The organism is Paraburkholderia sp. 35.1 (assembly GCF_050436525.1).
Lineage (GTDB): Bacteria > Pseudomonadota > Gammaproteobacteria > Burkholderiales > Burkholderiaceae > Paraburkholderia > Paraburkholderia tuberum.
Genome location: NZ_JBNDMJ010000002.1, coordinates 286,780 through 402,122 on the forward strand (window position 1 = coordinate 286,780; position 115,343 = coordinate 402,122).

The following is a 115,343-nucleotide window of genomic DNA, read 5'->3' on the forward strand; positions in this document are numbered from 1 at the left end:
GGCACCCTTGAAGCGAAGCGTGAGTGTAGGGGGACACCCTGGTACCGACGCAGGCAATTCCCGCAACAGGATCTTTCGAAATTCGCAACAATGTTAGAGCCGATGGGGATAACTTCTTGTTTTTCCACCGTTTATTGCAAGATCGAGGGGCCGGATCGACAGCTCCAGCCAAAACGAATTTGCAACGCCTCAATATCCTGAGTTGCGCGTTTGCAACAGTGCTTTAATACGCGTGACGTAATCGGGTCGGAGCAAATTGACGAAAAGACCGGCCGATATTTTTGTAATCAAATGGTTGAAGTGACGGTTTTCCGCGTCGTTTGAGATTTATTTTTGGAGCGCCGGAACTTAATAGAGTTAATTGCAGTCATCCTCGCGCACCCGCCAATTAATGGTTTCCGGCGGGGCGATTAACTCGTCGAATCACCAAGACGGCTCATTCACCTAATCTTTATTGACCGAGGCAGGCAATCGCTGCCGCCCCCGAGCAGCGCAACGGTTCGAGCCCACCGCGTCGAATCAGCATTCGCTATTGAGACATCGCCATTGCGGCGGTCTTCTGATTTTTCGCTTTAGCGAGCACCCTCTGTCACGTCTCTATAAGATGCGCGTGCGATTCGAAAAAACCTTCAGCATGGGCGTTGCCCGGAGGTGAATTGCGACGCCGGCCACCGCGTGACAAGACCCGCGCTGAAAGCGGACGGCATGCATCAACAAGCCTTTCGCATTCAATTAAGGGCGGGGTTGCGCCCGCTTTTACACGGGGTTTCCCTGATTACGCGTGATCACCGCTTATGGCTGGCGCGGAGCGCGCTTAAGCGCCTCCTCGTCCGCGGGCGAGGAGCCTGGCGCGAGCGGGTCGGTGTCGGGCGGTGTGTGGGGCAACGGACGCCGCTCGCCGGGGTTGAGGCTGGCACTGGGTCGCCCAGCTGAGGCAGCCGAAGGCCGCCCAGAAACAAAAAAGGGTTCCGGAATTCGGAACCCTTTTTTCGATACTTTGGTGGGCCGGGTGGGATTCGAACCCACGATGTCCTTTCGGAGGTGGATTATGAGTCCACTGCCTGCAACCAACACGGCGTCCAGCCCAAGAAAAAAGACCCGGTCGTGAAGGCCGGGCCCGTTTTGTCGATTGGCCGACATACTACACGAAAAAGGAGCCTCCGCAACCGCTTCGCTTCGCTTCGGCGAAACGACCGGGAGGCCCCCCTTTGATCGCATCATTTGCGGCCAACCGCGGCCGTCGCCGTCAATTCCCTTCGAGGAATGACTTCAGCTTGTCCGAACGGCTCGGATGACGCAGCTTGCGCAGCGCCTTCGCCTCGATCTGACGAATTCGCTCACGCGTCACGTCGAACTGCTTACCGACTTCTTCGAGCGTGTGATCCGTGCTCATCTCGATACCGAAACGCATGCGCAACACCTTCGCTTCGCGCGGCGTCAGCGAATCGAGCACGTCCTTCACGACGTCGCGCATACTCGCGTGCAACGCCGCATCCGCCGGGGCGACCGTGTTCGTATCTTCGATGAAGTCGCCCAGATGAGAATCGTCGTCGTCACCGATCGGCGTTTCCATCGAGATCGGCTCCTTCGCGATCTTCATGATCTTGCGGATCTTGTCTTCCGGCATTTCCATCTTCTCGGCCAGCGTCGCCGGATCCGGCTCGAGACCGGTTTCCTGCAGGATCTGACGCGAGATGCGGTTCATCTTGTTGATCGTTTCGATCATGTGAACCGGAATCCGGATCGTGCGCGCCTGGTCGGCGATCGAACGCGTAATGGCCTGGCGGATCCACCACGTCGCATACGTGGAGAACTTGTAGCCACGACGGTATTCGAACTTGTCCACCGCCTTCATCAGGCCGATGTTGCCTTCCTGAATCAGGTCGAGGAACTGCAGACCGCGGTTCGTGTACTTCTTCGCGATCGAGATCACGAGACGCAGGTTGGCCTCGGTCATTTCGCGCTTCGCCTGGCGCGCCTTAAGCTCGCCGGCCGCCATCTGACGGTTGGTTTCCTTCAGGTCCTTCAGCGGCAGCACCACGCGCGCCTGCAGATCGAGCAGACGTTGCTGCTGTTCGCGGATCGCCGGAATGTTGCGCGTGAGGATCGCGCTATACCCGTGACCTTCGGCGACGATCTTGTCGGCCCATTCGAGGTCCGTCTCGCTGCCCGGGAAACGCGCGATGAATTCCGCACGCGGCATGCCGCACTTGTCGACGACCGTATGCAGGATCTGACGCTCGACCTGACGCACTTCATCCACCTGCGCGCGCAGCGTGTCGCACAGACGCTCGACGGTACGCGCGGTGAAGCGGATCGTCATCAGCTCGTTCTGGATGGTTTCCTGCGCCTTCAGATACGACTTGGACTTGTAGCCTTCCTTCTCGAACGCGCGGCGCATCTTGTCGAACCATTCGCTGATCGACGCGAATTTTTCGAGCGACGCGCGCCGCAGCGCTTCGAGCTGCGCGGCGTTGGCGGTGGCTTGCGCCGCGCCATCGTCTTCTTCCTCGTCCTCTTCGTCCTCTTCCTCGGCTTCCTCGTCTTCATTCTCGATCGCTTCCGCCTCCTGCGCGGAGAAGCCGTCGGCGTCTGCCGCGTCGACGTCGATCAGACCGTCGACGAGTTCGTCGATGCGCGCTTCGTCGTTGGCGACGCGCTCGGCCATCGCGAGAATGTCGGCGATCGTGGTCGGGCACGCGGAGATGGCCATCACCATGTGCTTCAAGCCGTCTTCGATGCGCTTCGCGATTTCGATTTCGCCTTCACGCGTAAGCAGCTCGACCGTGCCCATTTCGCGCATGTACATACGCACGGGATCGGTGGTGCGGCCAAATTCGGAGTCGACGGTGGACAGCGCGACTTCAGCTTCCTCTTCGACTTCGTCGTCTGACGAAGCCGCGGGCGCGTTGTCGTTGAGCAGCAGCGTTTCAGCGTCCGGGGCCTGTTCGTAGACCGCGACGCCCATGTCGTTGAACGTGCTGATGATGCCTTCGATCGCCTCGGTCTCGGTGAAGTTGTCCGGCAGGTGATCGTTGATTTCAGCGTACGTGAGGAAGCCGCGCTCCTTGCCGAGCTTGATCAGGGCGCGCAGCTTGGAGCGACGCTCCTCGAGTTCCTCCACCGTGCCAGGCTGCGACGACGCGAACGCATCCTTCAGCAGCGCTTTTTCCTTTGCACGACGGTCGCGAGCCTTGACCTTCTCCGGCTTGCCCGGTGCGGCAGCAGCGGTTTCTTCGGTCTGGGTTGCATCGTCATCGACGGGTACTTCATTCAGCTTTTTCGTCATGGAGTTCGCCGTACCGGCTGTAGTCTCGACCCCCGGCTGTTGGACAACAGCCGGTTGAACCGTGGATACTGAAGTCACGCGCGCTACCGCATCGTCCTGAACGGCAGCCGCTTCCCTTGCGCTTCTGACACCCGCCCGCTTGGCAGCCGGCGGTGCTACAGCTTTCGCCGCCCGAACCGGTGCGGCCTGCGCGGCCGCAGTGGTCGACGACTTCTTCCCGGCAGCCGGTGCAACGCTGACAACAGACGTTCTTCTGGCGGATGCAGTCAGCCTGGCTTCGGTAACTTTTCCGGTGCGCTCTTTAGCGCGTGAGCCCGTTGCATGATTTCCGCCTGTCGTCTTTGCCATCGCATCGCCTTTCGCCTTTGCTAGGAAAACCCTTGAAAAAACAAACCGCTAGAAACTTTTGATTATACCACCCGAGGTTTCGGCCTCTCCGCTACAGCCCGAGTTGACGCTTCATGTCGGCCCGCTTCCGGTTGAGCTCCGAAAACTCGGCAAACTCTTCCGGCGTATGCCGCGACTGTCGCGAAAGCTGTTCGAGACGATCGCAATAAGCGTCGTATCGCATCTTCAAAATCGCGGCTTTCAGCTCCTCGCCGACAATTCGTTCCTGCTCGCGCCGTTCCTCGATGACGGCCGCGTCCTGCGGGTCTTTCAGCAGCAAATCCCGGACGTTTTCATCATAGTCTAGAATTTTGCGAAAGATTTCCTCGAAAGTTGGGGCGTTCGCGCCATTTCGCAAGAGATCGGACAACAACTGGAACGCTGCCGAATCGCCTAGGGCTCGCGCGTGCGTCGTCACTTCCGCGAACAGTTCGCCGTGCCGGGTCACGGTGAGCAGCGCCTCTTCGGCCGCTTCGTCGAGCATCGCGACCGTGCGCGGATACATCACCAGATTGCGCAGCGTCTTTTCCTCGATGCCGGTCACGCTGCGCCGGTCCTTGCGGGCCGGCGCCCTGCGCGACGCGGCCGCGATCCGCGCGTCGACTTCGCAAAGCGCCGCGACTTCGCTGAATGGCACATCGAGCCGGTCTGCGAACATATGCATGATCTGCGCGCGCAGCGCATTGGCCGGCAACGCCTGCAGCAGCGGTTTCGCGTCGAACAGCGCGCGGGCCTTGCCTTCGGGCTGATCGAGCTCCTTGCCGGTCAACACCTCGTTGAGCATGAACTGCGACAACGGCATCGCCCGTTCGACCTGCTCGGCGAAAGCCTCGGTGCCGAACTCGCGCACGTAGCTGTCGGGATCATGCTCGCTGGGCAGGAACAGGAAACGGATCGTCCGGTTGTCGGCGGCGTGCGGCAGGCACGCATCGAGCGCGCGACGCGCGGCGCGCCGGCCGGCCGCGTCGCCGTCGAAACTGAAGATGACCGTATCGGTCTGGCGCATCAGTTTCTGCACATGAATCGGCGTGCAAGCGGTGCCGAGGGTCGCGACGGCGTTCTGGAAGCCCAATTGGGCCAGCGCGACCACGTCCATATAACCTTCGACGACCAGCACGTAATGTTGCTCTCGAATCGCAAGGCGCGCCTCGAACAGCCCATACAGCTCGCTGCCCTTGTTAAATAGCGGCGTTTCTGGTGAATTCAAATACTTTGGCTCGCCGCCGTCGAGCACGCGGCCGCCGAAGCCGATCACCTGCCCTTTGACATTGCGGATCGGGAACATGATCCGCTCGCGAAAGCGGTCGTAGCGGCGGTTCTGACCCTGCGCGTCCGACTTTTCGCTGACGATCACGAGACCCGCTTCGACCAGGGCGTCGTCGCGATAGTTCGGGAACGCCGCCTCGAGGTTTTGCCACCCGTCCGGCGCATAGCCGAGACCGAAGCGCGCGGCGACTTCGCCGGTCAGGCCGCGCTTCTTCAAATATTGGATCGCGCCCGGCGCACCGCGCAGTTGCTTACGGTAGTAGTCGCAGGCGGTCTGCATGAGATCGGACAGCGCGGTTGTCACGGCCTTCGATGGCGCCGGCGCGTAGCCGCCGCCAGCTCCGCCACCGCCGCCGCCGCCATATCCGGGAGAAGCCTCGTGCGGTACGGTGAGACCCACCGATTGCGCGAGCTCGTTGACCGCTTCGGGAAACGACGCGCCCACGTGTTCCATCAGGAAACCGATGGCCGTACCATGCGCACCGCAGCCGAAGCAGTGATAAAACTGTTTAGTCGGACTAACCGTAAACGAGGGGCTCTTCTCGTTGTGAAACGGGCACAGCCCCATGAAGTTCGCGCCGCCCTTTTTCAGCTGCACATACCGGCCGACCACGTCGACGATATCGACGCGGTTGAGCAGGTCCTGCAGGAATGACGGTGGGATCACAGTAAATGACGCTGCCTGGAAAGCTTCAAAATCCAAGCCCGGAGCCCGGGCTCGACACCGCGCCCGGGTCCCGCGCCTCGCCTTCAGGAGGCGCGCGACCCGGACAAATCGACAGAGTTACTTAGCGAGCGCGGCCTTGACCTGTGCGGAGACGGCGGTCATGTCGGCGCGGCCGGCCAGCTTCGGCTTCAGCACGCCCATCACCTTGCCCATGTCCTGCGGGCCGGCAGCGCCGGTTTGCGCGACCGCCGCCTGCACCTCGGCAACGATTTCCGCTTCGGACATCTGCTCAGGCATGTACGCGGAAAGAATGGCCAACTCGGCCTTTTCCTTGTCCGCAAGATCCGTACGTCCTGCGGCCTCGAACTGGCTGATCGAATCCTTGCGCTGCTTGATCATCTTGTCGACGACGGAGGTTATGGCGGCATCGTCGAGCGTGACCCGCTCATCGACTTCACGCTGCTTGATCGCGGCGAGCAGCAGGCGGATCGTCCCGAGACGTTCGGTCTCGCGCGCCCGCATGGCAGCTTTCATATCGTCGTTGATCCGGTCCTTGAGACTCATCACTCACCTGAATTGCGTTGAAAAGTTGAAAAACCGGCCGGTCGACGGCGGCGATACCGCCGCATCAGCACAAAAACCCGCTTGGGACGTCTTCCTCAAGCGGGTTGGCGCAATTTTGCGTAGTGGATGCGACCCTGCCGGTTGGCCCGACGGGCCGGGTTTGCCATGATGACACCTGTCGTGCCGCCATCGGCTTGGATGCTGCCGCGCCGCGTACAGCGGGGCAACGCCAGAATCAGTAGAGCTTCCTTGGCAGCATCTGGCCACGCAGACGCTTGAAATGACGCTTCACCGCCGCCGCTTTCTTGCGCTTGCGTTCGGCTGTGGGTTTCTCGTAAAACTCGCGAGCGCGAAGTTCCGTCAGTAAGCCGTTTTTCTCCATGGTGCGCTTGAAACGGCGCATGGCGACTTCGAACGGCTCATTGTCTTTTACGCGGACGGTCGTCATTTTTCAATAACGGAACTTTGTAAAGGTTCAGGAGTATAGCAGAGCTTTCTCACAAAGCCATTGCGCCGTCAAGCCCCCGGGCATATTCGGCCGCCGCCTCGCCCGCCGCGACACCCGACGCCCACGCCCACTGGAAGTTGTAGCCGCCGAGCCAACCGGTCACGTCGACCGCCTCGCCGATGAAGTAGAGGCCCGGCACCCGCGCGCTCATCATCGTGGTCGATGACAAACCGCGCGTATCGACCCCGCCGCGCGTCACTTCGGCCTTGCGATAACCCTCGGTGCCGTTCGGCGTGAGGGTCCAGCGCGACAGCGCCTCACCGATGCCGCGCAGCGCCTTGTCCGGCAGATCGGCGACGCGGGCCTCGGCGGCCATCTGGTGAGTGTCGAGCCACACATGCGCGAGCCGCTGCGGCACCCATTCCGATAGCAGATTGGCGATCTGCCGCTTCGTGCCGCTTTTCGCGTCGATGAGCGCAGTCGCGGCGTCGCGCTCCGGCAGCAGATTGATGTGAATCGGCTCGCCGGGCTGCCAGTAGCTCGAGATCTGCAGCACGCCTGGGCCCGACAGGCCGCGGTGCGTGAGCAGCAGATCTTCGGTGAATTCGGCGCCGGTCTTCGTGTTGCCAGTCGACAGCTGTACTTCAAGCGACACGCCCGATAGCGCCGCGAACGGCTCCCAGTCGGCCGGAGCGAAGGTCAGCGGAACCAGCGCGGGACGCGTGTCGATCAACTTGTGGCCGAACTGCCTGGCGATCCGGTATGCGAAATCGGTCGCGCCGATCTTCGGGATCGACAGACCGCCCGTCGCGATCACGAGCGCACAGGCGGCGATCGTGCCCGCCGTCGTGCCGAGCAGGAACTGTCCTTCGGCGTCCTGGCGCACCTCTTCGACCGACAGCGGCGTGCGCCATGCAACCCCACCGGCGTCGCACTCGTTCTTCAGCACGTCGATGACCGCGTCGCTCGACTGATCGCAGAACAGCTGGCCCTTGTGCTTCTCGTGCCATGTCACGCGATGCTGCTTCAGCAGCGCCATGAAATCGCGCGGCGTATAGCGCGCGAGCGCCGAGCGGCAAAAATGCGGATTCGCCGACAGATAATTGGCCGGCCCCGCATACAGATTCGTGAAGTTGCACCGGCCACCGCCGGAAATGCGGATTTTTTCCGCGAGACGCTGCGAGTGGTCGATCAGCGCCACACGCCGGCCGAGTTGACCGGCCACGGCCGCGCACATCATGCCGGCCGCGCCCGCGCCGATCACCGCGATATCGAAGGATTCCATGGGGCCGCATTGTACCTGCCGGGCCCTCGCATCCATGCCCGTGCTCAGGCGGCCGCCTGCGGCCGCCTGTCCGCGCTGGTATACTTTCGGGCTTACCTTTCACTTCCGGACGCGCGTCGCGCGCGCCCGTCTCAAGCGATTCATCATGCTCGTTCTCGGCATCGAAAGCTCCTGCGACGAAACCGGTCTCGCGCTCTACGACACGGAGCGCGGCCTGCTCGCGCACGCGCTGCATTCGCAGATTGCGATGCATCGGGAGTACGGCGGCGTCGTGCCGGAGCTTGCATCGCGCGACCATATCCGCCGCGCGCTGCCGCTGCTCGAAGAGGTGATGGAGCGCGCCGGCGTCGCGCGCGGCGACATCGACGCGATCGCTTACACGCAAGGGCCCGGGCTCGCGGGCGCGCTGCTGGTCGGCGCGAGCGTCGCGAATTCGCTGGCGATGGCGTGGAACAAGCCGACCGTGGGCATTCACCATCTCGAAGGGCATCTGCTGTCGCCGCTGCTCGTCGACGAGCCGCCGCCGTTCCCGTTCGTCGCGCTGCTGGTCTCGGGCGGCCACACGCAGTTGATGCGCGTGACGGACGTCGGCTTCTACGAGACGCTCGGCGAGACGCTCGACGACGCCGCCGGCGAAGCCTTCGACAAAACCGCCAAGCTGCTGGGCCTCGGCTATCCGGGCGGCCCCGAAGTCTCGCGCATGGCCGAGTTCGGTACACCCGGCGCAGTCGTGCTGCCGCGCCCGATGCTGCATTCCGGCGACCTCGATTTCAGCTTCAGCGGCCTGAAGACCGCCGTGCTCACGCACGCGAACCGGCTGGGCGGCGCGAACATCTGCGAGCAGGCCAAGGCCGACCTCGCGCGCGGTTTCGTCGATGCCGCCGTCGACGTGCTGGCCGCGAAATCTCTAGCGTCGCTCAAGCGCACGAAGCTGAACCGGCTGGTGGTGGCGGGCGGCGTCGGCGCGAACCGGCAATTGCGCGAAGCGCTGTCGGCCGCCGCGCAGAAGCGCAATTTCTACGTCCACTACCCGGACCTGTCGCTGTGCACGGACAACGGGGCGATGATCGCGCTGGCCGGCGCGCTGCGTTTGCAACGCTGGCCCGAACAGGCCGGCCACGACTACGCGTTCACCGTGAAGCCGCGTTGGGATCTGACGTCGCTCGCGCACTGAACCGCCGCCCCAAGAGGACAAAAAGCCGCTTTACAAGCGGCTTTTTTGCTTCAATGCTTTCGCAACGACACGGCGTGGAGCGATCAGGAACGTATCAGGCGAGGCGCTTGTCCCGCTCGATCACCGCATACGCGCTGTGATTGTGAATCGACTCGAAGTTCTCCGCTTCGAGCACATACGCGACGATGCGCTCGTCGGCATTCAGACGCTGGGCAACGTCGCGCACGAGATCTTCGACGAACTTCGGATTTTCATACGCGCGCTCGGTGACGAACTTCTCGTCCGGGCGCTTGAGCAGGCCCCACAGTTCAGACGACGCTTCTTCCTCGGCGATACGGATCAACTCTTCGACAGCGACGTCGCCGTTCAGCTCGGCATCGATCGTCACGTGCGAACGCTGATTGTGCGCGCCGTACTGCGAGATCTTCTTCGAGCACGGGCACAGGCTCGTGACCGGCACCAGCACCTTCAGGAACACCCGCGTCGCGCCATGGCGGGTCTCGCCGGTCAGCGTGACTTCATAATCGAGCAAGCTCTGCACGCCCGACACCGGCGCGGTCTTGTTCACGAAGTACGGGAACGACACTTCGATGCGGCCCGCCTCCGCCTCGAGTTTTTCGAGCATAGCCGCGAGCATCGTGCGGAACGTGGCCGGTTCGAGCGGCGCCTTGTTCTCTTCGAGCAACGCGACGAAGCGCGACATGTGGGTGCCCTTCTGCTCGGCCGGCAGATGCACGTCGAGATTCCACGTGCCGACCGACGGCTGCACTTCGCCACCTTGCGTGCGAATTGTCAACGGATGACGCACGCCCCTCACGCCGACCCGCTGGATCGGAATCTGGCGCATGTCGGGGGTGCTTTGCACGTCGGGCATCACGAAAGCGGGATTCATCTGATTCATTCTTTTGTCCTTTCTGGAAAGCGCCGGGCTGCGCCAAGGTTTCGCTGCATCGGCGACTATCGCGCAGCGAGTGCGAGGCACCCAACGGCCACGCGGATCAGTGCGCGCAACGGCGAACGCCGGCTCGCGCCGGCGTTGGGTGACGGCCCACAACACCCGTCGGTTCAAACTGGAGATTGCCGAAGCCGCCGTCGCATGACGGCGGCATGAGTCGAACCTACGACGGCACGACAGCCGACAGCGCTTTACGCGACGCGCTTCACGGACGACTGACCGCCGACCGCGCCGCTCGCAAGGAAGCGTTCGCGGATCGACCGGGCGATACCCGCGGCGTCGAGACCGCACGCGGCGAGCAGCTTGGCCGGGTCCCCGTGATCGATGAACCGATCGGGGAGGCCCAATTGTAGTACGGGGCGCATAACCCCACTCGCGAGCAGGGCTTCGACGCACGCCGAACCCGCGCCACCCATGATGGAGCCTTCCTCGACGGTGACGATCGCGTCGTGCGTCTCGGCCAGCTTGCGCACGAGTTCGGTGTCGAGCGGCTTCACGAAGCGCATGTTCGCGACGGTGGCGTCGAGTTGCTCAGCAGCCGCGAGCGACGGCGCGACCATCGTGCCGAACGCGAGAATCGCGATGCGCTTGCCGGCCTGCGCCGACGTCTCGCGACGCACTTCGCCCTTGCCGAGCGGCAACGCGGCCATCTGCTTGACCGTTGCGACCCCGGTACCCGCGCCGCGCGGGTAGCGCACAGCGGTCGGATGCGACTGCTGCAACGCGGTGTACAGCATCTGGCGGCACTCGTTTTCGTCAGACGGCGCCATCACGGTCATGTTCGGAATACAACGCATGAACGCGAGGTCGTACGCGCCCGCATGCGTCGCGCCGTCCGCACCAACGAGACCCGCACGATCGATTGCGAACACCACCGGCAGATTTTGCAGCGCGACGTCGTGAATCAGCTGGTCATATGCGCGTTGCAGAAAGGTCGAATAGATCGCGACGACAGGCTTCATGCCGTCCGCGGCAAGGCCGCCCGCGAACGTCACCGCGTGCTGCTCGGCGATGCCGACGTCGAAGTAACGATCCGGGAAGCGCTTTTCGAACTCGACCATGCCCGAGCCTTCACGCATTGCCGGCGTAATGCCGATCACGCGCGAGTCGAGCTCGGCCGCGTCGCACAGCCACTCGCCGAACACCTGCGTGTAGGTCTTTTTCGACGGCGTCGCGGCCGGTTTGATACCCTCGGCCGGATTGAACTTGCCGGGGCCGTGGTACAGCACCGGATCAGCCTCGGCCAGCTTGTAGCCCTGGCCTTTCTTCGTGACCACGTGCAGGAATTGCGGCCCGCGCAGTTCCTTGATGTTTTGCAGCGTCGGAATCAGCGAATCGAGATCGTGACCGTCGATCGGTCCGATGTAGTTGAAGCCGAACTCTTCGAACAGCGTCGCCGGCACGATCATGCCCTTCGCGTGCTCCTCGAGCTTGCGCGCGAGATCGAGCACCGGCGGCGCGACGCGCAGCACGCGCTCGACGCCCGCGCGCGCGGCCGCATAGAAGCGCCCAGACATCAGACGCGCGAGATGGCGATTCAGCGCGCCGACCGGCGGCGAGATCGACATGTCGTTGTCGTTGAGGATCACGAGCAGCGGCACGTCGTCTTCGACGCCCGCGTTGTTCATTGCCTCGAAGGCCATGCCGGCCGTCATCGCGCCGTCGCCGATCACGGCGATGCCCATGCGGTTGTCGCCTTGCAGCTTGCTCGCGATCGCCATGCCGAGCGCGGCCGAAATCGACGTGCTCGAGTGCGCGGTGCCGAAGGTGTCGTATTCCGATTCGTCGCGCTTCGGGAAGCCCGAGATGCCGCCCAACTGACGCAGCGTGTGCATCTGGTCGCGACGACCGGTCAGGATCTTGTGCGGATAGGTCTGATGGCCGACGTCCCAGACGATCCGGTCGTGCGGCGTATCGAAGACGTAGTGCAGCGCGATGGTCAACTCGACCGTGCCGAGGTTGGACGAGAGATGGCCGCCCGTCTGCGATACGCTGTCGAGCACGAAGGCACGCAACTCGTCGGCAAGCGGTTGCAATTGGCGGCGATCGAGGCGGCGCAGGGCTGCCGGGTCGTCGATGGTTTTCAGCAAGTCGTACATCGTCGTTCCATTGTAGGAAAACTTACGCGCCCGCACTTCATACATGCACCCCGGGGATGGAGGGTGCGCGGCGGCGGGCTTTCGCGTTCAGCTGACCCGGTTCACCACCAGGTCGGCCAGTTCGGCAAGACGCTGCGCGCGCGCGCCGAACGGCGCGAGCGCGGCGTGCGCGTCGCTGCGCAGTTGCGCCGCGAGCGCGCGCGACGCGTCGAGCCCAATAATCGACACGTAGGTCGGCTTGCCGTCCTTCGCGTCCTTGCCGGCGGTCTTGCCGAGCGTTGCGGAGTCGGTCGTGACGTCGAGAATGTCGTCGACGACCTGAAACGCGAGACCGACCGCGGCGGCGTAGGCGTCGAGCGACGCCAGACCCTGCGCGTGCGGCGTCTCGCCGGCCAATGCGCCCATGCGCACGGCCGCGCGCAGCAGCGCGCCGGTCTTCATGCGATGCATGGTCTCGAGCTGCGGGCGGCTCAGCGTGTGGCCGACGCTCGCCAGATCGATGGCCTGGCCGCCGCACATGCCGATCGAGCCGCTTGCGAGCGCGAGTTCGCGTACGAGCGAGGCCTGCTGCGGCCGGCCGAGTACGTCGGACGTGAGCACGATGAATGCTTGCGACTGCAGCGCGTCGCCGACCAGCAGCGCGGTCGCTTCGTCATACTTGACGTGGACCGTCGGCTTGCCGCGGCGCAGTTCGTCGTCGTCCATGCAGGGCATATCGTCGTGCACAAGCGAGTACACGTGAATCATTTCCAGCGCCGCCGCCGCCGCATCGAGGCATTCGGCACGCGCGCCGGTCAGCTCGCCGGCCGCGTGGCACAGGAGCGGCCGCACCCGCTTGCCGCCGCCGAGCACCGCATAGCGCATCGCCTCGTGCAGCCTGGCGGGTTCGGTCGTCTCGGCCGGCAGATAGTGTTCCAGAGCCGTTTCGACGCGTTCGAGCACCGAGCGCGTCCATTGTTCGAATGTCATAGGTCGTCCCCGCTCTCAGTCGCGGCTGTTCCTGCGGTATTCATGGGCAGCGGCTTGAGGGTCTCGCCATCGAGGACCCGCACCTGCTGCTCGACCTTTTCGAGCTGCTGTTGACAGAATGCGACAAGTGCCGCCCCGCGACGGTAAGCGGCCAGCGATTCCTCGAGGCTCAGACTGCCGCCTTCCATGCGCGCGACGAGCTCTTCCAGTTCGGTCTGCGCGGCCTCGTAGTTCTCCGGCAGCGGCGCGCTATCGCCGCTTTCGGCTGGTGCGGCGGCGGAATCGTTCGATGCGGTCTTCGCCATGAATAGTCGCAAAATTAAAACAAGTCGGACATTCTACGGCAAAAGCGACATTTTCGATCCGCCCGCCGGCCTGCGCCCCGCCGTGCCGTCTCGCTTCGAGCCTGTCCGATGCACACCCTTGCCCCGCTTCGACCCTGAAGTCTCGCAGAAAAAAAGCTCGAGGTCTGCGGCGAAAATGCCGAACTTTCTTGACATTTTTAACCCAAATCAGGGACTTAAGTGCCCCTGTCACAGGGAAACGGGTATAATTGCGGGCTCCCTAAATCGAATCTTCGATGGTTGGGTTGTTCACTGCTTTCACGTCTTCATCGGGAGTGGGAATGTCCAATCTGAGCAATGCATTGCAGTTGCGGTCTGTTCATAGCCAGCTGCCAGTCACGGCTTACTTTGACGAAGCGCTTCTTACGCGCGAAATCGACACCCTTTTCAAGAAAGGTCCTCGCTACATCGGCCACGATCTCATGGTGCCCGAAGCGGGGGATTATTTTGCCTTGCCCAGCGAACGCGAGGGGCGGGTACTCGTCCGTAACCAGCAGTCGCAAGTCGAGTTGCTGTCGAACGTGTGCCGCCACCGGCAAGCCATCATGCTCAACGGCCGCGGCCAGACGCAGAACATCGTCTGTCCGCTGCATCGCTGGACGTACGACCTGAAGGGCGAGCTGCTCGGCGCGCCACATTTCGCCGACAACCCGTGCCTGAATCTCGGCGCCACGCCACTGCAGAACTGGCAGGGTCTGCTGTTCGAGGCCCAAGGTCGGGACGTCGCGAAAGATCTCGCACGCCTCGGCACCAAGCGCCATTTCGATTTCTCGGGCTTCATGTTCGATCACGTCGAAGTCCATGAGTGCAACTACAACTGGAAGACCTTCATCGAGGTCTATCTGGAGGACTATCACGTCGCACCGTTCCATCCGGGCCTCGGCAGCTTCGTCAATTGCGACGATCTGACGTGGGAGTTCGGCGACTGGTACAGCGTGCAGACGGTCGGCGTGCACAAGGCGCTCGAGCAACCGGGCAGCCCGACGTATCGCAAGTGGCACGACGAAGTGCTGCGCTTTCGCGACGGCAATCCGCCCGAGTTCGGCGCGATCTGGATGGTGTACTACCCGGGCATCATGATCGAGTGGTATCCGCACGTGCTGGTCGTGTCGTGGCTGATTCCGCGCGGTCCGCAGAAGACCACCAACGTGGTGGAGTTCTATTACCCCGAGGAAATCGCGCTGTTCGAGCGCGACTTCGTCGAAGCCGAGCGCGCCGCCTATATGGAGACAGCGCGCGAAGACGACGAGATCGCCGAGCGCATGGACGCCGGCCGCCTCGCGTTGATGGAGCGCGGCGAATCACAGGTCGGACCGTATCAGAGCCCGATGGAAGACGGTATGCAGCACTTCCACGAGTTTCTGCGGCGCGAACTCGGCACGATCTGATCCGCGCCGCGTGGCGCATCGATCGACTCAAGGAAAGACGGGCTTCGACCCGTCTTTTTTTGTTTAGACTACCGATATAGACCGGCCATGCGCCAGCCGCGTGAACGACGCGGCCCGCAGCCGCCATCGCCCGTATCGAGGAGACGCTCATGCCCCACACTCATTACACCACCCTGATCTCCGCGACCAATCTTGCCGAGCGGCTCACGGCCGCGCCGGGCAGCGTGTTCGTGATCGACTGCCGGTTCGACCTCGCCGATACCGACGCGGGCGAGAAAGCCTGGCTGGCCGGCCATCTGCCGGGCGCGCACTATCTGCATCTCGATCGCGATCTGTCCGGGCCGAAGAACGGCTCGAACGGCCGGCATCCGCTGCCCGATCGCGCGCGGCTCGTCGAAACGCTGGAGTCGCGGGGACTGAAGCAAGGTCAACAGGTCGTCGCATATGACGCACAAGGCGGCATGTACGCGGCGCGCGTCTGGTGGCTGTTGCGCTGGCTCGGTCACGACGCGGTCGCGCTGCTCGACGGCGGGCTGCAGGCATGGGAAGCGGCTGGCCAACCGCTGACGCAGGACGTGCCCGCGCAGAACACCGGCGACTTCAAGGCGGCCGCGCCGCTCGCCGTGACCATCGATACCCAGGCGGTCGAGCGCAACCTCGGTTCGAAGGAGCGAATCGTCGTCGATGCGCGCGCGGCCGATCGCTATCGCGGCGAAAACGAGACGCTCGACCGCGTCGGCGGCCATATCCCGGGCGCGCTGAACCGCTTCTTCAAGGACAACCTGACCCCCGACGGCCGCTTCAAGCCGGCGCACACACTGCGTGAGGAATTCCACGCGCTGCTCGGCGACACGCCGCCCGAACACGTGGTGCTGCAATGCGGCTCGGGCGTGACCGCCTGCATCAATTCGCTTGCGATGGAGGTTGCCGGCCTGCATGGTTCAGCGTTGTACGCGGGCTCCTGGAGCGAATGGAGTTCCGACCCGAAACGGCCGGTGGCGACGGGGGCGAAACCTTGAGCGCGAGCCGCCGCAAGTCGTAACCAGACGCGAGGAATTCGAGCAGCGCTTCAAGCCACGCCGTGCTGCTTGAACCACACGAGCGCGCGACGCCAGCCATCCTCGGCATCGGCCTTCTTGTAGCTCGGACGGTAATCGGCGAAAAACGCGTGACCTGCGTCGTCATATACGACGAACTGCGAGCCGCGTCCCGCTTGCGGCCCTTGCGCGATCGCCTGCTTCATCTGCTCGAGCGTGTCCTGCGGAATGCTTCGATCCTGGCGTCCATACAAGCCGAGCACAGGCGCATGCAGGTCGGCGACGAGATCGAGCGGATTGGCCGGCGTCATCGCGTTCTTCGCGCCGGTCACGCGACCATACCAGGCGACGCCTGCCTTCACTCGCGGATTATGCTCGGCATACAGCCACGAGATGCGCCCGCCCCAGCAGAAGCCGTTCACGCCGAGCCTGTTGAGGTCGCCGCCATTCTCGCCGGCCCACGCGGCGGCCGCGTCGAGGTCGGCCAGCACCTGCTCGTCTGGCACCTTGCTGACCAGTTGCTCGTTGAGTTGCTGCATGCTCGTGTAGACAGTCGGATCGCCCTCGCGCTCGTATAGGTTCGGCGCGATCGCCAGATAGCCCTGCTTCGCGAAGCGCCGGCAGACGTCGGCGATATGCTCGTGCACGCCGAAGATTTCATGCACGACGAGGATCACCGGCAGATGCGTCTTGCCCTTCGGCTGCGCGCGATAAGCCGGTATCAGCGTACCGCCCGAATGGAACGCCACTTCCCCTGCTTCGAGACCGTCGCTATCGGTATGGATGGTTTGCGCCGAGACTGGCAGCACCGCCGCCGCGAAGCCGGAGCCCAGCGTCGCCTTGATGAAGGTGCGCCGATCGAAAGGAACGTGCGGGATCAGACAGTCGACTTCAGGCTTCAGCACGGGGCGCTCCTCGAAGTACTGTTAGAGGCAACAGGATACGCCTTGCGCGCATCCCGTTGCACATTCAACTGAGGAGATCGTCCGCGCGCGTCAGTGCAACTTGACGCGCGGCAGCGTCGTACGGTGCAACCAGTGCGCGAAGGTGTCGAGCACCATGCGCGGATAGCCGTGCAGCGCCGCGATATGCAGCCGGTACAGCGACATGTACATGAAGCGCGCGAACAGCCCTTCGATCAGCATATTGCCGCCAATCACCCCGCCCATCAGATTGCCGACCGCGCTGAAATGGCCGAGCGAGACCAGCGAGCCGAAGTCGCGATAAGTGAATTCTGGTTGTGGCCTGTTATCGAGGCGCGCCGCCAGTCCTTTCATCAGAAAGCTCGCCTGCTGATGCGCGGCCTGCGCGCGCGGCGGCACGTTGCGCTCGTTGCCCGGCCACTCGCAGGCCGCGCAGTCGCCGAGCGCGAAGATGTTGTCGTCGATCCCGGTTTGCAGCGTACGGCGCACGACCAGCTGGCCGAGCCGGTTGACCGGCAAGCCGTCGAGCTGACCGAGCACCGCCGGCGCCTTGATGCCCGCCGCCCACACGGTCAGATCGGCCCGCACGGTGTGACCGCTCGCGGTGCGGATGTAGCCCGGCGCGACCTCGGCCACCGTCTCGCCGATCATCAGCTTCACGCCGAGCCTGGTCAGCAATTCGGCGGTGGCCGTGGAAACGCGCTCCTGCAACGCGGGCAGAATGCGCGGCCCCGCCTCGATCAGCACGATGCCGACGTCATGCCGCGGATCGAGCTTGTGCAAGCCATACGCGGACAACACCTGCGCGGTATTGCGCAACTCCGCCGACAACTCGACCCCCGTCGCGCCGCCGCCGACGATCGCCACCTGAATGCGCGGCTCGCTGGACGTCCACGTGCCGGGTCCCGGTCTCGACTCGACGGGTTCGTGCGCCTGATGCTCGGCGCGCATGCACGCCGCGATCAGGCGCTTGCGGAAACGCTCTGCCTCGCCAACCGTATCCAGTGCGATGGAGAATTCGGCCGCTCCCTTGACGCCGAAGAAGGCCGTGGTACTGCCGATCGCGATGATCAGCGTGTCGTACTCGAGCTCGCGTTCGGGCAGCAGTTCAGCGCCGTCGTCGTCCAGCACGGTGCCGAGCGTAATGCGTCGGTTCGTGCGGTCGAGTGCGGTCAGGTCGCCTTGCTGGAATGCGAAGCCATGCCAGCGCGCCTGCGCCGCGTACGGTAGCTCCTGCGTGAACGGGTCCATGCTGCCCGCCGCCACCTCGTGCAGCAGCGGCTTCCAGACATGCGTCGGATAGCGGTCGACCAGCGTGACCTGGGCCTGCGCGCTGCGCCCCTTCTTGTCGGCCCCATAGCGATCGCCAAGACGCGTCGCCAGTTCCAATCCTCCCGCACCTCCGCCAACGACGATAAATCGATGCATTGCACTTCTCCGTGTAGCCGATGAATTATCTGTCGCGACGCTGCGCATGAATGCGCCGTCCTGAACCGATTGTCCTCGACCCGCCTAAGAAGTCACAAGTCGCCAAAACCCATGTGTCACATGCGCACGACGTTATCGTGCGCATGTCACGGGCATGTCAATGCGCTTCCTCCCAGTTCAGGCCCGCACCGACCTCGGCGACGAGCGGCACCTTCAGCGCGGCGACGCCGCACATCAGTTCTGGCAGGCGCTTGCGGACTTCGGACAACTCAGCGTCGGGCACTTCGAGAATCAGTTCGTCATGCACCTGCATGATCATCCGCGTGCCGATCTTCGAGTCTTCGATCCAGTTCTGCACGGCGATCATCGACATCTTGATCAGGTCGGCCGCGGTACCCTGCATCGGCGCGTTGATCGCGGCACGCTCCGCGGCCTGGCGGCGCGGACCGTTGCCGCCGTTGATCTCGGGCAGCCACAGACGACGGCCGAACACCGTTTCGACGTAGCCCTTCGCCTTCGCGCTCAAACGCGTCTCGTCCATATAGCGCGCGACGCCGGGATAGCGCGCGAAGTAGCGGTCGATATAAATCTTCGCCGCATCGCGCGTGATGCCGAGGTTCGATGCGAGTCCGAACGCGCTCATGCCGTAGATGAGCCCAAAGTTGATGACCTTCGCGACGCGCCGCTGATCGCTCGACACTTCGAGCGGCGTCACGCTGAAGATTTCCGACGCGGTGGCGCGGTGAATGTCCTCGCCCTGCGAAAACGCGCGCAACAACGATTGGTCGCCCGAGATGTGGGCCATGATGCGCAATTCGATCTGCGAATAATCGGCGGAGACGAGCTTGTGCCCGAGCGGCGCGATGAACGCCTCGCGGATGCGCCGACCTTCGCCGGTACGCACCGGAATGTTCTGCAGGTTCGGATCGTTCGACGCGAGCCGCCCCGTCACCGCGACGGCCTGCGCGTAGTTCGTATGCACGCGGCCGGTGTGCGGATTGACCATGCGCGGCAGCTTGTCGGTATAGGTCGACTTCAGTTTCGACAGGCCGCGATGTTCGAGCAGAATCTTCGGCAGCGGATAGTCTTCGGCGAGCTTCTGCAACACCTCTTCGTCGGTGGAAGGCGCACCGCTCGGCGTCTTCTTGATGACCGGCAGTTCGAGCTTCTCGAAGAAAATCTGACCAATCTGCTTTGGCGAGCCGAGGTTGAATTCGCCGCCGGCCAGTTCGTACGCCTTGCCTTCGAGTTCGATCAGACGCGTGGCGATCTCACTGCTCTGCTGACGCAGCTTCTCCGCGTCGATCAGCACGCCGGTCCGCTCCATCTTGCGCAGTACGCGCGAAGTCGGCACTTCGATCTCGCGATACACATGGTCGAGCGACTTCTCCGCGGCGATCTGCGGATACAAGGCCTGATGCAAACGCAGCGTGATGTCTGCGTCTTCGGCCGCATATTCGGCGGCTTTGTCGAGCGCGACTTCGTCGAAGCCGATCTGCTGCGCGCCCTTGCCCGCGACCTCTTCGTACTTGATCGTCTTCACGCCGAGATGACGCAGCGCGAGGCTGTCCATGTCGTGCGTGCGATGCGATTCGAGCACGTACGACTCGAGCAGCGTGTCATGCTCGACGCCGCGCATTTCGATGCCGTAATTCGCGAGCACCTGTTCGTCGTACTTCAGATGCTGGCCGACCTTCTTGTGCTCGGCGCTTTCGAGCCACGGCTTGAGCTTCGCGAGCACTTCGTCGCGCGGCAGCTGCACCGGCGCGTCGGGGCCGCGATGCGCGAGCGGCACATACGCGGCGCGGCCCGCTTCGACCGACAGCGACAAGCCGACGATCTGCGCGATCATCGGATCGAGCGACGTGGTCTCGGTATCGAACGAGGTCAGCTCGGCCGCATTGATCCTGTCGAGCCACGCATCGAGCTGCTCCCATGTTTGCACGGTCTCGTAGTGGCGCTCGTGATCGACGGACAACGCGGGGGGCACGTCGGTTTCCGGACCTTCGACCGCATCGGCGATTTCGACTTCGCGCAGCCACGTCTTGAAGCCGTGGCGCGTGAACACCTCGCGCAACTCTTCGCGCGATTCGGGAAGGCTCGGCAAACTCTCCTCGATCGACACGATGTGCCCGGTCAGATCGCAATGACGCTCGACTGTGACGAGCTTGCGCGCCATCGGCAAAAAGTCCAGCGCGCGGCGCAGATTCTCGCCGACCGCGCCCTTGATCTCGCTCGCATGCCCGACGATGCCATCTAGCGACTCATATTGCGTCAGCCATTTGACCGCGGTTTTCGGACCGCACTTCTCGACGCCCGGCACGTTGTCGACGGTATCGCCGATCAGCGACAGATAATCGATGATGCGCTCCGGCGGCACACCGAACTTCGCGACCACGCCGTCGCGGTCGAGCGTTTCGTTGGTCATCGTATTGACGAGCGTCACGCGGTTCGACACGAGCTGCGCGAGGTCCTTGTCGCCGGTCGACACGACCACGTTCATGCCGAGCTTTTCCGCTTCGGTGCACAGCGTGCCGATCACGTCATCCGCTTCGACGCGATCGATCATCAGCAGCGGCCAGCCGAGCGCACGCACCGCGACGTGAATCGGCTCGATCTGACGGGCAAGATCTTCCGGCATCGACGGACGGTTCGCCTTGTATTCCGGATACCAGTCGTCGCGAAACGTTTTGCCCTTGGCGTCGAACACGCACGCGCTATACTCTGCTGTGACTTCCTTGCGCATGCGCCGCAGCATGTTGATCATCCCGTAGAGCGCACCCGTCGGGCCACCCTCGGGACCGCGCAGATCAGGCATCGCATGGTAGGCCCGGTACAGATAACTCGAACCGTCGACCAACAGCAGGGTCTTACCTTCAAGGCTTCGTTCTTCAGGCATTATGACTAAGAGAAAAGTGATTCCGAGTCTGCGATCGCTCGCAGATCAAGAGCGCGCAACGGCCAAGAAAGCCCGCGCATCGTGGCAGATGTTCACGATTATGGCAGAGTTTATCGAGGCGACCGAGTACCTGTCGGAGATTCGCCCGGCGGTCAGCATCTACGGTTCGGCGCGCCTGAAACCGAACTCGCCGTACTACAAACTCGCCACGCAGATCGCGCGCAAATTGTCGGATGCTGGCTTCGCGGTGATCTCCGGCGGCGGCCCCGGCATCATGGAAGCGGCCAACAAGGGCGCGCATGCGGGCAAGGCGCCTTCGGTCGGTCTGAACATCGAGTTGCCGCACGAGCAGTCGGGCAACCAGTGGCAGGACATCTCGCTGCGCTTCCGCCATTTCTTCACGCGCAAGGTCACGTTCGTGAAGAACTCGGACGCGGTGATCGTGATGCCCGGCGGCTTCGGCACGCTCGACGAACTGGCCGAAGTGCTCACGCTGATCCAGACCAAGAAGTCGCGCCATGTGCCGATCATTCTGGTCGGCGCCGAGTTCTGGGAAGGTCTGCTCGCGTGGTTCAAGAGCGCTCTGATTCCGATGGGTTTGATCAATCCGACCGACATCGATCTGATGCAGGTGATCGACAATCCGGACCAGGTGCTCGAAGCGGTGCTCAAGTTCTACGAAGACCGCGAGGAAGGTGAAGTTCATCCGGTCAAGTCGGAAGAAGACCGGATGTTCTACCTGTGATGGCAAGAGGCTGCGCGCCTCGCATTGCGCGTAGCACGATGCCTATCGTCGCGCACATGGCGGGCAGCCTTCGGGCTGCCCGCTTTCGTTTAGCAGGCCAGTTTGCGCGCGCTGACTGTCAACCGGATTGGCGAACAAATCGTTTGCACGCTTGCCGTCCGGCGCTAACGTGCTCAGCTGGTACTCGAAGCTCGCAATCTGAACGAACTCACCTCACCCGAAGCCGCGCTCGCGCCCATGCCGACGTTGCGTGAGATCTTCAGCGGCTTTCTCGACCTCGGTCTCATTTCATTCGGCGGCGCGTTGCCGCTCGCGAGCCATCTTCAAAGCGGCACATCCAGCGTAAGCGGGCTGTTTATCAGTGCCTCGGCCTGAGTTACTGAAACGCGACTTCCGCGAAACTGCGCAGCTTGCGGCTATGCAATCGATGCAGCCCATTCATCCGCAGCAGTTCCATCGCCTTCACGCCGATCTGCAGATGCTGATCGACCTGCGCGCGATAGAACTGATCGGCCATGCCCGGCAGCTTCAGCTCGCCGTGCAGCGGCTTGTCCGACACGCACAGCAACGTGCCGTAAGGCACGCGGAAGCGAAAGCCGTTCGCGGCGATCGTCGCGCTTTCCATATCGAGCGCGATTGCACGGCTTTGCGACAGCCGCTGCACCGGCTCGCGATGATCGCGCAGCTCCCAGTTGCGATTGTCGACGCTCGCCACCGTGCCCGTGCGCATCACGCGCTTCAGCTCGACGCCGTCGAGCTGCGTGACCTGCGCGACCGCGCGCTCGAGCGCGACCTGCACTTCGGCGAGCGCCGGAATCGGCACCCACAGCGGCAGATCGGCATCGAGCACATGATCTTCGCGCACATAGCCGTGCGCGAGCACGTAGTCGCCGAGACGCTGCGTGTTGCGCAGTCCCGCGCAGTGGCCGAGCATGATCCACGCATGCGGACGCAGCACCGCGATGTGATCGGTGATGGTCTTCGCATTCGACGGCCCGACCCCAATGTTGATCATCGTGATGCCGCTGCCGTCCGCGCGTTTCAGGTGATAGGCCGGCATCTGCGGCAGACGTGGCGGCAGCGTGCCCTCCTGCGCCTGCTCGCCGAGATTCTCGTTGTAGGTGATGACGTCGCCGGGCTCGACGAACGACGTGTATTCGCTGCGATAGGCGCGCAATTCCTCGTCGTCGGTACGGGCCATCATGCCCCGGCCGAGCTTGACGAATTCGTCGATATAGAACTGGTAGTTGGTGTACAGCACGTAGTTCTGCACATGCGTCGGCGAGGTCGCCGTGTAGTGCTTCAGCCGATGCAGTGAAAAATCGACGCGCGCCGCCGTGAACAACGCGAGCGGATGCGGCTCGCCCGGCAGCGGCTCGTACGTGCCGTTGACGATGCGGTCGTCGAGCAGCGCGAGGTCCGGTATATCGAAGATGTCGCGCATCAGGAACAGGCGCTCGCGGTCCAGATCGCCTTCGAGGTGGATGCCCTCGGCGAACGCGAAATGAATCGGAATCGGCTGGTCCGACACACCGACCTCGATCTGCACGTGATGATTCTTCGCCAGCAGCCGCAGTTGCTCGCGATAGTAGTTGCCGAACAGGTCTGGCCGCGTGACGGTCGTCTCGAACACGCCCGGCCCCGCGACGAAACCGTACGAGCGACGTGAATCGACGTGCGTGTTGACCTCGGTACGCACGCGCACGAACGGATAGCAGGCGCGCACGCGATGGTCGAACTGCTCGTTGCGGCGATAGCGCGCGAACGCATCGCGCAGGAACGACGTGTTCGCCTCGTAGATCGCGGCGAGGCGGGTGACGGCCTCGGCCGCGTCGTCGAAGCCTTCGGTTGGGAAGCTGTTGGCGGGAGTCTGCACCGTGCGCTGATTGATATCGTTGTTGATCATCATCGTTCACCCTTTTTGATGAGACGACATTACCACGGAACCCGCTGTTGCCAAATGTCGGCGGCGACGCTTGCAACAGCGCCCGCGAGAACGCGCGCAGGTTGCGCGAAAGCGGCGCAAAATAAGGCTTGGCGCCCGTGCGTCAGGCCGGATTTGCTAGAATCTGGCACCCAATCGGAGAATCACCATGAAGCTGCTCCTTCCCATCGCTGTTGCGCTGGCTCTGGCCTTCGGCAACGCCGCGATGGCTGCCCAGCCCGTCGACGAACCGCCGGCCGCCGGCGTGCCCCAGTCCGGCAATGAACGGGCCGGTCTGCCGGACCTGGACAAGATCAATCGTCCGGCCGCAGAGGTCAGCTCGAAGGTCGACATCAACGTTCCGCGCACGCCGAGCTTTCACGAAGTCAGCCCGAACGGCACCGAAATCACCGAATTCCGCGACAAGGGCAAGCCGGTCGAAATCGACGTGCATTCGAATTTCGGCACCCGCTACCAGATGAGCGCGTCGCCCGACACGTCGCCCACCGTCCACGACAGCGGCAAGCCCAGTACGCGCTTGCCATCGGTGAATCTCCACTATTGATCGTTACGAAAGCGGCACGCCGGCAACGGCGGCCGCGGCGCGACCGCGCCCCCGCTCAACCCGATCGCGGCCGCTGCGCGATGAACCCGCGCTGAATGCGGCGACGCTTGCACTTCGCCGTTCCGCATTCGTCGCCCGCTCCGCCTCATTCGTTTGTCTCACCTCGCACTGGCCGCACCGCGCCAGCCCGAACAACCTGATCCGACGTTTCCGCATGGCCGTCTTCACCGCTGTCAACGAATCCCAACTCGCAGAATGGATGAGTCACTACGATCTCGGCGATGTCGTCGAGTTTCGCGGCATTTCGTCCGGCATTGAAAACAGCAACTTCTTTCTGACGACGACGCGCGGCGAATACGTGCTGACGATTTTCGAAAAGCTGACAGCTGAACAACTGCCGTTCTATCTGAACCTGATGCGGCATCTTGCCGCGCATCGCGTGCCGGTACCGGATCCGATGCCGCGTCTCGACGGCGCGCTATTCGGCATGCTGCTCGGCAAACCCGCGACCATCGTGACAAAGCTCGAAGGCGCACCCGAACTCTCGCCGGGCGTCGAGCATTGCGTCGAGGTCGGCCAGATGCTCGCGCGCCTGCACCTCGCGGGCCGCGACTATCCGCGCTATCAGCCGAACCTGCGCAGCCTGCCGTGGTGGCGCGAAACCGTGCCGACGATCCTGCCGTATCTGGAAGGCGAGCAGCGCGATCTGCTGGCCTCCGAGCTTGCGCATCAGGAAGCGTTCTTCGCCTCCGCCGATTACGCGGCAATGCCCGCAGGCCCGTGCCACGCCGACCTGTTCCGCGACAACGCGATGTTCGCTCACGCGGCGCCCGACACCGGCCACGAAGTGCGGCTCGGTGGTTTCTTCGATTTCTATTTCGCCGGCTGCGACAAGTGGCTGTTCGACGTCGCGGTGACGGTCAACGACTGGTGCGTCGACCTCGCGACCGGCAAGCTCGACGCCGAGCGCACCGAGGCGCTGTTGCGCGCGTATCAGACGGTGCGGCCGTTCACCGTCGAGGAAAACCATCACTGGGGCGACATGCTGCGTGCGGGCGCATACCGTTTCTGGGTCTCGCGCCTGTATGATTTTCATTTGCCGCGCGCGGCCGAACTGCTGAAGCCGCACGACCCCGGTCATTTCGAACGCATTCTGCGCGAGCGCCTGCACGGCGTCGCGAATCCAGGCATCCATACCTCATGCAACTGATCGAAGTCCCCGCGAAAACCGGCTATGTGTGGTTCCGCCAGGGTATCTGGCTGTTCCGCAAGAATCCGCTCGCCTTTCTGACGCTGTTCTTCACCTATTTGCTGGTGATGACGCTCGTGTCGCAGATTCCGGTGGTCGGCGGCGTGTTGCCGCTATTGTTCATTCCCGGTGTCGCGGTCGGCTTCATGGCCGCATGCCGCAACACGATCGCGGGCAAACCGGTGTTTCCGACCATCCTTGTCGACGGCTTTCATTCGTATGGCCCGGTGGTCGCGCGGCGGCTGCTCGTGCTCGGCGTGCTGTATGTCATCGCCATGGCGCTCGTGCTGGCCGGCTCGGCGCTCGCCGACGGCGGCATGCTGCTGAAGGTGATGCTCGGCAACGCGTCGATGGACGAGAACACGATCGCCAACAGCAATATCCCGCTCGCGGTGATCACCGCGCTCGCGTTCTACATACCGGTCGCGATGCTGTTCTGGTTCTCGCCCATCCTCGCCGCCTGGCACGACGTGCCGCCCGTCAAGGCCATGTTCTTCAGCGTCGTCAGTTGCTGGCGCAATCGCGGCGCTTTCGTCGTATTCGCGGCGCTGTGGTTCGCAGTCGCAACGGTCGTGTCGATCGGGCTGTCCCTGCTGATGCAGGCGCTCGGCGCGGCCGACTTCGCGTTCGCGATCCTGATGCCCGCGACGATGATCGTCACGACCATGCTGTACTGCTCGTTCTACGCGACCTATCGCGGCTGTTTCGGCGTGCAGACGCCGCAAACGCCGGATCTGCCGACCACGCCGGCGGCCTGATCCGTCGTTCCCGCGCGGGAGCCGTTCTGGCGCCCGCGCGCACCTTCCCGACGTCTCTGTCGACACACCTGTTCCCGACCCTCGGCATCCTGAATCGACTTGCGACACAATGGTTTGCGTGCAATCCATTTGCACGCTCTTTTTGCCGAGATGAATCATGACCCAGCGCCCCGCTCTCCCCTTCACGCTCGACGAGCAACTGTGCTTCGCGCTCTACTCGACCTCGCTCGCGATGACGAAAGCGTACAAGCCGCTGCTCGAAAAGCTCGGACTCACGTATCCACAGTATCTGGCGATGCTCGTGCTGTGGGAAACCGACGACGTCACCGTCAAGGACATGGCCGCGCGCCTGAATCTCGATCCGGCGACGGTCACGCCGCTGCTCAAGCGCCTCGAAGCGCAGGGACTCGTCGAGCGCGCGCGCGGCACCGACGATGAGCGCCTCGTCTACATTCGCCTGACGGGCGCGGGCAAGGCGCTCAAGCGTCAGGCGCGCGACGTGCCCGGCGAGATCTTCTGCGCGACGCAGCAGACGGCGGACTTCCTGCTGCGTCTGCGCGACGACCTCACACGCCTGCGCACGACGCTCAACGACTTTATGGACCAGTAGCGCGATAGTTGAAAAGGACTAGTTCCGGTTCCATCGAAAAATTAATTTGTACACAAATTATTTGTGTACTATCTTGGTCATCTGTCGCTTCGCTAGCGCTTCGCCAGACCGGCGAACCGGCAGCCAGCGGCAAACAAGCCAACCCTGACACCCCAGACTAGGAACCGCACCATGAACATCCTCTACAAAGCAAGCGCAAGGAGCACCGGCGGCCGCGACGGCCGCGCCGTATCGTCGGACGATGCATTGGACGTGAAGCTGGCGGCACCGCGTGAACTCGGCGGAAATGGCGCAGCAGGCACGAATCCCGAGCAGCTGTTTGCAGCCGGCTACTCGGCCTGTTTCCTGAGCGCCATGAAGTTTGTCGCCGGCCAGCGCAAACAGGCCCTGCCGGCCGACACGCAGGTTTCCGCCGACGTCGGCATCGGTCCGAACGACAAGGGCGGCTTCGCGCTCGACATCGACCTGCGTATCACTCTGCCGGGTCTGGCTGCGGACGCTGCCAGGGAACTGGTGGATGCAGCGCACCAGGTCTGCCCGTACTCGAACGCTACGCGTAACAACGTCGCGGTTCGTCTGCACGTCGCTTGAGGTCAGGTCGGCCGTTGCGCCGATCAGCAATGCTCAAGAAGAACCGCTCACGGCGCATTACCCGGTGCCGTCGCGAGCAGCGCCCGCACCCTGCACAATAGGGCCGGGCGCTGATTGTTTTCGCGCGCGCGGCACGCATCCTGCGTTGCCGGTCCTCGACCACCTTCAGCCCGACTGCCTGTCCCGATGACACGCGCCCGCCGCCTGCACGACAGCTTCGACTCCGGCCTCGTCTGGTTCCGCCGCGATCTGCGCAGCACCGATCATGCCGCGCTGTACTACGCGCCCAAGCATTGCGAGCGTATCTGGTGCGTGTTCGTGTTCGACACGACCATCCTGCAGCCGATTGTCGATGCCCGGCAGACGCGCCATCCAGGCGAGCCGGTGCAGGATCGCCACACTCGACCAGTTCGGCTTCGCGCCTGGCAACCTGACGGACTTTCAACTGCCCGCCGGCATGAGCGGCGCCCAACAGCTGCTCGACGATTTCCTCACGCGCATCGACAGCTACGCGGAACGGCGCGATTTCCCCGCTGCGAAAAGCCGAGCTATCTGCCGGTGCATCTGCGCTTCGGCACGGTGTCGATCCGCACATTGGCGCGGCTCGCGTACGAGATGTCGCTGCAACCCGACGGCAAAGGCGCCGCGACGTGGCTGTCGGGACCGATCTGGTGGGATTTTTACTTCATGGTCCTCGCGCACCACCCGCGCCTCGCGAAAGGCGCGCCGTTCAAGCCGGAATACGAGCAGTTGCACACTGGGAAAAAGGCCGCTCGGCCGACGCAGCGTTCGCCGCCTGGTGCGACGGCCGCACCGGCTATCCGCTCGTCGATGCCGCGATGCTGCAGTTGAACCAGACCGGCTATATGCACAACCGTCTGCGGATGGTCACGGCAAGCTTCCTCGCGAAGGATCTCGGCATCGACTGGCGGCTCGGCGAGCGATACTTCGCCGATTTGCTGAACGACTTCGATTTCTCGGCGAACAACGACGGCTGGCAGCGGGCCGCCTCGACCGGCTACGGCGCGCAACCTTACTCCCGTATTTTCAATCCGGTCACGCGATCCGAAAAATTCGACCCCGACGGCGCTTTATCAAACGATATCTACCGCAGCTCGCGAACTTGCCGGCAAAATGGATTCACGCGCGGTGGCTGGCCGGCGCGGAGCGGCTCGCGGAATTCGGTGCATGGTACTGGGCGGGAATTTCCCGAACGGATCGTCGACCAGGCACAGGCCCGCGAGCGCACACTGGCCTGATACGGAAAGTGAGTGCCTGCTCACATTATTGAATAAGAAAGTCTGAAGGGGGCGAAGATGCGCCGTCTGCCGTCGCTGCTCGTGTTTTTGATCCTGACGCTGGCGGCCGGCTGGGCCGCGAGTCTGTCTCTGCCGGACGCGTGGTACACGGGCCTGCAAAAGCCTGTGTTCAATCCGCCGAACTGGGTTTTCCCACCGGTCTGGACCGTACTTTACGTGCTGATGGCGTTTTCCGCGTGGCGCGTGTGGAAGCGCGACGGCCTGACCGCGGCGATCGTACTGTGGGTCGTGCAGCTGGTGTTCAACGCCGCGTGGATGTGGCTGTTTTTCGGCCTGCATCGGCCGGAGACGGCGCTGATCGACATCCTGATTCTGCTGCTACTGATCGTGATGCTGACGTATGTGTTCTGGCGGCGCGATCGCCTCGCGGGCATTCTGCTCGTGCCGTATGTCGTGTGGGTCGCGTACGCCGCGCTTTTGAACTACGCGTTGTGGCAGCTGAATCCGGCTGCTTGAGTGGAGTCTGCCGAGCGGTCGCGAAGGCCGCGCGATGAGAAAAGGGGAGTGCGCGACACGGGCACTAGCCTGATCGCCAACCCCAAACACCAGCGCCTCACCACGCGCCGATGTTCCGATTGCTGACGGCCTGATGCCGATTACAGGCAGTCGGCTTAGCCGTAGTGCTGGCTCATCCACGACGGACGCGCGTTCGTCTCTTGATCGAGCTTGCGCATGCGGAATTCGAGATCGTAGAGATCGGTCGCTTCAGCGAGATAGGCATCAGCGCGCTCCTTCGCGAGCTGGTCCGGCGACTTGGTCAGAAACAGGAACAGGCGGCTGATCAGATACATGGTTCACCTCGGCAATGATAGCTAGGCGGTTACGCCTAAGGGATAACCCGTATTATAGGGAAAACCCTGATTTCATGCCACTGCTCATTTTCGAGGTGTTGCTCGGACGTCACCGCCCGACCGACGATGCCGCCAATCCTTCCGCGATGCGGCCCGCATCCGCACGACGCTGATGCCGGAAAAACTCCCACAGCATGGCGCTCGCGTCCGGGCCCTTGGACGAATGGAAGGGCAGCGCATCGTCGCCGCCAGCCCACGCGTGACCCAGCCCCTGCACACGACAAACCCGTACCACGCGCCGCCCGCCGCGCAGATAATCGCGCATCACGACGCCATTTTTGCGGTCCTCGCGCGTCTCGCCGGCTTTGCGCGCGCCGTTTGCGTCAATGAGGCGGTTCAGACGCAGAAACTGTGTCGCCAACTGGTCCGCGTTGACCGGCGCCACCACATGGTCGGCATCGCCGTGGACGATCAATGCCGGCATGCCCGGGTATTGCGCGACGTTCGTGGTTTCGTCGACGAGTTCCGCCGGCTCGCGACGCGCGCCGCGCCGCATCACGTCCATCGCGGTAATGCCGGAGCGCGCCTCGCCGAAAGCGGGGCCGGAATGCAGCGCGACCGCGGCGAAATGCCCGGGGTACTTGACGGCCAATAGCGCGGTCAGCCCCGCGCCCGCCGAAATCCCCGCCACGTAGACACGCGCGCGGTCAAAGCCGTGCTGCTCGACCAGCGAATCCACCAGCGACACGACCGCGCGCGCTTCCGCGCCGCCCGCGTTATCGCCGGCATCGTACCAATGCCAGCAGCGGTGCGAGTGCGCGTGCTTCGATTGCTCCGGATACACGACCGCGAAGCCGTGGCGGTCGGCGAGCAGGTTCATGCGCGTACCCTCGGCGAATTCGTCGATCGACTGCGTGCAGCCATGCAGCATCACGACCAGCGGCATCGCCTCATGCGCGTGCCCGGACGGGATATAGAGCCCGTACTGCAGGTGATTGACCAGCCGGCCCGGCGCGGCCGGCGCGGAATGGAACGAGCGCGTCCACGCGCCGCTCGCCCACGCTGCCGCGCGTGGACGCACGCGCGACTCGCGCGGCGCTTCGCGTTTCATCGGCGTGCGTAGCGCGGCAGCCGGCTTCAGTGGATGAGCCTTGCTCGACGGTTTCGTGGTGGCGGCGCGAACCGGTCGCGCCTGCGCTCGCTTGGCGGTTTTTTGCGCGTGTTCGGTTTGGATCGCGAGCAGGCGCTTGAAACCACGCAGCCAGATTTTCGACAGGCTTTTTGCCATCGGCGATAACCTCGCAAAAGAGACAAATGCGGACCCCAAAACTGCGGATCAGATGAAGTTGTGCAATGCACAATAACATCATTTTTCCTGCGGTGCTGAACACAGCGCCGCTCTTCATGCCCCATTTCGATCGTCGCGAACCTTGCCGGGGCCCTGTCGTCAAACCACCTCGATAGCCGTTCGGCAGCCCACATTCGGCGTGCAAAAGCGCTGTGCGCCGCAAGACCGTCGCGCGACACCCGACTATACTGGCGGTTGATCTCCCGACCTGTCGATCCGGGCCGCATCGGCGTTTCGTGCCGGCCGCGCGCCGATTTCCACCAACCCGATTTCACGCGACCCGCGTCGCGCTCCCGCCATGCCCGATTTACCGATCCACCTGTGGTATTCGATCACCAGCCTCGGCGGCGCCGGCTTGACGCTGCCGCTCGCGCTCGCCATCGCGCTGTGGTTGGCGGTCGGCTACTCGTGGCGGCTCGCGGCCTGCTGGCTCGCGCTGCTCGGTACCGCGATCGGCGTCGTGACCGTGACCAAGCTCGCCTTCCTCGGCTGGGGCGTCGGCGTGCGCGAGCTCGATTTCACCGGCGTCAGCGGTCACTCCATGCTGTCCACGGCCGTCTATCCGGTCGCGCTGTTTTTGATGCTATTGCCCGCGCGCCGCGCCGTCCGGCTGCTGGGCGTGCTCGGGGGGCTTGCCGCCGGCCTGGCGGTGGGCTTGTCGCGCGTCGTGCTGAGCGCGCATTCGCCGTCCGAAGCCGTGACTGGCTGCCTCGTCGGCGCGCTCACCGCGCTCGTGTTCGTGCGCATCGCGTGGAATGCGGAGCCGGGCCGGCTGTCGGCGCTCCCGGTCACCGTCAGCCTGATGGTGCTGGCAATCCTGATGCACGGCGTGCACGTGCCCACGCAGCGCTGGGTCACGCATATCGCATTGAAGGTGTCCGGCCACGACCGGCCGTTCATTCGCGCGACATGGCGGGCCCCACGCTACATTCGACCGTCGGCCGCGCCGCTGTCGCAAACGCGCAATACGCTTGAGCCGATGCGCGCCTCGGACATCTGAGCACGCTGCGCCGGCCCTTCCGCCGCGTTTTCAAGCTTCCTTTTACAGTTTCGTAGCACTTCCCTCGCTTCACGCCATACGTGAAGCGCTGCGCCGAATCGACCGTTTCGCCCACCGCTATAACCGCGCATATATTACGATAGCGTTTTTAAGCCACTGCTTCCCGTTCACGTCAGACTCCAGGTCCTTCATGACACGCTCTTGCCATCTGAAGCAGTACGCGCTGTGCGTCGCAGCCGCCGCCCTCGTGGTCAGCGTGAATGCCCACGCCGATGAACTGGTGGTCTCGGCCGCCGCCAGCCTGACCAATGCGTTCAAGGCGGTCGGCGACGCGTTCGAGCAACAGCATCCGGGCACCAAGGTTCTGTTGAACTTCGGCGCGTCCGACGTGCTGATGCAACAGATCGTCAAAGGCGCGCCCGCCGACGTATTCGCGTCCGCGGATCAGAAGGCAATGGACAAGGCCGCCGCCGAAAAGGTGATCGTGCCGTCGACGCGGCGCGACTTCGCCGCCAACTCGCTGGTGCTGATCGTGCCAGCCGACAGTCATTTCGCGCCCGCCAACCTCAACGCGCTGACGACCGCGCACGTCAAGCGCGTCGCGTTCGGCGATCCGGCCTCGGTGCCGGTTGGCCGCTACACGCAGGGCGCGCTTCAGGCCGCCGGCGTGTGGGACGCGGTCAGCGCGAAGGCGGTGCTCGCGTCGAACGTGCGTCAGAGCCTTGATTACGTCGCGCGCGGCGAAGTCGACGCCGGCTTCGTGTTCGGCACCGATGCCGCGATCATGCCCGACAAGGTCAAGATCGCGCTGAACCTGCCGACGCAAACGCCGATCAGCTATCCGATCGCGCAGGTCGAAGGCAGCCATCACGCGGCCGACGCGCAAGCCTTCATCGACTTCGTGCTGTCGCCGGCCGGCCAGGCGGTGCTCGCGAAGTACGGCTTCAAGCCGGCGCATTGATTCACGGGGAGAGCACACGCTCATGCAACAGGCCTGGGTTCCGCTGCTGCTATCGCTGAAGGTCGCAGGCTGGGCCACCGCGCTCACTCTCGTGCTCGGCGTCGCGGCCGCGTTCGGCCTGTCGCGCTGGCGCTCCAGCGCGCGCGACGTGATCGATTCGCTGCTGATGCTGCCGCTCGTGCTGCCGCCCACCGTGCTCGGCTATTACCTGCTCGTGCTGCTCGGCCGACGCGGCGTGATCGGCGCGTGGCTCGACCGCTTCGACATCCAGCTCGTCTTCACGTGGCAGGGCGCGGTGATCGCGTCGACGGTGGTCGCGTTTCCGCTCGTGCTGAAGTCCGCGCGCGCCGCCTTTGAGGGCGTCGATCCGCAGTTGGAGCGCGCGGCGCGCACGCTCGGCGTCAGCGAAGCCGCGGTGTTTTTCCGCGTGACGCTGCCGCTCGCCGCGCGCGGCATCCTCGCAGGCGGCCTGCTCGCGTTCGCGCGCGCGCTCGGCGAATTCGGCGCGACGCTGATGATCGCGGGCAATCTGCCAGGCCGCACGCAGACACTGTCGGTCGCGGTCTATTCGGCGGTGCAGGCCGGCGACGACAGCACCGCCAACTTCCTCGTGCTCGTGACATCGGTCGCGTGCGTGACGATCCTGCTGCTCGCGGGGCGTGTCGTGCCGCAGCACACGCTTCTGAGAGCCCGCTGACATGCCGCTCAACGTCGCCATCCGCAAGACCTTCGAGACCGCCGAGCGGCGCTTCACGCTCGACGTCGCGTTCAGCGCGAGCACGCAGCGGCTCGTGCTGTTCGGGCCGTCGGGCGCGGGCAAGAGCCTGACCTTGCAGGCGATCGCCGGCTTGCTGCGTCCCGATGAAGGGACCATCACGCTGCACGGCACCACCTTGTTCGATAGCGCGGTCGGCATCGATCAGAAGCCGCAGGCGCGCAAGATCGCGTATCTGTTTCAGGACTACGCGCTGTTTCCGCATCTGAACGTGCGGCAGAACATCGGCTTCGGGCTGCGCCGGGGCTGGCTCAATCCGCGTGCGCGCGGCGCGCATGCGCAGGTCGATTACTGGCTCGATGCGCTCGAATTGAGGGGCTTGGCGGGCAATCACCCGGCGCAGCTGTCGGGCGGGCAGAAGCAGCGTGTGGCGCTCGCGCGCGCGCTGGTTTCGCAGCCGCGCCTGCTGCTGCTCGACGAGCCGTTTTCCGCACTGGATAGTGAGTTGCGCCAGCGCATGCGACGCGAGCTATCGGACCTGCAAACGCGGCTCGATATTCCGATGGTGCTGATCACGCACGATCCGGACGACGTCGCCGCATTCGGCGATCAGGTCGTGCAGGTCAGCGACGGACGCGTGCGCGAGGATCATCCGTTCGCAGGATATGCGCGCAGCGAGGCGTCGCCTCGTTGAGCGGGTGGCATTGCGCCTTCGTTACGCCCCGGCAACCTCAATCCTTCACGCCAAGTATCACGCTCGACGCCTTGAACACCGCGACCGCGCTCGCGCCTTCCTGCAAACCGAGCATGTCGACGCTGCCATTGGTGACGACCGCCGTGACCACCGCGCCGCCTTCGAGCCCCAGCGACACTTCCGCGTTCACCGCGCCGCGCTTCACGCTGTGCACGGTGCCACGCAACTGATTGCGCGCCGACAGGTTCAACGGCGCATCGCGATCGCCATCACCCGGTACGAGCAAAACGACCCACGACGCCTTGATCAGCGCAAACGCCGCCACGCCGACCGCGAGCCCGAGGGCTTCGGTGCTCTCGTGCGTGAGCACGGCGACGATCGTGTGGCCGCCGGGCAGCGCGAGCGACACTTCGTCGTTGACGGTGCCGCGCTCGATCGCCGACACCGTGCCGTAGAACTGGTTGCGCGCGCTCGTCTTCACGCCGATGCGGCCGATCAGGTCCCAGTCCGTCGCGAAGCCCTCGCCAATCGCCGCGCCCGCGCGTTCGAGAAAGCGCCGATGCTCGCGCTCGACCGCGCGAAACGTCTCGATCAGCTTCACCGCGCGCGGCGTCAGCGTCGTGCCGCCGCCGCCCTTGCCGCCGGTCAGACGCACGACGAGCGGCTCGCCGGCGAGGTTGTTCATCGTGTCGATGGCATCCCACGCGCCTTTGTAGCTGATGCCGACCGCCTTCGCCGCGCTCGTGATCGAGCCGGTCTCGCCAATCGCCGCAAGCAGCGCGATGCGGGCCGCGCCGCCGAGCGTCTGCGTGCCCGCCTGAAACCAGACGGAGCCGCCGAGTTCGAGGGCATCGCGGCGAGGATCGGGGCGCTCGATGGTCATGGCAGAGAGTGATTGAGGGTACGTGGCAGGGCGGCGAATCATTATAGCGACGCGCTCTTCCGCCGCTGGCCCCTACGCTTGCCGTTCACCACGGCACGACTCTGCCGAGGTAATCGAGGTAATGCAAACCGGCACGGCCCTCGTAAGCGTCGATCGTGCTGACCAGGTTCGGGATGCTTTCGTCGATGCTCAGACGCGCGTCCGGCCCGCCCATGTCGGTTCGCACCCAGCCGGGCGCCATCAGCAGCAGGGTTCTGGTATCGCTTCGATGACGCGCGGCAAAGCTGCGCATGAACATGTTGAGCGCGGCCTTGCTGCCGCGATAGACCTCGTAGTTGCCATTCTCGTTGTTGGCGACGCTGCCCTGCCCCGACGACATCACGCCGATCGTGCCAGTCGGCCGAACGAGATCCTGCAGCGCCTCGACGACCCGCATCGGACTCAACGCGTTCGTCACCATCACGCGCACGAATTCGTCGGTCGATACATCTGCGATCGTTTCACTATCGTCGTTCTTGACGCCGGCGTTGACGAACAGCAGGTCGATCGGACGTCCTTCGAGGCGGCCCCGCAACGCGGCGACCTGTTCGGGCATCGTGATGTCGACCGTTTCGACTTCGAGTGCGTCATGTGACGCCGTCGCAAGCTGAAGGAGCCTGGTCGTGGAATTTTGCCTGCCGGTCGCGATGACTCGCCAGCCGCGCTTCAGATACTCCTCGACCATCGCGAAGCCGAGGCCGCGCGAGGCGCCGATCAGAAGCACGGTTTTTTGCTGGTTTGCGGGTTGCATGGAACGTTTCCTGTCGATGGACTCGGGTTAAAGCCGGTCCAGGAAATATAGTCCCGCGTGATACAGCGCGGAAGATGCAATGCTTGCACTTACCGACCGTGAATCGTCGACAATGAGCAAGCGCCCGAACCAAGAGACCGCGCGATGTCACCCTCTCGTGAATACTGGTTCCCAGCCAAACGCTATGGCTGGGGTTGGGGCCTTCCCGTGCGCTGGCAAGGATGGCTGACGCTGCTCGCGTATGTCGTGTTGCTCGGGGTGGTCGTTTTCCGGTTTCTGGAGTTGACCCGCTTTCGTGGACACCTATCCTTTGGAACAGGAGGTGTCCATCATGGGAAAGCACCGCAACCCTTACCCTCCCGAATTTCGGGCGCAGATTGTCGAGCTGGTCAAGGCCGGGCGCACACCTGCATCACAGCCAGCGTGCGCCCTTGGGTCGGCCGTATTCCCGCGCTTTCGAGCGGCAGCCAGTCGATCTGATTCTTGAATACGGCCGTGAGATTGCCGTGGCGTTCCGGGCTGCACCAAACCTGCCCCTCCGACCACTCGGACAGCTTGCGCAGTTCGACGACCTTCGGATGATCTGCCGGGACGCTATCGGCGAGCGGCAGGCCGTGCGGGTCGAATACCCGCGTTTGCGCTCCGAAATGACGGAGGATGCGCTCGGCTTCGAGCGTCAGCAGCCGGCTATACGACGTTGCTCGCAGCGACCCGTAAAGCAGCAGGATGCGTGGCGGATGCGTTGAAGTGGTCACGGGTGCCAGCTTGTCCACGTCCGGTATATCGAGGTGAATAGGGCTGACGTTCGGCAGATCACTCATCACGATCCGTTTCTCCCCAAGTTGGGCGCGGCGTTCCGCTGCCCTGATTCGTACCATGCTTGCGAACGGTTCACGACCCCCACGACGAGCAGCATCACGGGGACCTCGATCAGAACCCCAACCACCGTCGCCAGTGCGGCACCCGAATGAAAACCGAACAGGCTGATGGCCGTGGCCACGGCGAGTTCGAAGAAGTTGCTTGCGCCAATCAGACTCGACGGGCCAGCGACGCAATGTGCGACGCCCAGCTGGCGGTTGAGCAGGTAGGCCAGTCCCGAGTTCAGAAACACCTGAATGAGGATTGGCACGGCGAGCATCGCGATCACCAGCGGCTGCTCAACGATCTGCTGACCCTGAAACGCAAACAGCAGGACCAGCGTCACGAGCAAGGCGCAGATGGACCAGGGACCGAGACGGGCAACGACGCTACGGAAATGCTCTTCGCCCTTTCGAAGAAAGCGTTGGCGCAGCAGTTGCGCGAGGATGACCGGGATCACTATGTAAAGGCCAACCGAAGCGATCAGTGTGTCCCAAGGCACTGTAATCGCGGACAGCCCGAGCAGCAACGCGACGAGTGGCGCGAACGCCACGACCATGATCGAGTCGTTCAGCGCGACCTGCGACAGAGTGAAATACGGGTCGCCCTTGCACAGCTGCGACCACACGAAGACCATTGCCGTGCACGGCGCGGCGGCGAGCAGGATGAGACCTGCGAGGTAGCTGTCGAGTTGCTCGACGGGCAGCCACGGCCTGAACACGTGACGAATGAACACCCAGCCCAACACGGCCATCGAGAACGGTTTGACGAGCCAGTTGACCGCGAGCGTCACGCCGATGCCGCGCCATTGGCTGCCGACCTGCTTCATCGCCGAGAAGTCGATCTTGATGAGCATCGGGATGATCATCACCCAGATCAGCACGCCGACGGGCAGGTTGACGTGCGCGACTTCCATGCGCCCGAGCGCCTGAAATGCGCCCGGCAACAACTGGCCGAGTATCACGCCTGCCACGATGCACAGCGCGACCCACACCGTCAGATAGCGCTCGAAGAAGCCGATAGCCGGGTGCGCAGCTGCACGAGCCTCAGCGCGACTCATTGGTTTCCTCTGCCGGACGCTCGCCAATGGCACGCAATTCGCGCTGGATTGCGTCGTGGTTGAGCGCGTGCAGCGGCAGGTTCACGAATTGGCTCACGCGATTCATGATCTGTCGATAGACGTTGTCGAAAACTTCGCGCTTCTCGTCGTCGGTTCCCTGGCAGGCTGCGGGATCTTCAAAGCCCCAGTGTGCGCTGATCGGCTTGCCGGGCCAGATCGGGCAGACCTCGCCCGCGGCCTGATCGCATACGGTAATGACGAAGTCCATCTGCGGCGCGTCGGGCGTTGCGAACTCGTCCCAGCTCTTACTGCGCATCCTGGCGGTGTCGTAGCCCAGTGCCGCGCATTTCTCGATCGCGAACGGATTGACTGCGCCGGATGGATGGCTGCCCGCGCTGTACGCGCGAAACTGTCCTTTGCCGAGCACGTTGAACAGCGCCTCGGCCATGATGCTGCGTGAGCTGTTGCCGGTGCAGAGAACCAGTACGGAATACGGTTTGCCGCTCACGTGCGGCTCCGAAATGAAATGCTTGTCTGGGACGGAGCGCAGCAGGCTGCCGCGGATTCGTTTGCTGCCAATGCCTGGGTATGAGATTGCCCATAGATGGGAGCCGATTCGAGGGTCAGAAAGGTTTCCCAGGCCACGCCTTGCGGATCGACGGTCCACGCCTTGTCCGACTTCGCGTAACAGCATGTCGTGCCGCTCTGGTGCTGCACGGGAACTTCAGCGGCGGCGAAGCGCGCGTTCATCTCTGCCAGTTCTTCATCGGTTTCGACCTGGATGCCAATGTGATCGACGCCAGGTTTCGCCCCGCGTTGCGAGATCGCGAAGTTCACGACGGGGTCGCTCAACTCCCACTTGCAGTAATCGCTCTTGATGACCGTCGGCTCGACGTTGCCAAACATCGCGCTGTAGAAGCGGATGCTGTCGGCAAGATTGTCCACAGCCACGTGAATGTGCATGCGTTTCATGTTTCGTCTCGACAGCAGTTGGAAAGGTCGCTCGCGGCGCACGATGCACCGGAGCAGCAGTTCTCTGTGAGGAAGCCGATCAGCGACGTCATCGCGTCGAAGTTTGCGGTGTAGATGACGAAGCGCCCTTCCTGTCGCGGACTCACCAGTCCGGCGTGTGTCAGGTCTTTCAGGTGGAATGAAAGGCCGGAAGGCGAAATGCCTAACTGCTGCGCTATTTCGCCAGCCGCCATGCCTTCGGGGCCGGCAACGACGAGCTGGCGAAAGATCGCGAGACGGGATTCGTGAGCGAGCGCGCCGAGCGCGCGTACGGCATTGATCGTGTCCATAACGACACTATATCCGCCTCACCGTTATATTTTAATATTTGTTGAAATGTCGCAATTTGGTCGGTGGTTCGCTCTTTGTTGACGCATGGCGCTAGTCGGGACGGCTTGCGTACTGCGCAATCCCATTGCCGAAGGATATGCAATATAACATTCGGTGAAAACCGCTCAAAGGCAAGCCAAGCAACGATTTGGCAGGATCCTTGAGGCGCGCGACAGGCGGCGGCGCACCGTCGAAAGGCGTGCGTCTGGACACCGGCCACATGCGGACACCTGCACACGCTTTCAGCTGGCCGTTCGAACGTCCAATCCGCACAGAAAAACGGATCTTGGCGCACGCCTCACAGCACTCGCGCCATCGACGTTTGCGGGCAGCCGTCAACTGTTTGAGGTAGTGAGCGATGCCAACTCATCGCAGCATCGCTTCGACAGAAGATAGGGGTCAACTAGGCGTCGTTACTTGACTGTCTCATCTTGCTCCGGGCGCAATCCGCAACTTGGAGTCGTGCCAGATTTGGCTAGCGTGCCCGCAATCTCGACCCGAGACGCCGTCACGCCAGACGGCTCCGCCGCCAAATTTCGTGACCTCTCCGGGCTCTGCAAAACGTCGTATAAGACGTAAGAACAGGCGTGGTGTCGTTTTCAATTTTCGGAGTTTGCCGAGTTTTCGACCCATTTACCTGACGATGCAAAACTAGTTAGGCGCTGTCGCGTCGTGTTCAGGTATTGGTCGCCATCCATCTGACGCAAACGTGCGGTGAGTTCCTTGGCATATTCGGCTGCCTTCATGCGAGCTTCGCCATCACCGTGGAATCGATGCACCACCCTCACTTCGCCCTCGGCCAATGTACAAATAGGAAATAGATCATCGCTATCGATTGAACTATCTAATCGCAGCAAGATAGCCCGCGCACTGCCTAGATACTCAAATGCAATGATCTCGTCATCCAATTTTGGCGCAATTATAAGTAGCTGTTGCGCGAAGGCATGTTCTGTGTGCGGCATTCGATACGCCTCGCACGCGACCCGCAGCTTTTCAAGGGCTTCATCGTCCTCCCCAAAATCACGGTAGCAAAGGCCGTATTGGAGCCAAAACATTCCGTCTCGCTCAAATTTCTTTTCAAGAGATTGATAAAGACCCAAGATAACCTTCTTTTTCCCGTGGAGCACGTTTCGAAGGAAATTATGATTAATAATGCCTTTGTAAATCCGAGCCTCTTTTTTGCTGATGTGCTGAATCACAGGCGCGGGGTAGATCGAGAACGCCCCCAGCAAAGCTCTTACCGCGCGCTCAGTAAGTATTGGATCTACAATCTTGTCCATCAAATAGCGAGCATAAATCGGATGCCGAACCGAGTACTTTCCGCCTTCGGCGCGCACAATTCCGGCAAGATTTTCTAAGAGCGAAGGTGCCTGTCGTAGCAGCCCCAGTTGTATGAGCGTGCGATTAAGTAATTCAGTTGGCACGAAAGCCCTGTTAACCGTCGCGAGTCCGATTATTAACATAAATATTCGATCATTATCGGTGTGCAAGGATCTGTAGTCTTTCTGGATTATTTTTTCATATCCTATTCCAGCAGTCGCTTCCCACAAAGCGATGAGTAGCTGTTTCCGCGAACGAATCATAAGTTCGTCAATTCGAGCCTCCGGCGTCAGTTTGCCAAGTCTTGTCCAAGATCCATACTCTTGAATTTTTTCTAGCAGCTTGATTGCATCTCCATGAGAAAATTCGCTGATGACAACTTCCTTGGCCGCAAACCGACGAAGCTTGCTTTTGGTCTTTCTTGCCCAAACATTCTCTCGCTCTGCGCCAATAACGTAGATGCGCGAGACTTGTCGGTGTGAAAGCGCAACGACTAAATCATCGGAGAATGCATCGAGGTTGTCGATCGCGACATAAATTCTCTTGATGTTATCAGTGCACGCTTCTTCAATCGCCTTTAGTGTTCCGAGAAGGTCATCTACAGGTTCAGCTATATGATAGACGGCTTGATCGAGCCTAACGGATAAGCGGAGGGCGACTTGCATCAACGCGGTAGACTTTCCTGACCCAGCCGGCCCTACTATCGGAAGGATGCAGGCACTTGGAGTCAGATTATCAAGTGCAGACAGGATAGCTTGCAGGACGTCCAATTCCGCTGGAACCTGATTCAAAATGTCATCCCACGTGGGATAAAATCCTTTGTAAAAGTCGCGAATTTGCCCGTCTGAAACGTTAGTCGTTTCGCGCGGCAAGAAATCAGGTCTAACCAACGTGACATTTTCAAACAAGGCGGCATATCCGGGCGCCTTCGCTGCATCGCTCTTGAGCACAGCGAGCTGTGGGATGCTCTCCGTAGCAAGATCCCAGGCTAAGATGGGTTTTTTGAAGTTTGAGTTTAGCCAATTTGTAAAATCCAGTAGGGTTCCACTAATATGAAAAATATTATAAGAGGCTAAATCTATTCTTTGAATCTCCGACACACTCGGCGTCAGGGCAAAACTTACTCCGTTTTTCTTTCCATTGATTTCTTTATACCTCTCGATATGGAACTTGAGTAACGGTTCGTCAAGTTTCGTTCCCACGAATAGAAAAGGATTTTCCACAAAATCTGACGCGGTCTGCTCATACCACGGCAGTGCCTTGCCGGTAGCTTTAGCGTATTCCGCCGAGGAAAATATTATTCCATCGCTCAGTCTGTCAATCGATCCATTTAGCTTAATATAGTCCAAGCGTTCAAAAACTTGATCCTGATTCTTGATGCTATCGCTTGCAATGAACGTCTCAACGTTCTGCTTTGAGCGCTGCGCCAATGCTTTGTCCAAAGCATCGTCAATGTTCAGCGTGTAGATGCGTCGCCAAGCGAACTCGGCAAGAGCCAGATACTCTGGGGAAGGACGGGCGTGCCGAAATTTGCTTTCCAAAAAAGTATCTAGCCTAGACTGCAATTTTGATCTAGCTGCAGAATAAACGACTGACAAACTTTCTTGTTCGTACGGCAAGGCAGCCTCTGCGGCCAGAGCCTCCGCGAGTTGTACGCCGTCTAAGAGGGGGGCGCCAGTCCGGGATTTGCAACTCTTCGAAGCACCTGCCCCAAGGAACAGTGTGAGTCGGCCTGTTGTCAGCGCAGCCTTTATGTCTTCGTTCATTTTGCTGTTCTCTGCCAGGGCGTTCGCGCATTCTGGGAGCTAGAACGGCCCTAGCGTAATGATCGGTGTGTTCTATGATTTTGTTGCAACGTGAGAACGATGCTTTTGAGATCGTAGCATGGGAATTCCAGAGCTATGCCAAGAGCGAAGTTCTGACGCTGTGGATGCCACCAATTCTCCTGCACGGTCGCGTATGGCAATTTTTAAGTTGGGAGATCCGTGCATGCCGGGAGAAGGCGACGCGCAAGATGGTCCGTACACGTCTGCGTGATGGTTTGTAGCCCGAGCAAGCACCAACGCCTGCGATTGCTCAAATGTCCGTTAGGCATCGGCGGACGAAACCGCTCGCGCGGTAAGGGGCTCCGGCCAACGTTAGTGGTCCCGGAGAGGAAACCGACTCTGTTTTCATGTTGAAGGGCGAGGCAATCCGCCTCGTCGTTCAACGGGAGCAGAGCCATGACTCACACCAGCCAGGATATCAGTCCGCTGCGCCAGCGCATGATCGACGACATGCGCATGCGCAAGCTCGCACCGAAGACGCAAGCCGGTTATGTCCGCGTGGTCCTTCAGTTCGCCGCGTTCCTCGGGCGCCCGCCCGGCACCGCCACCGTCGAGGACCTGCGGCGCTACCAACTGCATCTGGTCGACCACGGCATCTCGCCCGTGTCGCTGAATGCCGCCATCACCGGACTGAAGTTCTTCTTCGACATCACGCTCAACCAGCCCCAACTGATGGCGAGGATGCAGCCGGTGCGCGTGCCCCGCACGCTACCGGTCGTGCTCAGCCCTGACGAAGTGGCCCGGCTGATCGCCGCCGCCGGCAACCTGAAGCATCAGACGGCGCTGTCAGTCGCCTACGGTGCCGGGCTGCGTGCCAGCGAAGTGGTGGCACTGAAGGTCGGAGACGTTGACAGCCAGCGCATGACGCTGCGTATCGAGCAGGGCAAGGGCCGCCGGGACCGCTACGCGATGCTCTCGCCGGTCCTGCTCGAACGCCTGCGTGTCTGGTGGCGCGTGGCCCACGCGCAGGGTCGCATGCTCAAGGGCGGATGGCTGTTCCCGGGGATGGATCCCGTCGACCCGCTGACCCCGAGGCAACTGAACCGCGCCATCCATGCCGCCGCCGAGGCCGCGAACATCGACAAGCGCGTGTCCATGCACACGCTGCGTCACAGCTTTGCGACTCACCTGCTGGAACAGAAGGAGGATATCCGCGTGATCCAGGTCCTGCTCGGGCACCGGCAGCTCGAGACCACCTCACTCTATACCCAGGTGGCCACCGACCTGCTGCGCAAGGTGATCAGCCCGCTGGACCGCCTGCCTGCCGGGTAGGCCAGCACCGCGCGGAGCGTCCCGTGCTCGAGGTCGCGGACATCTTCCGCGTCCACGGGCCAGCGTGGCGACAGACTGTACGGCTGAGCCTGGGACAGCTGAAGGTCATGTCGGCCATCGAACAGTGCCGCACCGCGGCGCTGGGTGGACATGTGTTGCGCTGTTCCGGCTGCGCAAAGCTGGAGATCTCCTATGACTCGTGTCGCAACCGGCATTGCCCAAAGTGCCAGGCGAGCGCCGCACACCGGTGGCTCGAGGCACGTCAGGCCGACCTGCTGCCCATCGGGTATTACCACGTGGTCTTCACGCTGCCCGCCACGATCAGCGCGATCGCCTGGTACAACAAGGCGGTACTCTACGGCCTGCTGTTCGATGTTGCCGCCGAGACCCTGCGTACCATCGCCGCCGATCCGAAGCATCTGGGCGCGCAGATTGGCGCGACCCTGGTGCTCCATACGTGGGGCTCGTCACTCACACACCATCCCCACATCCACGGCATCGTCCCCGGTGGAGGCCTGTCACCCGACGGTGAGCGATGGGTCGCCTGCCGGCCCGGTTTCTTCCTGCCGGTGCGTGTGCTCTCGCGACTGTTCCGGCGCCGTTTCCTGGAAGAACTCGCAGCAGTGCATCGTCGTGGCCAGTTGCGGTTCTTCGGCGAGTACGCCGCGCTCGCCGATCCTGCGGTCTTCGCCCAGTGGCTCGCGCCGCTACGCGCCTGTGAATGGGTCGTGTATGCGAAGCGGCCGTTCGCGGGACCCGAGGCGGTGCTCGCCTACCTGTCCCGCTACACGCATCGCGTGGCCATCTCCAACCAGCGGCTCGTTGCGCTCGACGAGCGCGGGGTCACCTTCCGCTGGAAGGACTATCGCGCGAAGGGGCGCACCCGCTACAAGACCATGACCCTGGGCCCTCACGAGTTCATGCGTCGCTTTATATGAACGCGTCCCGTTTGCAACAGTTTTCGTGTGTTCAGACAGACAGGATGGGCTGCAGCTTTATATCCGGCCTTGTTGCAGCCGGTATTGCTGCTGCGGGCCTCTATGAAATACGCTGACTCGCACCTCATTTCCTGCGCGAGCTCGAAGCTCGACGGCGCATTCAGGTTTAGCGAGTCCCGGTCCTACCTGGTTTGTCATCACACTCGATTGCTGCGCAACCTTTCGACGTTCACCCTGTGTTAACCGTTGATCTTCTGCTTCGCGTGAACCATTCAGACGGGCTTCACGCTCACGTAGGCCTTCTGGTACGGCTGGTCATGGGCCAGCACAGCCCAGATCGTCCGCGCCATCTTGTTCGCCAATGCAACGACCACCACATTCTTTGGTCGCCGCTTCATCATCTGCTCGACCCACTCGCCGGGCTCCTTTGCGTGCTCTATTACGCTACGCGCGCCGTGGATCAGCAGTGTCCGTAAATAGGTGTCGCCTCTCTTGCTGATCCCGTGCAGGTTCACTTTTCCGCCCGAGCCGGTCTGCTTCGGCACGATGCCAACCCATGCGGCAAACTCCCGCCCCGAACTGAATGCTTTCGGATCACCCATCATTGAGACGGCTGCCGTTGCCGTCAGCAGCCCGACGCCGCAAATTTCGCTAACCGCTTTCACCGCCTTGTCGTCCTTCTTCCACTCGCGCATCCGGCGCTCGATCTCGGCAACCTGTTCGTCCAGCTTCGCCAGTCCATTCCACTGCTCGCGAAACGTATCGATCAGCACGGCAGGCAGGCGCTCCGCGATCCGTTCGAGCACGACCGGTATCTCTTTGTTCAGCTTGTTCCGGCCCTTGCTCATGATCTCTCCATATTCCATCAGCAGTCCACGCAGGTTGTTGATCTGCATCGTGCGAAATTTGATCAGCTGCTGCCGCATACGGTGTAGCGCCAGCATCGCCTGCTGTATCTCGGTCTTCACCGCGACGGCCTTGCCGGGTTGCTGCACAGCCATCCAGATTGCACGGGCGTCTGCCGCATCGTTCTTGTTGCGGATGTTGAACGCCTTCACAAACTTCGCCGGCATCAGCTTTACCACGTGACCCATGTTCGTAAGTTGCCGGGCCCAGTGGTGCGATCCGCCGCACGCCTCCATGCCGATCAGGCACGGAGCCCGGTTCGCGAAGTACTCGAGAAACTTTGCCCGCTTGATCGGCTTGTTCACGATTTCTCCGGTTTCCTGATCGACGTAGTGGACCTGAAACACCGACTTCGCAATGTCAATCCCAACTGGCGTAAGCTTCACGACGGATCCTCCGGTTTGCCTGGAAACTTCGTATTTTCCACGTAGGCACATCGGCCTGTGAGGATCCAGCTTCCTTTGCGCTCATATACTCGGGTGGGACGCGTTCATTTCATTTCCTGCTACGTGTACTGCCCAGCGGCTTCCACCGCATCCGCCACTATGGCCTGCTCGCCAATCCCGTGCGGCGGCACAATCTCGCGAAGATACGCGGGCTGCTGCATGTCACGGCCACCGGCGCGCAGGCCGCCGCTGCCAATGCACCACCTGGCAATCTCCCGCCGCGCTTCATCTGCCGGCACTGCGGCGCGCCGATGGTCATCATCGACATCCTGCAGCGCAGCGCACCGATCCGCGCACCGCCCGCACAGCGAGCCGCAGCATGAGTGTGAGTGTTTCGAGACGTCCAGACCGACCGTCGGCTCTCCGGCAACGGGACCCGATAGCGGACGGTTGCGCCCCTCGCCCGGATCGCGCGGTTTCGCGCTCCGCGCACCGCCAGAAACACCAGCCGGCCCCCTTCGCCAACGTGCATCCTCTCGACATCAACCCGGTTCACCTGACCTCACCGTCATTCCGACGTCACGTGCGACCGCTCCAATCCCCATAGCGATACAGGTTCCGGCCGCACCGGGACACTCCGCGGTTTCCTCCATCGGGGTTTGTACGACGCCTGCCCGCATGCTCCTGTGGCGCGCGCCCATGTGCACGGTCAAGGGCAGGCATACTACAAACCTAAACAAACGCTGCCGTTCATCTCGTGAGTCTCCAACGGCAGAAGTGGGTTGCCGTTGCCGCCGCCCGCGTGGCTACAACTGAGAGCAGTACTGGCAAAGACCATTCCCAAACGACCAGTTCTCCTTCTCGACCTCGACGAGATTGATGAACACATCCTCGGGCCGCACGCCCGGCGACTTCCCGAGTTCATCGACGATGCGCCGGTACAGCGCCTTCTTCTCCTCGACCGAGCGCGTGTTGCTAACGGTCAGCTGGATCACGACGAGATCGTCGCCGCGCTCGATATTCTGGTACTGCCGGTCATAGATCATGTTGTCGGGCGTGTGCTCGGTGATCAGCATGAACATGTCGTCCTTCGGCACGTTGAACGTGTCCACCAGCGAGCGCTGGATGCCGGCGCTCAGCGCCTGGCGGTAATCGGCCGGCTTGCCGGCGCGCAGTGAGATCCGGGTGAGCGGCATGATGGGCTCCTTGTTTGCGGTGTTGGGTTGAACACAGCTTAGGCGCGCTCGGTCATAATAAACAGATATCTCTGTCTATTTCATCCATTTCCATCCGAAATGAAAGTCCTCGATCTCGATGCGGTGCGCGCCTTCGTGCTGGTCGCCGATCTGCGCAGCTTCACGCGCGCCGCGGACGCGCTCGACACCACGCAATCGGCCGTCAGCCTGAAGCTGAAGCGACTGGAGGCGCACCTAGGCAAGCAGTTGCTGGAGCGCACGCCGCGCATCGTGCGTCTGTCCCCCGACGGCCACGCGTTTCTCGGCGCCGCGCGCGAGTTGCTGAACGCGCACGAGCGCGCGCTCGGCGCGCTATCGGTGGAGCGGCGACGGCTCGTGCTCGGGCTCAGCGAGCACGTTGCGGGCTCCGATCTGCCGCACCTGCTCGGCCGGCTCAACGCACACGATCCGGGCCTCGTGGTCGAGTTGCATATGGGCACATCGGCGGCGTTGCTCGCGCAGTTCGACGAACGCCGGCTCGATGCGGCGATCGTCCGCTACGGCGCCGACGAACCGCCGCGCGATGACGCGCAGACGCTGTTCAGCGAACCGCTCGGTTGGCTCGCGACGCCGACATGGCTGCCGCGAGTCGGTGAGCCGCTAGCGCTCGCGCTATTGAGCCCGCCGTGCAACGTGCGTGAGGTCGCGTTGCACACGCTGACGGCGGCGGGGATCGCCTGGCAGGAGGTGTTTGTGGGTGGTGGCGTCGCGGCAGTGGGCGCGGCTGTGGCCGCTGGGCTCGCCGTGTCGCCGCTCGCGCGTCGGGTTGCGCCGCGCGGTCTGATCGACGTCGGCGCGCGGCTCAGCCTGCCGGCGCTGCCGGAATCGCGTGTGACGCTGCATTCGCGCGTGCGCGAGGCCCGCTCGGCGGAAACGCTGCGGCTGCTTGCAAACGGCCTCGCCACGGCGTGACGCCACGACCGATGCCACACCGCGCCGCGCCGCTCGAAGCAGCCTTAGTGGATGATCGGCGGCAGCGAACCGCTGCTGGCGGTCGCCGGATTGGGCACGGAGCCCATCGGCGCGATGTCGCTAACGTTTGCGGATGCGTCCGACGAAGTCCGCACGGCCGGTTTGATCAGATTCGCACGGGAAATCGCGGGCTTCGCCGCGACCTTGTCCACATGCGGACGCGCGGTGTGAGCCGCCGCGAAATCGGCGTGCACGACCTTGCCCTGAGCCGGCTTCGCGTGCGCCAGTTGCACATGTGGCTGCGCGTGCTTCGCGGTCTGCGCGGTCACGGTGGCGTGCGACCGGTTCGGGCCCGACGCCGCGACTTTCGTACCGCCTTTCACGTTCCCGCCCGCCACGAGACGTTTGACGCCGTTCCCATGCGCCGCGAGTTTGCCGCCGTGGGCCGCGCCGGCCGACGCGACATGGGTTGCCGCGTGCCGGGCGCTCGCCGTCTGCCGCGCATGCGCACCAGCTTTGGTCTTGATTCCGCCCTTGGCGCCCGCCTTCACTTTCACCGCCTCGGGTTTTTTCCGCGCATGCGCCTGCCGGGTAACGTGTCCGCTCGCGATATGCCCGCTCGCCTCCGGCGGATTCCACACTTCCCCATAACCGGCAGCCAACGCCACCTCCGACACACACCACACGGCCAGCGCCGCTGCTACTGCTCGAACCCGCATCTGCTGCTTCTCCTGATCGACGACTGCCAAAACGAGCCGGGATTATATTCTCTTGCTAAAATCCACTTTTGGACTAATATCATTAAAAAGTACACATAGGGACCTACCCGCAATGACTCACGCTGCCCGAATTTCCTCGCCCGAGGCATCGCCGCGACGATCGCTTTCGGAACCCACGCTGACGCAGATGTCCGCGGCCGGTCTGCGTGCGTTCTTCAACATCGCGCGCGACTGGGACCTGAGCGCCGACGAGCAGATCGTGCTGCTCGGCAAGCCGGGCCGCTCGACGTTCTTCAAGTGGAGGGCGACGCCCGAGACCGCGCGGCTCAGCCACGACACGCTGGAGCGACTGTCGCTGCTGCTCGGCATCTACAAGGCGCTGCAGATTCTGCTGCCGCAGCCGAGCGCCGCCGACACCTGGGTCAAACGTCCCAACAGCGCGCCGCCGTTCGGCGGCAAACGCGCGCTGGACCGCATGCTGGCGGGCAACATCAGCGATCTCGTGGCCGTGCGCCAGTATCTCGACGCAATGCGAGGCGGCTGGGCGTGACGCAACCGCAATGGCAGGACCGCTGGACCAGCACCGCGCTCAACTGGTCGCCCGCGTATCGCGTGATTCCGACGCGCTTTCCGGCCATCAACCTGTTCGATCGGGTCGCATCGCCGGAGGATTTCGACGCGCTGTACGCGCTCGAAGCGATGACCAACGACCGTCTGCGCACCGAAATCGGCGAACTCGATCTGGTGCCGCGCGAGGAGCGCCGTTTCGGGCCCGGCTACGGGCCGATCATGGCCGCGCTCACGCATCTGAATCCGCTCGGCAGCCGCTTTTCCGACGGCACCTACGGCGTGTTCTATTGCGCGCGTTCACGCGCGACTGCGATCGCGGAAACACGCTATCACACGGGTCAGTTTCTCCAGGCGACCGCCGAGCCGCCGATGCGTCAACAGATGCGTCTCTACACGGTAGTCGCACAAGGCAGCGTGGTCGACTTGCGTCGCGACCCCGAGTTCGATCCCGCCGTGCTGTCGCCCGACGACTACCTTCCCGGACAGGCGCTCGGGCGCGCGGTACGCGCGGCGGGCGCGCCGGGCATCGTGTATCCGTCGGTGCGCGACAGCGCTGGCGAATGCCTCGCGGCATTCCGCACGATGCTGCTGCGCGACTGCCATCACGCGGCATACCTCGAATACAACTGGAACGGCAGGAGCGTCGATATGGTGTTCGAGTTGAATCAGGTCGGGTGACAGAAGAGCGGCGAAGCAGCGCGGGGACTTCAGCCGTTCAGGGCAAGGCCAATTCCGCCGCCCCTTCCGCGCGCGCGGCCTCGACCGAGATCGACCAACGACGCAACGCCTGCGGCTGCACGATCGTCAACGTGCCGTCCGGCCCGAACGCGCCCGTATCGATGAACACTTGCGAGCCGATCTGCGTGATGTCGCGCACCGGCGTATGGCCGCAATAGGTCAGCGACAGCCCGCGCTGCCGCAGCGGATCGCCGTTGCCCAGCGCGAGCTCGCGACCCCACAGCAATTGCTGGCGCGTTTCGGCCGAATAATTGCCCGCGTCGAGCTCGGCGTCGGAGCCGAAAAATTCGGCGTGCAGAACGTTGAAGCGCGCCTTGCCGCTGCCGATCACGCGCACGAGCGGCAGCGTGCGCAGATGCTCGGCGTAATAGCGCAGACGCTCGTCGGGCACGTCGGCCGCCCACGCGCCGCCGATGCCGTACCACCACTGCCGCCGCAAGCGGCCGTCGGCGACCGCGCACAGCGCGTCCTCGTGATTGCCGAGCACCGCATGGAACCACGGCTTCTCGAGCAGCGCGAGCGCCTGCTCCGAGTGCTCGCCCCGATCGACCAGATCGCCGACCGAAAACAGCCGGTCGCACGTCGGATCGAACGCGATCTGACGCAGCAGGTAGCGCAAAGCGTCGACGCAGCCGTGCAGATCGCCGACCACGAAATCGCGGCCGGCCTCGTTGGCGTCGTGATGCTGAACGAAGTTGGCGGGGGTGGAATTCATTCCACCATGATAATGCGGCCGACGCGCCCGCGTATGCGGGGTGCCTATCGTATCCGCACGCTTCATCGAGCAAGAAAGACATCGAACGACGCAAAAATGACGCTGAAACGCCACATTTGCGGTATGCGTTACCGGAAATGCACGTTTGCGCGAGTCACTCCTGGCGCGCGCCCGAGTCGTCCCGCGCGTTATTGCAGCGTGCGCAGCTTCGCCACCTGGTCGGCCGCGATCGTCGCCTGCGGATTGCCGAACTGTTTCGTCACGTAGTTGGTGATCGCCGCGATCTGCTCGTCGTCGAGATGGCCGCCGAACCCGGGCATCAGCACGTCCGCGTGCGCGGTCGTGCGATTCACGCCGTGCAGAATGACCAACGCGAGATTGTTCGCGTCGTCCGCGCCGACCGTCGAGTTGTGGATCAGCGACGGATACGCGCCCGGCGCGCTCGCGCCCACGCCCTGCCCAGTCCAGCCATGACAGGTCGCGCAATTGGCGACGAACAGCTGCGCGCCGTTCACGCCCTTGATCGCGGTGCCGCGCATGGCGGTGACGTCGCTGGCCGGCTTGCCCCATTGATGACGGGGACGCGCGTCGCCGCCGCTCACGGCCGGCACCGAGCGCAAGAACACGACGATCGAGCGCAGATCCACCGGCGTCAGATACTGTGTGCTGTTCGCGACCACTTCGCCCATCGGGCCGGCCGCGTTTGCGCGGCTCGGCGCCGCGCCGGTCGACAGATACGCCGTGAGTTCGTCGTCGCGCCAGTCGCCGACGCCGCTCAGCTTGTCCGGCGTGATATTGAACGCATGCCAGCCGGCCTGCACCGCACCGGAGAAACGCGCGCTCGACTTCAGCCCCTGCATGAAATTGCGCGGTGTATGGCATTCCTCGCAATGCGCGAGCCCTTCGACCAGATACGCGCCTCGATTCCATTCGGGGCTCTGTTTCGGGTCCGGCACGAAGCGCCCCTCGGTGAAGTTGAACAGGTTCCAGAACACCATTAGCCAGCGCTGATTGAACGGGAACTTGAGGCTGTTCGAGGGCGGCGTGTAGTGAATCGGCGCGAGCGTGTTCAGATACGCGCGAATCGCGAGCACGTCCTGTTCGGTCACGCGTGTGTAGGCGGTGTATGGGAACGCCGGATAGAGCCGCTCGCCGCCTTTGCCGATGCCTTCGTGCATCGCGCGCATGAAATCGGCGTCGCTCCATTGGCCGATGCCGGTGTCGGGATCGGGCGTGATGTTCGGCGTCACGATCGTGCCGAACGGTGTGCTGATCGGCAGGCCGCCCGCGAATGGGCGCGACTTGTCCGCCGTATGGCAGGCCGCGCAATCGGCAGCACGGGTCAGGTATTGGCCGCGCTTCACGAGTTCGCCATTCGCGGCCTTGCCGGCGAGCATGGCCGGGCCGCCGACCGCAGCCTGCGCCGCGTCGTCGGCGCGCGCCTGGGTGATCGGCATTTCGTCGGTCGAGTCTGCGTCCGGGCCGTGCGACTCGTGCCACGCTATCGACAGCGCAAGCAGCGAAAACGCGGCCGCTAGCGCCGCGCCGCCGAAGCGGCGGCGCTGGTTGATGTGCATCGGCACAGGGTCCGGCTGCGCGCGACAGGTTTTCTTCGTCATTGTGGCTCTCCGGTCGGCGCTCAGATTTCGCGCTTCAGCTTGTCGCCCAGTTTCAGCGACAGTGCAGCGATCGTCAGCGTGCAGTTCACCGACGCGGCGGTGGGCATCACGCCGCTACTCGCGATGAACAGGTTCGAATGATCGTGCGTGCGGCAGTCCGCGTCGACGACCGAACTCGCCGCATCGCTGCCCATGATCGTCGTGCCCATGATGTGATTGTTGGGCGCGAAGCTGTCGTCGAACGAGACCTCGGTGCCGCCGAATAGCGTCGCGATCTGCGCATACAGTTCGTGCGTATTGGCGGCGCTCTTCTTCACGTACTCGTTGATCGAGTAGTAGATCTCGGGCTGAGGAATCCCGAGCGCGTCCTTGTGATCTGCCGACGGCACGATGCGGTTCTGCGGCTCCGGCAGATGTTCGTGAAAGCTGTTGATGTTCAGCGTGCGCGCCGCGCGGTCGCGAATCTGCCGGTCGAGCTCGGCGCCGGTCAGGCCTTTTTTCAGCAGGTCGGCGGTGACCCCCATCGTCGGCACGCCGTTCGACAAATGCAGCTTCTTCGCCGCGTAATCGGAGCGGAACGCGCCGTCGCGGAAGTTGACGATCGAGGTCATCTCCATCGGGCCACGGCCGGGCCACAGCGGTTCGTTGGCGAGAAACGTGACGCCGGTGCCGGGATGGTCCATCAGGTTGCGGCCCACCTGATCGGAGCTGTTGCCGACGCCGTGCGGGAATTTGTCGGAGGTCGACATCAACATCAGCTTCGGCGTTTCGATGCCGTTCGCCGCGAGCACGAACAGCTTGCCGGTGACGCGTGTGCTATTGCCGTTCGGGTCCTTGTAGTGGACCGCGGTGATGAGCCCTTTGTCGTCCGCTTCGATGCGATACACGACCGCTTCGGGAATCAGTTTCGCGCCGGCCTGCTCGGCCTTCTCCGCGTGAATCACGCCGTTGTACATCGCCGCGATCGGGCAGATCGGCATGCAGTTGTTGTTGCCGCAGCAGGTGGGCCGCGCATCGTACGGACGGCTGTTGCGCGCGACCGGTTCGGGCACGACCTTGAAGCCCCGCGCGTTGAGCACGTCGCTGAACCGCTGATCCATGTACGACAGTGGCAGCTGCTGCATCGGATAGGGCTTCGAGCGCGGCGAACCGAGATCGATCGAACTATCGGGACCGGACACGCCGAGCTGCGCTTCGGCGGCCACGTACCACGGCTCGAGCGTTTCGTACGGATACGGCCAGTCGCGCCCGACGCCATACAGCTTGCGCAACTGGAAGTCCGACGGCAGCAGCCGCCACGCGGCGGCCGCCCAGTGCCAGGTCGTGCCGCCGACCAGCCGCACGTATTGTGAGTTGTACGGATAATCGCCCTTCTGGATCAGGTAGTTGTTCGCGGGCGCGTACTCGGGATGCGGCGCGTAAGGCGTCGACGGATACGGCGTCGCGAAGTCGGACTTGGCCGGCGAGTTGCGGAAGTTCTCGACGATCTGCCAGCGCGGAATGCGCGGCCCCGCTTCGAGCAGGATCACCGACGCGCCCGCCAGCGCCAGCTGATGCGCAACCAGACTGCCGGCGACGCCGGAGCCGACCACGACGATATCGGCGGATTGTGTGTTTGCCATCGTTTCTCTCTTCGATGCCCTGCCTGTTGCGGGCTTTGTTCGTGCGACGCTTGCGGGTCCGGCGTGCTGGTTGCGCTGCTGGCGTGGCCCGCTCGCGGGCTCGCGCGGCTCACGCGGGCGTCGGCTTCTGCGTCCAGTAGAACGGCACGTCGCGGCAATAGGAGGGAATCGTGAGCACGTCTTGCACGGGCTCGAACATCAGCGCCTTTTCATACGCGATCACCTGGACGTGCGGCATGTCGCCGACGAGGCCCAGATACCACGCGCGCATGATCGCGCCGACCGTTTTCGCGAGCGCGGGCTGGTCGGTCTGCAGCGCCTGCGTGACCGTATCGGACGGCACGCCGCCGTGGCCTTGCAGCCAAGTGTTGAGCGCCGCGACGTTCTGCGCGAACTGGTTATCGGCACGCGACAGCGCATCGTAGACACGTTGGCCAAGCACGGTATCGAAACTGCTACGACCGGTGAGGTGTTGGGAAACCGCGAGGAAGGCATCGAGTCCGCCCCCGGCTGGCCGCGTATCGGCGAAGGCGGGCGCGATCCACGACAGCGAACGGCTCGCGCCGGCGAACGCGAGCGCCGCGGCCGTCGCGCACGAGCCGAGCACCCAGGCCCTGCGCGAAGCGGAAAACGACGGCGGCAAGCCGGTGAACCGTGTGGCATTGCGATAAGACTTCGCTCCTTGCCGATGCGTCACGTGGGGATGCGCATCGTTATCCTCAGGAACATCTGTCATGGGGGCTCCAGATGATGAGTCGTTCTCGACGAGCAGCGCGGCGAGGGCATGATGCCGTTCGCCTGCCGCTTCGTTTGCTCCTCCCCAAACCTGGTCTTACGCCGCTTCAGCGGTCTCGTATCCGTGCGCGTGATTCACGCGCGCCGCATGTGCGGTGTTGCATGCATGACCGCAACGATTGCTGCCGTCATCTACCAATCGCCTTTCAACTGAAAGCGGGCGCGCAAGGCCGCCGCGAAAGACTATAGCCTGTGACCCACCATTCGACAATCGGTCCGCGTTGCACGCGTAGAATCCGCGACACCGACTGCCCTACACTTCGTCGTTCATCGAGTCCATGTCCATCAACTACTATCCCCAGCTTCTTCGCAATCGGCCCCGCACGGTGATCGGCCTCGTGATCGGGATCGTCGTCGCGTTCCTCGTGCCCGGTCATACGAGTCCGATCGCCCGCACACTGATCGGCTGGGACGCGGCCATCTGGAGCTACCTGCTGATGATCTGGGTGCATATGGCTCTTGCCGACGAGCACCGCGTGCGCGCATACGCGATGCGCGACGACGAAAACGCGGGCGTCGTGCTGGTCGTCATCTGCGTCGCGACGATCGCGAGCGTCGCCGCGATCGTGCTCGAACTCGCGTCGGCCAAGGGCGCGGGCGGCGCAACGACCGTCTGGCACTACCTGCTGACCGGTCTGACGCTGATCGGCGCATGGTTTCTGATTCCGACGATCTTCACGCTGCACTACGCGCGCCTCTACTTCGACACGGACGCGCAAGAGACCGCGTTGAAGTTTCCCGATCACCATTTGCTGCCGAACTACTGGGACTTCCTGTACTACTCGTTCACGATCGCGGTCGCGTCGCAGACTTCCGATGTCGTGTTGCGCTCACGCGAAATTCGCCGCGCGACGCTCGCCCAATCGGTCCTGTCGTTCTACTTCAACGTCGCGGTGCTCGGCCTGTGCGTGAACATCGCGGCGGGGCTGCTGGGTTCGTGACAAGGCCGCTGCGCGGCGTTCGGATGAATTTCATGCGAATGCCACGCGCGTGCCACATGGCTGCCACGCGAGCGGCACCCAGGCTTCACGCGTCCGCTTGAACCGCATTCCGGGCAACGCGGGGCCGCCCGTGTAAAACCCGCCCCACGCCACCCCGTTTTACATGCCGGCCAGCCGCGGCGTGCGTGACAATGCCCGCATTTTTGCGCGCGCTCCGTGCGCGCGCGCACCTTCGGCACCCGCCATCTCACCGTAACCTCCCCGTTTCCGCGCTAGCGCGGTGCCCGGCTGCCCGCGTTGGCACACGGTTTGCTCCTTTCCGCGACGAGTGACGACCAGTCCCGCGAGACCGGCGTCTGGCGTCAAAGCACCCGCGACTGGCCAGCGGCGCGACGATCTTTGCACTACATTGACCAGTACGTGCCCCCGCTGACGCATCGCGCGGTATCCGGCTCGGGAAGCCCAATGAGCGCTGTGATCGCATGCCAAGTGCATCCACACCGCAGCAGGACAACTCTGGAAACGACCGATGGAATCTCCAAACGGGTACGCGCCGCGGATTTACTTTTTTCATTCTCTTCTCGTCGGGCCCCTCGATGCCTGGCCCGCGCAGTTCGCTCATGCGGCCGGGCTCGGCTTCGATCATGCGTTGATCGGCGGGCTGTTCGAGCCCGGCCACGCCGGCCATGGCCAGGTGGTCGGCAATCACGCTCGGCTGCATCCGGTGTTCGAGGCGCAGCATTCGGTGCACGACGCCGTACGCATGCTCGCCGATGCCGCGCGCCGCAACAACCTGACGCTGCTGGTCGATCTCGTGATCGACCGCATGGCCGCCGACGGCGTGCTGTACAGCGAGCATTCGGACTGGTTTCACGCGCGTGAGTCCGAGCTCGCACGGCTCGATCCGCGCCACGTGCATCGCGAAGACAACGTTGCCTACGCGAATTTCGACGACCCCGCGACGAGTGCCTCGCTGAGCGTCTGGTGGACCCAGCAACTGCTCGCGCTCGCCGAAGCCGGTGTCGGCGGCTTCCGTTTCGATTCGCCGCATCGCGTGCCGGCTGCCGTATGGCGGCACCTCGGCGATGAAGTGCGCGCGAAGCATCCGCGCGTGCGCTTTCTCGCGGCAACGCCGGGCCTGTCGCGCGGCGATCTGCCCGGTCTCGAAGCAGCCGGCTTCGACAGCGCGTTTTCGTCGGTGCGCTGGTGGGATTTCCGTTCGAGCTGGATGGCCGAGGAGCATGCGGCGCTCGCGCGCGTTGGTGCGCCGATCGCCTTTCCCGAAGCGCCGTACGGTACGCGCCTCGCCGCCGAGCTGAGCGACGTGCATGATGCGGCGATCGTCGAGCGGGCGTATCGACGCGCGCTGTTCACGTCGGTTGCATTGGGCAGCGGCTGGATGATGCCGATGGGCTTCGAATACGGCATCGCCGAACCGATGTCGCAAACGCGCGGCGACGCCGCGCAGTTCGCCCGCGCCGCGCAGTCGCGCCGCTTCGATCTGAGCGCCGCCGTCACCCAGGCCAACGACTTCGCGCGCAACACGCCGACACTGCACGCGAACGGTGAATTGCGCCCATTGAGCGGCCCCGGCGCATCGGCCGCGGTTCTGCTGCGCGGCGACGCAGCCGATCTGCGCGACGCCAGCGAAGCAGTCCTGATCGTCGTGAATCCCGAACTCGGCGCGCCAGTGCGTGTCGATCCCGCGCGCTTCCTCGCGGGCGTGCCGGGCAGCTTTACGCGCTTCGCGCCGCTCGACGCGCGCGGCCGAACCGAACCCGCGGCACTCGCGCCGTTCGCGCTCGCGCCCGGTGCGGTGCGGCTGCTGCGCGCGTTCGCGGAACAGCCGATCTGCCTCGCGCCGCCGATCGACAAGGCGAACAGCAAGCGCAGCGGCCGCAAGACAGTGCTCGACGCGATCGAAGCGCCGCGCGTCGCGATCGAGAGCGTGTCGCCGTCGGTGGAGAACGGTCGCTTCGCGGCCAAGCGCAGCGTCGGCGAGCGGGCGGAAATTCGCGCGGCGATCTTCGCCGAAGGTCACGACAAGATCGCGGCTGCCGTGCTGTGGCGCGCGGCCGACGAAACCGCGTGGCACGAAGAACTGATGTCGCCCGCGCCGCCGGCCGGGCTCGACTTGTGGAGCGCGCGCATTCCGCTCGAGCGGATCGGCCGCTACGAGTTCACCGTGATCGCGTGGCGCGACGAGTTCGCGTCGCTCGTCGAGCACATCCAGAAGAAGCTGAAGGCGAACCAGACCGTCGAGATAGAACTCGACGAAGCCGCGCATCTGTTCGCGCTCGTGCTCGCCGAAGTCGAGACGACCGAAGGCGCCGACAAGGAGCCGCTCGAACACATCGTGCGCGACTTCCAGAAGGCCGACGCCGAACAGAAGCTCGCAGTGATTCTCGCGCCCGCCACAGCGAAGGCAATGACCGCTGCGCGCCATCGCCCGTTTCTGAGCCGCGACCCCGTGATCTACAAGATCGACGCGGAACGCACGGCCGCCTATTTCGCGAGCTGGTACGAGATCTTCCCGCGCTCGATGAGCGACGACGAGTCGCGCCACGGCACGTTCGCGGACGTGAGCGCGAAGCTGCCGCGCATCCGCGACATGGGCTTCGACGTGCTGTACTTCCCGCCGATCCACCCGATCGGCCTCGCGAACCGCAAGGGCCGCAACAACACGCTGACCACGCAGCCGGGCGATGTGGGCAGTCCCTATGCGATCGGCGCCGCCGAGGGCGGTCACACCGCCGTGCATCCGCAACTCGGCACGCTCGACGATTTCAAGGCGATGCTCGCCGCCGCGCATGCGCATGGCCTCGAGATCGCGCTCGACTTCGCGATCCAGTGCTCGCCCGATCACCCGTGGCTGAAGGAGCATCCGACGTGGTTCGCGTGGCGCCCCGACGGCACGCTGCGCTACGCCGAGAATCCGCCGAAGAAGTATCAGGACATCGTCAACCCGGACTTCTACGCGCACGACGCCAAGCCCGGCCTGTGGCTCGCATTGCGCGACGTGATCCTGTTCTGGGTCGACGCGGGCGTGCGCATCTTCCGCGTCGACAATCCGCACACCAAGCCGCTGCCGTTCTGGGAATGGATGATCGCCGACGTGCGTGCGCGCCACCCCGACACGATCTTTCTCGCCGAAGCCTTCACGCGGCCGCGCATGATGAACCGGCTCGGCAAGATCGGCTTCTCGCAGTCGTACACGTACTTCACGTGGCGCGAGTCGAAGCGCGATTTCACCGAGTACATGGGCGAACTCACGCAGACCGGCGCGCGCGATTTCTATCGGCCGAACTTCTTCGTCAATACGCCGGACATCAACCCGCGCCATCTGCAATCGCAGGGACGCACGGGCTTTCTGATCCGCGCGGCGCTGGCCGCGACCCTGGCCGGCCTGTGGGGCGCGTATAGCGGCTTCGAACTGTGCGAGGCCACCGCGCTGCCGAACAGCGAAGAGTATCTGGACTCCGAAAAGTATCAGTTGCGGGCGTGGGACTGGCACCGGCCCGGCAATATCGTCGGCGAGATCACCGCACTGAACCGCATCCGTCGCGCGAATCCGGCGCTGCAAACGCATCTCGGTCTCACGTTCCTCGCCGCGCACAACGACCACATCCTGTGCTTCGAGAAAGCGACCGAATCGCGCGACAATGTGATCGTCGTCGCGATCAATCTCGATCCGTTCAACGAACAGGGCGCGGACATCGAGTTGTCGTGGGACACGTTCCAGCGCTGGCATCTACACGATCACGCCACGCTCGAAGTGATCGACCAGATGACCGGCGCACGCTTCGAATGGCACGGACGCTGGCAACACGTGCGGCTCGGCTCGGGCCAACCCTTCTCGATCTGGCGAATCGCGCCGCTAGGCGGCCTGCCCGCCGATCGCCCCGAGGACAGCGACCACGATCCCGACAGCGCTCCTCACGCAGACGCTGTCAACCCAACCTGGATGGAAGGTGGAACATGAAGCGCGACGATCCAGCCCAAACCGCGCACGAGGCGCAAACGGCCGTGGCCGTCGGCACCGCGGCGAAGGTACGCACGCGCCGCCGCGGCAAACCCGCGGCCCTCAGCGACGATCCGCTGTGGTACAAGGACGCGATCATCTATCAGGTGCACATCAAGTCGTTCTTCGATGGGAACAACGACGGTGTCGGCGATTTCCCCGGTCTGATGGCCAAGCTCGACTACATCGCCGAGCTCGGCGTCAACGCGATCTGGCTGCTGCCGTTCTATCCGTCGCCACGCCGCGACGACGGCTACGACATCGCCGACTACCGCAACGTGCATCCCGACTACGGTCAGCTCGCGGACGTGCGGCGCTTCATCCAGGAAGCGCACGCGCGCGGCATCCGCGTGATCACCGAGCTCGTCATCAACCACACGTCGGATCAGCACCCGTGGTTCCAGCGCGCGCGGCGCGCGAAGCCCGGCTCGAACTATCGCAACTACTACGTGTGGTCCGATACCGATCAGAAGTACCCGGAGACTCGCATCATCTTCATCGACTCGGAGCCGTCGAACTGGACGCACGATCCGGTTGCGGGCGCGTACTACTGGCACCGCTTCTACTCGCACCAGCCCGATCTGAACTTCGACAATCCGGCGGTGTTGAAAGAGGTGCTGCACGTGATGCGTTTCTGGCTCGACATGGGCATCGACGGGCTGCGGCTCGATGCGGTGCCATACCTCGTCGAACGTGAAGGCACCAACAACGAGAACCTGCCTGAGACGCACGAGATCCTGAAGCGGATTCGCGCGACCATCGACGCCGAGTACCCGAACCGGATGCTGCTCGCCGAGGCGAACCAGTGGCCCGAGGACGTGAAGGAGTATTTCGGCAACGAAGACGAATGCCATATGGCATTCCACTTCCCGCTGATGCCGCGCATCTACATGTCGATCGCGAGCGAAGACCGCTTCCCGATCACCGACATCATGAAGCAGACACCGGAACTCCCCGAATCGAACCAGTGGGCGATCTTCCTGCGCAATCACGACGAGCTGACGCTCGAAATGGTCACCGATTCCGAGCGTGACTATTTGTGGAACACCTATGCGAGCGATCGCCGCGCACGTTTGAATCTCGGCATTCGCCGCCGTCTCGCGCCGCTGATGGAGCGCGACCGCCGCCGCATCGAGCTGATCAACTCGCTGCTGCTGTCGATGCCCGGCACGCCGGTCATCTACTACGGCGACGAACTCGGCATGGGCGACAACATCCACCTCGGCGACCGCGACGGCGTGCGCACGCCGATGCAGTGGTCGTCGGATCGCAACGGCGGCTTCTCGCGCGCCGACCCTGAGCAACTGGTGCTGCCGCCCGTGATGGGTACGCTGTACGGCTTCGACGCGGTCAACGTCGAAGCGCAGAGCCGCGACCCGCATTCGCTGCTGAACTGGACCCGCCGCATGCTTGCGACGCGGCGCGCGAAGCAGACCTTCGGACGCGGCACGATCCGCTTTTTGAAGCCTGAAAACCGCAAGATTCTCGCGTATCTGCGCGAGATGCCCGGCGCGGCGCCGATCCTGTGCGTCGCGAATCTGTCGCGTGCGCCGCAGGCGGTCGAGCTCGAGCTGTCAGAATTCAAAGGCTTCGTGCCGATCGAGATGACCGCCGATTCGGTGTTCCCCGCGATCGGCCAGTTGACCTATCTGCTGACGTTCCCGCCCTACGGCTTCCTGTGGTTCATGCTGTGCGAAGGCGGCGGGCGTCCGACATGGGCGCAGGCGCATTCCGAGCCGCTGCCCGAGTTCGTCACGATCGTGATCCGCGAAGGACAGTCCGGGCCGACACCCGAAAACGTGCGGCTGCTGGAATCCGAGGTGCTGCCGTCGTGGCTGAGCCGGCGCCGCTGGTTCGCGTCGAAAGATCAGAAGATGCACGCGGTGCGGCTCGCCGCGCTGACCACGATCCCGAACGGCGGCTTCGCGTTCACTGAAATCGAAGCAGACGTCGGCAACCACACCGAGCGCTACGTGGTGCCGATCGCGATCACATGGGGCGGCGAAACCACCACGCCGCTGTTTCTGCAACTGGCGCTTGCACGCGTGCGGCGGGGCCGCAACGTCGGCCATCTTACCGACGCGTTCTCGCTGCCGATCTTCGCGCACAACGTGCTGCGCAAGATGCGCGAGCGCGCGGTCGTGCCGACCGTGCAGAAAAGCGAGATCAAGTTCCTGCCGACTGAGCGCTTCGCCGAACTCGACGCTCTCGGCGAGCGGCCCGAGATTCGCTGGCTCGCGGCCGAACAGAGCAACAGCTCGCTGATCGTCGCCGATGCCGCAGTGCTGAAGCTGGTGCGACGGCTCGTCAGCGGCATCCATCCGGAAGCGGAAATCAGCCGCTATCTGACGCAGCTCGGCTATGCGAACACCGCGCCGCTGTATGGCGAAGTGGTGCGCGTCGATCCCGAGGGCGTGCCGCATACGCTGGCGATCCTGCAGGGCTTTATCGACAATCAGGGCGATGCGTGGAACTGGTCGCTCGACTATCTGCGCCGCTCGGTCGACGAACTCGCGATCGCGATCGACACCGAGACGCAGAGCGTACCCGATCGCACGAACGAGTCGATTCTGCTGGACGGTTACGGCGAACTCGCGGGCATCATCGGCCGCCGGCTCGGCGAGTTGCACGTCGCGCTCGCCACGCCGAGCGACGACCCCGCGTTCGCGCCGGAACCGGCCAACGCCAAACAGGTGAAGGCATGGGTCGAGGCGGCGCAGACGATGCTCGCGGCCGCGCTCGATCTGCTCGCGCCGCGCATCGCGGACATGAGCGACGCGGACACGAAGGGGCTCGCGCAAAGTCTGATCGATCGCCGCGCCGCACTCGTCGAGGCCGTCGACAAGCTGGTGCCGGGCGACGCGGGCGCGTTGCGCATCCGCATCCATGGCGACTTCCATCTCGGCCAGGTACTGGTCGCGCACGGCGACGCGTACCTGATCGACTTCGAGGGCGAGCCCGCGCGTTCGCTCGACGAGCGTCGCCAGAAATCGAGCCCGTTGCGCGACGTGGCCGGTCTGATGCGCTCGCTCTCGTATGCGAGCGCAGCCGCGCAATCGACCACCGAAGGCGCGCCGCAACAGACCGCCGATCGCAAGCGCGCGCTGTTCGAGCGCTTCCGCGCGCACGCGACCAGCGCGTTCCTCGCCGAATACCGCGCGGCCGCCGCGCAGTCGCCGACGCCGCTCGTCGCGCCCGAATCCGAGGAGGCGCTGCTCGATCTGTTCCTGATCGAGAAGGCCGCCTACGAAATCCGCTACGAAGCGGCCAACCGACCGGCGTGGCTCGGCTTGCCGGTGCGCGGCCTCGCGGCGCTCGTGAGCCGGCTGCTCGGCGACACCGGCAGGCCGCCGCACCACGATCCGTCAACCCAGGCGCCTGGCGCGGCCACGCCGCCTAACCCGGCCGAGGGCGACTATGAGTGAGCATGATCCGGCCGCAGGCCTTCAACCCGTCGATATCGACGCGCTCGTCGAAGCGCGTCACCCCGATCCGTTTTCGCAGCTCGGGCTGCATCAGACCGACGCGGGGCCGATCGTGCGCGCGCTGCTGCCGAACGCCGCGCACGTCACCGTGATTTCGCGCGCTGATGGCGCGACGCTCGGCGAACTCGAACAACTGCGCCCTGGCCTGTTCGCGGGCCGCATCACGTCGGCGATGCCGTATCGCTTGCGCATCGACTGGCATGGTGTGGTGCAGGAAGTGGAGGATACCTATTCGTTTGCTCCGGTGCTCGGCGACGAGCCGCTCCAACGTCTCGCGCGCGGCGATCCGTACGCGGTGCTCGAATGTCTGGGCGCGCGGCCGGTCGACGTCGACGGTGTGCCGGGCGTGCGCTTTGCGGTGTGGGCGCCGAATGCGCGGCGCGTGTCGGTGGTCGGCGACTTCAATGCGTGGGACGGCCGCCGCCATCCGATGCGGCTGCGTCACCAGGCGGGCGTGTGGGAGCTGTTCGTGCCGCGTGTCGGCGCCGGCACGCGCTACAAGTACGAGCTGCTGTCGCGCGACGGCCATCCGCTGCCGCTGAAGGCCGACCCGTGCGCGATGCAGACGGAAAAGCCGCCGGGCACCGCATCGATCGTCGCACACGTCGACGAGATCGAGCAGTTTCCGTGGAGCGATCACGAGTGGATCCAGTCGCGCGCCGACAAGCAGACCGCGCGCACGCCGATCACGATCTACGAAGTGCACGCGGAGTCGTGGCTGCGCGTCGCCGAGGAAGGCCAGCGTGGTCTCGTCTGGGAAGAGCTCGCCGAGCGGCTGATTCCCTACGCGAAGAGCATGGGCTTCACGCACCTCGAATTTCTGCCGATCGCCGAGCATCCGTTCGGCGGTTCGTGGGGCTATCAGCCGCTCGGGCAGTTCGCGCCGTCCGCGCGCTTCGGCAAGCCCGAGCAGTTCGCGCGTTTCGTCGATCGCGCGCACGAAGCAGGGCTCGGCGTGATTCTCGACTGGGTGCCCGCGCATTTCCCGAACGACGCGCATGGCCTGATCGATTTCGACGGCACGCCGCTCTACGAGCATGCCGATCCGCGCGAAGGCTATCACCAGGACTGGAACACGATGATCTACAACCTCGGCCGCAACGAGGTCAGCGCGTTCCTGATCGCGTCGGGGCTCGCGTGGTTGAAGCGCTATCACGTCGACGGCCTGCGCGTCGATGCGGTCGCGTCGATGCTGTATCGCGACTACTCCCGTGCGGCCGGCGAGTGGGTGCCGAACATCTATGGCGGCCGCGAGAATCTCGAATCGATCGCGTTCCTGAAGCGGTTGAATCACGAGGTCCGCTATGTGCCGGGCGCGCCCGGCGCGATCACGGTCGCCGAGGAATCGACCGCATGGCCGGGCGTGACCGCGCGCCTCGCGGACGGCGGCCTCGGCTTCGACTTCAAGTGGAACATGGGCTGGATGCACGACACCCTGCACTACATGCACGAAGACCCGATGTATCGCCAGTATCACCACCACAACATGACGTTCGGCATGGTGTACGCATATTCCGAGCACTTCGTGCTGCCGCTTTCGCACGACGAGGTGGTGCACGGCAAGGGCTCGCTGCTCGGCAAGATGCCCGGCGACCGCTGGCAGCGTTTCGCTAATCTGCGCGCGTACTTCGGTTTCATGTGGACGCACCCAGGCAAGAAGCTGCTGTTCATGGGCGGCGAATTCGGCCAGATGGCGGAGTTCGACCATGACGGCTCGCCGCATTGGCATCTTCTCGACGATTCGAACCACCACGGCGTGCAATTACTGGTGCGCGACCTGAACCATCTGTATCGCAACGAGCCCGCGCTGCATCTGCTCGACAGCGAACCGGGCGGCTTCGAATGGTTGATCGGCGACGACAGCGGCAACAGCGTGTTCGCCTATCGGCGCACCGACGGCGCGGGCCAGGAGTTCGTCGTGGTGTGCAACATGACGCCGGTGCCGCGGCTCGGCTATCGGCTCGGCATGCCGCGCGGCGGACGCTGGGTGGAAGTGCTGAATACCGATGCAGGCGTGTACGGCGGCTCGAACACGGGCAACGGCGGGCTGATTCATTCCGACCATGTATCGAGCCACGGCAGGCCACATTCCGCCGCGCTGATCTTGCCCCCGCTCGCGACGATCGTATTGCGCGCGGACTGAGAAAACGTGCCGTAACCCGGGCGCGCGGCGCACAGGCAGCCGCCGCGCGCCCGTTGCATGAAGACCCAGTCAGACCCGAGCTCCAGCTCGACAATCAGAACAGGAAAGGGAAATCATGTCGCATGCGTTGCCCGAGCGGTTGCTGCCCGGCTCGCCGTATCCGCTCGGCGCGAACTGGGATGGGCTGGGTGTCAACTTCGCGGTGTTCTCGGCCAATGCGCAGAAAATCGAGCTATGCCTGTTCGATTCAACCGGCCGCAAGGAGATTCGCCGCTTCACCATGCCCGAATGCACCGACGAGATCTGGCACGGCTATCTGCCGAACGCGCATCCGGGCACCGCGTACGGCTTTCGCGCGCATGGGCCGTATCAGCCGCATTTCGGGCATCGTTTCAATCCGCACAAGCTGCTGCTCGACCCGTATGCGCGCAAGCTCGTCGGGCAGTTTCGCTGGTCCGACGCGCTGTTCGGCTATCGCGTGCATTCGAATCGCGCGGACCTTTCGATCGACCGGCGCGATTCCGCGCCCGCGATGCCCAAGTGCGTCGTGATCGACGAGGCGTTCGACTCGTCGCACGACAGGCGGCCCGACGTGCCGTGGGGCGAGACCGTGATCTACGAAACGCACTTGCGCGGCGCGTCGATGCTGCGCTCCGATCTGCGCCAGCATGAACGCGGCACGTTCGCGGCGCTCGCGTCGCCGGAGTTCATCGAGCATTTGCTGAAGCTCGGCGTGACCGCGGTCGAGCTGCTGCCCGTGCACGCGTTTCTGAACGACCGCTTCCTCGTGGAGCGCGGCCTGCGCAATTACTGGGGCTACAACACGGCAGCGTTCTTCGCGCCGGAGCCGACCTATCTGAGCACGCACCGGCTCGACGAAATGCGCATCGCCGTGCGCCAGCTGCACGCGGCCGGCATCGAGGTGATTCTCGACGTGGTCTACAACCACACTTGCGAAAGCAATGAGATGGGCCCGACCATTTCATGGCGCGGCCTCGACAATGCCAGCTATTACCGGCTGATTCCCGGCGACGAGCGTCACCATATCAACGACACGGGCTGCGGCAACACGGTCAATCTGCCGCATCCGCGCGTGCTGCAGATGGTGATGGATTCACTGCGCTACTGGTCGACCGCGTTCAATATCGACGGCTTTCGTTTCGATCTCGGCGTGACGCTCGGGCGCGAAAGCCACGGCTTCGATCCGGGCTCGGGCCTGTTCGACGCGTTGCGCCAGGACCCGGTGCTATCGCAACGCAAGCTGATTTCCGAGCCATGGGATCTCGGTCCTGGCGGCTATCAGCTCGGCAATCATCCGCCGGGATTCAGCGAATGGAACGACCGTTTCCGTGACACGGTGCGACGTTTCTGGCGTGGCGATGCCGGCCTGCGACCCGACCTCGCCGCGCGCCTGACCGGGTCGGCCGATCTGTTCAACCGGCGGCATCGCAAGCCGTGGGCGTCGATCAACTTCGTCACGTCGCATGACGGCTTCACCTTGGCCGATGTCACCGCGTACGAGCAGAAGCACAACGAAGCCAACCTGGAAGACAACAACGACGGCCACAACGAGAATTGCAGCCGCAATTGGGGTCTCGAAGGCGCGACCGACGACCCCGCGATCCTCGCGACCCGCCGTCGCGTGTCGCGCTCGCTGATCGCGACACTGATGATCGCGCTCGGCACGCCGATGCTGCTGGCCGGCGACGAAGCGCTGCGCACGCAGCGCGGCAACAACAATGCGTACTGTCAGGATAACGACCTATCCTGGATCGACTGGGACCTCGCGGATTCGCCGGAAGGTCAGCGCATGACCGAATTCGTCGCGCGCGTGATCGGGCTGCGCAAGCGCCATCCGCTGCTACGTGAAACGCGCTTTCTGTTCGGCGACCGCGAAGTGCTGCCCGGCCTGTTCGACGTCGGCTGGTTCGACGAACACGGCGATCCGCTGACGATCGAAGCGTGGCAGGACCCGGAGGGACGCGCGTTCACGTTGCGTCGCGCGGGTCCGGGCCTGAATGGCGAAACCGAAGTATTGTTAATGATGCTCAACGCTCACGAGGAGCCGCTGCAGTTCGCGCCTCCCGCGCCGCACCTGGAATGGCATGTGCTGTTAGACACGGCCGATCCGGAATGCGCGCCGCAGCGGCTCGCGACGGCCGAACTCGAGGTCGCCGCGCACGGCCTCGTGATACTCGCCGCGCAACCGACCGGTGAAGCGGATTGGCAAGCCGGCTGGGTGGCTGGCGCGCAGCACGGGCCGCGGCTGTTGACCGCGCTGCCGCCCGATCCGGGCGCGCAGACCGCAAACGATGTTGGTTCGCAATGAACGATGCACTGCGGCGACCTCGTTCGAGCGTGGATAAATCGCGCCGCAGCCGGGGTGGCAAGAATGTTGCGACGCAATGCCTGCTTGCGTTGCGTCGCATTGCCGTCCAGGCTCGTTAGCAGATTCGAATGGTGAAGACATGTCTGAAAGTCCGATTGATCCTCACACGCATCATTACGCGCACTGCCTGCCGTTCAGCGCGCAGTTGATCGGCGCGAGCGGCACGCGACCGCGCACGCGGTTCCGTTTTTGGGCACCGTCGTGCAGCAGCGTGCAGGTGGTCGTCGAAAACGGCCCCGCGCAAGGCGCGCACGACATGGCTCCGACCGGCAACGGCTGGTTCGAGACCACCGTGGAGAGCGGCGCGGGCACGCTGTATCGGTTCCAGCTCGACGACGGGCAGGCGGTGCCCGATCCGGCCTCGCGGTTCCAGCCGCGGGACGTGCACGGCCCGAGCGAGGTCATCGATCCGCGCGCCTACCATTGGGAACACACCGAATGGCACGGCCGGCCCTGGGAAGAAACGGTGCTGTACGAATTGCACGTCGGTGCGATGGGCGGGTATGCGGGCGTGCAAAAGCGCCTGCCCGAGCTCGCCGCGCTCGGCGTCACCGCCATCGAACTGATGCCGTTGAACGACTTTCCCGGTCGTCGCAACTGGGGTTACGACGGCGTGTTGCCGTACGCGCCCGACTCCGCATACGGCCGCCCCGACGAACTGAAGGCGCTGATCGACGCCGCGCATGGTGTGGGCCTGATGGTGTTTCTCGACGTCGTCTACAACCACTTCGGACCGGACGGCAACTATCTGCATACTTACGCGGAGCCGTTTTTCCGCGCCGGCGTGAACACGCCGTGGGGCCCCGCGATCGACTTCGAGCGCAGCGAAGTCAGCGACTTCTTCACCGACAACGCCGTCTACTGGATCAACGAGTACCGCTTCGACGGACTGCGCTTCGATGCGGCGCATGCGATCGACAATCCCGGGTGGCTGCGCGAGTTGTCGGAGCATATCCGCGCGCGCGTGCAGCAGGGCCGTCAGGTGCATCTGGTGGTCGAAAACGAGCACAACAGCGCGAGCCTGCTCGACGCGCATTTCGACGCGCAATGGAACGACGACGCGCACAACACGCTGCACGTGCTGCTGACCGGCGAAACCGAAGGCTATTACCACGCGTATGCCAACGAACCGATTCGCCGGCTCGCGCGAGTGCTGGCCGAAGGCTTCGCGTATCAGGGCGAGCCGTCGCCGCTGCACGATGGTGCGCCGCGTGGCGAAGCGAGCGCGCATCTGCCGCCGACGTCGTTCGTGATGTTTTTGCAAAACCACGATCAGATCGGCAACCGTGCGTTCGGCGAACGTCTGCGCAAGCTGACCTCGGATGACGCGCTGCGCGCCGCGACCGCGTTGCTGTTGCTGTCGCCGCAAATTCCGCTGCTGTTCATGGACGAGGAGCACGGTTCGACGCAACCGTTCCTGTTTTTCACCGATTACACCGGCAATCTCGCCGACGCCGTGCGCGAAGGGCGCCGCCGTGAATTCGCGCGCTTTGCCGCGTTCAGCGATGAGAAACGCCGCGCGCAGATTCCCGATCCGAACGATGCCCAGACCTTCGCCGCCTCGTCGCCACCCGCGCCCGATGTACAGCCGACGCCGGATCGGCTCGACTGGATGCATTACTACAAGTCCGCGCTCGCGGTGCGCGCGAAGCTGATCACGCCGCGCCTGAAACATACGAAGGCGTGCGGCGCGACCGTGCTGCGCGATGCCGGTGGCGGCGACGCGAACGCGCTGATCGCGCGCTGGAATCTCGGCGATGGTGAGACGCTGTCGATCGCGCTGAATCTGTCGCAGCAGAACGTCGCGTTCGACGCCATCCCCGACGGCAAGATCATTTTCGAAACACCACCGCGCGCGCGCGAACAGGCCGACGCGCGGGTGTTGCCCGCGCATGCGTGCATCGCTTGGCTGACCGGCGACATCAACGAATTCGCGAGCCGCCACGATGCGCGCATCGCATCGCACGAGGAGCAGCGCGCGTGACGACCCGACGCCCCAACGACAGGCTCGCCGCGCTCGCCACCCGCGCAGGCTTCGAGGTGGAGTGGCAGGACGCGCACCATCATACGCAGCACGTGCCGGAGAAGACTCTTGGCACGCTGCTCGAACGCATGGGTCTGCCGTGCGGCAACGTCACGGATATCCGCCACAGCGCCGCTGCTCTGGAGGCCGAACTATCGGGCCGCCGGCTGCCGCCGCTGATGACCGCGGTGATCGGGCGTGGCATCGCGCTGCCCGCGGCCGCGGTCAGGTCGGGCAGCCATTACCGGATCGAGCTGGAGAGCGGCTCGATCATCGACGGCCGCTTCACCGCGCCGAAAGGCGAGGAAGCGCTGCTCGCGCCGATCGACGAAACCGGCTATCACACGCTCGTGATCAACGACCAGCGCATGACGCTCGCGGTCGCGCCGCCGCGCTGCTACACCGTCGCCGACGCGTGGCGCACGCTGCACGGCGGCGGCGGAGAAGGCGAACGCGAAGCCGCGCCGCCCGCGCCGCCACTGTGGGGCATCGCCGCGCAACTGTATGGCTTGCGCCGCACCGGCGACGGCGGCATCGGCGATTACACGGCGCTCGCGCAGCTTGCGCGGCACGGCGCGCAGCGCGGCGCGCACGCGCTCGCCGTCAGTCCGACCCACGCGATGTTCAGCGCGCAGCCCGAGCGCTTCAGCCCGTACGCGCCGTCGTCGCGTTTATGGCTCAACGTCACGCATATCGATCCGGCCGCGGTGTTCGGCGCGGATGCGTCCGCGTCCGCATCGGCGCAGGCCGGCAACGCGTGGTCCAAATACGAAGAGCTGCCGCTGATCGATTGGCCGCACGCGACCCCGCTGAAGCTCACGGTTTTGCGCGCGCTGTACGAGCAGTTCAGCGCCAACGAGCGCCCGCAGCACTTGCCGCGCGCGCTCGAATTTCACGGCTTCTGCGAACGCGCGGGGCGCGCGCTCGAAGATCATGCGCGCTTCGAAGCGCTGCAGGCCGCGCAGCTCGCGCAAGGCGGCGACGGCCATTGGCGCAACTGGCCCGATGCGTTGCGCGACCCACGCAGCCCCGAAGTCGAGGCGTTCGCCGCCGCGCATCGCGACGAGGTCGACTTTCATCTGTTCCTGCAGTGGCTGGCATCGCGCGGGCTGTTGCACGCTCAGCACACCGCGCGCGAAGCCGGCATGGCGGTCGGCCTGATCGCCGATCTCGCGGTGGGTTGCGACAGCGCCGGCAGTCATGCATGGTCCTATCCCGACGACATGCTGCAGGGCGTGTCGGTCGGCGCGCCGCCCGATCTCTTCAACCAGGCCGGCCAGTCGTGGGGACTCACGACCTTTTCGCCGCGCGCGATGCGCACACAAGGCTTCGCCGCGTTCATCGACATGCTGCGCGCGGCGTTCGCGCATGCCGGCGGCATCCGCATCGATCACATCCTCGGCTTGCGGCGTCTGTGGCTCGTGCCCGAAGGCGAAAGCGCGCGCAATGGCGCGTATCTGCGCTATCCGCTCGAAGACCTGCTGCGGCTGATCGCGCTCGAATCGTGGCGGCATCGCTCGATCGTGATCGGCGAGGACCTCGGCACCGTGCCGTCCGGGTTTCGGGAGCGGCTCGACGAGCACGGCATCGAGGGGATTCGCGTGCTGTGGTTCGAAGGCGCCCCCGACGGCAACGGCTTCAAGGCGCCGGCCGATTGGGACCGCTACGCGGTCGGCACGACGACCACGCACGATCTGCCGACCGTCGCCGGCTGGTGGCGCGGCAGCGACATCATGTGGCGCAACCGCATCGGCCAGACGATGGCGCGCGCCGACGGGCGCGATCCCGAGGAAGCGGCGCTCGAAGAGCGCGCGCAGCAGCGCGCCGACTTGTGGCGCGCGTTCCAGCAAGCGGGCGTGGCCGCGCCCGAGGTCGCGCCGCCGGACGCCGACAACGCGCCGGTCGACGAAGCGCTCGCATTCGTCGCCGCGACACCCGGGCCGCTCGTCACGTTTCCGCTCGAAGACCTGCTCGCGCTCGACGAGCAGCCGAACCTGCCGGGCTCGATCGACGAACATCCGAACTGGCGCCGCCGCATGACGCTGCCCGTCGACGCGATGTTCGACGACCCCGTGTTCACCGACCGCCTGCTGGCCGTCGACGGCGCGCGCCGCGCCGCCGCGCGTTCATCCAACACTTCCGCGGAGCCTGACACGCCATGACCGTTCCACGCTCCACACTGCGCCTCCAGTTCCATCGAGGCTTCACGTTCGACGACGCCGCGCGGCACATCGACTACTTCGCCGCGCTCGGCATCAGCCACCTGTACGCGTCGCCGATCACGACGGCCGAGCCCGGCTCGATGCACGGCTACGACACCGTCGACTACACCCAGGTCAGTGCCGAATACGGCGGCGAGTCGGGCCTGAAGCACCTCGTCGACAAGCTGCGCGCGCACGACATGGGGCTCATCGTCGACATGGTGCCGAATCATATGGGCGTCGGCGGGTCGAGCAACGCGTGGTGGCTCGACATCCTCGAATGGGGCCGCCACAGCGCGTATGCGCGTCATTTCGACGTCGACTGGCATTCGCCCGATCCCGCACTGCGCGGCAAGGTGCTGCTGCCGACGCTCGGCGCGTCGTACGGCGAAGAACTGGCGGCGGGCTGCATCGGGCTGCATTTCGCGGCCGACAGCGGACGCTTTCATATCGGCTACGGTCCGCACGTGTTCCCGATCTGCCCGGTCGATTACGCGGCGATCCTGCAAGGCGCCGACCGCGCCGATCTGAGCGCGCTCGCGAATCGCTTTCAGGGGCTCACCACGCAGCCCGCCGACCAACCACGCGCCGCCGAGGCGCGCGACGCGCTGCGCGAGTTCGTCGCGCGCGAAGGCGAGTCGGCGATCGAGTTCGTGCTGGAGACTTACGCGCCTGAGGATCCGGTCACGCGCGACCGGCTGCATCGGCTGCTCGAGCGGCAGCATTTCCGGCTCGCGTGGTGGCGCACCGCCTCCGACGAAGTGAACTGGCGGCGCTTCTTCGACATCTCGACGCTCGCCGGCGTGCGCGTCGAGCGGCCCGAGGTGTTCGAGGCGGTGCACGCGCTGATCTTTCGCCTCTATCGCGAAGGGCTCGTCGACGGCTTGCGGATCGATCACATCGACGGGCTCGCCGAGCCGCGCGAATACTGCCAGCGTTTGCGCCAGCGGCTCAGCGAGTTGCGCGACACCGCGCCGTATGTGGTGGTGGAGAAGATTCTCGGCCGTGGCGAGCGGTTGCGCGACGACTGGCCCGTCGACGGCACGACGGGCTACGACTTCATGAACGACGTCGGCGCGCTGCTGCACGATCCGGCCGGCGCGGACCCGCTCGCCGGTACGTGGGCCGAGCTCACCGGCCGCAGCGCGCGCTTCGCCGATGAAGCGCACGCGGCGCGGCGCAAGATTCTCGCGGAAAACTTCTCGGCGGAACTGGACCGCGCGGCGCGCGCGCTGCATCGGATCGCACGCGATTCGCTGAGCACGCGCGACTTCACGTACCCGGCGCTGCGCCGCGTGCTGACCGAACTGGTCGTGCATTTCCCCGTGTACCGCATGTATCCGCTGGGCGGACTGCGCAGCGCCGCCGACAACGTCTATTTCGAGGAGGCGCTCGCGGGCGCGCGCGCTTCGCTGCCGCGCTCGGACCATGCGGCGCTCGAGCGCGTGAATGCGTGGCTCGGCGGCAGCGCCGAAGAGGCCCCGCCCGCGCGGCCCGGCGCGCAGTCGCAGCAGCAGGCGCAAGGCGGCGGAGCGCCGCCGCATGCGGGCTCGTCCCGGCGCAGCGCGCAAACGCTGTTTTCGCAGCTGACCGCGCCGCTCGCCGCCAAGGCGATCGAGGACACCGCGTGCTATCGCTACGGCCGTCTGCTGTCGCGCAACGAAGTCGGCTCGGACCCGGGCGAGTTCGCGCTGTCGGTGGAGCAGTTTCATGCGGGCAATCTCGAGCGCGCGCAACGTTTTCCTCATGCGATGCTTGCGACCGCCACGCACGATCACAAGCGCGGTGAAGATGTGCGCGCGCGGCTCGCGGTGCTCAGCGAGATCGCCGACGAATGGGGCGCGACGTTGCGTGCATGGTCGACGTTGAACGCGCCGCAGCGTCGAGCGCTCGACGGCACGCCGATCAACAGCGTGAGCCAGGACAAGAGCGACGCATGGGCTCCCGGCCCCGCCGCCGAGGCGATGCTGTATCAAACGCTGGTGGGCTGCTGGCCGCCGCCGCTGCGCGCCGACGACGAAGCCGGCGTCAAGGAGTTGGCCGAGCGCGTCGCGCAATGGCAGTTGAAGGCGCTGCGCGAGGCAAAGCTGCAAACCAGCTGGCTCGCGCCCGACGAAGCCTACGAAGCCGGCTGCCGCGAATTCCTGTTCGGCATCCTTGCGCCGCAGCGGCGCGACGCCTTTCTGAAGGAGCTGTCGGCGTTCGTCGAGCGCATTGGTCGCGCGGGCGCGCTCAACAGCCTGCAGCAGACGGTGTTGCGCGTCGCGTCGCCTGGGATCCCTGATCTTTATCAAGGCACCGAGCTGTGGGACTTCAGCCTCGTCGATCCGGACAATCGGCGGCCCGTCGATTTCGCGAAACGCGAGGCGTGGCTGCCGCAGACGCAAACGCCGCCGTCGGAATTTCTGGCGGACTGGCGCGACGGGCGCGTAAAGCTCGCGGTGATCCAGCGCGTGCTGGCGTTGCGCGCGCATCTGCCGGAGCTACTGAGTCAGGGCGCGTATCTGCCGCTCACGGTGCGCGGCGCGCATGCGTCGAGTATGATCGCGTTCGCGCGGCGGCATGGCAATGCGTGGGCCGTGGTGATTGCCAGCCGGTTGGCCGCGCGACTGCTTGGCGACGATGCTGGTCTGCCGCTCGTCGAGCCGGCGCAATGGGCGGATACGGCCATCGAAATGCCGCCCGATCTGTCGGCGCGTGCGCTGTTCGATTGGCTGAGCCCCGCCGCGCCGAAAGTCGACGATCACGGCCTGCTGTATCTGCGCGACGCGCTCGCCGCGATGCCGGTCGCGGTGTTGGTGGAGGATGGGGTGCCTCGAAGCTGAGGCGGCTAAAAAGGGTTGAGGCTTCGGCTTGGCTCGGCCCTCAACCGCCCTCGTCGTCGAACAGCTTCGGATACACGCGCACGAGCACGATGCGCGGTCCCTTCATCTTCTTGACCACGACGTCGAAGTCTTCGAACTCGACGCGCTGCCCTTCGCTCGGCAGATCGTTGAGCGCCTGGATCACGAGCCCGCCCACCGATTCGGCCTTGCCTTCATCGATGTCGATACCCAGAGCACGTTCGAGCGACACCACCGGCAAGCTGCCCTTGCCCATCAGCGTGCCGTCGTCCATGCGGGTCCAGTCGGCGTCGCCCTGGCGGAATTCATCGTGGATCTGCCCGACCAGCGCGCCGAGCAGGTTGTCGAGCGTCAGGAAGCCGATCGGTTTCGCGTTCTTGTGGCCGACCAGCGCGAAGTGCGGCGCGCCCTTGCGAAAGCGCCGGAACAGTTCGAGCGCCGGCATGTCCGGCTTCACGTACTGCACGGGGCGGACGTAGCGCGACAGGTCGTCGAGCGTGCTGCCCGCCTGGCGCGCGAGCAGCAGGTCCTTCAGATGGATCATGCCGGCCACGCGTTCGCCGGATGCATCCTCGAACAGCGGATAGCGGCTGAAGCGGTGCCGCGCGACCACCTGCATGTTGTCGCGCAACGGCAGATCGCGCCGCAGGCACACCATTTCATGCGACGGCCGCATCAGGTCCGATACGGTCATTCGCGAGAAGTCGAGCGAGTGCGCGATCGTGTTCCATTCGTCCTGGCTGTACGCGCCGGTCGACGCACCGAGTTCGCTCGCGACGTTCGCGCGGCGGCCGCGCAGGATCAGCTTGAGTTCCTCGGTCGAGTAACGCGAGTCGTGACCCTGGTCGGTATCGAGCCCCGCGGCCTTCAGCACCGCGTTCGCGCTCGTGTTGAGCAGCCAGATGGCCGGGTACATGGCCCAGTAGAAACCGTACAGCGGCGTCGCGGTCCACAGCGAAATTTTCTCCGCCTCGCGAATCGCGAGCGACTTCGGCGCGAGTTCGCCGACCACGATATGCAGGAACGAAATACACGAAAACGCGAAGAACAGTGAAATGCCATGCATCAGCTTCTCGGACTCGACGCCGATCACGGTGAAAAGCGGCATCAGCAGTTGCGCGAACGCCGGTTCGCCGATCCAGCCGAGGCCGAGCGACGCGAGCGTGATGCCGAGCTGACACGCCGACAGATACGCGTCGAGCTGTCCGTGCACCTTCGCGAGCAGACGCCCGCGCATGCCATGCTGGGTGGCAAGGCTTTGCACACGGGTCTGCCGCAGTTTGACCAGACCGAATTCGGCGGCGACGAAAAAGCCGTTGAGTGCAACCAGAAACATTGCACCGATAAGAGCGACAACCTGGATCAAAGCGACGGGCTCCGGCAACAAAAGTTGTCAGTATAGGGGCTGAAAGCTCGATGAATTCTTGATTGTGCGCCAACGCATTCGCGCGCGACGCTCATTTCGGCCCCGCCGCGCTGAATGGCACGCGCAGCACGAGCGTGGCGGGGGTCGCGGTGACGCCGTCCGCTTCCGTCGTATCGCTTTGCTCGAAGCTTCCGCCGTGCGCCTCCGCGACGCGTTTGCACAACGCGAACACCCACGCGATGCGCTTCGCCTCGTGCGGTTCGCCCGCCTGCTTGCGCGCGAACGCTTCGAGCACATGCGGCAGCGCGGCGTCGTTCAACGCGGCCTCGTTCGGCTCGTACGTGACGCTCGCATGCCATGTGCCGTTGTCCGCGCGCGCGGCCAGTGCGACCTCGGTGCCCCGCGCGCTCGCTTCGACGGCGAACGTCAGCATCAGCCACACCGCGGCGGCGAGCCGAGCGCGGTCTCCGTTCAGTTGCTCGGTGGCGATCTGCGAATCGAGCCGCACTTCGACGCCGCGCGCGCGGGCGAGGCCGGCGCGGACTTCCTCGACGGTTTCGTCGAGCAGCGGATGCAGCGGAAAGGGTTCATACGTGAGCGCGAGCGATTTCGTTTCGGCGCGCGTCGCATCGACGATCGTCTCGAGCAGCTTCACCTGCTGATCGACGCCGCTGCGAATGCCGGTGATCGCGCGCTGCGAATTGGGATCGTTCGCGTCGAGCTTGCGCTCGAGCACGTACGCCCAGCTATGAATCGCATTCAACGGACCGCGCAGGTCGTGCGACACCTGCGACAGCACGTGATCGCGCATGAACAACGCGGTTTCCGCGCGCAGCAGCGCGCTGCGTTCGGTGATGACGAAGCCGGCCGACGCCGGCTGGGCGCCAGCAGTCCCGTTGGGTGACGTAGTCACGATCGAGTCCTCTCAGGCAACGCTGGATGATGGGGGGAAGCCTCATTATAGGCATCCCGTTCGGACCGGCCAGTCGAGGCCGAATCGCGACGCGGGACGCAATCCGCATGCCATGCGCGGAACCGGACCAGACTCGGCGATCGACGTCAACGCGCCTACAATGTCGGTTTTACGTTTTGATCTGAGGAGCAACGCATGTCGACTGTGACGACCGAATCCGGCCTGAAGTACGAAGATCTCGTGGAAGGCACCGGCGCCGAAGCCGTGGCCGGCAAGACCGTGACCGTGCATTACACGGGCTGGCTGACCGACGGCCAGAAGTTCGATTCGAGCAAGGACCGCAATGACCCGTTCGCGTTCGTGCTGGACGGCGGCATGGTCATCAAGGGCTGGGACGAAGGCGTGCAAGGCATGAAGGTCGGCGGCAAGCGCAAGCTGACCATTCCGCCGCAACTCGGCTACGGCGTGCGCGGCGCGGGCGGGGTGATTCCGCCGAACGCGACGCTCGTGTTCGAAGTCGAACTGCTCGAAGTCTGAGCCACGCCTGAGTATTGTCGTGAGCCACGCCGCCGTCACCGCCCCCAACGTTTCGCTGCGCTGCTATGGCGCGATCGAAGCGTCGGACGTGCACGACTTCCACCAGGTCGTGCTGGGGCTCGACGGCGCAATGGTGATGGCGGTTGACGGCGTCGCCGAGCAGATCGACGCCGGCTCCGCATGGCTGATCCCGGCCGGCGCGCGGCACGATTATGCGGGTGTCGGCACCAACCGGCAGCTCGTGCTCGATTTGCCTGCGGCGTCGCTGGCGGTGCCCGAGCGGTTGTTCGAGCGCGCGCGCGCCGTGGCCGTTGATCCGTCGCTCGCACAACTCGTGCACGCGATTGCCGCGCATGCTGCGGGCGGCGTGTGCGAAGCGCAAGGTAATGCCTTCGGTCACCGTCGCTTTCATTGGGATGCTGCGGCACGCCTGGGCGCCGCGCTTGTCGCCGATTCCGGCGCACTAGCCGGTGTGCAGAGCGAAGGCGTTCGCCTCGATTTCGCGCGCATCGACCGCTGGCTGCGCGCGCATCTGTCCGAGCCGCTGAAGATCGCGGACCTCGCCGCGCACTGCGGTTTCGGCATGCGGCGTTTTCATCAACTGTTTATCGATGCGTTCGGCGAGACGCCGCATCGCTATTTGCAGCGGCTGCGGCTCGACACGTCGATCACGCTGCTTGCGGAAGCGCGTCTTTCGTTGACCGATATCGCGCTCGAGATCGGTTTCGGCGATCAGAGCGCTTACACGCACGCGTTCACGCGGCGTTTCGGGCTGGCGCCCGGGCAGTGGCGCGCGTTGCGGCACTGAGCGCGGCGGAGGTGGCGCGGAGGCGCTTTGAGGCCTTTGAGGCCTTTGAGGCCTTTGAGGCCTTTGAGGCCTTTGAGGCCATTTGAAGCCTGTATGCCGCGAACAGGTTTTGCCCTGCCTGTCAGCTTTCGAGCCCACATTGCAGATCCGCACGGATATCGCCCGCGTTTTCAAGCCCCACCGCAAATTCGAGCCCCGGATAGAACACGCGATTGACGGCCGGATGCGAGTCGAGCCAGCGCTGCGTACGAACGGAAACACCTTTTCCATGATGATTTTCTTCGAACCGACCAGCGCGCCGCCGAGCACACGGCCCTAGCCGTCGAGGAACCTGGTCGCAGAATGCATGACGACGTCCGCGCCGAGCTTCAGCGGCTGCTGCAACGCCGGGCTGCAGAAGCAGCTATCGACGACGAACAGCGCATTCGCGTAATGCCGAACTTGCTGAAGATCTGCGAGAACATGCCGAGCGTCGAGCCGAACAGCGCCCGCGAGCTGACGAGGTGAGCGCCCGTCTGCAACGTCGACATCACGACCGACATGATCGCGGCCATGCCCGAAGCCGTCGCGATGCAGGCCTCGCCGCCTTCGAGCGCGGCCAGACGGTCCTGGAACATCGACACGGTCGGGTTCGAGAAGCGCGAGTAGCGTGAAATAGTCCTCGGAATTCCTGAAGCGCTCGGCGGCGTCCGCGGCGCTCGCGAACACGAAGCTCGAGGTCAGGAAGATCGCTTCCGAGTGCTCGTTGAAATCGCTGCGCACGGTGCCCGAGCGAACGGCCAGCGTGTCGAAGTCAAAGTCGTGGAAGTCGTCCATGTGGGTTCTGGTCTCCAGGTTTCCGTGGCTGCTTCCGTGGCTAAATGAGGCAGCAACAAAAAAGCCCGCTTTTGCGTCGGCATAAGCGGGCTTCATGTACGGGGAGGCTGGAGCCAGGGCGGACGACTGTCGCGTGTACGCTCAACCCACCGACAGTTGCAGATGCAGCTGCGAACGCGCCGGGCCGCCACCGTCGATCGCTTCGCTCGCGGCATCGCGATCCGATTGCGACGACGGCGCGAGACGCGCGCTTTCGATGCGGTCGAGGTATTCGGTCGTGATGTCGCCGGTCACGTAGTTGCCGTCGAAGCACGAAGCCTCGAACTCCTTCAGCGCCGGATTGATATCGCGCACCGCCTGCTTCAGCGCATCGACGTCCTGATACACGAGGTGATCCGCGCCGATCATGCGCGCAACTTCCTCGTCCGAGCGGCCGTGCGCGACCAGTTCGCCGCGCGTCGGCATATCGATGCCGTAGACGTTCGGGAATTTCACCGGCGGCGCCGCCGACGCGAAAATCACCTTGTTCGCGCCCGCATCGCGCGCCATCTGCACGATTTCATGCGACGTCGTGCCGCGCACGATCGAGTCGTCGACGATCAGCACGTTCTTGCCCTTGAACTCGATGTTCATCGCGTTCAGCTTCTGGCGCACCGACTTCTTGCGCACCGCCTGCCCCGGCATGATGAAGGTACGGCCTACATAGCGGTTCTTGAAGAAGCCCTCGCGATACTCGACGCCGAGCTTCTTCGCGACCTGCATCGCGGCCGGGCGCGACGAATCGGGAATCGGCATCACCACGTCGATTGCGACGTCGGGCAGCTCGCGCCTGATCTTCTCGGCGAGGTAGTCGCCCATGCGCAGACGCACGTTGTAGACCGGCACGCCGTCGAGCACCGAATCCGGACGCGCCAGATACACGAGTTCGAAGATGCAGGGGTTCAGGCTGGTGGTCGTCGCGCATTGCTGCGAATGCAGCTGGCCTTCGGCGTCGATGAAAATCGCCTCGCCCGGCTGCACGTCGCGCACGAATTCGAAACCGACACCTTCAATCGCCACCGATTCCGACGCCAGCATCCACTCGACGCCGTCAGCCGTTTCCCGTTTGCCGAGGCACAGCGGACGGATGCCGAACGGGTCGCGGAGACCAAGCAGGCCGTAGCCAGCGATCAACGCGACGATCGCATACGAGCCGCGCACCCGCCGATGCACACCCGACACCGCCTTGAACAGCGCGGCCGGATCGAGCTGCAGACCCGAGCTCGACAGTTGCAGCTCGTGCGCGAGCACGTTGAGCAGCACTTCGGTATCGGAATTGGTGTTCACGTGGCGGCGGTCGATGCGGAACATCTCATCTTTCAGCTGCTGCCAGTTGGTGAGGTTGCCGTTATGCGCGAGGATGATGCCGAACGGCGCGTTCACGTAGAACGGCTGCGCTTCTTCTTCGCTCGACGCCGAACCGGCGGTCGGGTAACGGACCTGGCCGATGCCCGTCGTGCCCGGCAGGCTGCGCATGTTGCGCGTGCGGAACACGTCGCGCACCATGCCGTTGGCCTTGTGCATGTGGAAATTGCTGCCGTTCGCCGTTGCGATGCCGGCGGCGTCCTGACCGCGATGCTGCAGAAGCAGCAGGCTGTCATAGATCAGCTGGTTGACCGGGGAATGGGAAACTACGCCTACGATGCCGCACATGGCATGTCCTTCAAAGGTACGAAATTCGTGATGGCGACCGGTGCCTGCGACCGCGCCCGCGCTTTCATGCGACGGCACGCGCTACGACGTCAAGGCAGCCGGTATGCGCCGGAGTCCTGTTGCGCATTGCTCGGGGCGCCCGAATCGTCCACATGGACGTAAGCGGCGAGCGCCTCGGGGAGCAGCGGTTTCATTGCGCGTACGCCCGCAACCGCATACGGACGAAGCAGCGCGTTGCGCCAGAATTCCTCTTTGGGCAGTTCGGTCAAGCCTGCGAGGGCGACCAGAATCAGCACCAGAACGACCCCACGCACGAGGCCGAACATCAAACCGAGCGAGCGGTCCGCACCACCCAGTCCCGTGACCTGCACGAGGCGGCTGAGCAGCGCGCTCACCACGCTCGTGACCAGCACTACGCCGATCACCACGAGCGCAAAAGCCAGCAGCCACTGCGTCAACGCGCCGCCCGGCCAGGTAGACGGGATATACGGGACCACGTAGCCCACGAACTCGCAAGCGATGAAAAACGCCGCGACCCAGCCGATCAAACCAAACACTTCCGACAGCAAACCGCGCCAGGCGCCTCGCAGCGCCGACAAACCGATCACCGCCATTACAGCGTAGTCGAAGGCAGTGAACATCGCTCGCTTACTGTGCTCTGCCGCCGTTCGAGCCCGACACGAGGCCCGCCTCGCGGACCTTCGCGACAGCGGCGGTGGCCGCGGCGCGGTCGGCGAACGGGCCTGCACGCAGCAATGTCAGCGTCGAGCCGTCGGCTTGCTTCCTATCTTCCGTATATGTGGGCACGCCTGCCGCTTTCAACTTCGCGGCCCAATTGCGCGCGTTCGCTTCGTTCGAGAAGGCGCCGAGCTGCACCGCGAAACGGTTGCCCGGCGGCGAAGCCGGCGTGCCGGAGTTCGCGTCGGCGCTGGCGGTGGCCGTGTTCGCTTCGTCGTCGGTCGACGCCGACGGTGTGGTGGCGGGTGCCTTCGTCTGTTTGGCGGGGACAGCAGGCGCGGTGTTGGCTGCGAGCGATTGCGTTTGCGGCTTCGCGGTGGGCTTCGGCGTCGCGGCGGTAACAGCGCCAGTTGCGGCGGAGGGGGTCGCGCCTTGGGCGGAGGGGGTCGCGCCTTGTTTCGCTGCGGTCGATTGCGTCGATTTGGCGGCGAAGACCGAGGCTGCCGCCGTGGTCGCCGCGCTCGTTGCCGGCGCGAGGCCGGACGCAGCCACGCCCGTGTCGGCGGCCGGCGGATTGTCCAGCGCGACGCCGGCCTGCACGTCTTCGTTGGCGGTGGATCTGGAGAGCTTCGGCGCGGGCCGGTTCGGAATGTCGATCGAGATGTCGTCGGTGACGGGCTTGGGGTGCGAGTCCAACACCATCGGCAGGATGATCACCGCCGCGACAACCAGTGCGATTGCGCCGACGAGCCGGCGGCGCGCGCGCTGCTTTTCCGGCAGCGTGGGGTCGAGCAGCATTGCATCTGCATCGACGGTGCGCTCGGTGCGGCGGGTGCGCCGCTCGACGCGTTCACCCCGGGTGGCCCGATTGGAACTGGTGTTTGCGCCGCGCCGGCTGGGCGCGTCGTCTTTCTTGCCGAACGAGAAAATTCCCATGAATCGCTTGGTTCGAGCCTGGTGCCCGCTCAGTGTTGCTGCGATTTCCGGTAGGCCATCACACCCGCTACCGTATAGAAACTGCCGAAAACGACGATTCTATCATTCTCTGACGCACGTTTTAGCGCGTCCTGGAAAGCCTGCGCCGGCGTCGCATAACGCATGACGCTGCTGTCGGCGCCGTCTTCCACGCCCAGCTCGCGCAACACGGTTTCCAGCTCTTGCGCGGACGCGGCGCGCGGGGTCGGCAGATCGGTCACGCACCAGTGATCGATCTCGCCTTTCAGATGACTTAGCACGCCGGCGATGTCCTTGTCGCGCATCGCGCCGAACACCGCGTACGTGTACGGGAAAAAGCCCATGTTGCCGAGGTTCTGCCCGAGCACCGCGGCGGCATGCGGATTGTGGCCGACGTCGAGCACGATGGACGGCTTGCCCGGCAGTACCTGGAAACGGCCCGGAAGATCCACGTTGGCGATGCCGAGCCGGATGTCCTGCGCGGACACCGGCAGACGGTCGCGCAAAGCTTCGAGCCCGGCCAGCGCCGCCGACGTGTTGATCAGCTGATTCGCGCCGCGCAGCGATGGATACGCGAGCGCCGAGCGCCGCAGCGTCGGGCCGACATAGCTCCACTGCTGTCGCTCGCTGCCGGCCTGGCCTTCGTAACGGAAATCGCGGCCGAACAACCACAATTGCGCCCCGATCTTTTCCGCGTGATCGATCAACGATTGCGGCGGCACCGGGTCCGCGCAAATCGCGGGCTTGCCGGGACGGAAGATACCGGCTTTTTCGAACGCGATTTTCTCGCGCGTGTCGCCGAGATAGTCGGTGTGGTCAATATCGATGCTCGTGATGATCGCGCAGTCGGTGTCGAGGATATTGACCGCGTCGAGACGGCCACCGAGGCCAACTTCGAAAATCACCGCGTCGAGGCCGCGCGACGCGAACAGGCTCATGATCGCTAGCGTCGTGAATTCGAAGTAGGTCAGCGTGACCGGTTTGGCGAGGCTCAGGCGCGCGGCCTCGACGGCTTCGAAGTGCGGCAGCAGATCTGCGTCGCTTGCCATTGCCCCGTTGATGCGCGCGCGCTCGTTGAACGACAGCAGATGCGGCGACGTGTGACAGCCGACCGTATAGCCCGCGCGCAGCAGGATCGCTTCGAGAATCGCGCAGGTCGAGCCTTTGCCGTTCGTGCCGCCGACCGTGATGATCGGGCACGCAAACGATAGCTGCATCGCATCGCGTACCTGGGAGATGCGGCCCAAACCCATGTCGATGCCGACCGGATGCGCGGATTCAAGGTGCGTGAGCCACGCGTCGAGAGTGGGGAATGTCGTCATCGGGTGAATCTTGAGTGAGTCGCGGTAGTTCGGTTCTGCAGTGCTGCGAAGGGTGCTGGTCAGGCGGTTGTGGTCGAGGGTCGCGGGTCGCCGGTCATGGGCGTAGGCCGTTGCGCGGTTTATGCGCACAAACCCGCGCCTTGAGCCGCGCCAGCTTCGGCTTCGACCGCTGCCGCATCGCAGGCGACGGTAATTATCCTGGAAATGACAGCGCGCCGCTTGATTGCTCACGCGGCGCGCTATTTTTTGATTGCTTCTCTGGCTCCACCGCGTCTTCGACAGCGCGGCGAAAGAGCGGCAAATGCGGTGCTGCCCGGCTTTTACGCGACCGCGTCCGCCGGCTGATGGCTCAACAGCGCCAGCAATTGCGCGATCTCTTCGCGCAGCTTGCGACGATCGACGATCATGTCGATCGCGCCCTTTTGCAGCAGAAACTCGGCGCGTTGGAAGCCTTCCGGCAGTTTCTCGCGCACGGTCTGTTCGATCACGCGCGGACCAGCAAAGCCGATCAGCGCCTTCGGTTCGGCGATCACGACGTCGCCGAGGAATGCGAAACTCGCGGACACGCCGCCCATCGTCGGGTCGGTCAGCACCGAGATGAATGGCAGCCTGGCTTCCGCCAGCTTCGTGAGCATCGCGGTGGTCTTTGCCATCTGCATCAACGACAGCAAGCTTTCCTGCATCCGCGCGCCGCCCGAAGCGGTGAAGCAGATGAACGGCACTTTCTGTTCGAGCGCGTTCTGCGCGCCGCGCGCGAAACGCTCGCCGACCACCGAACCCATCGAGCCGCCCATAAACGAGAACTCGAAGTTCGCCACGACGACCGGCAGCGTGTGAATCGCGCCGCCCATCACGACCATTGCGTCGGTCTCGTCGGTTTCGTCCATCGCCTCTTTAATGCGCTCAGGGTACTTGCGGCTATCTTTGAACTTCAGCGCGTCGACCGGAACGATTTCCTGGCCGATTTCGTAGCGGCCTTCCGGATCGAGCAGGCTGTCGAGCCGCTCACGTGCGCCGATGCGCATGTGATGGTCGCACTTGGGGCAAACATGCAGATTGGCCTCGACGTCGTTGCGATACAGCACGGCTTCGCACGACGGGCACTTGATCCACAGGCCTTCCGGAATTCCCTTGCGGTTTTTCGGGTCGGTTTGTTTGATTTTCGGCGGCAGCAGCTTATCGAGCCAGCTCATAGGGAATCCTTCTGGGTCAGCAGTCGCGCGAACGGCGGGACGAGCCCGCCGCTCACGTTACCGCGACAAAAAATAACTGTTATCGGGCAGTCGCAACGCTATCGAGCGCCTCGCGCACCTCGGCAACGAAACGCGTGAGCGTCTCGGCAGCGGCGTCGGGCGCTGCCTGTTCGAGCAATTGAACGATACGGCTGCCGATCACGACGGCATCGGCCACCTCGCCCACCGCACGCGCCGTTTGCGCGTCGCGAATGCCGAAACCGACGCCCACCGGCAGGGGGACGCGCGACTTGATGGCCGGGATTTTACTCGCGATGCTGGAAACGTCCAGATTTGCGGCGCCGGTGACCCCTTTCAGCGACACATAGTAGACGTAACCGCTGGCGATGCGGCCGACTTCGGCGATACGTTCGTCGGTTGAAGTCGGCGCGAGCAAAAAGATCGGATCGATCCCGGCAGATTGCATCTGTTCCGCGAAGTTTGCGCACTCCTCAGGCGGATAGTCGACCACCAGCACGCCATCGACACCGGCTTCCTTCGCGGCTTTCGCGAAGGCCTCGGCGCCCATTCGCTCGATCGGATTCGCATAGCCCATCAGCACGACCGGGGTTTTGTCGTCGGCTTCGCGGAAGCGTTTGACGTCGGCCAGCACATGGCGTAGCGACACGCCCTTCGCGAGCGCGCGTTCAGACGACTGCTGAATGACAGGACCGTCTGCCATTGGGTCGGAAAACGGCACGCCTAGTTCGATCACATCGGCGCCGCCGGCGGCGAGGGCGTGCATGAACTCGACCGTGCGAGCCGGGTCCGGGTCGCCAGCGGTCATGAACGGGATCAAGCCTTTCTTACCTTGGGCGGACAGCGCGGCAAACGTGTTCTTGATACGGGACATGGAAGTACTCTCGAATTAGGGCTATTGCGCGCCCATTGCCGCGCGCTTTTCAGCGAACTTAGCGGCGCATCTCGCGCTTTTCACTGCACTTCGGTCGGCGGCTGCACTTTTGGCCTGGCTCGGGTCCGACGGGGCGCAGCAGGCGTAGCGGCGGCGCTGACGCGCTCGCGCGCTATCGCACAATAGCTCTCGTTGATCTCATAGCCGACGAATTCGCGCTGATGACGGACGCAAGCGACTGCGGTGGTGCCGCTGCCCATGAATGGGTCGAGCACGCGGCCGCCCTTCGGGCAGCAGGACAGTACCATCCGCTCGACGATTTCCAGAGGTTTCTGGGTTGGGTGCGCAACGCGCTCGGCATGCTGCCGATGCAGACGCGATACCGACCAGACATCCTTCGGATTATAGCCAAGCTCCAACCACTTGCTTCCTTCGAACAACTTTCGCGAACGCGCCTTCTTCGTGACTGCATCGTACGGGATGCGGACGGGATCGAGATCGAAGAAGTAGTCCTTCGACACGGCGAAAAAACCGATGTTGTCATGCACTGACGTGAAGCGGCGCGTGGTGCCGCCCATACTCGGCACGCGCCGGTCCCAGATGATTTCGTTGACCATCGTGAGTTTCGTCTTCAGGAAACTGAAGATTTCCGGCGCGTATTGCCAGGTGCAGAAGATATAGAGCGACCCTGTTGGCTTGAGCTTCGGTACAGCGAGCTCGAGCCAGCCGCGCGTCCAGACGAGAAATTCCTCGCCCGTGCGCATGTCCGAGTCGTTGCCATAGTCCTTCCCCAACCCATAAGGCGGATCACAGACGATCAGGTCGATCGACTCATCGGGAATGTTCGCTACATCGGTTAGAAAATCGCGGTTCAATAGCTGAATGCCCGCAGGCACCTGCGCCAGCAGCGGTGCGGATGCCGCGGCCGCCGGGACTTCGGCGGCCGGATTCGTGGATTCAATCGCCGGCTGCGGCTCGTCGAACTCGTCGCGCATCGTCGCGGCTCAGAACTGGATACCCGATCGCTCAGCGACCGTGTGCATGTCCTTGTCGCCGCGGCCCGACAGGTTGACCAGCAGAATCTTGTCTTTCGACAAGGTCGGCGCGAGTTTCGTAGCGTAAGCGAGCGCGTGGCTCGACTCCAGCGCAGGAATAATGCCCTCGATGCGGCAGCAATCGTGGAACGCCTTCAGGGCTTCTTCGTCGGTGATGCCTACGTATTGAGCGCGATTGCTCTCTTTTAGCCACGCGTGCTCGGGGCCGACACCCGGGTAGTCGAGGCCTGCCGACACCGAATGCGTCTCGATGATCTGGCCGTCTTCGTCTTGCAGCAGATACGTGCGGTTACCGTGCAACACGCCGGGACTACCGCCGATTAGCGATGCCGCGTGACGACCCGTTTCGAGGCCGTCGCCGGCCGCTTCGACGCCGATCAACTGCACGGAACTATCGTCGATATATGGGTAAAAGATTCCCATCGCATTCGAACCGCCGCCAACACACGCGATGACGGCGTCCGGCTGGCGGCCAGCGAGTTCTGGCATCTGCACGCGGCATTCGTCGCCGATCACTCGCTGGAAGTCGCGCACCATCATCGGGTACGGATGCGGACCCGCAACCGTGCCGATGATGTAGAACGTGTTTTCGACGTTGGTGACCCAGTCGCGCATCGCTTCGTTCAGCGCGTCCTTCAGCGTGCGCGACCCCGATTCGACCGGCACGACCGTCGCACCGAGCAGTTTCATGCGATAAACGTTCGCGGCCTGGCGGCGCACGTCCTCGGCGCCCATGTAGACCACGCACTCCATACCGAAGCGCGCGCAGATTGTCGCCGTGGCCACGCCGTGCTGACCGGCGCCGGTTTCCGCGATCACGCGCGGCTTGCCCATGCGCTTGGCGAGCAGCGCCTGGCCGATCACGTTGTTGATCTTGTGCGCGCCGGTGTGATTCAGGTCTTCACGCTTCAGATAAAGCTGCGCGCCGCCGAGCAATTCGCTCCAGCGCTGGGCGTGATAAATCGGGGACGGGCGACCCACGAAATACTTCAATTCGCGCTCGTACTCGGCGACGAACTCCGGGTCTTTCTGATATTTCTCGTACGCTTCACGCAACTCGTTGAGTGCGGAAAACAGCGTTTCGGCGACGAACACACCACCAAATTGGCCGAAGTGGCCTCTTTCGTCAGGCAAGTTGTACATGGTGATCACTTTTCTCAGGATGGCTCGCGGCTTTCATCGGAAAGCGCCCGCGAGCCTGAATCATTCAGCGTCCGCAGCGCGCACCGCGCGTACAAACGCCGCCATCCGGGCGTGATCCTTCACGCCCCGGGCGCCCGCTACTTCGATGCCGCTCGAGACATCGACCGCGTACGGGCGCACGCGATGGATCGCATCACTGACGTTTTGCGCGTTCAACCCACCACTCAAAACGGCCCGACGCGCGAGCTCTGCTGGAATAAGTGACCAATCGAAAACCTTCCCACCGCCGCCGTAGCCTTCGACATGGGTGTCGAATAGAAGACCACTAGCTGCTGAATAGTTGAATGCCGATTTTACCAAATCGGCCGCTCGAGTATCCGCCGCAACTCGCAACGCGCGCAACCAAGGCAAACCCGCAACGCCGGCGAGCGCCTCGCACTGCTCAGGCGTCTCGTCGCCGTGGAACTGCAACAGCGTCAGGTTCACGTTGCTCGCGACTTCGTGAATCCATTCCGCCGTCGCGTTGACGAACAGACCGACGACCGACACGAACGGCGGCACCTCGTGCACGAGTTCGACCGCTTGCGCGACGCTCACCGAGCGCGGGCTCGGCGGATAGAACACGAGGCCGATCGCGTCGGCGCCGAGGTCGATCGCGTGTGCAATGTCGACGGGTTTCGACAGTCCGCACAGCTTGATGCGCGTGCGATGTGGCACGCCTTGCAAGGCGGTGGCGTCGATCTGAATGGCGGGGTTCTCTGCTGCTTTCATGTTTCCGGTTGTTCGGTCCATACGCTGCTCCACGGCACGCTGCCCGTCGCCGGATCGGGCACTCCGAATTGCTCAGGATAGCCCACTTGCGCGAGATACAAGCCGTCGGGCATGAAGGTCGGCGCCGCGCAATCGCGGCTACGGCTCGCGAGCACGTCGGCCATCCACGCGGCCGGGCGGCGGCCGCTGCCGATTTCGATCAGACAGCCCATCACGTTGCGCACCATGTGATGCAGGAAGGCGTTCGCGCGGAAGCGGAAATGCACGAAGTTACCCTGTCGTTTGACGTCGATCTGGTACAGGTGCTTGAACGGCGTCTTCGACTGGCATTGCGACGAACGAAACGCCGAAAAGTCATGCTCGCCGATCAGGTGCTCGGCGGCCGAGCGCATCGCGTCGACGTCGAGTGGCGTGTGCACCCAGCCGGCGCGCGTCGTGAGCATCGGCGAGCGAACCGGACTTACGTACAGCACGTAGTAATAGGTCCGCTCGAATGCCGAAAACCGCGCGTGAAAATCGTCGGGCATCGGCTTGGCCCATTGCACGCCGATCGTCTTCGGCAGAAACGCATTCGGGCCGCGCACCCAGGAGATCTCGAGACGATCGAGGTCGGTGTCGAAATGCACGACCTGACCCAAGCCATGCACACCGCGGTCGGTGCGGCCGGCGACCACCGTCTGCACGGGCCTGCGCATGAATTCGCGCAGCGCCCGTTCGAGCTCGTCCTGTACCGTGTTGCCATGCGGCTGCGACTGCCATCCAGTGAACGCGGCGCCGTCGTATTGCACGCCTAATGCGATGCGCTTCACGACAGCGGTGCGAGAGTCGAAAGCAACGCGCGGGCTTCGGTGCGCGTGGCCGGATCGTTTGCTTCGATCACTTCGTTGATGAGCGCGCGGGCGCCCGCCAGATCGCCGAGCTCGATGTACTCGGAGGCCAACTCCAGCTTGTTGCGCGCGATGCGGCCGAGATCGGCCGGTGTGAAGGCCGGCAATGGCTGAGCCGGGCTCGGCGGCAACTCGAGGTCGAAGTCGAGCTTCAGCGCGCCGAAGCCGGCCGCGCCGAGGCCCGCGACGGCGCCGTGGCCGGCTGTGCCGGCGGCGATCTGGTCGGCGATGTGCGGGGCGTCGTCGTCCGCGCCATGGACGCCGAAGGCCTGCTGCGCGGTCGTGCCGGGCGATGCGACCGGTTGCGTCGAAAGCGACGTGGAAGGCTCCGCTTCGCCGAGGGTGGGCACGTCGATGCGCGGTGGCAGCGGCATGTTGAGGCTGCCGAACGCGTCGACGGCCTCGCGCGGGAACTCGGTCGGCGCGGACGGCGCGCGTTCCGTCGGCACGGGGATGTCGCTGAACGGCTGACCGAACGACGTAGTGGCGCGCGGTTCGATCTGATGTTGCGTGAAATCGATCACTGGGGGTGGAACGTTCAAGGGGGACTGCGGTTCGGCCGTCGCGGTGTGCGACGCTGTCGAGGGCGGTTCCGCGGCGCTTGGGCTCGGGGTTGTCGTCGTGCCTGTTGTTTTCTCTGCGGTCGGACTTTCTGTGGGTTCCTCGTCCCATTGCAGGCGATGCGCGTTCTCGTCCTGCGTCGCGGCGCCAACCGGTTCGAGCGGTCCCAGCGGCAGCGCGTCGGCGCCGAGTTCTGCCGCGGCGGCGAGATTGGCGGCCGTCGCGGCCGAGCGCAGCGTCTCGTCATGGGCGGGTGCGACAGCCGGTGGTTCGCTGGACAGTTCGCTTTGGCTGGGTAGCGGGATGCTGGCGAGTGGCGCCGTCGGTGCAGTAGGTTCGGGCGTGCCTGCTTGCTGTGCCGCTTGTTCTTCTGCGGCGCGCTCGGATGCGCTGCGTTCTGCTGCGATGCGTTCCGCTTCCGCATGTTCGGCGGCGACGCGTGCTGCTGCTTGTTCGGCTGCTGCGCGTTCCGCCGCGGCGTGTTCTCCGGCCGCTGCTCGCTCCGCTGCCGTCTGTTCGGCTGCTGCACTTTCCGCTGCGGCTTGCTCGACTGCTGCACGTTCGGCTGCCGCGCTTTCTGCTGTGGCTTGCTCGGCTGCTGCACGTTCCGCAGCCGCACGTTCCGCAGCCGCACGTTCCGCAGCCGCATGCTCTGCTGCTGCGGCCTGCCGTGCAACCTCTTGATCTTGCGCGTCCGATCCTTCCGTGACCGCGGCCTGCCCCGCCGCCGCGCTGCCATTGCGCGAATCGGCCTCACGCGCGGATCTCGCCATTTCCGCATCAGTTGCCTGGGCAGCCCGTGCCGCGGCCTCTTTATCGTGCTTGCGGCGACCCATGCGCAGAGCAGCGAGCAGAACAATCAGTGCCGCGCCTACGGCCGCCGCGATGCTCAAATCGCGCTGAGAGATGCCGCCCTCATTCGACGGCGACGTCGTCACATTCGCGTGCTCCGGCGCCACGGCCACGGTCGCCGCGGAACCTGCCGGGGCCGGCTGCGCAGCGCTCGTCGGCGTTGGGCCTGAAGCGACGGGCGCCCCGCCGATACCGTGCTTCTGCAACTCCATCAGCACGCGGTTTTTCAGCGCCAGCAATTGCTGCAGACTCGACACCTGCGGATGCGGCTGCGAAGCCGCCTGCGCGGTCGCTGCCGACGGCGCTTGTCCGGCGGGCGCGCTCGCCGCCGGTTGAATCGATCCGGCCCATTCCCGCGTGCCACTCGTCGCCACCGGCGCCGAACCGGCCACTGGCGCGGACGAAACCGCACCGCCCGCCGCCACGCCGGTCGATACCACCGCACTGGCCGCGCCGGAAACCGTGGATGCGGCTGGCGTCGTCGCTTGAGCCGCCGCGCTGGCCGTACTCGCGGCGGCGGCGTTGACCTGCGCGACTGCACTCGCCGTGCTGGCGGCAGCCGCCGCGGCCGGCGCGGCAGTCGGCGCGGCAGCGGGCGCGGCCGCCGTGGACTCCGACGCCCCTGCCGCGGCCCCAGTCGACGAAGCCGCCAAGGCCCCCGACGCATCGAGCGCCGGCACGATCAACACCGCTCCTACACGCATCCGGCTCGGATCGTGATTCATGAACGCGGCCGGATTCGTGTCGAACAATGCGTGCGTAGCGCGCGCGAGTACCGCCCGGTCATGCGACTGCGTAATAGCGATCGCGACATCGTTCAGCGACTGCCCTGCGTGTACGGTGTACTGAGAGCCCGCAGCGACAGCAACGACAGCGGTAGTGGAACTGACAGCGGAAGCGGCATCCGGCGCGCTCGTGGCACTGGCCGGCGCGGCAAGCGCATTGCCCGCGCCACCGCCGAGCAGCGCAAGGGCGAAAGTGGCACAAGCGGCCATCGCCGCCGGACGGCTGCTGAATCGCACCTTCTCGTGACGAATGGACATAGCCCGAAGAGCGGAGCGTCGAAAGTTCATCGGGACTCCTGGGCGCGTCAGCGCGCAGCCTTTTTTGCGAGTGGAAAGAGACAAGATGATCGGAGCACACAATGAAAAAGCGCCGCGCAAGCGCGACGCTTCTTGAGTTGTCTACGCGTCGTGAGCGCGTAGTTTACTTTACTTGTCGAGCACAATGCGAAGCATACGACGCAGCGGTTCAGCCGCGCCCCACAGCAGCTGATCGCCGACAGTGAAGGCCGACAGATACTCGCCGCCCATCGCGAGCTTGCGCACGCGGCCGACCGGCACCGTCAGCGTACCGGTGACAACCGCCGGGGACAGATCGCGCATCGACGCTTCGCGTTCGTTCGGCACAACCTTGACCCAGTCGTTGCCCGACGCGAGGATGCTGTTCACTTCGTCGAGCGGCACGTCCTTGTTCAGCTTGATCGTGAGCGCTTGCGAATGGCAGCGCATTGCGCCGATCCGCACGCACAGACCATCGACGGGAATCGAACCCGGCGTGCCCATGGCCGGCTTGCCGAGGATCTTGTTGGTTTCCGCGCCGCCCTTCCACTCTTCCTTCGACATGCCGTTGCCGAGATCCTTGTCGATCCACGGAATCAGCGAGCCCGCGAGCGGTACGCAGAAGTGGTCGGTCGGCATGCTGTCGCTGTTCATCGCTTCGAGCACGCGGCGGTCGATGTCGAGAATCGCCGAAGCCGGGTCTGCCAGTTCGTTCTTCACCGCGCCGTGCAGCGTGCCCATTTGCGACAGCAATTCGCGCATGTTCTGCGCGCCCGCGCCGGATGCGGCCTGATAAGTCATGGCCGTCATCCAGTCGACGAGGTTTTCGCGGAACAGGCCGCCCAATGCCATCAGCATCAGGCTGACCGTGCAGTTACCGCCGATGAAATTCTTCTGGCCTTTGACGAGCGCGTTCTTGATCACGTCGAGGTTGACCGGGTCGAGAATGATGACCGCGTCGTCCTTCATGCGCAGCGACGATGCCGCGTCGATCCAGTAGCCGTTCCAGCCCGCCGCGCGCAGCTTCGGGAACACTTCGTTCGTGTAGTCACCGCCCTGGCAGGAAATGATCGCGTCGCACTTCTTCAGGTCGTCGATGCTTGTCGCATCTTTGAGCCTGGTCTCGTTTTTGGCGAACGAAGGCGCGTTGCCGCCCGCGTTGCTGGTGCTGAAAAACACCGGTTCGATCAAGTCGAAATCGCCTTCCTGCTGCATACGTTGCATCAGGACGCTGCCGACCATGCCGCGCCAACCTACGAGACCTACGTTCATGACTTCATACCCTTCGAATGGAAACTTCCCCGCGTCTTTGCCCGCAGTGACCGCGCGGGGAAGATGGGCGGGCACGACGGACGATCAGCGCTTCGTGATCGTTTTCGGGGTAATGGTTTTGATGGTAATGGCGAACTCGATCGCACGGGCCGTTGTGCCGTGCATTTTGGAAATCGAGGAGATTTGGGAGATCTGAGCCATCAAAACAATATACACGAAAACGGAAAACTGGCGGCGTTCTTCGCCGTATGACGCGCAAATCGGCCTGTTTCAAGGCCCGATTCGCGTTTTTAAAAGGCCAGTATCGTTGACCTGACCACCGCATGCCCTCGCTCTGCGAGCGCATGCGGTGCACGCGTTTTACAGCGCGGCCACGACGGCATCGCCCATCGCGGCGGTGCCGATCTGCTTGCAACCCGGCGTGAGAATGTCGCCGGTACGATAGCCCTGTTCGAGCACCTTCTTCACCGCGGTTTCGATGCGATCGGCCTGCTCCGCCTTGTTCAGCGAATAGCGCAGCATCATCGCGGCCGACAGGATCGTGGCGAGCGGATTGGCAACGCCCTTGCCGGCGATATCCGGCGCGGAGCCATGCGACGGCTCGTACAAGCCCTTGTTGTTCTTGTCGAGCGATGCCGACGGCAGCATGCCGATCGAGCCGGTCAGCATGGCCGCCTCGTCGGACAGGATGTCGCCGAACATGTTGCCGGTCACGATCACGTCGAACGACTTCGGCGCCTTCACGAGCTGCATCGCGGCGTTGTCGACGTACATGTGCGACAGTTCGACGTCCGCGTATTCCTTCGACACGTCGATCATCACGTCCTTCCAGAACTGCGACGTTTCGAGCACGTTGGCTTTATCGACCGAGGTGAGCTTCTTGCCGCGCTTTTGCGCCGCCTGGAATGCGACGTGCGCGATGCGGCGCACTTCGGGTTCCGAATAGCGCATCGTGTCGAAGCCTTCCTTTGCGCCGGCGAACAGGCCGTCCGGCGACGTACGCACGCCGCGCGGCGCGCCGAAGTAGATGTCGCCGTTCAGTTCGCGCACGATCAGGATGTCGAGACCCGAAACGATCTCTTCCTTCAGCGACGACGCGCCCGTCAGTTGCGGGTAGCAGATCGCCGGACGGAAGTTCGCGAAAAGTTCCAGGTGCTTGCGCAGACCGAGAATCGCCTGCTCAGGGCGCAGCGCGCGTTCGAGCTTGTCGTACTTCCAGTCGCCGACCGCGCCGAACAGGATCGCGTCGGCTTCCTTCGCGAGCGCGAGCGTCGAGTCCGGCAGCGGGTGGCCCTTCGCTTCGTAGCCTGCGCCGCCGACCGGCGCTTCTTCGAGTTCGAACTTCTCGCCCAGCACGTTCAGGACCTTGACGGCCTCCTTGACGATTTCGGGACCGATGCCGTCGCCCGGCAACACTGCGATCTTCATGCGAATTCCTTGATGATTTTTTCGGATCTTTCTGGCGCAAACCGACATTGGCGCGCGGACTTCACGCCCCTGACGCCCTCACGGTTTCGCTTAACGGACGAGGCGATGGTTCAGCCACGGTTGCTTCGCGAGACGCTCCGCTTCGAATTGGCGGATCTTGTCCGCGTGACGCAGCGTGAGGCCGATGTCGTCGAAACCGTTCAGCAGACAATACTTGCGGAACGCAGCGACTTCGAACGGATATTCGGTGCCGCCGTCGGCCGTGCGCACGACTTGCGCTTCGAGGTCGATCGTCAGCTCGAAGCCGTTGAACGCATACGTCTCGTTGAACAGATGATCGACCTGCTGTTCGGTCAGCACGATCGGCAGCACGCCGTTCTTGAAGCAGTTGTTGTAGAAGATGTCCGCGAAGCTCGGCGCGATCAGCGCGCGAAAGCCGTATTGCTGCAACGCCCAGGGCGCGTGTTCGCGCGAGCTGCCGCAGCCAAAATTCTTGCGCGCGAGCAGCACCGAGGCGCCCTGGTAGCGCGGCTGGTTCAGCACGAAATCCGGGTTCAGCGGACGCTTCGAGTTGTCTTGACCCGGTTCGCCGTGGTCGAGGTAGCGCCATTCGTCGAACGCATTCGGACCGAAACCCGTGCGCTTGATCGACTTCAGGAACTGCTTCGGAATGATCGCGTCCGTGTCGACGTTCTCGCGATCGAGCGGCGCCACGACGCCGGTGTGTACGATGAATTTATCCATGACGCTTGCGCCTGTTCAGGACCGGGCGATGCGACTGGCGGCTGGAACCCCCGCGCCGTATCGCCGGCAAAAATCAAAAACCGCTTATTTCTCAGCGTGATTGCTGATCGAATTGCCGAGGTGCGACATGTCCTGGCCGAATCCGTGCACCGTGTTGCAGCCGGCAAGACCGAGCAGGAGCCCGGCGAACGTGCCGAGTGCGAAGCGGCGCAATAGAGTGATGCGATTCATGTTCTTCATCATGCGATTTATCCGAGCTTGCGAATGTCGACGAAATGCCCTTCGATGGCCGCAGCCGCGGCCATCGCGGGGCTCACCAGGTGCGTGCGGCCACCAGCGCCCTGACGACCTTCGAAATTGCGGTTCGACGTGGACGCGCAACGCTCGCCCGGCTCGAGCCGGTCGGCGTTCATTGCCAGACACATCGAGCAGCCCGGCTCGCGCCATTCGAAACCGGCCTCGGTAAAGACCTTGTCGAGGCCTTCACGCTCCGCCTGCGCCTTCACGAGACCCGAACCCGGCACGACCATCGCCAGACGGATGTTCGGCGCGACCCGACGGCCGAGCTTCTTCACGACATAAGCCGCGGCGCGAATGTCTTCGATGCGCGCGTTGGTGCACGACCCGATAAAGATTTTATCCGGCTTGATCGACTCGATCGGCGCGTTCGGCTCGAGCGCCATGTACTTGAGCGCGCGCTCCATCGCGTCGCGCTTGACCGGGTCCTTTTCGCGCTCCGGATCCGGCACGCGGCCGTCGATCGGCGTGACCATTTCCGGCGACGTGCCCCAGGTGACCTGCGGCACGATTTCGGCGGCGTTCAACTCGACCACGCGATCGAAATGCGCTCCGTCGTCCGACTTGAACTGCTTCCAGTACTCGACCGCGTGATCCCACTCGACGCCCTGCGGCGAGAACGGACGGCCTTTCAGGTATTCGACCGTGGTGTCGTCGACGGCGACCATGCCGGCGCGCGCGCCCGCTTCGATCGCCATGTTGCAGACCGTCATGCGGCCTTCCATTGTCAGCGAACGGATCGTCGAGCCGCCGAATTCGATCGCGTAGCCGGTGCCGCCCGCGGTGCCGATCTTGCCGATGATCGCGAGCACGATGTCCTTCGCGGTACAGCCGCGCGGCAATTGGCCCTCGACCTTCACGAGCATGTTCTTGCTCTTCTTCTGCAGCAGCGTTTGCGTGGCCAGCACGTGCTCGACTTCCGACGTACCGATGCCGTGCGCGAGCGCGCCGAACGCGCCGTGCGTGGACGTGTGCGAGTCGCCGCAGACGATTGTCATACCCGGCAGCGTGGCGCCCTGTTCCGGCCCGATGATGTGAACGATGCCCTGACGCAGGTCGTTCATCTTGAACTGTGTGATGCCGAAGGCGTCGCAGTTGGCGTCGAGCGTGTCGACCTGCAGCTTCGATACCGGATCGGCGATGCCGTGGCTGCGGTCCGTGGTCGGCACGTTGTGGTCGGACACGGCCAGGTTCGCGCTGATGCGCCACACCGGACGCTCGGCCATCTTCAGGCCTTCGAACGCCTGCGGGCTGGTCACTTCATGCAGCAGGTGACGGTCGATGTAGAGAATCGTGGTGCCGTCGTCTTCCGTGTGGACCACGTGCGTGTTCCACAATTTGTCGTAGAGAGTCTGTGCCATGGTATGCGGGGTAGTAGTGACTGCGGGCTGACTGTGTCGATTGATTATGCCACGCTGCACACCGCGATGGGCTGCTCAGCCGACGAAAAAACCGATAAAAAACATGGAGTTGGCTGGTAGTGGCAATACCTGTATCGTCGTTACCCGGCAAGCGTTGGCCCCAGCGACGCCTAGCTGCCGCCGAAACGGAAAACGCCCCAACGGTAAACCCGTCGAGGCGTTTTATTCACTCCAATTTCGCGCTTTTGCACGGCACGAATGCCGCTGCGAAGCGCGCGTATCGAGGTCGATCAGCGATCAGCGCTGTGCGATCGGCTTCGCTTCACGCAGCGTCTCGCCGATGAACAACTGACGCGGACGACCAATCTTCTGCTCGGGATCGGCGATCATTTCGTTCCACTGCGCGATCCAGCCGACCGTACGCGCCATCGCGAAGATACACGTGAACATCGACGTCGGAATGCCCAGCGCGCGCTGCACGATGCCCGAGTAGAAGTCGACGTTCGGGTACAGCTTGCGCGACACGAAGTATTCGTCTTCGAGCGCGATCTTTTCGAGTTCCATCGCGAGCTTGAACAGCGGATCGTCGTGCAGGCCCAGCTCTTCGAGCACTTCGTAGCAGGTCTCGCGCATCAGCTTCGCGCGCGGGTCGTAGTTCTTGTACACGCGGTGGCCGAAGCCCATCAGCTTCACGCCCGAGTTCTTGTCCTTCACCTGCTTGATGAACTCAGAAATGTTGTCGACCGAGCCGATTTCTTCCAGCATGGTCAGCGCGGCTTCGTTCGCGCCGCCGTGCGCCGGGCCCCACAGACACGCGATACCCGCCGCGATACACGCGAACGGATTCGCGCCCGACGAACCGGCGAGCCGCACGGTCGACGTCGACGCGTTCTGCTCGTGGTCAGCGTGCAGGATCAGGATACGGTCGAGCGCGCGCACCAGCACGTCGTTGACCTCGTACTCTTCGCACGGGTTCGAGAACATCATGCGCATGAAGTTCGCGCTGTACGACAGGTCGTTCTTCGGATACACGAACGGCTGGCCGATGCTGTACTTGTACGCCATCGCGACCAGCGTGGGCAGCTTCGCGATCATACGGATCGCCGACACTTCGCGGTGACGCGGGTTATTGATGTCGAGCGAGTCGTGATAGAACGCCGACAGCGCGCCGACCGCGGCGACCAGAATTGCCATCGGGTGCGCGTCGCGGCGGAAGCCGCGGAAGAAGAACTGCATCTGCTCGTGCACCATCGTGTGCTTCGTGACGGTGCCGACGAATTCGACCTTCTGCTTCTGGTTCGGCAGCTCGCCGTTCAGCAGCAGGTAGCAGGTTTCGAGGAAATCGGCGTTTTGCGCGAGGTTGTCGATCGGGTAGCCGCGGTAGAGCAGTTCGCCCTTGTCGCCGTCGATGTAGGTAATCGCCGAATTGCACGCCGCCGTCGACATGAAGCCCGGGTCGTACGTGAATTTGCCGGTCTGGCCGTACAGTTTGCGAATGTCGATCACATCCGGGCCAATCGTGCCCTTGTAAATCGGCATTTCGACGCTCGGCGAATTGTCGCTGAACGATAGCGTGGCTTTAACATCTGACGGGGTCATAGCACATCCTCAATCGAAGTATGAATACAGGGTTTCGATAATTGCACGCCTGGAACAACGGACTGGCGGCGCTCAAGCGTTGCGCAGCAACTCCAGAACCCGGACCACGTCCGGGTCGGCCAGATCGCCTTCTGGTTCCTTGCGCGCGAGCAGCAAGTCCATCAGGTCGTTATCGCTCAGCTCGAGCAGGCGCGTGAGTGCGCCCACGTCGGCATCGCAGAGGTCATGCTCATATCGGCTGAAAAAACGCTCGAAAATCAGGTCGTTTTCCAGCAGGCCCCGCCGTGCGCGCCAGCGAAGACGCGCGCGGCGGAGAGGGTCGGACTGATGCGATGTTTCGGTCATGTCGGTACACCCCACGCCGCGCCCGGGCGCACTGACCGCCCTCTCGGGGGCAGCGCGCGCCAGGGGACGCGGAGCTCATTGATACTAGACAGCGCGGCGAACCATCAATTCCTTGATCTTGCCGATTGCCTTGGTCGGGTTAAGGCCCTTCGGACAAACGTCGACGCAGTTCATGATGGTGTGGCAACGGAACAGACGATACGGATCTTCCAGGTTGTCGAGGCGCTCGCCGGTTGCCTCGTCGCGGCTATCCGCGATGAAGCGGTAGGCTTGCAGCAGACCAGCCGGGCCGACGAACTTGTCCGGGTTCCACCAGAAGCTCGGGCACGACGTCGAGCAGCTCGCGCACAGGATACATTCGTACAGGCCGTCGAGCTCGTCACGTTCTTCCGGCGACTGCAGACGTTCCTTTTCAGGCGGCGGCGTATCGTTGATCAGGTACGGCTTGATCGAGTGATACTGGTTGAAGAACTGCGTGAAGTCGCAGATCAGGTCACGCACGACGGGCAGGCCCGGCAGCGGACGCAGCACGATCTTCTGCGGCAGGTCGTTCAGGTTCGTCAGGCACGCGAGGCCGTTCTTGCCGTTGATGTTCATTGCGTCCGAACCGCACACGCCTTCGCGGCACGAGCGGCGGAACGACAGGGTTTCGTCGAGCGCCTTCAGCTTGATGAGCGCGTCGAGCAGCATGCGTTCGTGCGAGTCGATTTCGATCTCGTACGTCTGCATGCGCGGAGCGGCGTCCTTGTCCGGATCGTAGCGGTAAATTTCAAATGTACGCTTGGCCATTTCTCTGAATTCCTTTGACTTGTGCCTTAGAAGGTACGCGCTTTCGGCGGAACCGATTCGACGGTCAGCGGCTTCATGTGAACCGGCTTGTAGTCGAGGCGATCGCCTTCGCTGAACCACAACGTATGGCGCAGCCAGTTTTCGTCGTCGCGATGTTCGAAGTCGTTCTGCGCGTGCGCGCCGCGGCTTTCCTTGCGCGCTTCGGCGGAGACCATCGTGGCGCGTGCCACTTCGATCAGGTTCGCCACTTCGAGCGCTTCGATGCGAGCCGTGTTGAACACCTTCGACTTGTCCTTCAGATGGATGTTGTCGACGCGTGCCGCCACTTCACGGATGGCCTCGACGCCTTCGGACAGCAGAGCCGAGGTACGGAACACACCAGCGTGCTTCTGCATCGTGCCGCGGATGTCGTTCGCGACCGACTGTGCGTACTCGCCCGACGACGAGTTGTCCAGCTTCGCCAGACGCGACAGCGCGAAGTCGGCTGCATCGGCCGGCAGCGGCTTGTGTTCCTTCAGTTCCTTCACGTGCTTGACGATGTGGTTGCCGGCAGCGCGGCCGAACACCACGAGGTCGAGCAGCGAGTTCGTGCCAAGGCGGTTTGCGCCATGCACCGACACGCACGAGCATTCGCCCACTGCGTAGAAACCGTTGACGACTTCTTCGGGGCCGCGCGGCGTCCCGACGACCTGGCCGTTGATGTTCGTCGGAATACCGCCCATCTGGTAGTGGATGGTCGGCACGACCGGGATCGGCTCCTTGATACAGTCGACGTTCGCGAACTTCAGCGCGATTTCGCGGATCGACGGCAGACGCTTCATGATCGTCTCGGCACCGATGTGCGACAGGTCGAGCAGCACGTGATCCTTGTTCGGACCCACGCCGCGGCCTTCCTTGATTTCCTGGTCCATCGAACGCGAAACGAAGTCGCGCGGCGCCAGATCCTTCAGCGTCGGCGCGTAGCGTTCCATGAAACGCTCGCCGTTCGAGTTACGCAGAATACCGCCTTCGCCGCGCACGCCTTCGGTGATCAGCACGCCCGCGCCGGCCACGCCGGTCGGGTGGAATTGCCAGAATTCCATGTCCTGCAGCGCGATGCCCGAACGGGCCGCCATGCCGAGGCCGTCACCGGTGTTGATGAACGCGTTGGTCGATGCCGCGAAGATCCGGCCCGCGCCGCCCGTGGCGAACAGCGTGGTCTTGCCTTCGAGGATGTAGACGTCGCCGGTTTCCATTTCCAGTGCGGTCACGCCGAGCACGTCGCCGTCGGCGTCGCGGATCAGGTCCAGCGCCATCCATTCGACGAAGAATTGCGTCTTGGCAGCAACGTTCTGCTGGTACAGCGTGTGCAGCAGCGCGTGACCGGTACGGTCAGCCGCCGCGCAGGCGCGTTGCACCGGCTTTTCGCCGTAGTTCGCGGTGTGGCCGCCGAACGGGCGCTGATAGATCGTGCCGTCTGCGTTACGGTCGAACGGCATGCCGAAGTGTTCGAGTTCGTAGACGGCGTTCGGTGCTTCACGGCACATGAACTCGATCGCGTCCTGGTCGCCGAGCCAGTCGGAGCCCTTGATCGTGTCGTAGAAGTGGTAGTGCCAGTTGTCTTCGCTCATGTTGCCGAGCGAAGCGCCGATGCCGCCTTGGGCCGCGACCGTGTGCGAACGCGTCGGGAACACCTTGGACAGCACGCAGACCGACAGACCGGCACGCGCGAGTTGCAGCGACGCGCGCATCCCCGAGCCGCCCGCGCCGACGATGACGACGTCGAAGCGGCGACGCGGCAGAGAATTCTTGATTGCAACCATGCTTTTATACTCTCCAGAGAATCTGCACAGCGTAGCCCGCACATGCGAGCAGCCAGAGGATCGTCAGCACCTGGAGGACGAGACGCGTGCCAACGGGCTTCACGTAATCCATCCAGATGTCACGGATACCAACCCACGCGTGGTAGAACAGCGAGAGAAGCGTGACGAACGTGGCGAGCTTCATCCACTGCGTCGCGAAGATCGACGCCCAGCCGTCGTACGAAAAGTCGCGCGCGAGGAAGAACCACGCGAGCAGAATCACCGTGTACACCGCCATCACGCAGGCGGTGACGCGTTGCGCGAGCCAGTCGCGCAGACCGTAATGCGCGCCGACGACGAGACGCTTCGAACCGATTCGGTTATTGGCTGACATTTTTAGAATGCTCCGAACAGTTTTGCCGCGAATGCGATGGTAAGCAGCGACGACACGACGATCACCACGATGGAGGTCGATTTGCCCTTCTCCTTCGACACGGCATCATGATTCGTATCCATCACGAGGTGACGGATGCCGGCGCAGAAGTGGAACAGGAAGGCCCACGCGAGAACCAGCGTGATCAGCTTGACGATGATGTTGGAGAGGAAGCCTTTGAATACTTCGAAGCTCAGTTCGGAAGTCAGGCTCTGATCGAAGAGGAACAGCAGGAACGGAAGGAAGAGAAACAACAAGGCACCGCTCACGCGATGCAGAATCGACACGCGCCCCGCCAGCGGGAGACGGTATGCCGTCAGTATTTGCCCAATACCGATGTTCCGGAATTCCGGCCTCGGTTTTTTTACGGCTTCTGCCATGCTAGACCCCTACTATGTAGTCACACTAATCCGCAATTTTAGCGCCTTTTTATATCGCGCTGCAGCGAAAACCACGCTGGGTCCTTTGCGGCGCGCGCATTAAAAGCGCCTTCCGATTGGCACGCGTGTGGGACGCCGCGCCTCGTTTCAGCCCGATTCAGCTCAGATCGTTCTGATAGTAATACCCGGTTGTGACATACCAACCTCGCCGGACTTCGACCGGCCGGTCCCCATAGGTATAGGACACGCGCTCGACCGACAGCAACGGAAAACCCGCCGGCACATGCAGCAGGTCCGCCACGGAAGGCTCCGCCGCGACCGCGCGGATTTTTTCCGTCGCGCGAATCATGCGGGTACCGAATTCCGTCTCGAACATCGCGTAGAGGGGACCCTTGTACTCCGACAGCCGCTCGAGCGTGAGCCCGCGGAACACGACGCCGGGCAGCCAGATTTCGTCGAGCACGGTGACTTCGCCGTCGAACTGCAGCAAACGCTTGATCAGCACGACCGGATCGGCCGGCTTCAGATCGAGCTGCCGCGCGATTTCCGCCGATGCGCGCAGCCGCCGGCATTCGAGCAGACGGCTCACGTGCGGATGCTCGGCGCCGTCGTCCGCGAGCAATCTCAGGAAACGGAACTGCGCGCGCTCTTCGTTGTGCGTTGCAACGAAGGTGCCCTTGCCCTGGCGGCGCACCAGCAGGTTGTCGGCGGCGAGTTCGTCGATCGCCTTGCGCACCGTACCCTGACTCACCTTGAAACGCGCGGCCAGTTCGACTTCACTAGGAATGATCTCGCCCGGCTTCCATTCGCCGCTTTCGAGGCTCTGCGTAATCAAGCCCTTGATCTGCTGATATAAGGGGCTGAAGGTAGGCGACGCGGCAGCGGAAACAGCGGATACGCCTTCGCCGGCGGCCCCTTGGCCATTCGGGTTCACAGGATTCGCCGGGTTCGAATTCATGCGCGCATTTCATCATAAAGGGCTGGGACACGTCTAGGGTTTTCCCCGCGATAGATGTGTCTTATATAAGACATAAGATACTGTTGACTTTGTCTGTTTCGACTCCTACACTCCTTGTCGAGCAAGGGTTTGCGGGATTTTGCGGCGGCTGTTTGATGCAGCGCCGCGACGCTCCGGCAGCCACTCTGCACCATGCCGTCCCCTACGCAGTCCAGGTTTCGATTCGCCGCCATCCGTTGCATTCGCGCGCTGTCTCCGTGTTGCACCCGCTGGCCCGACGCTTGCCGAAACGCGCTGTTTGCAGGAGCCCGCACCGTGCAGTTGCGGCCCCGGCCCGGCGTAAGCGCTGGGCCATCCCGTCCCGCTCCGCAGTACAGCTTTCCGGCACGGCGGTCTTGCCGCAGCGCGCCGCCCGGTCTCGCCAGTTCCGAGCCCGCACGCGAACAGTGAATTCCGCCGTGTTTCATCACGCTTCGCTGAACGCGCATATAGAATGGCGTTTTCCCTAGCGTCTAACGCATCGTCCTGGAGATTTCTCAATGGCTAAGCCCGCAAAGCGCGTTGCCGTCACCGGCGCCGCAGGTCAAATCGCTTACTCCCTGCTATTCCGCATCGCCAATGGCGACCTGCTCGGCAAGGACCAGCCGGTGATCCTGCAACTGCTCGATCTGCCGCAAGCGCAAGCCGCCGTCAAAGGCGTCGTGATGGAACTGGATGATTGCGCATTCCCGCTGCTGTCGGGCGTCGTGATCACGGACGACCCGAAGGTCGCGTTCAAGGACGCCGACATTGCACTGCTGGTCGGCGCGCGTCCGCGTTCGAAGGGTATGGAGCGCAAGGATCTGCTGTCGGCCAACGCCGAAATCTTCACGGTTCAGGGCAAGGCGCTGAACGACGTCGCCAGCCGCGACGTGAAGGTTCTGGTGGTCGGCAACCCGGCCAACACGAACGCATACATCGCCATGAAGTCGGCGCCGGATCTGCCGAAGAAGAACTTCACCGCGATGCTCCGTCTGGACCACAACCGCGCGCTGTCGCAACTGGCCGCCAAGTCGGGCAAGCCGGTCGCGTCGATCGAAAAGCTCGCAGTGTGGGGCAACCACTCGCCGACCATGTACCCCGACTTCCGCGTTGCAACGGCTGAAGGTCAGGACCTGACCAAGCTGATCAACGACGAAGAATGGAACCGCAACACGTTCATCCCGACCGTCGGCAAGCGCGGCGCGGCGATCATCGAAGCGCGCGGCCTGTCGTCGGCGGCATCGGCGGCTAACGCTGCGATCGACCACGTGCGTGACTGGGTGCTCGGCACGAACGGCAAGTGGGTCACGATGGGCATCCCGTCGGACGGCTCGTACGGCATCCCTGAAGACATCATCTACGGCGTGCCCGTGACCTGCGAAAACGGCGAGTACAAGCGCGTCGAAGGTCTGGCAATCGACGCGTTCTCGCGCGAAAAGATGGACGGCACGCTGCAGGAACTGCTGGAAGAGCGCGACGGCGTTCAGCACCTGCTCGGCTAAGCTATCTGATGCCGATGAACCGGAACTCCGAAGCCTCAGCGCGGCGGGTTCCGGTTTTTTTCGTGTGAATGGCCGTGCGATCATCGCCATTCGCCTCTGATTCGAACGTGCTTTGCCGTTGCCCGACGGCACTCGCGCAGAGCACGCCCGAATCCGACATCCTTAATTTTCACCACGCCCCACACGCCGAAGATGCGCGTTCTCACACCCGCCGAAGTGCTGTTTGAGGGCGAAGCGCCGCCCGCTGTGCTGCCTGCCTGCGATCACTACGCGGGCAGCGAAAAGCTGATGCTGAAGTCGCTCGCGTTACAGCAGCAACTCGGCCCGGTGTTCGATATCACGCTCGATTGCGAAGACGGCGCGCAGGTCGGCCGCGAGGCTGAGCACGCGGAACTGGTCGCATCGCTACTGGGCAGCGAGCGTGACCGCTTCGGCCGCGTCGGCGTGCGCATCCACGACTTCGCTCACGCGCACTGGCGCGACGACGTACGCCTCATTCTGCGCGCCGCAAAGCGAGCACCCGCTTACATCACGCTGCCGAAAATCCGCAATGTTCACGATGCCGCCGAAATGATCGCGTTCATCGAGGCGACGCGGCGCGAGCTCGGCCTCGCGCAGCCGGTGCCGGTGCAGTTGCTGGTCGAAACCCACGGCGCGCTTACGCGTGTGTTCGAACTCGCCGCGCTGCCGGGCGTCGAGGCGCTGAGCTTCGGCCTGATGGACTTCGTCTCCGCGCACGACGGCGCGATCCCCGATACCGCGATGCGCTCGCCGGGCCAATTCGATCATCCGCTCGTGCGGCGCGCGAAGCTCGAGATTTCGGCGGCCTGCCATGCGTTCGGCAAGGTGCCGTCGCACAACGTCAGCACCGAAGTGCGCGACATGAGCGTTGTCGCGAACGACGCACAGTGCGCCCGCAACGAGTTCGGCTACACGCGCATGTGGAGCATCCACCCCGCGCAGATCGAGGCGATCGTCGCCGCGTTCGCGCCGCGCGACGAAGAAATCGCGACGGCCGCCGAAATCCTGCTGGCCGCGCAGTCCGCGCATTGGGGCCCGACGCGTCATGGCGATACGCTGCACGACCGTGCGAGCTACCGCTATTACTGGTCGGTGCTGCGCCGCGCGCAAACCACCGGCCGCGCTGTTCCACAAGAAGCGGCGCCGCTTTTTGCGCAAGTGGGCGCCAACGGACAGTCGGTGGCATAAGCGACGCGTTTTTCAAACGGCAGCGATGAGCCGGCACACAGGAGAAGGCGGAACATGAGCGAGACGACGCAAGCCGCTGGCGCAACAGGCGGCAACGAAACGCAAAGCGGCTTCAAACCGAAAAAATCCGTCGCGCTGTCGGGCGTGACCGCGGGCAACACCGCGCTGTGCACGGTCGGCAAGACCGGCAACGATCTGCACTATCGCGGCTATGACATTCTCGACATCGCCGAGGCGTGCGAATCCGAGGAGATCGCTTATCTGCTGGTCCACGGCAAGCTGCCGACGCAGGCCGAACTGACCGCGTACAAGACGAAGCTGAAGTCGATGCGCGGCCTGCCCGCCAACGTGAAGGCCGCGCTCGAATGGATTCCGGCCGCCGCGCATCCGATGGACGTGATGCGCACCGGCGTGTCGGTGCTCGGCACCGTGCTGCCGGAGAAAGACGATCACAACCTGCCCGGCGCGCGCGATATCGCCGACAAGCTGATGGCCTCGCTCGGCTCGATGCTGCTGTACTGGTATCACTACTCGCACAACGGCAAGCGCATCGAGGTCGAAACCGACGACGATTCGATCGGCGGTCATTTCCTGCATCTGCTGCATGGCGTCGAGCCGTCGAAGGCGTGGGTCGATGCGATGCACGTCTCGCTGAACCTGTATGCGGAGCACGAGTTCAACGCGTCGACGTTCACCGGCCGCGTGATCGCGGGCACGGGCTCGGACATGTACTCGGCGGTCACCGGCGCGATCGGCGCGCTGCGCGGCCCGAAACACGGCGGCGCCAATGAAGCCGCGTTCGAAATCCAGTCGCGCTACCAGACGCCTGACGAAGCCGAAGCCGACATCCGCCGCCGCGTCGAGAACAAGGAAGTCGTGATCGGCTTTGGCCATCCGGTCTACACGATCTCGGACCCGCGCAACAAGATCATCAAGGAAGTCGCGAAGAAGCTGTCGAAGGAAGCGGGCAACACGAAGCTGTTCTCGATCGCCGAACGGCTCGAATCGGTGATGTGGGACGCGAAGAAGATGTTCCCGAACCTCGACTGGTTCAGCGCGGTGTCGTATCACATGATGGGCGTGCCGACCGCGATGTTCACGCCGCTGTTCGTGATCTCGCGTACGGCAGGATGGAGCGCGCACATCATCGAGCAGCGCGTCGACAACAAGATCATTCGGCCGAGCGCGAATTACACCGGACCCGAGAATTTAAAGTACGTGCCGCTAAATAGGAGAAAATAGCGATCGCTGCGCGCTCCACAGCGCGTGCAGTTCAACCCGCGCGGCCGCCGGACCGGTTGTCCGCGCACTGTTTAACTGATTTTGATAGAAAGGTTTTCTCCATGAAAAAGCTGATGATCGCCGCCATGATTGGCGCCCTGTCCACGACGATGCTGACCGTCGCGACTGACGCCACCGCTGCGGACACGGCCACCACCACGAAGAAGCCGGCCACCAAGGCCGTCGCGAAGCGCCCGGAGCCGCGCCGCCTGATCAAGCGCAAGCCGAATCCGGCGAAGGAAGCGAAGGTCGATCCGATCCCGGAAGGCGCTGAAAAGTGGGCGTGCAAGGACGGCCTTGCTTTCGAAATGAAAGGCGACATGAAGCGTGACCAGATTGTCACGGTTCACTGGGCGAACAAGAACTACAACCTGCCGCGCGAAGCGACCACGACGGGCGCCGACCGCTTCCACGACGCAGCGTCGGGTATGGACCTCGTCGTGATCCCGACGAAGGCCATGCTGTTCCAGGACAAGGACAGCTCGCGTCTCGCCGACGAGTGCAAGACGGTCGCCATGGAAGAGGGCGCGCCGGCTGCAACGCAATCGAACGCGATCAACAAGACCGGCAACTGATTTTCGCCGCCAGGGAAGCCCCCGATGTCCGCCCCGATCTCCAACGTACGACCCGCCCCGGACGCCGTCCTGGCCGATATCGTCGACTACGTGCTGGATTACCGGATCGACAGCGCGCTCGCGCTGGAAACCGCGCGTCATTGCCTGATCGACACGCTCGGTTGCGGACTTGAGGCGCTTACCTACCCAGCCTGCACCAAGCTGATGGGACCGATCGTGGCAGGCACGATCGTCCCCAACGGCGCGAAGGTGCCGGGCACGTCGTTCCAGCTGGACCCGGTTCAGGCGGCCTTCAACATCGGCGCGATGATCCGCTGGCTCGATTTCAACGACACCTGGCTCGCCGCCGAATGGGGCCATCCGTCCGATAACCTCGGTGGCATTCTCGCGACGGCCGACTGGCTCTCGCGCACCGCCATCGAAGCCGGCAAAGCGCCGCTGACGATGAAAGACGTCCTGATCGCCATGATCAAGGCGCACGAAATTCAAGGCTGCATCGCGCTCGAGAACTCGTTCAACAAGGTCGGGCTCGATCATGTGCTGCTCGTCAAGCTAGCGTCGACCGCGGTGGTCGGCCAGCTGATCGGCCTTACGCGCGACGAGCTGATCAACGCGGTATCGCAGGCGCTCGTCGATGGGCAGGCGCTGCGCACCTACCGTCATGCGCCGAACACCGGTTCGCGCAAATCGTGGGCCGCCGGCGACGCGACCTCGCGCGCCGTGCGCCTCGCGCTGATCTCGAAGACCGGCGAGATGGGCTATCCGTCGGTGCTCAGCGCGAAAACGTGGGGCTTCTACGACGTGCTGTTCAACGGCAACGCGTTCCAGTTCCAGCGTCCGTACGGCTCGTACGTGATGGAAAACGTGCTGTTCAAAATCTCGTTTCCGGCCGAGTTCCACGCGCAAACCGCCGTGGAAGCCGCGCTCGCGCTGCATGTGCAGCTCGCCGCCCAGGGCCGGCGCGTCGAAGACATTCGCCGCATCACGATCCGCACCCACGAAGCGGCGATTCGCATCATCGATAAAAAGGGTCCGCTAAACAATCCGGCTGACCGTGATCATTGCATCCAGTACATGATCGCGGTACCGCTGATTTTCGGCCGTCTGACGGCTGCCGATTACGAAGATTCAGTCGCGCAGGACTCGCGTATCGATGCATTGCGCGCGAAGATGGAATGCGTCGAAGACCCACAGTTCACGAAGGACTATCACGACCCGGAGAAGCGTTCGATCGCCAACGCACTGGCGATCGAATTCAACGACGGGTCGAAGTTCGGTGAAGTCGTAGTCGAATACCCGATCGGTCATAAGCGCCGTCGTGAAGACGGTATTCCGTTGCTGGTCGAGAAGTTCAAGACCAACCTCGCGCGGCGCTTTCCGGTCAAGCAACAACTGGCGATTCTCGACGTATCGCTCGACCAGGCCAAGCTCGAAGCGACGCCGGTCAATGAATACGTCGATCTGTACGTCATCTAGGTTGAGTACTGTAGTTCCGCGATCCAAACCAAGGAAAACACCATGGCCCACAACCTCCACAAAACGCTCAAGGAATTCGACAGCGGTTCCGGCAAAGGCAAGTTCTACTCCCTGCCGCAACTCGGCAAGGCTCTGAACCTCAAGATCGACCGCCTGCCGGTCTCGATCCGTATCGTGCTGGAATCGGTGCTGCGCAACTACGACGGCAAGAAAGTCGCCGAAGAACATGTCACGCAACTCGCGAACTGGAAGCCGACCGCGGCGCGCGTCGACGAAATTCCGTTCGTCGTGTCGCGCGTCGTGCTGCAGGACTTCACCGGCGTGCCGCTGCTCGCCGACATCGCCGCGATGCGCGGCGTCGCGAAGGCCATCGGCAAGAACCCGAAGTCGATCGAGCCGCTGGTGCCGGTCGATCTGGTCGTCGACCACTCGGTGCAGATCGACCACTTCCGCGAGAAGAACGCGCTCGACCTGAACATGAAGCTGGAATTCCAGCGCAACAACGAGCGCTATCAGTTCATGAAGTGGGGCATGCAGGCGTTCGACACGTTCAAGGTCGTGCCGCCGGGCGTCGGCATCGTTCACCAGGTGAACCTCGAGTACCTCGCGCGGGGCGTGCACAAGAAGGCCGACGGCGCGGACACCGTGTACTACCCGGATTCACTGGTCGGCACGGACAGCCACACGACGATGATCAACGGCATCGGCGTGGTCGGCTGGGGCGTGGGCGGTATCGAAGCCGAAGCAGGCATGCTCGGCCAGCCGGTGTACTTCCTGACGCCGGACGTCGTCGGTGTGCACCTGAAGGGCAAGCTGATCGAAGGCGTGACTGCGACCGACCTCGTGCTGACGATCACCGAACTGCTGCGTAAGGAGAAGGTCGTCGGCAAGTTCGTCGAGTTCTTCGGCGAAGGCACGCGCTCGCTGTCGGTGCCGGACCGTGCGACGATCGGCAACATGGCGCCGGAATACGGCGCAACGATGGGCTTCTTCCCGGTCGACGAAAAGACCATCGACTTCTTCCACGGCACGGGCCGCACGGACGCGGAAATCGCGGCTTTCGAAAACTACTTCAAGGCGCAGGAGCTGTTCGGCATTCCGGGCGAAGGCGATATCGATTACACGAAGGTCGTCACGCTGGATCTCGCGACGGTCGCGCCGTCGCTGGCAGGCCCGAAGCGTCCGCAGGACCGCATCGAGATCGGCCATGTGAAGTCGACCTTCACCGACCTGTTCTCGAAGCCGGTCGCCGAAAACGGCTTTGCGAAGAAGGCCGCCGATCTCGACGCGCAATACACGACGAGCAACGGCGTCGACGTCAAGAACGGCGACGTGCTGATCGCCGCGATCACGTCGTGCACGAACACGTCGAACCCGAGCGTGCTGCTGGCCGCCGGTCTGCTTGCGAAGAAGGCTGTCGAAGCTGGCCTGACGGTCGCTCCGCACATCAAGACGTCGCTGGCGCCGGGATCGCGTATCGTCACCGAGTACCTGACGAAGACCGACCTGCTGAAGTACCTCGACAAGCTCGGCTTCACGCTGGCCGCTTACGGCTGCACGACCTGTATCGGCAACGCGGGCGACCTGACGCCGGAACTGAACGACGCGATCACGAAGAACGACATCGTCGCGGCAGCGGTGCTGTCGGGCAACCGTAACTTCGAAGCGCGTATCCACCCGAACATCCGCGCGAACTTCCTCGCGTCGCCGCCGCTCGTCGTAGCATACGCGATCGCCGGCAACATCACGCGCGACTTGATGACCGAGCCGGTCGGCAAGGGCAAGGGCGGCAAGGACGTCTACCTCGGCGACATCTGGCCGACCAGCGAAGAAGTCAACGCGCTGCTGAAGTACGCGATGGATGCCGACGCGTTCCGCAAGAACTACTCGCAGCTCACGAAGAAGGGCGACCTGTGGAGCAAGATCGAGGGCGAAGAAGGTCAGGTCTACGACTGGCCGAAGTCGACCTACATCGCCGAGCCGCCGTTCTTCGGCAAGGACTTCTCGATGACGCCGGCTTCCAGCATCGCGCCGGTCAAGGGCGCACGCGCGTTGGGCATCTTCGGTGACTCGGTCACGACCGACCACATCAGCCCGGCAGGCTCGATCAAGGAAGACTCGCCGGCAGGCCGCTGGTTGAAGGAAAACGGCGTGCAAAAGGCCGACTTCAACAGCTACGGCTCGCGGCGCGGTAACCACGACGTGATGATGCGCGGCACGTTCGCGAACGTCCGTATCAAGAACCTGATGATCCCGGCGAAGGCGGATGGCTCGCGCATCGAAGGCGGCCTGACGATTCACCAGCCGAGCGGCGAACAGCTGTCCATCTATGACGCAGCGATGAAGTACATCGCCGCCGATACGCCGACCGTCGTGTTCGCGGGCGAAGAGTACGGCACGGGCTCGTCGCGCGACTGGGCGGCCAAGGGCACGCAACTGCTGGGCGTGAAGGCTGTGGTCGCACGCAGCTTCGAGCGGATCCATCGTTCGAACCTGGTCGGCATGGGCGTTCTGCCGCTGCAGTTCAAGGGCTCGGATAGCGTGCAGTCGCTCGGCATCACCGGCGAAGAAACGTACGACATCGAAGGCCTCGGCGACGACTTCAAGCCGCAACAGGAAGTCACGCTCGTGATCCACGGCAAGGACGGCGACAAGCGCGTTCCGGTGCTGCTGCGTATCGACACGCCGATCGAAGTCGACTACTACAAGCACGGCGGGATTCTGCCGTTCGTGCTGCGCTCGCTGCTGGCTGCTTAAGCCTCGCGGCAACGCATACAGCCTCGCTGTTTTGCAGGGGCTGCGTCCTGTGGAGGGCGCAGCCGACTTTGAAGCCCGACCTCAGGTCGGGCTTTTTTTTATCGGCTCGCTGAACGCCACGGCTCGCGCGCCGCGCCGCGACTCCTCCATCACTTCAAGCCGAAATCGACCCGCGTCGTCGCACCCTTGTCCTTGATGTCGTCGGCATTCATCTTCGGCGCGACGATAAACACGCGGCTGCTGTCGATCTTGCCTTGCAGGTACTGCTGCACACTCTGCGCGCGCCGCTGCGCGAGTTGCCGCAAGCTCGCGTCGTCGATCGGCGCGTTGGCCGCGAGCGCGCTCTTCATGTCGTCGTCGGGCAGCGTCTTCGTCATGCCGATGAAGTTGTGCGGCTTCTTGAAGTCGGAGGACTTGTAGGCCTTGGTCAGATATTTGTCGTACTCTTTCTGATCGACCGTGACCGTCGACGGATCGACGCTCTCACCATTACCCACCGTGTCCTTGATCTTCTGCCGCTTGACCATCTGATCGACGTACTGCGTGCGCAGCGCCGGCTCGTCGACCTTCGGATCGACGCGTCCGATCAGGTCCATGCGGATCGACGGCTTGTCGGTGAGCGCCTTCACGATCGTGTCGAGTTTCTGCTTGTCGGCATCGGTGAGCGTCGCCGAGCCGGCCTCGAATTCGACGTAACCGAGGTCCTCACCATTGCCGCCGAACGCGTGCGCGATCAGCGAGAACGGCGCGGTCACCGCCTTTTCGAGCAGATTGAGCACCGCATGCCAGATCAGCCCGCCGATGCTGAACTCGGGGTTCGACAACGAGCCCGACACTGGCAGGTTCACGTCGATCTCGCCGCGCGAGTTCTTCAGCAGCGAGATCGCGAAACGCACCGGCAGTTTGGTCGCGGTGTCGTTGTCGATGTGATCGCCGAACGTCAGTTGATCGATGAACAGGTGGTTGTTCGCGTTCAGCTGGTCGTTCTCGAGCTTGTAATGCAGATCGACGTTGAGCTTGCCCTTCGTGATCGGATAGCCCGCGTATTTCGCCGAATACGGCGTCAGGTTGGTCAGCTCGATGTCGTGCGCGCTCGCGGTCAGATCGAGCGCCGGTTTCGCGATCAGCGGATTGATGGTGCCGCGGATCGTCAGCGGACCGTTGGCCGCGAGCTTCGCGGCCACGTCGACCGGCGCGGGCGTCGTCGATTCCGTACCGAACGCGCCGATCGTGCCCTGAATGGCGACAAGGTTCGCCGTGTAGTTCGGCTTGACGAAGTTGTCGGTATAGGTCACGCGGCCCTGCTGCAACACCAGTTGCCCGACGTGCATCTTGACCGGGTTTGCTGGCGGCGTCGCGGCCGTGGCGCTGGCGACGGCCGTGGCGGCAGGCTTGCCGGGCGTTGCAGCAGATGCCGCGACCGGCGCCGACGCCGCGACTGCCTCAGACACCGCCTCGGGTGTCAGCGGAACCGGGTGCGAGCCGCTCTTGTCGCGCGTCAGCGACTGCGTCGTACCGCCCTCGTGCGCGACCACATCCTTCAGATTCAGCTTGCCTTGCGCGTCGAGCAGTACACGGCCATAGAACTTCGAGAACGTCACGCGGCCCGCGTCGACCACGGTGCCGTGCTCGTCGTAGTCGGCCTTCAGGTTCGACAGCGCGAGCGAGCCCCAGCCCGCGAACGGGTCCGACGTCACCTTGTCGAGCATGCGCACGGCGACGAGCGCCATGTCGCCGCGAAAGTTCGCTTTCAGCGACTTAGCCTGGGTGACCGCGAGATCGCCGTTCGCGTTCAGCAGCGCGCTTGCGAGCGTCGCGTTCAGCTTGCTGCCGAAGTACGGCTCGAACGCGGCCGCGTCGAGCTGGTTCGCGTTGATCTTGACGGCCAGCTTTAGCGGCGTCGCGGTCACGTCGCCCTTCACGGCGAGCGTGCCCTTCTTGTTCAACGTCGCCTGCAGGTCGACCGGCAGCGGACGGCCCAAGTCGTCGCTGATCTGCCGCACCTTCAGCTGCACCGGCGTAAAGCTCAGCTTGACCGGCTGCGGCGTCGTGTTGTCGGTGAAATCGGCGGTCGCGTCTTTGAGCGTCAATTCGGCGATCTTGTAGCGCCATGCGGGGCCTTCGGCCTGCGCTTGTTTCGCCGCGTGGATCGCCGTGCGCTCCGTCGCCTGTTGATGCGCCCTCGCGAGCGCATCCAGATTGATGGTGCCGTCCTTCAGGCGCTGCGCGTCGACCGCGAGACCGGTTACGTCTACGCTCGTCACGTCGGCCGTGCGCGCCGCGACGTCGACCTGTTTGACTACCACGTTGCCCTGCGCGAGCGAGATCACCGGCGTCTTGCCGCCGCGCGCCGCGAGCTTCACCGCCTGCATGTCCAGCTGCGTGTCCGCGACCGTCAGCGCCATCGGCGACTTCGACCAGTTCGCGTCGATATTCGTCGTCGCGGACAACGCGCCGTCGAGCACCTGCGCGGACGTCGCGGTATCCAGATACGGCTGCAACGGCGGCAGCTTCAGCGACTTCAGATCGAGCTTCGCGCTCGCCGTCTTCGCCGCGAGGCCGACCGTGCCATCGGCGGCGAGCGAACCGCCAATGTTCTTCAGGTTCGTGTTCAGCGTGTAGTGCGCTGGCGCCGACGCGAGCGTCGAGAAATCGGTCAGCGTAACCGCGAGGTTTTGCAGCCCGGCTTCT

Annotated in this window: 93 protein-coding genes, 1 tRNA gene and 4 pseudogenes (1 of these 98 running past the window's edge); 40 read left to right on the forward strand and 58 right to left on the reverse strand. The window is 63.8% G+C overall.

The features are described from left to right. Window positions 1-998: 998 nt before the first annotated feature. The 6 genes from OKW27_RS07165 to OKW27_RS07190 form a co-directional block, all read right to left on the reverse strand. Window positions 999-1,086 (reverse strand) — tRNA-Ile (locus OKW27_RS07165). 160 nt (window positions 1,087-1,246) lie between these two features. Beyond that, a complete protein-coding gene (gene rpoD, locus OKW27_RS07170) occupies window positions 1,247-3,637 on the reverse strand; it encodes an RNA polymerase sigma factor RpoD (RefSeq protein WP_090808422.1) in 2,391 nt (796 codons plus the stop codon). A gap of 91 nt (window positions 3,638-3,728) precedes the next feature. After that, complete coding sequence (dnaG, locus tag OKW27_RS07175; RefSeq protein WP_429333044.1) at window positions 3,729-5,609, reverse strand: DNA primase; 1,881 nt, start codon at window positions 5,607-5,609, stop codon at window positions 3,729-3,731. Between the two features lie 117 nt (window positions 5,610-5,726). Then, window positions 5,727-6,173, reverse strand: coding sequence for a GatB/YqeY domain-containing protein (locus OKW27_RS07180; RefSeq protein WP_090808418.1), 447 nt, complete (start codon window positions 6,171-6,173; stop codon window positions 5,727-5,729). A 235-nt stretch (window positions 6,174-6,408) separates the two neighbouring features. Beyond that, window positions 6,409-6,621: a 30S ribosomal protein S21 gene (gene rpsU / locus OKW27_RS07185; RefSeq protein ID WP_090808416.1), complete on the reverse strand. Its 213-nt coding sequence runs from the start codon at window positions 6,619-6,621 to the stop codon at window positions 6,409-6,411. 49 nt (window positions 6,622-6,670) lie between these two features. Then, the gene (locus tag OKW27_RS07190) at window positions 6,671-7,906 is read right to left on the reverse strand and encodes an NAD(P)/FAD-dependent oxidoreductase (RefSeq protein ID WP_090808414.1); all 1,236 of its coding nucleotides are present in this window, start codon (window positions 7,904-7,906) and stop codon (window positions 6,671-6,673) included. Window positions 7,907-8,051: 145 nt separating this feature from the next. Between OKW27_RS07190 and tsaD the strand changes: the two genes are divergently transcribed. Then, the gene (gene tsaD, locus OKW27_RS07195; protein WP_429333045.1) at window positions 8,052-9,080 is read left to right on the forward strand and encodes a tRNA (adenosine(37)-N6)-threonylcarbamoyltransferase complex transferase subunit TsaD; all 1,029 of its coding nucleotides are present in this window, start codon (window positions 8,052-8,054) and stop codon (window positions 9,078-9,080) included. Window positions 9,081-9,174: 94 nt separating this feature from the next. On the opposite strand, the gene folE2 is transcribed toward tsaD, so the two are convergent. The 4 genes from folE2 to OKW27_RS07215 all read right to left on the reverse strand — a co-directional run bounded on the left by folE2 (window position 9,175) and on the right by OKW27_RS07215 (window position 13,408). Beyond that, the gene (gene folE2, locus OKW27_RS07200; protein ID WP_429333046.1) at window positions 9,175-9,981 is read right to left on the reverse strand and encodes a GTP cyclohydrolase FolE2; all 807 of its coding nucleotides are present in this window, start codon (window positions 9,979-9,981) and stop codon (window positions 9,175-9,177) included. A 245-nt stretch (window positions 9,982-10,226) separates the two neighbouring features. Beyond that, window positions 10,227-12,134 carry a 1-deoxy-D-xylulose-5-phosphate synthase gene (gene dxs / locus OKW27_RS07205; RefSeq protein ID WP_429333047.1) on the reverse strand — a complete coding sequence of 636 codons (1,908 nt, stop codon included), beginning with the start codon at window positions 12,132-12,134 and terminating at the stop codon, window positions 10,227-10,229. An 87-nt stretch (window positions 12,135-12,221) separates the two neighbouring features. Further along, window positions 12,222-13,103 (reverse strand): polyprenyl synthetase family protein, encoded by an 882-nt coding sequence (locus tag OKW27_RS07210; protein WP_429333048.1) that lies wholly within the window; start codon window positions 13,101-13,103, stop codon window positions 12,222-12,224. After that, a complete protein-coding gene (locus OKW27_RS07215; protein WP_090808406.1) occupies window positions 13,100-13,408 on the reverse strand; it encodes an exodeoxyribonuclease VII small subunit in 309 nt (102 codons plus the stop codon). The genes OKW27_RS07210 and OKW27_RS07215 overlap by 4 nt, the downstream gene beginning before the upstream one ends. Window positions 13,409-13,728: 320 nt before the next feature. Here OKW27_RS07215 and OKW27_RS07220 point away from each other — a divergent pair, with 320 nt between their 5' ends. Then, entirely contained in the window at window positions 13,729-14,835 is a 1,107-nt protein-coding gene (locus tag OKW27_RS07220; protein WP_013092999.1) for an aromatic ring-hydroxylating oxygenase subunit alpha, read from the forward strand. 149 nt (window positions 14,836-14,984) lie between these two features. Then, window positions 14,985-15,854 (forward strand): sulfurtransferase, encoded by an 870-nt coding sequence (locus OKW27_RS07225; RefSeq protein ID WP_090808405.1) that lies wholly within the window; start codon window positions 14,985-14,987, stop codon window positions 15,852-15,854. Between the two features lie 50 nt (window positions 15,855-15,904). Here OKW27_RS07225 and OKW27_RS07230 read toward each other — a convergent pair whose 3' ends face one another. From OKW27_RS07230 to polA, 3 genes are all read right to left on the reverse strand, one after another. Then, complete coding sequence (locus OKW27_RS07230) at window positions 15,905-16,777, reverse strand: dienelactone hydrolase family protein (RefSeq protein WP_429333049.1); 873 nt, start codon at window positions 16,775-16,777, stop codon at window positions 15,905-15,907. 90 nt (window positions 16,778-16,867) lie between these two features. Then, a complete protein-coding gene (locus tag OKW27_RS07235; protein WP_429333050.1) occupies window positions 16,868-18,223 on the reverse strand; it encodes an NAD(P)/FAD-dependent oxidoreductase in 1,356 nt (451 codons plus the stop codon). 157 nt (window positions 18,224-18,380) lie between these two features. Then, entirely contained in the window at window positions 18,381-21,122 is a 2,742-nt protein-coding gene (polA, locus tag OKW27_RS07240) for a DNA polymerase I (RefSeq protein ID WP_429333051.1), read from the reverse strand. Window position 21,123: 1 nt separating this feature from the next. On the opposite strand from polA, the gene OKW27_RS07245 reads away from it, so the two are divergent. Both OKW27_RS07245 and OKW27_RS07250 read left to right on the forward strand, forming a co-directional pair. Then, a complete protein-coding gene (locus OKW27_RS07245) occupies window positions 21,124-21,867 on the forward strand; it encodes a TIGR00730 family Rossman fold protein (protein WP_035471771.1) in 744 nt (247 codons plus the stop codon). A gap of 237 nt (window positions 21,868-22,104) precedes the next feature. Further along, window positions 22,105-22,242 carry a hypothetical protein gene (locus OKW27_RS07250; RefSeq protein ID WP_429333052.1) on the forward strand — a complete coding sequence of 46 codons (138 nt, stop codon included), beginning with the start codon at window positions 22,105-22,107 and terminating at the stop codon, window positions 22,240-22,242. Window position 22,243: 1 nt separating this feature from the next. Here the strand turns inward: OKW27_RS07250 and OKW27_RS07255 are convergent, their stop codons facing one another. Further along, a complete protein-coding gene (locus OKW27_RS07255) occupies window positions 22,244-23,770 on the reverse strand; it encodes an AMP nucleosidase (protein WP_409259241.1) in 1,527 nt (508 codons plus the stop codon). Between the two features lie 190 nt (window positions 23,771-23,960). Here OKW27_RS07255 and OKW27_RS07260 point away from each other — a divergent pair, with 190 nt between their 5' ends. The 8 genes from OKW27_RS07260 to OKW27_RS07295 all read left to right on the forward strand — a co-directional run bounded on the left by OKW27_RS07260 (window position 23,961) and on the right by OKW27_RS07295 (window position 29,339). Continuing rightward, window positions 23,961-24,356 carry a hypothetical protein gene (locus tag OKW27_RS07260; protein WP_090808396.1) on the forward strand — a complete coding sequence of 132 codons (396 nt, stop codon included), beginning with the start codon at window positions 23,961-23,963 and terminating at the stop codon, window positions 24,354-24,356. 214 nt (window positions 24,357-24,570) lie between these two features. Continuing rightward, window positions 24,571-25,566 carry a homoserine kinase gene (locus OKW27_RS07265; protein WP_090808392.1) on the forward strand — a complete coding sequence of 332 codons (996 nt, stop codon included), beginning with the start codon at window positions 24,571-24,573 and terminating at the stop codon, window positions 25,564-25,566. Beyond that, window positions 25,557-26,363 carry a BPSS1780 family membrane protein gene (locus tag OKW27_RS07270; protein WP_184054853.1) on the forward strand — a complete coding sequence of 269 codons (807 nt, stop codon included), beginning with the start codon at window positions 25,557-25,559 and terminating at the stop codon, window positions 26,361-26,363. Before OKW27_RS07265 ends, OKW27_RS07270 begins: the two co-directional genes overlap by 10 nt. A gap of 157 nt (window positions 26,364-26,520) precedes the next feature. Then, window positions 26,521-26,973, forward strand: coding sequence for a MarR family winged helix-turn-helix transcriptional regulator (locus OKW27_RS07275; RefSeq protein WP_090808388.1), 453 nt, complete (start codon window positions 26,521-26,523; stop codon window positions 26,971-26,973). A gap of 171 nt (window positions 26,974-27,144) precedes the next feature. After that, entirely contained in the window at window positions 27,145-27,564 is a 420-nt protein-coding gene (locus OKW27_RS07280; protein WP_090808386.1) for an organic hydroperoxide resistance protein, read from the forward strand. A 186-nt stretch (window positions 27,565-27,750) separates the two neighbouring features. Further along, window positions 27,751-28,416 carry a deoxyribodipyrimidine photo-lyase gene (locus OKW27_RS07285; protein WP_429333053.1) on the forward strand — a complete coding sequence of 222 codons (666 nt, stop codon included), beginning with the start codon at window positions 27,751-27,753 and terminating at the stop codon, window positions 28,414-28,416. Then, window positions 28,305-28,823, forward strand: a complete 519-nt coding sequence (locus OKW27_RS07290; RefSeq protein ID WP_429334564.1) for an FAD-binding domain-containing protein — start codon at window positions 28,305-28,307, stop codon at window positions 28,821-28,823. The genes OKW27_RS07285 and OKW27_RS07290 overlap by 112 nt, the downstream gene beginning before the upstream one ends. A gap of 57 nt (window positions 28,824-28,880) precedes the next feature. Then, the gene (locus OKW27_RS07295; protein ID WP_090808383.1) at window positions 28,881-29,339 is read left to right on the forward strand and encodes a TspO/MBR family protein; all 459 of its coding nucleotides are present in this window, start codon (window positions 28,881-28,883) and stop codon (window positions 29,337-29,339) included. A gap of 155 nt (window positions 29,340-29,494) precedes the next feature. Here OKW27_RS07295 and OKW27_RS07300 read toward each other — a convergent pair whose 3' ends face one another. Further along, window positions 29,495-29,674: a DUF3563 family protein gene (locus tag OKW27_RS07300; RefSeq protein WP_090808381.1), complete on the reverse strand. Its 180-nt coding sequence runs from the start codon at window positions 29,672-29,674 to the stop codon at window positions 29,495-29,497. A gap of 109 nt (window positions 29,675-29,783) precedes the next feature. Continuing rightward, window positions 29,784-30,962, reverse strand: coding sequence for an extracellular catalytic domain type 1 short-chain-length polyhydroxyalkanoate depolymerase (locus OKW27_RS07305; RefSeq protein ID WP_429333054.1), 1,179 nt, complete (start codon window positions 30,960-30,962; stop codon window positions 29,784-29,786). A 358-nt stretch (window positions 30,963-31,320) separates the two neighbouring features. On the opposite strand from OKW27_RS07305, the gene OKW27_RS07310 reads away from it, so the two are divergent. The 4 genes from OKW27_RS07310 to OKW27_RS07325 all read left to right on the forward strand — a co-directional run bounded on the left by OKW27_RS07310 (window position 31,321) and on the right by OKW27_RS07325 (window position 34,392). Then, the gene (locus OKW27_RS07310; protein ID WP_090808376.1) at window positions 31,321-32,022 is read left to right on the forward strand and encodes a phosphatase PAP2 family protein; all 702 of its coding nucleotides are present in this window, start codon (window positions 31,321-31,323) and stop codon (window positions 32,020-32,022) included. A gap of 190 nt (window positions 32,023-32,212) precedes the next feature. Continuing rightward, complete coding sequence (gene modA / locus OKW27_RS07315) at window positions 32,213-32,983, forward strand: molybdate ABC transporter substrate-binding protein (RefSeq protein WP_429333055.1); 771 nt, start codon at window positions 32,213-32,215, stop codon at window positions 32,981-32,983. 22 nt (window positions 32,984-33,005) lie between these two features. Beyond that, window positions 33,006-33,680, forward strand: a complete 675-nt coding sequence (gene modB / locus OKW27_RS07320; RefSeq protein WP_429333056.1) for a molybdate ABC transporter permease subunit — start codon at window positions 33,006-33,008, stop codon at window positions 33,678-33,680. Window position 33,681: 1 nt separating this feature from the next. Continuing rightward, window positions 33,682-34,392 carry a sulfate/molybdate ABC transporter ATP-binding protein gene (locus OKW27_RS07325; RefSeq protein WP_429333057.1) on the forward strand — a complete coding sequence of 237 codons (711 nt, stop codon included), beginning with the start codon at window positions 33,682-33,684 and terminating at the stop codon, window positions 34,390-34,392. A gap of 37 nt (window positions 34,393-34,429) precedes the next feature. On the opposite strand, the gene OKW27_RS07330 is transcribed toward OKW27_RS07325, so the two are convergent. From OKW27_RS07330 to OKW27_RS07365, 8 genes and pseudogenes are all read right to left on the reverse strand, one after another. Continuing rightward, entirely contained in the window at window positions 34,430-35,275 is an 846-nt protein-coding gene (locus OKW27_RS07330) for a TOBE domain-containing protein (protein WP_429333058.1), read from the reverse strand. 85 nt (window positions 35,276-35,360) lie between these two features. Beyond that, on the reverse strand, window positions 35,361-36,065 hold the full coding sequence (locus tag OKW27_RS07335) for an SDR family NAD(P)-dependent oxidoreductase (protein ID WP_184036122.1): 705 nt from the start codon (window positions 36,063-36,065) through the stop codon (window positions 35,361-35,363). A 401-nt stretch (window positions 36,066-36,466) separates the two neighbouring features. Next, window positions 36,467-36,889, reverse strand: a pseudogene (locus OKW27_RS07340) (NAD(P)H-dependent oxidoreductase); the annotation flags it as partial. Further along, the gene (gene arsB / locus OKW27_RS07345; protein ID WP_429333059.1) at window positions 36,886-37,983 is read right to left on the reverse strand and encodes an ACR3 family arsenite efflux transporter; all 1,098 of its coding nucleotides are present in this window, start codon (window positions 37,981-37,983) and stop codon (window positions 36,886-36,888) included. The gene arsB and the pseudogene OKW27_RS07340, both read right to left, overlap by 4 nt. Beyond that, window positions 37,970-38,491, reverse strand: a complete 522-nt coding sequence (locus OKW27_RS07350; protein ID WP_429333060.1) for an arsenate reductase ArsC — start codon at window positions 38,489-38,491, stop codon at window positions 37,970-37,972. The genes arsB and OKW27_RS07350 overlap by 14 nt, the downstream gene beginning before the upstream one ends. Beyond that, the gene (locus tag OKW27_RS07355; RefSeq protein ID WP_090808359.1) at window positions 38,488-38,955 is read right to left on the reverse strand and encodes an ArsI/CadI family heavy metal resistance metalloenzyme; all 468 of its coding nucleotides are present in this window, start codon (window positions 38,953-38,955) and stop codon (window positions 38,488-38,490) included. The genes OKW27_RS07350 and OKW27_RS07355 overlap by 4 nt, the downstream gene beginning before the upstream one ends. After that, entirely contained in the window at window positions 38,952-39,284 is a 333-nt protein-coding gene (locus tag OKW27_RS07360) for an ArsR/SmtB family transcription factor (RefSeq protein WP_018424160.1), read from the reverse strand. Before OKW27_RS07360 ends, OKW27_RS07355 begins: the two co-directional genes overlap by 4 nt. Before the next feature lie 639 nt (window positions 39,285-39,923). Continuing rightward, a complete protein-coding gene (locus OKW27_RS07365) occupies window positions 39,924-42,410 on the reverse strand; it encodes an SIR2 family protein (protein ID WP_429333061.1) in 2,487 nt (828 codons plus the stop codon). Between the two features lie 74 nt (window positions 42,411-42,484). On the opposite strand from OKW27_RS07365, the gene OKW27_RS07370 reads away from it, so the two are divergent. From OKW27_RS07370 to OKW27_RS07380, 3 genes and pseudogenes are all read left to right on the forward strand, one after another. After that, entirely contained in the window at window positions 42,485-42,691 is a 207-nt protein-coding gene (locus OKW27_RS07370) for a hypothetical protein (RefSeq protein ID WP_429333062.1), read from the forward strand. 175 nt (window positions 42,692-42,866) lie between these two features. Next, window positions 42,867-43,742, forward strand: coding sequence for a tyrosine-type recombinase/integrase (locus OKW27_RS07375; RefSeq protein WP_429333063.1), 876 nt, complete (start codon window positions 42,867-42,869; stop codon window positions 43,740-43,742). 23 nt (window positions 43,743-43,765) lie between these two features. After that, window positions 43,766-44,677 (forward strand): annotated as a pseudogene (locus tag OKW27_RS07380) (IS91 family transposase); the annotation flags it as partial. A 275-nt stretch (window positions 44,678-44,952) separates the two neighbouring features. Here OKW27_RS07380 and OKW27_RS07385 read toward each other — a convergent pair. Beyond that, window positions 44,953-45,972, reverse strand: coding sequence for an IS110 family transposase (locus OKW27_RS07385; protein WP_429332134.1), 1,020 nt, complete (start codon window positions 45,970-45,972; stop codon window positions 44,953-44,955). A gap of 113 nt (window positions 45,973-46,085) precedes the next feature. On the opposite strand from OKW27_RS07385, the pseudogene OKW27_RS07390 reads away from it, so the two are divergent. Next, window positions 46,086-46,355 (forward strand): annotated as a pseudogene (locus tag OKW27_RS07390) (transposase); the annotation flags it as partial. A gap of 423 nt (window positions 46,356-46,778) precedes the next feature. On the opposite strand, the gene OKW27_RS07395 reads toward OKW27_RS07390, so the two are convergent. Continuing rightward, window positions 46,779-47,168 carry a tautomerase family protein gene (locus OKW27_RS07395; RefSeq protein ID WP_429333064.1) on the reverse strand — a complete coding sequence of 130 codons (390 nt, stop codon included), beginning with the start codon at window positions 47,166-47,168 and terminating at the stop codon, window positions 46,779-46,781. A 99-nt stretch (window positions 47,169-47,267) separates the two neighbouring features. Here OKW27_RS07395 and OKW27_RS07400 point away from each other — a divergent pair, with 99 nt between their 5' ends. Beyond that, window positions 47,268-48,119, forward strand: a complete 852-nt coding sequence (locus OKW27_RS07400) for a LysR family transcriptional regulator (protein ID WP_090808355.1) — start codon at window positions 47,268-47,270, stop codon at window positions 48,117-48,119. Window positions 48,120-48,163: 44 nt separating this feature from the next. Here OKW27_RS07400 and OKW27_RS07405 read toward each other — a convergent pair whose 3' ends face one another. Continuing rightward, a complete protein-coding gene (locus OKW27_RS07405) occupies window positions 48,164-48,838 on the reverse strand; it encodes a hypothetical protein (RefSeq protein ID WP_429333065.1) in 675 nt (224 codons plus the stop codon). Between the two features lie 187 nt (window positions 48,839-49,025). Between OKW27_RS07405 and OKW27_RS07410 the strand changes: the two genes are divergently transcribed. Both OKW27_RS07410 and OKW27_RS07415 read left to right on the forward strand, forming a co-directional pair. Beyond that, on the forward strand, window positions 49,026-49,388 hold the full coding sequence (locus tag OKW27_RS07410; RefSeq protein ID WP_018424156.1) for an MbcA/ParS/Xre antitoxin family protein: 363 nt from the start codon (window positions 49,026-49,028) through the stop codon (window positions 49,386-49,388). Next, window positions 49,385-50,086 (forward strand): RES family NAD+ phosphorylase, encoded by a 702-nt coding sequence (locus tag OKW27_RS07415; RefSeq protein ID WP_429333066.1) that lies wholly within the window; start codon window positions 49,385-49,387, stop codon window positions 50,084-50,086. Before OKW27_RS07410 ends, OKW27_RS07415 begins: the two co-directional genes overlap by 4 nt. Before the next feature lie 37 nt (window positions 50,087-50,123). On the opposite strand, the gene OKW27_RS07420 is transcribed toward OKW27_RS07415, so the two are convergent. The 4 genes from OKW27_RS07420 to OKW27_RS07435 form a co-directional block, all read right to left on the reverse strand. Next, window positions 50,124-50,861, reverse strand: a complete 738-nt coding sequence (locus OKW27_RS07420) for a metallophosphoesterase (RefSeq protein WP_409259238.1) — start codon at window positions 50,859-50,861, stop codon at window positions 50,124-50,126. Window positions 50,862-51,049: 188 nt separating this feature from the next. Continuing rightward, on the reverse strand, window positions 51,050-52,480 hold the full coding sequence (locus OKW27_RS07425; RefSeq protein WP_429333067.1) for a cytochrome c: 1,431 nt from the start codon (window positions 52,478-52,480) through the stop codon (window positions 51,050-51,052). A 20-nt stretch (window positions 52,481-52,500) separates the two neighbouring features. After that, window positions 52,501-54,102: a GMC family oxidoreductase gene (locus tag OKW27_RS07430; RefSeq protein WP_429333068.1), complete on the reverse strand. Its 1,602-nt coding sequence runs from the start codon at window positions 54,100-54,102 to the stop codon at window positions 52,501-52,503. Window positions 54,103-54,211: 109 nt separating this feature from the next. Beyond that, window positions 54,212-54,838 carry a sugar dehydrogenase complex small subunit gene (locus OKW27_RS07435; RefSeq protein ID WP_429333069.1) on the reverse strand — a complete coding sequence of 209 codons (627 nt, stop codon included), beginning with the start codon at window positions 54,836-54,838 and terminating at the stop codon, window positions 54,212-54,214. Window positions 54,839-55,175: 337 nt separating this feature from the next. Here OKW27_RS07435 and OKW27_RS07440 point away from each other — a divergent pair, with 337 nt between their 5' ends. The 8 genes from OKW27_RS07440 (at window position 55,176) to treY (ending at window position 74,925) form a co-directional block, all read left to right on the forward strand. Further along, on the forward strand, window positions 55,176-55,838 hold the full coding sequence (locus OKW27_RS07440) for a DUF1345 domain-containing protein (protein WP_429333070.1): 663 nt from the start codon (window positions 55,176-55,178) through the stop codon (window positions 55,836-55,838). A gap of 529 nt (window positions 55,839-56,367) precedes the next feature. Beyond that, window positions 56,368-59,820, forward strand: coding sequence for a maltotransferase domain-containing protein (locus OKW27_RS07445; protein ID WP_429333071.1), 3,453 nt, complete (start codon window positions 56,368-56,370; stop codon window positions 59,818-59,820). Then, window positions 59,817-63,284, forward strand: a complete 3,468-nt coding sequence (gene treS, locus OKW27_RS07450) for a maltose alpha-D-glucosyltransferase (RefSeq protein WP_429333072.1) — start codon at window positions 59,817-59,819, stop codon at window positions 63,282-63,284. The genes OKW27_RS07445 and treS overlap by 4 nt, the downstream gene beginning before the upstream one ends. Beyond that, on the forward strand, window positions 63,277-65,487 hold the full coding sequence (glgB, locus tag OKW27_RS07455) for a 1,4-alpha-glucan branching protein GlgB (protein WP_429333073.1): 2,211 nt from the start codon (window positions 63,277-63,279) through the stop codon (window positions 65,485-65,487). The genes treS and glgB overlap by 8 nt, the downstream gene beginning before the upstream one ends. A gap of 115 nt (window positions 65,488-65,602) precedes the next feature. Further along, window positions 65,603-67,816, forward strand: a complete 2,214-nt coding sequence (gene glgX / locus OKW27_RS07460; RefSeq protein WP_429333074.1) for a glycogen debranching protein GlgX — start codon at window positions 65,603-65,605, stop codon at window positions 67,814-67,816. Window positions 67,817-67,955: 139 nt separating this feature from the next. After that, on the forward strand, window positions 67,956-69,860 hold the full coding sequence (gene treZ, locus OKW27_RS07465; RefSeq protein ID WP_429333075.1) for a malto-oligosyltrehalose trehalohydrolase: 1,905 nt from the start codon (window positions 67,956-67,958) through the stop codon (window positions 69,858-69,860). Next, window positions 69,857-72,061: a 4-alpha-glucanotransferase gene (malQ, locus tag OKW27_RS07470; protein WP_429333076.1), complete on the forward strand. Its 2,205-nt coding sequence runs from the start codon at window positions 69,857-69,859 to the stop codon at window positions 72,059-72,061. Before treZ ends, malQ begins: the two co-directional genes overlap by 4 nt. Next, on the forward strand, window positions 72,058-74,925 hold the full coding sequence (gene treY, locus OKW27_RS07475) for a malto-oligosyltrehalose synthase (protein ID WP_429333077.1): 2,868 nt from the start codon (window positions 72,058-72,060) through the stop codon (window positions 74,923-74,925). The genes malQ and treY overlap by 4 nt, the downstream gene beginning before the upstream one ends. Before the next feature lie 40 nt (window positions 74,926-74,965). Here treY and OKW27_RS07480 read toward each other — a convergent pair whose 3' ends face one another. Both OKW27_RS07480 and OKW27_RS07485 read right to left on the reverse strand, forming a co-directional pair. Beyond that, complete coding sequence (locus tag OKW27_RS07480; protein ID WP_090810353.1) at window positions 74,966-76,309, reverse strand: hemolysin family protein; 1,344 nt, start codon at window positions 76,307-76,309, stop codon at window positions 74,966-74,968. A gap of 91 nt (window positions 76,310-76,400) precedes the next feature. Next, complete coding sequence (locus tag OKW27_RS07485) at window positions 76,401-77,222, reverse strand: sensor histidine kinase (protein ID WP_090808324.1); 822 nt, start codon at window positions 77,220-77,222, stop codon at window positions 76,401-76,403. 195 nt (window positions 77,223-77,417) lie between these two features. Between OKW27_RS07485 and OKW27_RS07490 the strand changes: the two genes are divergently transcribed. Then, window positions 77,418-77,759: an FKBP-type peptidyl-prolyl cis-trans isomerase gene (locus tag OKW27_RS07490; protein WP_090808322.1), complete on the forward strand. Its 342-nt coding sequence runs from the start codon at window positions 77,418-77,420 to the stop codon at window positions 77,757-77,759. 19 nt (window positions 77,760-77,778) lie between these two features. Further along, a complete protein-coding gene (locus OKW27_RS07495) occupies window positions 77,779-78,567 on the forward strand; it encodes a helix-turn-helix domain-containing protein (RefSeq protein WP_429333078.1) in 789 nt (262 codons plus the stop codon). Between the two features lie 187 nt (window positions 78,568-78,754). Here the strand turns inward: OKW27_RS07495 and OKW27_RS07500 are convergent. The 24 genes and pseudogenes from OKW27_RS07500 to OKW27_RS07615 all read right to left on the reverse strand — a co-directional run. Beyond that, window positions 78,755-79,383: pseudogene (locus OKW27_RS07500) on the reverse strand (PLP-dependent transferase); the annotation flags it as partial. 141 nt (window positions 79,384-79,524) lie between these two features. Beyond that, a complete protein-coding gene (gene purF, locus OKW27_RS07505; protein ID WP_090810350.1) occupies window positions 79,525-81,075 on the reverse strand; it encodes an amidophosphoribosyltransferase in 1,551 nt (516 codons plus the stop codon). A gap of 89 nt (window positions 81,076-81,164) precedes the next feature. Next, the gene (locus OKW27_RS07510) at window positions 81,165-81,716 is read right to left on the reverse strand and encodes a CvpA family protein (protein ID WP_429333079.1); all 552 of its coding nucleotides are present in this window, start codon (window positions 81,714-81,716) and stop codon (window positions 81,165-81,167) included. 7 nt (window positions 81,717-81,723) lie between these two features. Next, entirely contained in the window at window positions 81,724-82,689 is a 966-nt protein-coding gene (locus OKW27_RS07515; protein ID WP_429333080.1) for an SPOR domain-containing protein, read from the reverse strand. A 29-nt stretch (window positions 82,690-82,718) separates the two neighbouring features. Beyond that, entirely contained in the window at window positions 82,719-84,029 is a 1,311-nt protein-coding gene (folC, locus tag OKW27_RS07520; RefSeq protein ID WP_429333081.1) for a bifunctional tetrahydrofolate synthase/dihydrofolate synthase, read from the reverse strand. A 320-nt stretch (window positions 84,030-84,349) separates the two neighbouring features. Then, entirely contained in the window at window positions 84,350-85,222 is an 873-nt protein-coding gene (gene accD / locus OKW27_RS07525) for an acetyl-CoA carboxylase, carboxyltransferase subunit beta (RefSeq protein WP_090808311.1), read from the reverse strand. Between the two features lie 79 nt (window positions 85,223-85,301). After that, a complete protein-coding gene (gene trpA, locus OKW27_RS07530; protein ID WP_184036040.1) occupies window positions 85,302-86,114 on the reverse strand; it encodes a tryptophan synthase subunit alpha in 813 nt (270 codons plus the stop codon). Window positions 86,115-86,194: 80 nt separating this feature from the next. Continuing rightward, entirely contained in the window at window positions 86,195-87,109 is a 915-nt protein-coding gene (locus tag OKW27_RS07535) for a DNA-methyltransferase (RefSeq protein ID WP_429333082.1), read from the reverse strand. 9 nt (window positions 87,110-87,118) lie between these two features. Then, window positions 87,119-88,312, reverse strand: coding sequence for a tryptophan synthase subunit beta (trpB, locus tag OKW27_RS07540; protein WP_090808306.1), 1,194 nt, complete (start codon window positions 88,310-88,312; stop codon window positions 87,119-87,121). 60 nt (window positions 88,313-88,372) lie between these two features. Continuing rightward, window positions 88,373-89,083: a phosphoribosylanthranilate isomerase gene (locus tag OKW27_RS07545; RefSeq protein WP_429334565.1), complete on the reverse strand. Its 711-nt coding sequence runs from the start codon at window positions 89,081-89,083 to the stop codon at window positions 88,373-88,375. Beyond that, the gene (truA, locus tag OKW27_RS07550) at window positions 89,080-89,892 is read right to left on the reverse strand and encodes a tRNA pseudouridine(38-40) synthase TruA (protein WP_429333083.1); all 813 of its coding nucleotides are present in this window, start codon (window positions 89,890-89,892) and stop codon (window positions 89,080-89,082) included. Before truA ends, OKW27_RS07545 begins: the two co-directional genes overlap by 4 nt. After that, complete coding sequence (locus OKW27_RS07555) at window positions 89,889-92,456, reverse strand: FimV/HubP family polar landmark protein (RefSeq protein ID WP_429333084.1); 2,568 nt, start codon at window positions 92,454-92,456, stop codon at window positions 89,889-89,891. The genes truA and OKW27_RS07555 overlap by 4 nt, the downstream gene beginning before the upstream one ends. 138 nt (window positions 92,457-92,594) lie before the next feature. Next, the gene (gene asd / locus OKW27_RS07560) at window positions 92,595-93,716 is read right to left on the reverse strand and encodes an aspartate-semialdehyde dehydrogenase (protein WP_429333085.1); all 1,122 of its coding nucleotides are present in this window, start codon (window positions 93,714-93,716) and stop codon (window positions 92,595-92,597) included. Between the two features lie 360 nt (window positions 93,717-94,076). Next, window positions 94,077-95,144 carry a 3-isopropylmalate dehydrogenase gene (gene leuB, locus OKW27_RS07565; protein ID WP_090808296.1) on the reverse strand — a complete coding sequence of 356 codons (1,068 nt, stop codon included), beginning with the start codon at window positions 95,142-95,144 and terminating at the stop codon, window positions 94,077-94,079. A 90-nt stretch (window positions 95,145-95,234) separates the two neighbouring features. Then, entirely contained in the window at window positions 95,235-95,888 is a 654-nt protein-coding gene (gene leuD / locus OKW27_RS07570) for a 3-isopropylmalate dehydratase small subunit (protein ID WP_090808294.1), read from the reverse strand. An 84-nt stretch (window positions 95,889-95,972) separates the two neighbouring features. After that, window positions 95,973-96,131 carry an entericidin A/B family lipoprotein gene (locus OKW27_RS07575; protein ID WP_018424119.1) on the reverse strand — a complete coding sequence of 53 codons (159 nt, stop codon included), beginning with the start codon at window positions 96,129-96,131 and terminating at the stop codon, window positions 95,973-95,975. 5 nt (window positions 96,132-96,136) lie between these two features. Next, on the reverse strand, window positions 96,137-97,546 hold the full coding sequence (gene leuC / locus OKW27_RS07580; RefSeq protein ID WP_184036019.1) for a 3-isopropylmalate dehydratase large subunit: 1,410 nt from the start codon (window positions 97,544-97,546) through the stop codon (window positions 96,137-96,139). Window positions 97,547-97,843: 297 nt separating this feature from the next. Beyond that, window positions 97,844-99,145 carry a citrate synthase gene (gltA, locus tag OKW27_RS07585; RefSeq protein WP_429333086.1) on the reverse strand — a complete coding sequence of 434 codons (1,302 nt, stop codon included), beginning with the start codon at window positions 99,143-99,145 and terminating at the stop codon, window positions 97,844-97,846. A gap of 72 nt (window positions 99,146-99,217) precedes the next feature. After that, window positions 99,218-99,490 (reverse strand): succinate dehydrogenase assembly factor 2, encoded by a 273-nt coding sequence (locus OKW27_RS07590; protein ID WP_429333087.1) that lies wholly within the window; start codon window positions 99,488-99,490, stop codon window positions 99,218-99,220. An 84-nt stretch (window positions 99,491-99,574) separates the two neighbouring features. Next, window positions 99,575-100,279 (reverse strand): succinate dehydrogenase iron-sulfur subunit, encoded by a 705-nt coding sequence (locus OKW27_RS07595; RefSeq protein ID WP_090808286.1) that lies wholly within the window; start codon window positions 100,277-100,279, stop codon window positions 99,575-99,577. A gap of 26 nt (window positions 100,280-100,305) precedes the next feature. Beyond that, a complete protein-coding gene (gene sdhA / locus OKW27_RS07600; RefSeq protein WP_184057561.1) occupies window positions 100,306-102,081 on the reverse strand; it encodes a succinate dehydrogenase flavoprotein subunit in 1,776 nt (591 codons plus the stop codon). A 4-nt stretch (window positions 102,082-102,085) separates the two neighbouring features. Then, complete coding sequence (sdhD, locus tag OKW27_RS07605; protein ID WP_429333088.1) at window positions 102,086-102,454, reverse strand: succinate dehydrogenase, hydrophobic membrane anchor protein; 369 nt, start codon at window positions 102,452-102,454, stop codon at window positions 102,086-102,088. Between the two features lie 2 nt (window positions 102,455-102,456). Further along, a complete protein-coding gene (gene sdhC / locus OKW27_RS07610; RefSeq protein ID WP_090808277.1) occupies window positions 102,457-102,873 on the reverse strand; it encodes a succinate dehydrogenase, cytochrome b556 subunit in 417 nt (138 codons plus the stop codon). Window positions 102,874-103,030: 157 nt separating this feature from the next. After that, window positions 103,031-103,831: a GntR family transcriptional regulator gene (locus tag OKW27_RS07615; protein WP_184038002.1), complete on the reverse strand. Its 801-nt coding sequence runs from the start codon at window positions 103,829-103,831 to the stop codon at window positions 103,031-103,033. Between the two features lie 539 nt (window positions 103,832-104,370). Between OKW27_RS07615 and OKW27_RS07620 the strand changes: the two genes are divergently transcribed. From OKW27_RS07620 to acnA, 6 genes are all read left to right on the forward strand, one after another. Next, window positions 104,371-105,354 (forward strand): malate dehydrogenase, encoded by a 984-nt coding sequence (locus tag OKW27_RS07620; protein WP_090808272.1) that lies wholly within the window; start codon window positions 104,371-104,373, stop codon window positions 105,352-105,354. A gap of 192 nt (window positions 105,355-105,546) precedes the next feature. Then, window positions 105,547-106,563: an HpcH/HpaI aldolase/citrate lyase family protein gene (locus OKW27_RS07625; RefSeq protein ID WP_429333089.1), complete on the forward strand. Its 1,017-nt coding sequence runs from the start codon at window positions 105,547-105,549 to the stop codon at window positions 106,561-106,563. A gap of 54 nt (window positions 106,564-106,617) precedes the next feature. After that, entirely contained in the window at window positions 106,618-107,805 is a 1,188-nt protein-coding gene (gene prpC / locus OKW27_RS07630) for a bifunctional 2-methylcitrate synthase/citrate synthase (protein ID WP_429333090.1), read from the forward strand. A 101-nt stretch (window positions 107,806-107,906) separates the two neighbouring features. Then, complete coding sequence (locus OKW27_RS07635; protein WP_429333091.1) at window positions 107,907-108,419, forward strand: hypothetical protein; 513 nt, start codon at window positions 107,907-107,909, stop codon at window positions 108,417-108,419. A 24-nt stretch (window positions 108,420-108,443) separates the two neighbouring features. Beyond that, window positions 108,444-109,895, forward strand: a complete 1,452-nt coding sequence (locus OKW27_RS07640) for a bifunctional 2-methylcitrate dehydratase/aconitate hydratase (protein ID WP_429333092.1) — start codon at window positions 108,444-108,446, stop codon at window positions 109,893-109,895. A gap of 42 nt (window positions 109,896-109,937) precedes the next feature. Next, a complete protein-coding gene (gene acnA, locus OKW27_RS07645) occupies window positions 109,938-112,652 on the forward strand; it encodes an aconitate hydratase AcnA (RefSeq protein ID WP_429333093.1) in 2,715 nt (904 codons plus the stop codon). A 149-nt stretch (window positions 112,653-112,801) separates the two neighbouring features. On the opposite strand, the gene OKW27_RS07650 is transcribed toward acnA, so the two are convergent. Then, window positions 112,802-115,343, reverse strand: partial view of a DUF748 domain-containing protein gene (locus OKW27_RS07650; protein WP_429333094.1) — the 3' portion only. 1,229 nt of this gene lie beyond the right edge of the window; the window shows 2,542 of its 3,771 coding nt (coding positions 1,230-3,771); its start codon lies off the right edge, out of view — the gene reads right to left on this strand; its stop codon occupies window positions 112,802-112,804.

Excerpts from the sequence above, each read along its gene's own strand:
- rpoD (WP_090808422.1), bottom strand. The coding sequence starts at position 3,637 with ATGGCAAAGACGACAGGCGGAAATCATGCAACGGGCTCACGCGCTAAA.
- OKW27_RS07180 (WP_090808418.1), bottom strand. The coding sequence starts at position 6,173 with ATGAGTCTCAAGGACCGGATCAACGACGATATGAAAGCTGCCATGCGG.
- rpsU (WP_090808416.1), bottom strand. The coding sequence starts at position 6,621 with ATGACGACCGTCCGCGTAAAAGACAATGAGCCGTTCGAAGTCGCCATG.
- OKW27_RS07190 (WP_090808414.1), bottom strand. The coding sequence starts at position 7,906 with ATGGAATCCTTCGATATCGCGGTGATCGGCGCGGGCGCGGCCGGCATG.
- tsaD (WP_429333045.1), top strand. The coding sequence starts at position 8,052 with ATGCTCGTTCTCGGCATCGAAAGCTCCTGCGACGAAACCGGTCTCGCG.
- folE2 (WP_429333046.1), bottom strand. The coding sequence starts at position 9,981 with ATGAATCAGATGAATCCCGCTTTCGTGATGCCCGACGTGCAAAGCACC.
- dxs (WP_429333047.1), bottom strand. The coding sequence starts at position 12,134 with ATGTACGACTTGCTGAAAACCATCGACGACCCGGCAGCCCTGCGCCGC.
- OKW27_RS07210 (WP_429333048.1), bottom strand. The coding sequence starts at position 13,103 with ATGACATTCGAACAATGGACGCGCTCGGTGCTCGAACGCGTCGAAACG.
- OKW27_RS07215 (WP_090808406.1), bottom strand. The coding sequence starts at position 13,408 with ATGGCGAAGACCGCATCGAACGATTCCGCCGCCGCACCAGCCGAAAGC.
- OKW27_RS07220 (WP_013092999.1), top strand. The coding sequence starts at position 13,729 with ATGTCCAATCTGAGCAATGCATTGCAGTTGCGGTCTGTTCATAGCCAG.
- OKW27_RS07225 (WP_090808405.1), top strand. The coding sequence starts at position 14,985 with ATGCCCCACACTCATTACACCACCCTGATCTCCGCGACCAATCTTGCC.
- OKW27_RS07235 (WP_429333050.1), bottom strand. The coding sequence starts at position 18,223 with ATGCATCGATTTATCGTCGTTGGCGGAGGTGCGGGAGGATTGGAACTG.
- polA (WP_429333051.1), bottom strand. The coding sequence starts at position 21,122 with ATGCCTGAAGAACGAAGCCTTGAAGGTAAGACCCTGCTGTTGGTCGAC.
- OKW27_RS07245 (WP_035471771.1), top strand. The coding sequence starts at position 21,124 with ATGACTAAGAGAAAAGTGATTCCGAGTCTGCGATCGCTCGCAGATCAA.
- OKW27_RS07250 (WP_429333052.1), top strand. The coding sequence starts at position 22,105 with ATGCCGACGTTGCGTGAGATCTTCAGCGGCTTTCTCGACCTCGGTCTC.
- OKW27_RS07260 (WP_090808396.1), top strand. The coding sequence starts at position 23,961 with ATGAAGCTGCTCCTTCCCATCGCTGTTGCGCTGGCTCTGGCCTTCGGC.
- OKW27_RS07265 (WP_090808392.1), top strand. The coding sequence starts at position 24,571 with ATGGCCGTCTTCACCGCTGTCAACGAATCCCAACTCGCAGAATGGATG.
- OKW27_RS07270 (WP_184054853.1), top strand. The coding sequence starts at position 25,557 with ATGCAACTGATCGAAGTCCCCGCGAAAACCGGCTATGTGTGGTTCCGC.
- OKW27_RS07275 (WP_090808388.1), top strand. The coding sequence starts at position 26,521 with ATGACCCAGCGCCCCGCTCTCCCCTTCACGCTCGACGAGCAACTGTGC.
- OKW27_RS07280 (WP_090808386.1), top strand. The coding sequence starts at position 27,145 with ATGAACATCCTCTACAAAGCAAGCGCAAGGAGCACCGGCGGCCGCGAC.
- OKW27_RS07285 (WP_429333053.1), top strand. The coding sequence starts at position 27,751 with ATGACACGCGCCCGCCGCCTGCACGACAGCTTCGACTCCGGCCTCGTC.
- OKW27_RS07295 (WP_090808383.1), top strand. The coding sequence starts at position 28,881 with ATGCGCCGTCTGCCGTCGCTGCTCGTGTTTTTGATCCTGACGCTGGCG.
- OKW27_RS07300 (WP_090808381.1), bottom strand. The coding sequence starts at position 29,674 with ATGTATCTGATCAGCCGCCTGTTCCTGTTTCTGACCAAGTCGCCGGAC.
- OKW27_RS07305 (WP_429333054.1), bottom strand. The coding sequence starts at position 30,962 with ATGGCAAAAAGCCTGTCGAAAATCTGGCTGCGTGGTTTCAAGCGCCTG.
- OKW27_RS07310 (WP_090808376.1), top strand. The coding sequence starts at position 31,321 with ATGCCCGATTTACCGATCCACCTGTGGTATTCGATCACCAGCCTCGGC.
- modA (WP_429333055.1), top strand. The coding sequence starts at position 32,213 with ATGACACGCTCTTGCCATCTGAAGCAGTACGCGCTGTGCGTCGCAGCC.
- modB (WP_429333056.1), top strand. The coding sequence starts at position 33,006 with ATGCAACAGGCCTGGGTTCCGCTGCTGCTATCGCTGAAGGTCGCAGGC.
- OKW27_RS07325 (WP_429333057.1), top strand. The coding sequence starts at position 33,682 with ATGCCGCTCAACGTCGCCATCCGCAAGACCTTCGAGACCGCCGAGCGG.
- OKW27_RS07330 (WP_429333058.1), bottom strand. The coding sequence starts at position 35,275 with ATGACCATCGAGCGCCCCGATCCTCGCCGCGATGCCCTCGAACTCGGC.
- OKW27_RS07335 (WP_184036122.1), bottom strand. The coding sequence starts at position 36,065 with ATGCAACCCGCAAACCAGCAAAAAACCGTGCTTCTGATCGGCGCCTCG.
- arsB (WP_429333059.1), bottom strand. The coding sequence starts at position 37,983 with ATGAGTCGCGCTGAGGCTCGTGCAGCTGCGCACCCGGCTATCGGCTTC.
- OKW27_RS07355 (WP_090808359.1), bottom strand. The coding sequence starts at position 38,955 with ATGAAACGCATGCACATTCACGTGGCTGTGGACAATCTTGCCGACAGC.
- OKW27_RS07360 (WP_018424160.1), bottom strand. The coding sequence starts at position 39,284 with ATGGACACGATCAATGCCGTACGCGCGCTCGGCGCGCTCGCTCACGAA.
- OKW27_RS07365 (WP_429333061.1), bottom strand. The coding sequence starts at position 42,410 with ATGAACGAAGACATAAAGGCTGCGCTGACAACAGGCCGACTCACACTG.
- OKW27_RS07370 (WP_429333062.1), top strand. The coding sequence starts at position 42,485 with ATGATTTTGTTGCAACGTGAGAACGATGCTTTTGAGATCGTAGCATGG.
- OKW27_RS07375 (WP_429333063.1), top strand. The coding sequence starts at position 42,867 with ATGACTCACACCAGCCAGGATATCAGTCCGCTGCGCCAGCGCATGATC.
- OKW27_RS07395 (WP_429333064.1), bottom strand. The coding sequence starts at position 47,168 with ATGCCGCTCACCCGGATCTCACTGCGCGCCGGCAAGCCGGCCGATTAC.
- OKW27_RS07400 (WP_090808355.1), top strand. The coding sequence starts at position 47,268 with ATGAAAGTCCTCGATCTCGATGCGGTGCGCGCCTTCGTGCTGGTCGCC.
- OKW27_RS07405 (WP_429333065.1), bottom strand. The coding sequence starts at position 48,838 with ATGCGGGTTCGAGCAGTAGCAGCGGCGCTGGCCGTGTGGTGTGTGTCG.
- OKW27_RS07410 (WP_018424156.1), top strand. The coding sequence starts at position 49,026 with ATGTCCGCGGCCGGTCTGCGTGCGTTCTTCAACATCGCGCGCGACTGG.
- OKW27_RS07420 (WP_409259238.1), bottom strand. The coding sequence starts at position 50,861 with ATGAATTCCACCCCCGCCAACTTCGTTCAGCATCACGACGCCAACGAG.
- OKW27_RS07425 (WP_429333067.1), bottom strand. The coding sequence starts at position 52,480 with ATGACGAAGAAAACCTGTCGCGCGCAGCCGGACCCTGTGCCGATGCAC.
- OKW27_RS07430 (WP_429333068.1), bottom strand. The coding sequence starts at position 54,102 with ATGGCAAACACACAATCCGCCGATATCGTCGTGGTCGGCTCCGGCGTC.
- OKW27_RS07435 (WP_429333069.1), bottom strand. The coding sequence starts at position 54,838 with ATGACAGATGTTCCTGAGGATAACGATGCGCATCCCCACGTGACGCAT.
- OKW27_RS07440 (WP_429333070.1), top strand. The coding sequence starts at position 55,176 with ATGTCCATCAACTACTATCCCCAGCTTCTTCGCAATCGGCCCCGCACG.
- OKW27_RS07445 (WP_429333071.1), top strand. The coding sequence starts at position 56,368 with ATGGAATCTCCAAACGGGTACGCGCCGCGGATTTACTTTTTTCATTCT.
- treS (WP_429333072.1), top strand. The coding sequence starts at position 59,817 with ATGAAGCGCGACGATCCAGCCCAAACCGCGCACGAGGCGCAAACGGCC.
- glgB (WP_429333073.1), top strand. The coding sequence starts at position 63,277 with ATGAGTGAGCATGATCCGGCCGCAGGCCTTCAACCCGTCGATATCGAC.
- glgX (WP_429333074.1), top strand. The coding sequence starts at position 65,603 with ATGTCGCATGCGTTGCCCGAGCGGTTGCTGCCCGGCTCGCCGTATCCG.
- treZ (WP_429333075.1), top strand. The coding sequence starts at position 67,956 with ATGTCTGAAAGTCCGATTGATCCTCACACGCATCATTACGCGCACTGC.
- treY (WP_429333077.1), top strand. The coding sequence starts at position 72,058 with ATGACCGTTCCACGCTCCACACTGCGCCTCCAGTTCCATCGAGGCTTC.
- OKW27_RS07490 (WP_090808322.1), top strand. The coding sequence starts at position 77,418 with ATGTCGACTGTGACGACCGAATCCGGCCTGAAGTACGAAGATCTCGTG.
- purF (WP_090810350.1), bottom strand. The coding sequence starts at position 81,075 with ATGTGCGGCATCGTAGGCGTAGTTTCCCATTCCCCGGTCAACCAGCTG.
- OKW27_RS07510 (WP_429333079.1), bottom strand. The coding sequence starts at position 81,716 with ATGTTCACTGCCTTCGACTACGCTGTAATGGCGGTGATCGGTTTGTCG.
- OKW27_RS07515 (WP_429333080.1), bottom strand. The coding sequence starts at position 82,689 with ATGGGAATTTTCTCGTTCGGCAAGAAAGACGACGCGCCCAGCCGGCGC.
- folC (WP_429333081.1), bottom strand. The coding sequence starts at position 84,029 with ATGACGACATTCCCCACTCTCGACGCGTGGCTCACGCACCTTGAATCC.
- accD (WP_090808311.1), bottom strand. The coding sequence starts at position 85,222 with ATGAGCTGGCTCGATAAGCTGCTGCCGCCGAAAATCAAACAAACCGAC.
- trpA (WP_184036040.1), bottom strand. The coding sequence starts at position 86,114 with ATGTCCCGTATCAAGAACACGTTTGCCGCGCTGTCCGCCCAAGGTAAG.
- OKW27_RS07535 (WP_429333082.1), bottom strand. The coding sequence starts at position 87,109 with ATGCGCGACGAGTTCGACGAGCCGCAGCCGGCGATTGAATCCACGAAT.
- trpB (WP_090808306.1), bottom strand. The coding sequence starts at position 88,312 with ATGTACAACTTGCCTGACGAAAGAGGCCACTTCGGCCAATTTGGTGGT.
- OKW27_RS07545 (WP_429334565.1), bottom strand. The coding sequence starts at position 89,083 with ATGAAAGCAGCAGAGAACCCCGCCATTCAGATCGACGCCACCGCCTTG.
- OKW27_RS07555 (WP_429333084.1), bottom strand. The coding sequence starts at position 92,456 with ATGAACTTTCGACGCTCCGCTCTTCGGGCTATGTCCATTCGTCACGAG.
- asd (WP_429333085.1), bottom strand. The coding sequence starts at position 93,716 with ATGAACGTAGGTCTCGTAGGTTGGCGCGGCATGGTCGGCAGCGTCCTG.
- leuB (WP_090808296.1), bottom strand. The coding sequence starts at position 95,144 with ATGAAGATCGCAGTGTTGCCGGGCGACGGCATCGGTCCCGAAATCGTC.
- leuD (WP_090808294.1), bottom strand. The coding sequence starts at position 95,888 with ATGGATAAATTCATCGTACACACCGGCGTCGTGGCGCCGCTCGATCGC.
- OKW27_RS07575 (WP_018424119.1), bottom strand. The coding sequence starts at position 96,131 with ATGATGAAGAACATGAATCGCATCACTCTATTGCGCCGCTTCGCACTC.
- leuC (WP_184036019.1), bottom strand. The coding sequence starts at position 97,546 with ATGGCACAGACTCTCTACGACAAATTGTGGAACACGCACGTGGTCCAC.
- gltA (WP_429333086.1), bottom strand. The coding sequence starts at position 99,145 with ATGACCCCGTCAGATGTTAAAGCCACGCTATCGTTCAGCGACAATTCG.
- OKW27_RS07590 (WP_429333087.1), bottom strand. The coding sequence starts at position 99,490 with ATGACCGAAACATCGCATCAGTCCGACCCTCTCCGCCGCGCGCGTCTT.
- OKW27_RS07595 (WP_090808286.1), bottom strand. The coding sequence starts at position 100,279 with ATGGCCAAGCGTACATTTGAAATTTACCGCTACGATCCGGACAAGGAC.
- sdhA (WP_184057561.1), bottom strand. The coding sequence starts at position 102,081 with ATGGTTGCAATCAAGAATTCTCTGCCGCGTCGCCGCTTCGACGTCGTC.
- sdhD (WP_429333088.1), bottom strand. The coding sequence starts at position 102,454 with ATGTCAGCCAATAACCGAATCGGTTCGAAGCGTCTCGTCGTCGGCGCG.
- sdhC (WP_090808277.1), bottom strand. The coding sequence starts at position 102,873 with ATGGCAGAAGCCGTAAAAAAACCGAGGCCGGAATTCCGGAACATCGGT.
- OKW27_RS07615 (WP_184038002.1), bottom strand. The coding sequence starts at position 103,831 with ATGAATTCGAACCCGGCGAATCCTGTGAACCCGAATGGCCAAGGGGCC.
- OKW27_RS07620 (WP_090808272.1), top strand. The coding sequence starts at position 104,371 with ATGGCTAAGCCCGCAAAGCGCGTTGCCGTCACCGGCGCCGCAGGTCAA.
- OKW27_RS07625 (WP_429333089.1), top strand. The coding sequence starts at position 105,547 with ATGCGCGTTCTCACACCCGCCGAAGTGCTGTTTGAGGGCGAAGCGCCG.
- prpC (WP_429333090.1), top strand. The coding sequence starts at position 106,618 with ATGAGCGAGACGACGCAAGCCGCTGGCGCAACAGGCGGCAACGAAACG.
- OKW27_RS07635 (WP_429333091.1), top strand. The coding sequence starts at position 107,907 with ATGAAAAAGCTGATGATCGCCGCCATGATTGGCGCCCTGTCCACGACG.
- OKW27_RS07640 (WP_429333092.1), top strand. The coding sequence starts at position 108,444 with ATGTCCGCCCCGATCTCCAACGTACGACCCGCCCCGGACGCCGTCCTG.
- acnA (WP_429333093.1), top strand. The coding sequence starts at position 109,938 with ATGGCCCACAACCTCCACAAAACGCTCAAGGAATTCGACAGCGGTTCC.